At 61.0% G+C, this 115343-nt stretch carries 100 protein-coding genes, 2 tRNA genes and 4 pseudogenes (1 of these 106 running past the window's edge); 59 read left to right on the forward strand and 47 right to left on the reverse strand.

The window, feature by feature from the left end; genetic code table 11:
• From NL532_RS09795 to NL532_RS09855, 13 genes are all read right to left on the reverse strand, one after another.
• Window positions 1–100, reverse strand: partial view of a flagellar basal body-associated FliL family protein gene (locus NL532_RS09795; RefSeq protein WP_023686347.1) — the 5' portion only. 401 nt of this gene lie to the left of the window's left edge; 100 of the gene's 501 nt are visible here — the first part of the coding sequence; the start codon lies at window positions 98–100; the stop codon falls past the left edge of the window.
• Between the two features lie 17 nt (window positions 101–117).
• Window positions 118–822 carry a flagellar basal body L-ring protein FlgH gene (gene flgH / locus NL532_RS09800; RefSeq protein WP_023686346.1) on the reverse strand — a complete coding sequence of 235 codons (705 nt, stop codon included), beginning with the start codon at window positions 820–822 and terminating at the stop codon, window positions 118–120.
• Window positions 819–1394 (reverse strand): MotE family protein, encoded by a 576-nt coding sequence (locus tag NL532_RS09805; protein ID WP_023686345.1) that lies wholly within the window; start codon window positions 1392–1394, stop codon window positions 819–821. Before NL532_RS09805 ends, flgH begins: the two co-directional genes overlap by 4 nt.
• A 9-nt stretch (window positions 1395–1403) precedes the next feature.
• Entirely contained in the window at window positions 1404–2645 is a 1242-nt protein-coding gene (locus tag NL532_RS09810; protein ID WP_023683306.1) for a flagellar basal body P-ring protein FlgI, read from the reverse strand.
• Complete coding sequence (gene flgA, locus NL532_RS09815) at window positions 2642–3169, reverse strand: flagellar basal body P-ring formation chaperone FlgA (RefSeq protein ID WP_023686344.1); 528 nt, start codon at window positions 3167–3169, stop codon at window positions 2642–2644. The genes NL532_RS09810 and flgA overlap by 4 nt, the downstream gene beginning before the upstream one ends.
• Before the next feature lie 6 nt (window positions 3170–3175).
• Window positions 3176–3964, reverse strand: a complete 789-nt coding sequence (gene flgG, locus NL532_RS09820) for a flagellar basal-body rod protein FlgG (RefSeq protein ID WP_023686343.1) — start codon at window positions 3962–3964, stop codon at window positions 3176–3178.
• A 12-nt stretch (window positions 3965–3976) separates the two neighbouring features.
• The gene (gene fliE / locus NL532_RS09825; RefSeq protein ID WP_023737680.1) at window positions 3977–4312 is read right to left on the reverse strand and encodes a flagellar hook-basal body complex protein FliE; all 336 of its coding nucleotides are present in this window, start codon (window positions 4310–4312) and stop codon (window positions 3977–3979) included.
• Window positions 4312–4728, reverse strand: coding sequence for a flagellar basal body rod protein FlgC (gene flgC / locus NL532_RS09830; RefSeq protein WP_023686341.1), 417 nt, complete (start codon window positions 4726–4728; stop codon window positions 4312–4314). Before flgC ends, fliE begins: the two co-directional genes overlap by 1 nt.
• A gap of 2 nt (window positions 4729–4730) precedes the next feature.
• A complete protein-coding gene (gene flgB, locus NL532_RS09835; protein WP_023683310.1) occupies window positions 4731–5111 on the reverse strand; it encodes a flagellar basal body rod protein FlgB in 381 nt (126 codons plus the stop codon).
• Between the two features lie 85 nt (window positions 5112–5196).
• The gene (locus tag NL532_RS09840) at window positions 5197–6063 is read right to left on the reverse strand and encodes a hypothetical protein (RefSeq protein ID WP_023673646.1); all 867 of its coding nucleotides are present in this window, start codon (window positions 6061–6063) and stop codon (window positions 5197–5199) included.
• Complete coding sequence (fliI, locus tag NL532_RS09845; protein ID WP_023710976.1) at window positions 6050–7471, reverse strand: flagellar protein export ATPase FliI; 1422 nt, start codon at window positions 7469–7471, stop codon at window positions 6050–6052. The genes NL532_RS09840 and fliI overlap by 14 nt, the downstream gene beginning before the upstream one ends.
• Window positions 7472–7475: 4 nt before the next feature.
• Complete coding sequence (gene flgF, locus NL532_RS09850; protein WP_023671749.1) at window positions 7476–8201, reverse strand: flagellar basal-body rod protein FlgF; 726 nt, start codon at window positions 8199–8201, stop codon at window positions 7476–7478.
• A gap of 7 nt (window positions 8202–8208) precedes the next feature.
• Complete coding sequence (locus NL532_RS09855) at window positions 8209–10020, reverse strand: DUF1217 domain-containing protein (protein ID WP_023828198.1); 1812 nt, start codon at window positions 10018–10020, stop codon at window positions 8209–8211.
• Window positions 10021–10164: 144 nt separating this feature from the next.
• Here NL532_RS09855 and motA point away from each other — a divergent pair, with 144 nt between their 5' ends.
• From motA to NL532_RS09885, 6 genes are read left to right on the forward strand one after another with little or no spacing between them, the layout of a single operon-like run.
• A complete protein-coding gene (gene motA, locus NL532_RS09860; RefSeq protein WP_023671751.1) occupies window positions 10165–11040 on the forward strand; it encodes a flagellar motor stator protein MotA in 876 nt (291 codons plus the stop codon).
• 35 nt (window positions 11041–11075) lie between these two features.
• A complete protein-coding gene (locus NL532_RS09865) occupies window positions 11076–12008 on the forward strand; it encodes a FliM/FliN family flagellar motor switch protein (protein WP_023828197.1) in 933 nt (310 codons plus the stop codon).
• Window positions 12009–12041: 33 nt separating this feature from the next.
• Window positions 12042–12431 carry a flagellar motor switch protein FliN gene (gene fliN, locus NL532_RS09870; RefSeq protein WP_023725153.1) on the forward strand — a complete coding sequence of 130 codons (390 nt, stop codon included), beginning with the start codon at window positions 12042–12044 and terminating at the stop codon, window positions 12429–12431.
• Between the two features lie 44 nt (window positions 12432–12475).
• Window positions 12476–13492, forward strand: a complete 1017-nt coding sequence (locus NL532_RS09875) for a flagellar motor switch protein FliG (RefSeq protein ID WP_023828196.1) — start codon at window positions 12476–12478, stop codon at window positions 13490–13492.
• Between the two features lie 13 nt (window positions 13493–13505).
• Window positions 13506–14588, forward strand: coding sequence for a flagellar biosynthesis protein FlhB (flhB, locus tag NL532_RS09880; protein WP_023828195.1), 1083 nt, complete (start codon window positions 13506–13508; stop codon window positions 14586–14588).
• Complete coding sequence (locus NL532_RS09885) at window positions 14585–15022, forward strand: BspJ family T4SS effector nucleomodulin (protein WP_023671756.1); 438 nt, start codon at window positions 14585–14587, stop codon at window positions 15020–15022. The genes flhB and NL532_RS09885 overlap by 4 nt, the downstream gene beginning before the upstream one ends.
• A gap of 35 nt (window positions 15023–15057) precedes the next feature.
• On the opposite strand, the gene NL532_RS09890 is transcribed toward NL532_RS09885, so the two are convergent.
• Window positions 15058–15828, reverse strand: coding sequence for a helix-turn-helix transcriptional regulator (locus tag NL532_RS09890; protein ID WP_023828194.1), 771 nt, complete (start codon window positions 15826–15828; stop codon window positions 15058–15060).
• Window positions 15825–16535, reverse strand: coding sequence for a helix-turn-helix transcriptional regulator (locus NL532_RS09895; RefSeq protein ID WP_023683473.1), 711 nt, complete (start codon window positions 16533–16535; stop codon window positions 15825–15827). The genes NL532_RS09890 and NL532_RS09895 overlap by 4 nt, the downstream gene beginning before the upstream one ends.
• A 510-nt stretch (window positions 16536–17045) precedes the next feature.
• Between NL532_RS09895 and NL532_RS09900 the strand changes: the two genes are divergently transcribed.
• Window positions 17046–19949, forward strand: a complete 2904-nt coding sequence (locus NL532_RS09900) for a M16 family metallopeptidase (protein WP_286488102.1) — start codon at window positions 17046–17048, stop codon at window positions 19947–19949.
• 64 nt (window positions 19950–20013) lie between these two features.
• Window positions 20014–21207 (forward strand): TMEM43 family protein, encoded by a 1194-nt coding sequence (locus tag NL532_RS09905; protein WP_023828192.1) that lies wholly within the window; start codon window positions 20014–20016, stop codon window positions 21205–21207.
• 86 nt (window positions 21208–21293) lie between these two features.
• On the opposite strand, the gene NL532_RS09910 is transcribed toward NL532_RS09905, so the two are convergent.
• On the reverse strand, window positions 21294–22325 hold the full coding sequence (locus NL532_RS09910; RefSeq protein WP_023737689.1) for a histone deacetylase family protein: 1032 nt from the start codon (window positions 22323–22325) through the stop codon (window positions 21294–21296).
• Between the two features lie 24 nt (window positions 22326–22349).
• Window positions 22350–23003, reverse strand: coding sequence for a TetR/AcrR family transcriptional regulator (locus NL532_RS09915; protein WP_023686329.1), 654 nt, complete (start codon window positions 23001–23003; stop codon window positions 22350–22352).
• Between the two features lie 277 nt (window positions 23004–23280).
• On the opposite strand from NL532_RS09915, the gene NL532_RS09920 reads away from it, so the two are divergent.
• The 9 genes from NL532_RS09920 to NL532_RS09960 all read left to right on the forward strand — a co-directional run bounded on the left by NL532_RS09920 (window position 23281) and on the right by NL532_RS09960 (window position 34149).
• Entirely contained in the window at window positions 23281–24960 is a 1680-nt protein-coding gene (locus NL532_RS09920) for an amidohydrolase (RefSeq protein ID WP_023828191.1), read from the forward strand.
• 156 nt (window positions 24961–25116) lie between these two features.
• Window positions 25117–26217, forward strand: coding sequence for an ABC transporter ATP-binding protein (locus tag NL532_RS09925; RefSeq protein ID WP_023691713.1), 1101 nt, complete (start codon window positions 25117–25119; stop codon window positions 26215–26217).
• Between the two features lie 2 nt (window positions 26218–26219).
• Complete coding sequence (locus NL532_RS09930; RefSeq protein WP_023828190.1) at window positions 26220–27140, forward strand: ABC transporter permease; 921 nt, start codon at window positions 26220–26222, stop codon at window positions 27138–27140.
• Window positions 27133–27933 carry an ABC transporter permease gene (locus tag NL532_RS09935; protein ID WP_023828189.1) on the forward strand — a complete coding sequence of 267 codons (801 nt, stop codon included), beginning with the start codon at window positions 27133–27135 and terminating at the stop codon, window positions 27931–27933. The genes NL532_RS09930 and NL532_RS09935 overlap by 8 nt, the downstream gene beginning before the upstream one ends.
• 23 nt (window positions 27934–27956) lie before the next feature.
• A complete protein-coding gene (locus NL532_RS09940; protein ID WP_023671767.1) occupies window positions 27957–28991 on the forward strand; it encodes an ABC transporter substrate-binding protein in 1035 nt (344 codons plus the stop codon).
• 62 nt (window positions 28992–29053) lie between these two features.
• Window positions 29054–30250 carry a serine hydrolase domain-containing protein gene (locus tag NL532_RS09945; protein ID WP_023828188.1) on the forward strand — a complete coding sequence of 399 codons (1197 nt, stop codon included), beginning with the start codon at window positions 29054–29056 and terminating at the stop codon, window positions 30248–30250.
• A 33-nt stretch (window positions 30251–30283) separates the two neighbouring features.
• Window positions 30284–31465 carry a serine hydrolase domain-containing protein gene (locus NL532_RS09950; protein ID WP_023828187.1) on the forward strand — a complete coding sequence of 394 codons (1182 nt, stop codon included), beginning with the start codon at window positions 30284–30286 and terminating at the stop codon, window positions 31463–31465.
• Window positions 31466–31579: 114 nt separating this feature from the next.
• Complete coding sequence (locus NL532_RS09955) at window positions 31580–33901, forward strand: Tex family protein (RefSeq protein WP_023828186.1); 2322 nt, start codon at window positions 31580–31582, stop codon at window positions 33899–33901.
• A gap of 65 nt (window positions 33902–33966) precedes the next feature.
• Window positions 33967–34149, forward strand: a complete 183-nt coding sequence (locus tag NL532_RS09960; RefSeq protein ID WP_023671771.1) for a hypothetical protein — start codon at window positions 33967–33969, stop codon at window positions 34147–34149.
• 11 nt (window positions 34150–34160) lie between these two features.
• Here the strand turns inward: NL532_RS09960 and NL532_RS09965 are convergent, their stop codons facing one another.
• Window positions 34161–35072 carry a LysR family transcriptional regulator gene (locus NL532_RS09965; RefSeq protein ID WP_023754990.1) on the reverse strand — a complete coding sequence of 304 codons (912 nt, stop codon included), beginning with the start codon at window positions 35070–35072 and terminating at the stop codon, window positions 34161–34163.
• Window positions 35073–35178: 106 nt separating this feature from the next.
• Here NL532_RS09965 and NL532_RS09970 point away from each other — a divergent pair, with 106 nt between their 5' ends.
• The 8 genes from NL532_RS09970 to amaB all read left to right on the forward strand — a co-directional run bounded on the left by NL532_RS09970 (window position 35179) and on the right by amaB (window position 47866).
• Window positions 35179–36375 (forward strand): acyl-CoA dehydrogenase, encoded by a 1197-nt coding sequence (locus NL532_RS09970; RefSeq protein WP_023754989.1) that lies wholly within the window; start codon window positions 35179–35181, stop codon window positions 36373–36375.
• 250 nt (window positions 36376–36625) lie between these two features.
• The gene (locus NL532_RS09975) at window positions 36626–39985 is read left to right on the forward strand and encodes a transglutaminase family protein (protein ID WP_023754988.1); all 3360 of its coding nucleotides are present in this window, start codon (window positions 36626–36628) and stop codon (window positions 39983–39985) included.
• 6 nt (window positions 39986–39991) lie between these two features.
• Window positions 39992–42403: a circularly permuted type 2 ATP-grasp protein gene (locus tag NL532_RS09980; protein WP_023754987.1), complete on the forward strand. Its 2412-nt coding sequence runs from the start codon at window positions 39992–39994 to the stop codon at window positions 42401–42403.
• A 1-nt stretch (window position 42404) separates the two neighbouring features.
• Window positions 42405–43289, forward strand: coding sequence for a transglutaminase family protein (locus NL532_RS09985; protein ID WP_023754986.1), 885 nt, complete (start codon window positions 42405–42407; stop codon window positions 43287–43289).
• Between the two features lie 58 nt (window positions 43290–43347).
• Window positions 43348–44448: a DNA topoisomerase IB gene (locus NL532_RS09990; protein WP_023686314.1), complete on the forward strand. Its 1101-nt coding sequence runs from the start codon at window positions 43348–43350 to the stop codon at window positions 44446–44448.
• Window positions 44449–44530: 82 nt separating this feature from the next.
• Complete coding sequence (locus NL532_RS09995; RefSeq protein ID WP_023671781.1) at window positions 44531–44905, forward strand: YciI family protein; 375 nt, start codon at window positions 44531–44533, stop codon at window positions 44903–44905.
• On the forward strand, window positions 44902–46176 hold the full coding sequence (locus NL532_RS10000; protein WP_023707663.1) for an RNA polymerase sigma factor: 1275 nt from the start codon (window positions 44902–44904) through the stop codon (window positions 46174–46176). The genes NL532_RS09995 and NL532_RS10000 overlap by 4 nt, the downstream gene beginning before the upstream one ends.
• Before the next feature lie 175 nt (window positions 46177–46351).
• On the forward strand, window positions 46352–47866 hold the full coding sequence (amaB, locus tag NL532_RS10005) for an L-piperidine-6-carboxylate dehydrogenase (protein ID WP_023671784.1): 1515 nt from the start codon (window positions 46352–46354) through the stop codon (window positions 47864–47866).
• A 207-nt stretch (window positions 47867–48073) separates the two neighbouring features.
• Here the strand turns inward: amaB and NL532_RS10010 are convergent, their stop codons facing one another.
• A complete protein-coding gene (locus NL532_RS10010) occupies window positions 48074–48943 on the reverse strand; it encodes a hypothetical protein (protein WP_023828185.1) in 870 nt (289 codons plus the stop codon).
• Window positions 48944–49526: 583 nt separating this feature from the next.
• On the opposite strand from NL532_RS10010, the gene asnB (NL532_RS10015) reads away from it, so the two are divergent.
• From asnB (NL532_RS10015) to nadE, 4 genes are read left to right on the forward strand one after another with little or no spacing between them, the layout of a single operon-like run.
• Window positions 49527–51464 carry an asparagine synthase (glutamine-hydrolyzing) gene (gene asnB, locus NL532_RS10015; protein ID WP_023828184.1) on the forward strand — a complete coding sequence of 646 codons (1938 nt, stop codon included), beginning with the start codon at window positions 49527–49529 and terminating at the stop codon, window positions 51462–51464.
• Window positions 51465–51489: 25 nt separating this feature from the next.
• Window positions 51490–51750, forward strand: a complete 261-nt coding sequence (locus tag NL532_RS10020; protein ID WP_023686311.1) for an acyl carrier protein — start codon at window positions 51490–51492, stop codon at window positions 51748–51750.
• Window positions 51751–51773: 23 nt separating this feature from the next.
• Window positions 51774–53321 carry a class I adenylate-forming enzyme family protein gene (locus NL532_RS10025; protein ID WP_023686310.1) on the forward strand — a complete coding sequence of 516 codons (1548 nt, stop codon included), beginning with the start codon at window positions 51774–51776 and terminating at the stop codon, window positions 53319–53321.
• Complete coding sequence (gene nadE, locus NL532_RS10030) at window positions 53318–54322, forward strand: NAD(+) synthase (protein ID WP_023710993.1); 1005 nt, start codon at window positions 53318–53320, stop codon at window positions 54320–54322. Before NL532_RS10025 ends, nadE begins: the two co-directional genes overlap by 4 nt.
• A gap of 134 nt (window positions 54323–54456) precedes the next feature.
• Here the strand turns inward: nadE and NL532_RS10035 are convergent, their stop codons facing one another.
• From NL532_RS10035 to NL532_RS10055, 5 genes are all read right to left on the reverse strand, one after another.
• On the reverse strand, window positions 54457–55572 hold the full coding sequence (locus NL532_RS10035; protein ID WP_023696870.1) for a hypothetical protein: 1116 nt from the start codon (window positions 55570–55572) through the stop codon (window positions 54457–54459).
• Window positions 55569–56297, reverse strand: coding sequence for a N5-glutamine methyltransferase family protein (locus NL532_RS10040; protein ID WP_023828183.1), 729 nt, complete (start codon window positions 56295–56297; stop codon window positions 55569–55571). Before NL532_RS10040 ends, NL532_RS10035 begins: the two co-directional genes overlap by 4 nt.
• A 169-nt stretch (window positions 56298–56466) precedes the next feature.
• Window positions 56467–57573, reverse strand: coding sequence for a glycosyltransferase (locus tag NL532_RS10045; RefSeq protein ID WP_023828182.1), 1107 nt, complete (start codon window positions 57571–57573; stop codon window positions 56467–56469).
• A gap of 1 nt (window position 57574) precedes the next feature.
• The gene (locus tag NL532_RS10050) at window positions 57575–59173 is read right to left on the reverse strand and encodes a GumC family protein (RefSeq protein WP_031202660.1); all 1599 of its coding nucleotides are present in this window, start codon (window positions 59171–59173) and stop codon (window positions 57575–57577) included.
• 219 nt (window positions 59174–59392) lie between these two features.
• Entirely contained in the window at window positions 59393–60655 is a 1263-nt protein-coding gene (locus tag NL532_RS10055; protein WP_023828181.1) for a VpsF family polysaccharide biosynthesis protein, read from the reverse strand.
• Window positions 60656–61035: 380 nt separating this feature from the next.
• On the opposite strand from NL532_RS10055, the gene NL532_RS10060 reads away from it, so the two are divergent.
• Window positions 61036–62139 carry an acyltransferase family protein gene (locus NL532_RS10060; RefSeq protein ID WP_196813817.1) on the forward strand — a complete coding sequence of 368 codons (1104 nt, stop codon included), beginning with the start codon at window positions 61036–61038 and terminating at the stop codon, window positions 62137–62139.
• A 42-nt stretch (window positions 62140–62181) separates the two neighbouring features.
• Here the strand turns inward: NL532_RS10060 and NL532_RS10065 are convergent, their stop codons facing one another.
• Complete coding sequence (locus tag NL532_RS10065; RefSeq protein WP_245260781.1) at window positions 62182–63165, reverse strand: glucosamine inositolphosphorylceramide transferase family protein; 984 nt, start codon at window positions 63163–63165, stop codon at window positions 62182–62184.
• 666 nt (window positions 63166–63831) lie between these two features.
• On the opposite strand from NL532_RS10065, the gene wecB reads away from it, so the two are divergent.
• The 3 genes from wecB to NL532_RS10080 are packed head-to-tail and all read left to right on the forward strand — an operon-like array spanning window position 63832 to window position 67116.
• On the forward strand, window positions 63832–64986 hold the full coding sequence (gene wecB / locus NL532_RS10070; protein ID WP_023754977.1) for a non-hydrolyzing UDP-N-acetylglucosamine 2-epimerase: 1155 nt from the start codon (window positions 63832–63834) through the stop codon (window positions 64984–64986).
• On the forward strand, window positions 64979–66316 hold the full coding sequence (gene wecC / locus NL532_RS10075; protein ID WP_023686301.1) for a UDP-N-acetyl-D-mannosamine dehydrogenase: 1338 nt from the start codon (window positions 64979–64981) through the stop codon (window positions 66314–66316). The genes wecB and wecC overlap by 8 nt, the downstream gene beginning before the upstream one ends.
• Window positions 66313–67116 carry a WecB/TagA/CpsF family glycosyltransferase gene (locus NL532_RS10080; RefSeq protein ID WP_023725122.1) on the forward strand — a complete coding sequence of 268 codons (804 nt, stop codon included), beginning with the start codon at window positions 66313–66315 and terminating at the stop codon, window positions 67114–67116. The genes wecC and NL532_RS10080 overlap by 4 nt, the downstream gene beginning before the upstream one ends.
• 40 nt (window positions 67117–67156) lie before the next feature.
• On the opposite strand, the gene NL532_RS10085 is transcribed toward NL532_RS10080, so the two are convergent.
• Window positions 67157–68596, reverse strand: coding sequence for a lipopolysaccharide biosynthesis protein (locus NL532_RS10085; RefSeq protein ID WP_023828180.1), 1440 nt, complete (start codon window positions 68594–68596; stop codon window positions 67157–67159).
• Between the two features lie 167 nt (window positions 68597–68763).
• Here NL532_RS10085 and NL532_RS10090 point away from each other — a divergent pair, with 167 nt between their 5' ends.
• Window positions 68764–69882, forward strand: a complete 1119-nt coding sequence (locus NL532_RS10090; RefSeq protein WP_023671802.1) for a glycosyltransferase family 4 protein — start codon at window positions 68764–68766, stop codon at window positions 69880–69882.
• 18 nt (window positions 69883–69900) lie between these two features.
• Here the strand turns inward: NL532_RS10090 and asnB (NL532_RS10095) are convergent, their stop codons facing one another.
• Window positions 69901–71790 carry an asparagine synthase (glutamine-hydrolyzing) gene (asnB, locus tag NL532_RS10095; protein WP_023828179.1) on the reverse strand — a complete coding sequence of 630 codons (1890 nt, stop codon included), beginning with the start codon at window positions 71788–71790 and terminating at the stop codon, window positions 69901–69903.
• A 222-nt stretch (window positions 71791–72012) separates the two neighbouring features.
• Window positions 72013–73254, reverse strand: a complete 1242-nt coding sequence (locus tag NL532_RS10100; protein ID WP_031202656.1) for a glycoside hydrolase family 5 protein — start codon at window positions 73252–73254, stop codon at window positions 72013–72015.
• Between the two features lie 16 nt (window positions 73255–73270).
• Here NL532_RS10100 and NL532_RS10105 point away from each other — a divergent pair, with 16 nt between their 5' ends.
• The 5 genes from NL532_RS10105 (at window position 73271) to NL532_RS10125 (ending at window position 79008) form a co-directional block, all read left to right on the forward strand.
• Entirely contained in the window at window positions 73271–74785 is a 1515-nt protein-coding gene (locus NL532_RS10105; protein WP_286488103.1) for a heparinase II/III domain-containing protein, read from the forward strand.
• Complete coding sequence (locus tag NL532_RS10110) at window positions 74719–75276, forward strand: heparinase II/III family protein (protein ID WP_286488104.1); 558 nt, start codon at window positions 74719–74721, stop codon at window positions 75274–75276. Before NL532_RS10105 ends, NL532_RS10110 begins: the two co-directional genes overlap by 67 nt.
• 203 nt (window positions 75277–75479) lie before the next feature.
• The gene (locus NL532_RS10115; RefSeq protein WP_023686296.1) at window positions 75480–76472 is read left to right on the forward strand and encodes a sterol desaturase family protein; all 993 of its coding nucleotides are present in this window, start codon (window positions 75480–75482) and stop codon (window positions 76470–76472) included.
• Window positions 76469–77623, forward strand: coding sequence for a GNAT family N-acetyltransferase (locus tag NL532_RS10120; protein ID WP_023696861.1), 1155 nt, complete (start codon window positions 76469–76471; stop codon window positions 77621–77623). Before NL532_RS10115 ends, NL532_RS10120 begins: the two co-directional genes overlap by 4 nt.
• 548 nt (window positions 77624–78171) lie before the next feature.
• Window positions 78172–79008, forward strand: coding sequence for an NYN domain-containing protein (locus tag NL532_RS10125; RefSeq protein WP_023828177.1), 837 nt, complete (start codon window positions 78172–78174; stop codon window positions 79006–79008).
• A 237-nt stretch (window positions 79009–79245) separates the two neighbouring features.
• Here NL532_RS10125 and NL532_RS10130 read toward each other — a convergent pair whose 3' ends face one another.
• Both NL532_RS10130 and NL532_RS10135 read right to left on the reverse strand, forming a co-directional pair.
• Entirely contained in the window at window positions 79246–80400 is a 1155-nt protein-coding gene (locus tag NL532_RS10130) for a hypothetical protein (protein ID WP_023828176.1), read from the reverse strand.
• A 13-nt stretch (window positions 80401–80413) separates the two neighbouring features.
• Window positions 80414–84199, reverse strand: a complete 3786-nt coding sequence (locus NL532_RS10135) for a hypothetical protein (protein WP_023828175.1) — start codon at window positions 84197–84199, stop codon at window positions 80414–80416.
• Window positions 84200–84506: 307 nt separating this feature from the next.
• Between NL532_RS10135 and avs3a the strand changes: the two genes are divergently transcribed.
• The 3 genes from avs3a to avs3b are packed head-to-tail and all read left to right on the forward strand — an operon-like array spanning window position 84507 to window position 91598.
• Window positions 84507–90191 carry an AVAST type 3 anti-phage nuclease/ATPase Avs3a gene (gene avs3a / locus NL532_RS10140; RefSeq protein ID WP_286488105.1) on the forward strand — a complete coding sequence of 1895 codons (5685 nt, stop codon included), beginning with the start codon at window positions 84507–84509 and terminating at the stop codon, window positions 90189–90191.
• Window positions 90188–90817, forward strand: coding sequence for a hypothetical protein (locus tag NL532_RS10145; protein WP_286488106.1), 630 nt, complete (start codon window positions 90188–90190; stop codon window positions 90815–90817). Before avs3a ends, NL532_RS10145 begins: the two co-directional genes overlap by 4 nt.
• Window positions 90744–91598: an AVAST type 3 anti-phage protein Avs3b gene (avs3b, locus tag NL532_RS10150; RefSeq protein WP_023828173.1), complete on the forward strand. Its 855-nt coding sequence runs from the start codon at window positions 90744–90746 to the stop codon at window positions 91596–91598. Before NL532_RS10145 ends, avs3b begins: the two co-directional genes overlap by 74 nt.
• Window positions 91599–91644: 46 nt before the next feature.
• Here avs3b and NL532_RS10155 read toward each other — a convergent pair whose 3' ends face one another.
• The 4 genes and pseudogenes from NL532_RS10155 to NL532_RS10165 form a co-directional block, all read right to left on the reverse strand.
• Window positions 91645–93288 (reverse strand): SIR2 family NAD-dependent protein deacylase, encoded by a 1644-nt coding sequence (locus tag NL532_RS10155; protein ID WP_031202651.1) that lies wholly within the window; start codon window positions 93286–93288, stop codon window positions 91645–91647.
• Window positions 93289–93985: 697 nt separating this feature from the next.
• Window positions 93986–94240, reverse strand: coding sequence for a hypothetical protein (locus tag NL532_RS10160; RefSeq protein WP_023828171.1), 255 nt, complete (start codon window positions 94238–94240; stop codon window positions 93986–93988).
• Window positions 94241–94266: 26 nt separating this feature from the next.
• Window positions 94267–94461, reverse strand: a pseudogene (locus NL532_RS32160) (transposase); the annotation flags it as partial.
• A 54-nt stretch (window positions 94462–94515) separates the two neighbouring features.
• Entirely contained in the window at window positions 94516–94638 is a 123-nt protein-coding gene (locus NL532_RS10165) for a hypothetical protein (protein ID WP_280799681.1), read from the reverse strand.
• A 1636-nt stretch (window positions 94639–96274) separates the two neighbouring features.
• Between NL532_RS10165 and NL532_RS10170 the strand changes: the two genes are divergently transcribed.
• Window positions 96275–96628 (forward strand): hypothetical protein, encoded by a 354-nt coding sequence (locus tag NL532_RS10170; protein WP_245270164.1) that lies wholly within the window; start codon window positions 96275–96277, stop codon window positions 96626–96628.
• A 57-nt stretch (window positions 96629–96685) separates the two neighbouring features.
• On the opposite strand, the gene NL532_RS10175 is transcribed toward NL532_RS10170, so the two are convergent.
• The gene (locus NL532_RS10175) at window positions 96686–97327 is read right to left on the reverse strand and encodes a hypothetical protein (protein WP_023828166.1); all 642 of its coding nucleotides are present in this window, start codon (window positions 97325–97327) and stop codon (window positions 96686–96688) included.
• 102 nt (window positions 97328–97429) lie between these two features.
• Between NL532_RS10175 and NL532_RS32165 the strand changes: the two genes are divergently transcribed.
• Window positions 97430–97804: a RusA family crossover junction endodeoxyribonuclease gene (locus NL532_RS32165; protein ID WP_353654664.1), complete on the forward strand. Its 375-nt coding sequence runs from the start codon at window positions 97430–97432 to the stop codon at window positions 97802–97804.
• 35 nt (window positions 97805–97839) lie between these two features.
• Window positions 97840–98499: a hypothetical protein gene (locus tag NL532_RS10180; RefSeq protein ID WP_023828164.1), complete on the forward strand. Its 660-nt coding sequence runs from the start codon at window positions 97840–97842 to the stop codon at window positions 98497–98499.
• Here the strand turns inward: NL532_RS10180 and NL532_RS10185 are convergent.
• The 4 genes and pseudogenes from NL532_RS10185 to NL532_RS32170 all read right to left on the reverse strand — a co-directional run.
• On the reverse strand, window positions 98496–98732 hold the full coding sequence (locus NL532_RS10185) for a hypothetical protein (RefSeq protein ID WP_023828163.1): 237 nt from the start codon (window positions 98730–98732) through the stop codon (window positions 98496–98498). The genes NL532_RS10180 and NL532_RS10185 overlap by 4 nt on opposite strands.
• Window positions 98710–98910, reverse strand: a complete 201-nt coding sequence (locus NL532_RS10190) for a hypothetical protein (RefSeq protein WP_155923732.1) — start codon at window positions 98908–98910, stop codon at window positions 98710–98712. The genes NL532_RS10185 and NL532_RS10190 overlap by 23 nt, the downstream gene beginning before the upstream one ends.
• Window positions 98910–99092 (reverse strand): hypothetical protein, encoded by a 183-nt coding sequence (locus NL532_RS10195; RefSeq protein WP_023828162.1) that lies wholly within the window; start codon window positions 99090–99092, stop codon window positions 98910–98912. The genes NL532_RS10190 and NL532_RS10195 overlap by 1 nt, the downstream gene beginning before the upstream one ends.
• Window positions 99093–99147: 55 nt before the next feature.
• Window positions 99148–99372: pseudogene (locus NL532_RS32170) on the reverse strand (hypothetical protein); the annotation flags it as partial.
• A gap of 523 nt (window positions 99373–99895) precedes the next feature.
• On the opposite strand from NL532_RS32170, the gene NL532_RS10200 reads away from it, so the two are divergent.
• The 6 genes and pseudogenes from NL532_RS10200 (at window position 99896) to NL532_RS10225 (ending at window position 103555) form a co-directional block, all read left to right on the forward strand.
• Complete coding sequence (locus NL532_RS10200; RefSeq protein WP_196813815.1) at window positions 99896–100423, forward strand: HNH endonuclease family protein; 528 nt, start codon at window positions 99896–99898, stop codon at window positions 100421–100423.
• A gap of 681 nt (window positions 100424–101104) precedes the next feature.
• A complete protein-coding gene (locus NL532_RS10205) occupies window positions 101105–101623 on the forward strand; it encodes a hypothetical protein (RefSeq protein ID WP_031202644.1) in 519 nt (172 codons plus the stop codon).
• Between the two features lie 78 nt (window positions 101624–101701).
• Complete coding sequence (locus NL532_RS10210; RefSeq protein WP_031202642.1) at window positions 101702–102223, forward strand: hypothetical protein; 522 nt, start codon at window positions 101702–101704, stop codon at window positions 102221–102223.
• 19 nt (window positions 102224–102242) lie between these two features.
• Window positions 102243–102800 (forward strand): hypothetical protein, encoded by a 558-nt coding sequence (locus NL532_RS10215; protein WP_023828157.1) that lies wholly within the window; start codon window positions 102243–102245, stop codon window positions 102798–102800.
• Window positions 102801–102920: 120 nt separating this feature from the next.
• A pseudogene (locus NL532_RS10220) lies at window positions 102921–103253 on the forward strand (DUF5681 domain-containing protein); the annotation flags it as partial.
• On the forward strand, window positions 103250–103555 hold the full coding sequence (locus NL532_RS10225) for a hypothetical protein (RefSeq protein WP_023828155.1): 306 nt from the start codon (window positions 103250–103252) through the stop codon (window positions 103553–103555). The pseudogene NL532_RS10220 and the gene NL532_RS10225, both read left to right, overlap by 4 nt.
• Window positions 103556–103732: 177 nt before the next feature.
• On the opposite strand, the pseudogene NL532_RS10230 reads toward NL532_RS10225, so the two are convergent.
• From NL532_RS10230 to NL532_RS10240, 3 genes and pseudogenes are all read right to left on the reverse strand, one after another.
• Window positions 103733–103858, reverse strand: a pseudogene (locus NL532_RS10230) (DUF2188 domain-containing protein); the annotation flags it as partial.
• Window positions 103859–104145: 287 nt separating this feature from the next.
• Window positions 104146–104276, reverse strand: a tRNA-Val gene (locus NL532_RS10235).
• A 325-nt stretch (window positions 104277–104601) separates the two neighbouring features.
• A complete protein-coding gene (locus NL532_RS10240; protein WP_081730896.1) occupies window positions 104602–104847 on the reverse strand; it encodes a helix-turn-helix domain-containing protein in 246 nt (81 codons plus the stop codon).
• A 119-nt stretch (window positions 104848–104966) separates the two neighbouring features.
• Between NL532_RS10240 and NL532_RS10245 the strand changes: the two genes are divergently transcribed.
• The 4 genes from NL532_RS10245 to NL532_RS10260 all read left to right on the forward strand — a co-directional run bounded on the left by NL532_RS10245 (window position 104967) and on the right by NL532_RS10260 (window position 108511).
• Window positions 104967–105611: a hypothetical protein gene (locus tag NL532_RS10245; protein ID WP_023828153.1), complete on the forward strand. Its 645-nt coding sequence runs from the start codon at window positions 104967–104969 to the stop codon at window positions 105609–105611.
• Between the two features lie 96 nt (window positions 105612–105707).
• Window positions 105708–106235 carry a helix-turn-helix domain-containing protein gene (locus tag NL532_RS10250; RefSeq protein WP_023828152.1) on the forward strand — a complete coding sequence of 176 codons (528 nt, stop codon included), beginning with the start codon at window positions 105708–105710 and terminating at the stop codon, window positions 106233–106235.
• Window positions 106236–106604: 369 nt separating this feature from the next.
• Window positions 106605–106832, forward strand: a complete 228-nt coding sequence (locus tag NL532_RS10255) for a hypothetical protein (protein WP_023828151.1) — start codon at window positions 106605–106607, stop codon at window positions 106830–106832.
• Window positions 106829–108511, forward strand: coding sequence for a recombinase family protein (locus NL532_RS10260; protein ID WP_081730908.1), 1683 nt, complete (start codon window positions 106829–106831; stop codon window positions 108509–108511). The genes NL532_RS10255 and NL532_RS10260 overlap by 4 nt, the downstream gene beginning before the upstream one ends.
• Here the strand turns inward: NL532_RS10260 and NL532_RS10265 are convergent.
• Window positions 108468–108544 (reverse strand) — tRNA-Met (locus NL532_RS10265). The two genes, NL532_RS10260 and NL532_RS10265, sit on opposite strands and share 44 nt — an antisense overlap.
• A 236-nt stretch (window positions 108545–108780) precedes the next feature.
• Between NL532_RS10265 and NL532_RS10270 the strand changes: the two genes are divergently transcribed.
• Window positions 108781–109740 (forward strand): Gfo/Idh/MocA family protein, encoded by a 960-nt coding sequence (locus NL532_RS10270; RefSeq protein ID WP_023669941.1) that lies wholly within the window; start codon window positions 108781–108783, stop codon window positions 109738–109740.
• 64 nt (window positions 109741–109804) lie between these two features.
• On the opposite strand, the gene mnmA is transcribed toward NL532_RS10270, so the two are convergent.
• A complete protein-coding gene (gene mnmA, locus NL532_RS10275; RefSeq protein ID WP_023828150.1) occupies window positions 109805–110995 on the reverse strand; it encodes a tRNA 2-thiouridine(34) synthase MnmA in 1191 nt (396 codons plus the stop codon).
• Between the two features lie 256 nt (window positions 110996–111251).
• On the opposite strand from mnmA, the gene sciP reads away from it, so the two are divergent.
• Window positions 111252–111527, forward strand: a complete 276-nt coding sequence (gene sciP / locus NL532_RS10280) for a CtrA inhibitor SciP (protein ID WP_013529904.1) — start codon at window positions 111252–111254, stop codon at window positions 111525–111527.
• A gap of 64 nt (window positions 111528–111591) precedes the next feature.
• Here sciP and NL532_RS10285 read toward each other — a convergent pair whose 3' ends face one another.
• Entirely contained in the window at window positions 111592–112521 is a 930-nt protein-coding gene (locus NL532_RS10285; protein ID WP_023828149.1) for an NADP-dependent oxidoreductase, read from the reverse strand.
• 91 nt (window positions 112522–112612) lie between these two features.
• On the opposite strand from NL532_RS10285, the gene NL532_RS10290 reads away from it, so the two are divergent.
• On the forward strand, window positions 112613–113014 hold the full coding sequence (locus NL532_RS10290) for a winged helix-turn-helix transcriptional regulator (protein WP_023828148.1): 402 nt from the start codon (window positions 112613–112615) through the stop codon (window positions 113012–113014).
• 109 nt (window positions 113015–113123) lie between these two features.
• On the opposite strand, the gene NL532_RS10295 is transcribed toward NL532_RS10290, so the two are convergent.
• The gene (locus NL532_RS10295) at window positions 113124–113501 is read right to left on the reverse strand and encodes a flagellar export protein FliJ (RefSeq protein ID WP_023828147.1); all 378 of its coding nucleotides are present in this window, start codon (window positions 113499–113501) and stop codon (window positions 113124–113126) included.
• A gap of 449 nt (window positions 113502–113950) precedes the next feature.
• Between NL532_RS10295 and ctrA the strand changes: the two genes are divergently transcribed.
• Window positions 113951–114646 (forward strand): response regulator transcription factor CtrA, encoded by a 696-nt coding sequence (ctrA, locus tag NL532_RS10300; protein WP_006203583.1) that lies wholly within the window; start codon window positions 113951–113953, stop codon window positions 114644–114646.
• An 85-nt stretch (window positions 114647–114731) separates the two neighbouring features.
• Here the strand turns inward: ctrA and NL532_RS10305 are convergent, their stop codons facing one another.
• Complete coding sequence (locus NL532_RS10305) at window positions 114732–115100, reverse strand: response regulator transcription factor (RefSeq protein ID WP_023669946.1); 369 nt, start codon at window positions 115098–115100, stop codon at window positions 114732–114734.
• Between the last annotated feature and the right edge of the window lie 243 nt (window positions 115101–115343).

Below are 115343 nucleotides of genomic sequence, written 5' to 3' on the forward strand. Positions count from 1 at the left end.
AGCCCATGCCGATCGCGGCGCCCGTCATCGCCAGCAGCATCGCAAGCTGGATGACAAGCGACGGGCCCTTTTTTTGCTGAACCTGTTCGACATTTGCCACGGCGCCGTTCTCCAGTCCTAAAAGGGGAGGACTTGGTCGAGGATCTGCTGACCGTAAGCGGGCTGCTGGATTTCGCTGACGCGGCCGCGGCCGCCATAGGAGATGCGCGCCTCGGCGATGCGTTCATAAGAGATGGTGTTTTCAGCGCCGATATCGGATGGACGCACCATGCCGGCGATGGTCAGCACCCTGAGCTCGTAATTGACGCGCACCTCCTGTGAGCCCCGGATCATCAGATTGCCGTTGGGCAGGACTTCGGTGACGACGGCGGCGACGTTGAGCTCGAGGTTCTCCGAGCGCTTGATTTCGCCGTCCGCATTGGTTTCGGTGGTGGAGCTCAGCCCCGCGTCGCCCTTGCCGCTGGTGGTGGCACCTTCCCATCCGAGGTTGACGTCATAGCCGAGCTTGCGCCCGGCGGTGCGGCTGCGGTCGTTCTGGTTCTTGAAGTTGGCCTTGTCGTTGAGCTTGATCCTGACGGTGAGGATGTCGCCATCGCGCAGCGCGCGTGGGTCGGTGAACAACCGGCTCTGGCGATCATCCCACAGCGAGAATTTCTTCACTGGCGCGGGTGGCGTTTCGGGATAGGAGTAGGGCGCATTGACGCTGCCGGTAATGCCGGCGCCAACCGGCGACAGCGCCGGCTCCCTGCCGATCTCCCTGGGGTCGGAGGCGCAGCCGGCAAGTGAAGCGGTGGCGACCAGGGCGAGTATATGCGACTTCATGACGGGTCTACCCTTCGCGCCGCGCTGGCCATAATGCCGGTGAGCGTGGCTGCCGCCTTCTGGTCCATTTCGTTGAGAATGACGCCGGCCTTGCGCGAATCGAGTTTCATCAGGATGGCGGCGGCGAGATCAGTGTTGACCATGGCCAGGCGCTCGGCCGCGGCATCCGGTTTCATGCCGGCATAGATCTTGACGACGCCATCCTCGGCGCGGGCCAGGAAAACTTCACGCCGCTTCAGCCATTGCTCGTATTCGGCGCGCTTGTCGTCCAGCGCCTTCATGCGCTGGTCGATGCCAGCCTGCAACTGCTTCAACTCTTCGGCCTGCAGCGCGTAACGGCGGTCGCGGGCGGCGTCGGCGATGTTGGAGCAGAAGCGCTGGATCTCGCTTTCATCGGGCACCTTCTCGCGGACCAGCTGCTGCATTGCCGCCGGCTGTTGCCCGCCAGGCAGAACCTGCCGCACCGCTTCTTCCGCGCGGACAGTGCCGCCGGCAAGGACGGTGGCGGCGATGACGCAAGCTGCCAAGGCCGCGCTTCGGCGGTGCTGCTTTTGGGAAAAGAAATCGATCATCGGCTTGGCCTATTGGAGAACCAGATCGGCCTGCAAAGCGCCGGCCGACTTGATGCCTTGCAAAATGGCAATGATGCCGTCCGGCTTGACGCCGAGACGGTTGAGGCCCGACACCAGCGTTTCGAGGTTCGGTCCGTCGAGCACATTGACGCGGGCGTCAGGCCGCGTGGCATCGATGGTGGTGAAGGGTTCCTCCGCTGTCACGCCCTTGGAGAACGGTTCCGGCTGGACGATCTTCGGCTGTTCGGTGATGCGCACGGTGAGCGTGCCGTGGCTGATCGCCACCCGCGAGATCTTGACCTCGTTGCCGATGACGATGGTGCCGGTGCGTTCGTCGATGACGACGCGTGCCGGCGTGTCGGTCTCGACCACCAAATTCTCGATCTCGGCGTAGAAGCGCGCCGCCGAAACATTCTTCGGCCGCCTGATCTGCACGGTACGTGCATCGCGCTCCGCCGCCACGCGCATGCCGAAGCGTTGCGAGGTGTAGCCGTTGATGGCGTCGGCGATGCGAACGGCAGTGGAGAAATCGGGGTTGCGCAATTGCAAGGTGAGCAGCGCCTGGTCCTCGAATTCGGCGCGCACCGTGCGCTCGACGATGGCGCCGTTGGGCACGCGGCCGGCCGTCGGCACGCCCTGCGTCAGCTTTTCGGCATCGCCCTGGGCAGTGAAGCCGGAAACGATGACCGAGCCTTGCCCGACAGCATAGATTTCGCCATCGGCCGCCTTCAGTGGCGTCATTATCAGCGTGCCGCCGGCAAGCGATGTGGCGTCGCCCATCGAGGAGACGTCGATGTCGATGCGGGCGCCCGACTGCACGTAAGGCGGCATGTTGGCGGTGACGATGACGGCGGCGACGTTCTTGGCCCGCGCGCTGCCGCCTTCGGTGGCGATGCCGAGATTTTCGAGCATGGCGCGGATCGACTGTTCGGTGAAGGGCGAATTGCGCAGGCTGTCGCCCGATCCGGCGAGGCCGATGACGAGGCCGTAGCCGACGAGCTGGTTGTCGCGCGAAGCCTGCAGCTGCGCAATGTCCTTGATGCGCGATGCGACCTGGCCGGGTGGCAGAGAGCTTGGGCCGTTGGAGACCCTGAACATGCGGTTGGTGGTGGCCGGATCATATTCGGGATCGACAAAGGCGCCGCCATTCTGGCCGGCAAGATCGCGCTTTTGCTTCGGCGTAAGACCGTCGGCCAGCGCCGGCTGCAGGCCGACAACGGTCGCGAGCAGAAGGGCAGCTCCGCGTCTCATGACGCGCTGACCCGGACGGTGCCGTCCGCCATCACCGTGCCGGAAAAGATCTTGCCGCTGTCTGTGTTGCGGACCTTGATCAAATCGCCGGCGGCACCCGGCTGCAGCGACACCGCCGTAGCCGAAATGGTGAGGTCGCCGGCGATGAAATAGACCTGCACGGCGGCGCCCTGTTCGACCAGCCAGGCGTCGCGGATGGCGGCGGCCGGGATGTAGCGGCCGGGCAGCAGCGTGCGCTTGGCGACCTTGCCCTGGAGTTCCATGGCCTGCGTGGCGACCGCATCCGGCCTGTGCTTTCCGGGGAGCAGCGTCACCGGTTTCAGCACGCCGGTGTCGATCATCTCGCCGGGATAAATGACCCGGTTGGGGATCAGAACGATCTCGCCGGTTGCCTGACTGCTCGCGACGTGGGTGCTGGTCTGCTGGTCTGCGCTCTCCTGGGCAAACGCCGGCACACCGCCGGCTACCAGCGCGAGCATCAGCGCGGTGCGGCAAAGCGCGGAGCGGGAGGCCGGAGAGAGCATCAAACCTTACCTGATGTTCTTGGACACGACGGAGGCCATGTCGTCGGCGGCCTGGATGACCTTGGAGTTCATCTCATAGGCGCGCTGCGCCGAGATCAGCTCGGTGATTTCCTTGACAGGATCGACGTTGGAGGCCTCGAGATAACCCTGCTCGACCGAGGCGAAGCCGGGATCGCCGGGCACGCCGACATTGGCCGGGCCCGAGGCCGGCGTTTCCTGGAACAGATTATCGCCGAGCGGCGCCAGGCCGGCTTCATTGGCGAAGTTGGCGAGTTGCAGCTGGCCGAGCAGCTGGAGGTCGGTCTGGCCGTCGATGCGGGCAAAGACCTGGCCGGTCTTGTTGACCACGACTTCGATGGCATCGGTCGGCACGGTGATGGCCGGGATGACATTGGCGCCGTCGACGGTCACCAGCTGGCCGGTGGCGTTGGTGTTGAAGGCGCCGGCGCGGCTGTAGAGTGTGCCGCCGTCGGCGCCCTCGATCTGGAACCAGCCTCGGCCGGTCAGCGCCATGTCGAAACTGTTGCCGGTCGAGGTCAGTTCGCCCTGGGTATGGACGTTGCGCACCGCCGTCGTCTTGACGCCAAGGCCAATCGACACGCCTTCCGGCACCAGCGATGAATTGGAGCGGTTGGGCACGCCCTGCGTGCGGTCGACCTGGTAGAGCAGGTCGGAGAATTCGGCGCGCGCGCGCTTGTAGCCGGTGGTGTTGATGTTGGCGATGTTGTTGGCAATGACTTCCAGATTTGTCTGCTGGGCATTCATGCCGGTCGCTGCGATGGCGAGTGCTTTCACGGCAAGTTCTCCTCAGATGCCCATACGGCTGATTTCGAGATAGGCGGAGACGACCTTGTCGCGGATCGCGATCGTGGTCTGCAGGGCCTGCTGGGCGCTCATGACGGCGTCGACGACCTGACGGGTATCGGCGTCGCCCCTGAGTGCCTGGATCGACACCTGCTCGGCATTCTGCAAGGTGTTGACGGTCTTCGAGGCGGCCTGGCTCAGCGCCTCGGCAAAGGTGGTGCCGATTTCGCTGCCGGCCATCGGCGCCTTGGTGCCCTGGAACAGGTCGGTCGTGGTATCGGCGCCACCGATCTCCGGCTTGAGGGGAAGCGATCCGATACCGCCAATGCCGCTGATCATTACTGGTTCCTCATCAGGTCGATGGTCATGGAGATCAGATCACGCGCCTGCTTGATGACCTGAAGGTTGGCTTCGTAGGAGCGGTTGGCTTCGCTCATGTCGGCCATCTCGACCAGCACGTTGACATTGGGCATCTTGACGTAGCCCTTGTCGTCGGCGGCCTCGTTGCCGGGCTGGAATTCGACGGGAAAGTCGCTGGGGTCGCGGTCGATGGAGTTGACCTCAACCGTCGTGCCACCCGAGGCACGATCGAGTTCCGAGACGAAACTGATGGTCTTGCGGCGATAGGGGTCAGCGCCCGGGGTGTTGCCGGTCGACTGCGCGTTGGCGAGATTTTCCGAGACGACGCGCAAGCGGTCCGACTGGGCGCTGAGGCCGGACGCGGCGATCTTGAGGGCTGAGGTCAAGGCGTCCATGGTCAGCTCTTCACCGCCATCATCATCATCGAATGGAAGGCCTTGACGATCGCGGTGTTGAGTTCAAACGAGCGGCGGACCTCGCCGGCCTTCATCAGTTCGTTCTCGACCACGACCGTGTTCTTCGAGGGCATGATGGCGCCGGTCGTCTCTTCTGGCTTGACCGTGAAGCCGGCATTAGTGGCGGCAGTGCCGAGGTGGCCTGCCTGGGTGGCGGTCAGCGACACTGCCGTGCGGTCGAGCACCTTCTCAAACGGCTCGACATCGCCGGCGGTGTAGCCCGGCGTGTTGACGTTGGCGATGTTGCCGGCAATGGCCGACTGGCGCACCGACAGCCATTGCGACTGCTTGGCGGCGAGATCGAAAAGATTGACGGGCTCCATGGGGATCTCCGGGCTGGTACGTACAAGACTAGGCTGCCAGTCTTGCGCGGACCTTGCGCGGCTCGGGGGTAAATCCGGTGTGCCGCTATTTGGAGAGTTCGATCACCTGGTCGGTGCTGGTGACCATGACCCACTTGCCGCCCCGTTGCTCGATCGACGAGACGACGCTGGTATCGGGCAGCTTCGAGCCGCGCTGGACGATCCACAGGCCGGCATCGTCCTCGATCATGGCGCGGCCATTGGCGACATGAACCATGCGAAATTTGGCGTCCGCCGGGAAGGGCTGCTCGTCGACGCCGGGAGGCTGGGTCTTGTCCTCGGGGTCCTGCAGCGTGCCGGTGGCGAACAGGTCGACATCGGGAACATCGTTTGCCGTCAGCGGCTGACCGCTGTTCTCCATCTGCGAGCCGCCGCTGACCCGCCCTGCATTGGTGCCGCTGCCGCCGAACTTGATCGCCTGCACGCCGAACTGGTCCTGATTGAAGAAGATATACCAGGGAAACAGCGCGCAGATCAGGCCAAGCGTGATGCCGAGCGCGGCAAAGACGATATCGCTGCGGCGGTCGGATTTCTTGTCGAGCCTGGGATATTGCGGCCTTGGCGGCTGCGGCCATTCGGTGACCGGGAACAGCCCGTCGAGAAGCGAGTCACGACTGGTCTCGATCGCTTCTTTGGGGCCGGCGCGAGGGGTCCTTGGCAATTCAGGCTTGACGACGCTGGGCAAGGCAGGCTCGGCCAAGCGAGGCACAGTGGACTCGACTACGCTGGCTACCCTGGGCAAGAATGGCCTGGCGGCCCTGGCCAGAATGGCCTCAGCCTTGGCGGCCTTGTCGAGATCGGCCTTTGCCCTGACAGCTCTCGCTTCGTTGGCCCGGGCTTCCTCGGCGGCACTGGCCTCTGCGATCATCTCGCGCAAAAGCCGCTCGGTGTACTGAAGCTCAGTCTCCTGCATCGACACTTTGCTTGCCTTTCAGATGACGGGCGAGGTCGGAGAATGCGTCGCTCGAGGCGCGATCCCTGGGCGACTGCGTCAGCGCCTCGTAGATCAGCGGCACCTGGCGCACGGCAATATCGAGCTCGGCATCGGCGCCGCCCTGATAGGCGCCGAGCAGGCGGATGTCGCGCGTGTCCTCGAAGCGCGAGATCATCGACTTCAGCCTGGTCACCAGCATGCGTTGCTCGGGGCTCCATGCCTTGTCGGCGAGGCGCGAGATCGACGACAGCGGATTGACCGGGGGGTAGCGGCCCTGTTCGGCAATGGCGCGGTCGAGCACGACATGGCCGTCGAGAATGCCGCGTACCGAATCGGCGACCGGGTCGTTGTGGTCGTCGCCGTCGACCAGCACCGAGATGATGGCAGTGATTGATCCCTGTCCTTTGATACCGGGGCCTTCAGCGCCCGGGCCAGCGCGTTCGAGCAGCTTGGGCAGGTCGGTGAAAACCGAAGCGGGATAGCCGCGGGCGACCGGCGGCTCGCCGGTGCCGGTCGCTACCTCGCGCAGCGCATGGGCAAAGCGGGTAATCGAATCCAGCACCAGCAGCACGCGATGGCCCTGGTCGCGAAAATGTTCGGCAACGCGCATGGCGGTATCCGGCGCGCGCCGGCGCATCATGGCGCTCTCGTCGCTGGTAGCGACGACGGCGACCGTCTTGGCCATGCTCTCTGCGCCGATCGTGTCTTCGAGGAATTCGCGTACCTCGCGGCCGCGCTCGCCGATCAGCGCCACGACCACGGTGTCGAAGGCGTCGGCGCCGGCCAGCATAGCGAGCAGCGTCGACTTGCCGACGCCGGAACCGGCAAAGACGCCGAGGCGCTGGCCGAGGCAGAGCGGCGTGAAGATGTCGATGACCTTGACCCCGGTCGTGAAGGCGGTGCCGACGCGCTGCCGCGCCATGGCGCCGGGCGTTGTGCCGTCGCCGCTCGCAGCCTCGCCGATCCTGATCAGCGGCGGGCCGCCGTCGATGACGCGGGTCAGCGCGTCGATGGCGCGCCCGCGCCACGAAGCATGCGGCGTTACCGTCAGCGGGCCGCGGCGAAACACGGCGTCGCCGATGCCGGCGTCGGCGCTGCGTTCGAAAGGGGCGATGACGACTTCGTCGCGGCCGATCCTGACGATCTCGCCGCGGCGCGTGCCGGCATTGCCGCGCTGCTCGACGAGGTCGCCAAGCCTGGCGACTTCAGACAGGCCGCGCACCTTGTAATGCGTTGGCGAAACCTCCGAAACACGGCCGCCGCGCCGCAGCAACGTCTCGGTGTCATCGAAGCGGCGCCAGATCCGCTCCAGCGCAGCCAGCCGGTTTTCCGGTGCTGTCTCCGGTTGCCGTTCAAGCGCGCGTATCGATGATTTGCTGCTCGACATGCTGCTACGACTTGGAGCCGAGCGTCTTGATGGCGTCGTCGGTCGAGGCGTCGGTCTGGCGCATCAGCGCAGCGGTGTTCTCGAAGGCGCGCTGGACCATGATCAGGCGCGTCATTTCGAGCACCGGATTGACGTTGGATTCCTCGACATAGCCTTGCGCGACGCCGAGATCGGAACGGTCCGTGACCGGCTCCGGCGCACGCGCGGGCACGATGCCAGAATTGCCGTAGCGGACGAAATTCGGGCCGGGATCGAAATTGAACAGGCCGATGGCGCCGACAAGCTTGTCGCCTTGGCGCAGCGAGCCGTCGGCGCCCGCCTTGGGCGGACCGTCGCGCGGGTCGAGCTGGATCGGCGCACCGCCGGCGTCGAGCACCGGATGGCCTTCGAGCGACATCAACTCGCCGTTCTCGTTCATCGAAAAGCGTCCGTCGCGCGTCATCACGGTGCCGGCCGGGGTGTCGATGCCGAACCAGGCATCGCCCTGGACGGCGAAGTCGAACGGGTTGCCGGTCTGCGTCATCGCGCCATGCGCGCCGGACAAATAGGTCTTGCCGGAGGAGGCGAAGGACACCGATTTGGGGCCGCTGCCGGAGACGACATCCTCGAACTTCACGCCGGTGGCGCGAAAGCCGATGGTCGAGGCGTTGGCGACATTATCGGCGATGGTGTCGAGACGGCGCTCAAGCGCGATCTGCGAGGAAAGGGCGACGTAAAGGCTGTCCTGCATGGTGTTCTCAGAATCTCAGTTTCTGCATGGCCATCATCAGATCGGTCGAGATGCCGACGGTGGTCGGCTGCGCAAACAGCACGCCGATCGATGTCTGGGCGGTCGAGGTCGGATGATTGATTTCCCAAAGGCTGGTGAAGCGGGTGAGGAATTTCTCGAGCTTGGCCGGGTCGGTGAAATCGGTGAGGTCGAGCTTTGCCTCGAAGGCCTGCGCCTGCTTGTCGATATCTGCGGCAGCGAAGGAATCGGGCAGGCCGATGGCGGTGCGTACCACGCTGGCCAGGGCCGTGTCGGCCAGGACGTCGTACCAGTTGGTGATGGTCGAGGCCTTGCGCTCGAAATAGAGCGCCAACCGCACGCCCTCATTGGTCTTGCCGGCGTCTTCTTCCAGGGTCTGGCGCATGTATTTGTCGATCACCGGCTGCTGCGACGGGCTGCGGGTCGTTGCCGCTTCGCCGTAGGCCTCGAAATTCAACGAGGTGGCGAGCCTGGCATAGGCCTTGTTGGAGAGCTTGTTGGCGACACTGGCGGGATCGCGGACACCGCCCTCAAGGACATCACGGACGAGATCCTTGTTGGTGGTCGCCGGATCGAGCCCGCTTGCGGACAGAGCATAGTTATAAAGGCGGCTGTCGGCCATCAGGTCGTCGACCGATTTCACCTTGGTGATGTTGGCGAGGTAGTAGCTGGTCTCGGCCTGGACGGCGTCCGCATTCGGTTTGATGAGGCCAAGACTGGACTCGGTCGTGTAGAGCTTCGGCGTGGTCTTCAGCACCGCGTCGCGCGTGGTCGTCTGATCGCCATACTGGGCAAAATCAAAGGCGCTGACGAAGTTGGCGTAGCTCTTGTCGGTCAACAGGTTGGCGGGACTCAACGGATCGGTGACGCCGCCATTGACCATGGTGCGGATCTGCTTCGTCGTCTGGGTCGATGCATCAAGCCCATAGGCAGCCATGGCGACGGTCAGCAGGCGCTTGTCCTTCAGCAGGTCTTCGATGGACTTCACCTTGGAGATGTTGGCTGCGTAGTAGTCGGCCTCGCCCTTGATGTATTGCGCGGTCGGCTTGACGAGCAGCAGCCCGGTCCCGCCGATCACAGCTTTTGGGACCGCCTGCTGGACGGCGTCGCGCGCCGTTGCCTGATCGCCATATTGGGCAAAGTCGAAAGCCGCGACGAAAGCCGCATAGCCCTTGTTTGTCGACGTGTTTGCGGGGCTGTTCGGGTCGGTGACGCCGCCTTCCAGCATGGCCCGCACGGTCGCAGCCGGCTCGGCGTCGGCGTCGAGGCCGAAGGCGGCCATCGCATAGGTGAGCAGGCGATCGTTGCCCATCAGGTCGTCGATCGATTTTACGTTGGAGATGTTGCTCAGGTAGTACGAGGTTTCGCCCTTGTAGTAGGTGAAGCCGTTCTGCGAAGGGCCGACCGAGACCTGGAGGCCGTAATTGTTGGTCACGCCCTGCTGCGCCGAATTGTAGCTCGTGGCATTAGGGCCCAGGGCGGCGAAATTGAAGGCCGACACGAACTCGGCATAACGCTTGTCGCTCAGTTTGTTGGCGAAGCTGTCGGAATCCGACACCCCTTCCTTCAGGGCTTTGACCATGAAGGCCTTGGCGTAGGCCATGTCGCCGAGACCGAAAGCTTTCATGGCATATTTGAACAGCCGGTCGTTCTTGACGAAATCGTCGATCGATTTCACGCTGCCGATGTTGGCGAGATAATAGTCGGTGTCGCGCTTGGTGATCGGCTCCGCCTCGATGCGGTCGATCGCCTTGGGGATGTCCCTGGCGATGAGCTGGTAGCTGGTAAAAGTGCTCAACACGACATGCCTCCGGTCGCAGCTTCAAAAGCAAGACTATGCGGACTTGCTTGCGCGAGGCTGAATCGCCTCACCTCGCTTGATTCAAGCCTCACACAAGGCACGGGGGCTATCGGTTAGGCCTGACGTGATGCGGAAGGATCTGGCGTGGGCATTCTGATCGGACTTGTGGTGACGCTCGGCTGTGTTCTCGGCGGCTTCATGGCCATGGGCGGCCATCTGCATGTGCTGATGCAGCCTTGGGAAGCGGTGGTCATCTGTGGCGCCGCACTCGGCACCTTTCTCGTCGCCAACCCGATGAAGACGGTCAAGGACACCGGCAGGGGTATCCTCGAAGCGTTCAAGCAGGCGGTGCCGAAAGAGCGCGACTATCTGGAGACGCTGGGCGTGCTGCACAGCCTGATGCGCGAACTGCGCTCGAAGTCGCGCAGCGAGGTCGAGGCGCATATCGACAATCCGGAGGAGTCGGCAATCTTCCAGGCGTTCCCGACCGTGCTCAAGAACCACGACCTGACGAATTTCATCTGCGACTACTGCCGCATCATCATCATCGGCAATGCCCGCTCGCATGAGATCGAGGCGCTGATGGACGAGGAAATCCAGACCATCAAGTCCGACAAGATGAAGGCCTACCACGCGCTGGTGGCAGTGGGTGACGGTCTGCCTGCGCTCGGCATCGTCGCCGCCGTGCTCGGCGTGGTCAAGGCGATGGGCGCGCTAGACCAGTCGCCCGAAATCCTCGGCGGCCTGATCGGCGCCGCCCTTGTCGGAACCTTCCTCGGCATCTTCCTGTCCTATGCGGTGGTCGGGCCGGTCGCCACCAAGATCAAGACGGTGCGCGAGAAGAAGAACCGCCTCTATATCATCGTCAAGCAGACGCTGCTTGCCTACATGAACGGCGCCCTGCCGCAGGTGGCCATCGAGTTCGGTCGCAAGACCATCTCGTCCTATGAGCGGCCGACGATCGACGCCGTCGAGCAAAGCACGATGAACACAGCTTCCGCCGAGAAGAAAGCGGCTTGAGCCATGCATGACGACAGACAGGACCGCACGCCGTCATGACAAGTCCTGGCAGCCCCTCGCAAGCCCGCTCGCTGATCATCGAGCGTCTGGTCGGTGACAGCGGTGAGGCCGCTCACGTCATCGGCACCGGGCGCTCGATGGGCGAGCGCGCCCTGCCGCTGCTGCAGAAGAGCCTGGCCGGCGAACTCGGCGCACCGGTCACCGTCGACCTGCGCGCGGTCGAGATCAGCCGTGTTCCCGATGCCCGCACGAATGCCGGCGATGCCTTTGCCATGGCCATCATAGCATCGCCGACGTCTTCGGATGCGATGACGCTGGTGGCTGATGCGCCGGCCATCGCCGTGATGGTGTGCGCACTGTTCGGCGGCGATCCGGATCAGCCGGTTTCGCCGATCGAGCGCGCTCTGTCGCAGATCGAGACCGATGTCGCGACCACGATCTTCCAGGAAGTTGCGCAGGCGTTGAACGGATCGGGCCGGCGCTCGCTCGAGCTGCGGCTGCCGGTGCCGCGGGCGCTTTCGGGCAGCGAAGCCAAGCGCCGCGTGCTGCGCGATGGCGCGGCGGTGCGCATCGTCTTCGGCATCTCGACGCCGACCGACAGCGGAACGGTCACGGTGATGATCCCGCAGCGCATCCTGCTGGCCACACGCGGTATCGCCGATGTCCACGACAGCGAAGGCACGACCTCCGACTGGCGGGCACGTTTTTCCGAAGAAGTGATGCGCTCGACGGTGACGCTCGAAGCGACCATGCCGCTGGCCCGCCTGACGCTCGGCGACCTCGCCGGCTTCGAGCCGGGCCAGATCATCGAGCTCGAGGAGACGGCGCAGTCCCAAGCCAAGCTGAGCGCGCGCGACAAGACGCTGTTTGTCTGCGAGTTCGGTAAACTCGGGCAGAACTACACCGTCCGGATCAGGCATCCTTACGATGCCGGTCAGGATTCTATCGATGGGCTCATGCCGGGCTGACGCCGGGCAAGCCCAAGCATCTGGAGACGAGTGATGGCCAAGACCAAGGTGGAAGCCAATATCGACCAGCCGGACGAACAGCTCGACCGCGCCATCGAGGAATTGCGCGGTGTCCTCCAGGAGGAGGAAAAGCGCCCCGACGCCGCCTTGCGGGCTGCCACGTCCGGCGCCAATTCGAACATCATCATGAGCATCCCCGTCGATGTGCAGATCATCCTCGGCAGCACGGAAATGTCGGTGTCGGACCTGATGGCGCTGCAGAAGGGCTCGACGGTGGCGCTCAACCGGCGCATCGGCGAACCGGTCGATGTCGTGGTCAACGGCCGCAAGATCGCGCGCGGCGAAATCACCGTGCTGGAAAGCGATCCGTCGCGCTTTGGCATCAGGTTGACCGAAATCATCGCTGCCGCCAAGAGCGCCTGAGGATTAGACGACATGCGGTCTCAGCAGCGATCGGAGCTTATGCCATGACGACGCCGGTGACGCTCACGCGCCCGCAAAAGGCCGCCGCCATCCTGGTGGCGATGGGCAAGCCTTCGGCCAGCCGGCTGCTGAAATTCTTCAAGCAAGAAGAACTGAAGGCACTGATCGAAGGGGCGCGGCTGCTGCGCACCATTCCGCAAAGCGACCTCGAACGCATCGTTGCCGAATTCGAGGCCGAGTTCACCGAAGGTGCGGGCCTGCTCGATTCCGCCGACCGGATGGACACGATCCTCAATGAATCGCTGTCGCCCGAAGAGATGAGCGCCATCATGGGCGACAAGCGCTTCGAGGTTGCGCCGGAAGGACCACCGCCGATCTGGCCGGAGCTGGAAAAGCTCGAGCCGACGCGTCTGGGCACGTTCCTTGCCGCCGAGCATCCCCAGACCGCGGCCATGGTGCTGTCGAAGCTTGCGCCGCAGGCCGCCGCCAACATTCTGCTGACGATGGAAAAGCCGATGCGCAGCCAGATCATCAAGCGCATGGTGACGATGGCGACCATTCCGGACGCGGCGACCAGGATCATCGAGAACCAGCTGCGCGCCAGCGTGCTGGCGCAGACAGCGACCAAGGACATCTCGGCGGGACAGGCGCGCGTCGCCAGTATGCTCAACGAGATGGACAAGCCTCAGTTGGAAGAGGTCATGCAGGATCTGGAAGAGGCCGGCACGCCGGACCTCGGCGGTGTCCGCTCCAGGTTGTTTGCCTTCGACGATCTGCCGTTTTTGACGCAGAAGGCGCGGGTGCTTCTGTTCGACGGGCTGTCGACCGAACTGATTACGCTGGCGCTGCGCGGTGCACCACCCGCATTGACGGAATCGGCGCTCTCGGCGATCGGCGCACGGTCGCGGCGCATGATCGAGTCCGAGCTCGGACAGGGCTCGGAAGGCATTCAGCTTGCCGACATCATGACGGCGCGCAAGAACATCGCGGTGGCGACAATCCGGCTTTCGCGCGAGGGGGCTTTCGAACTGCCCTCATCGCAGCAGAGCGAAGCGGCTTAACGCCGAGCGCTGAATGGCTGAAGCGGCGGACAAAGACTCCAAAACCGAAGACGCGACCGAAAAGAAGATCCGCGACACCGTCGAACAGGGCAAGCTGCCCCATTCGCGAGAGGCCGCACTTCTGGCGTCCTTCATCGCCATACTGGTGTTCACCGTCTTCTACGCCAAGGACGCGGTCGTTGATCTCGGCATGTTCCTGTCGATGTTCCTGGAAAAGCCCGAGGCGTGGCCGATGGACACCGAGACCGACGTCATCGCGCTCTACAAGACCGTGATGATGGAAATAGGCAACGCCGTCGTCAGCCTGCTGGTGCTGCTGGTGGTGGCCGGCATCGGCGCCTCGGTGCTGCAGAACATGCCGCAAGTCGTCGGCGAGCGGATCCGGCCGCAACTGTCGCGCATCTCGATAGCCAAAGGCTGGACCAGGATGTTCGGCATTCAGGGCTGGGTAGAATTCCTGAAATCGCTGGGCAAGCTCGGCTTCGCCAGTATCGTGCTCTACTTCACGCTGTCGCAGGACTACCGCCAGCTCCTGGCCGGCATGATCACCAACCCCGTCGCTTTCGGCCTCGTCATCAAAAGCATCACCGTCGACATATTGGTGGCGATCGTCTTCGTCATGGGGCTGATCGCGGCGGTCGACGTCGTCTGGTCGCGCTTCCATTGGAAGCAGGATCTGCGGATGACCAAGCAGGAGGTCAAGGACGAGTTCAAACAGTCCGAGGGCGACCCGATCATCAAGTCGCGGCTGCGCTCGCTGGCGCGCGACCGGGCGCGCAAGCGGATGATGACGGCCGTGCCGCGCGCGACGCTGATCATCGCCAATCCGACGCACTTTTCCATCGCGCTCAGATATGTTCGCGACGAGGATTCAGCGCCCCTGGTGCTGGCCAAGGGCCAGGACCTTGTGGCGCTCAAGATTCGCGAGATTGCCAAGGAGCACAACATCCCGATCTTCGAGGACGTGGCGCTCGCCCGCTCCATGTACAAGCAAGTTTCGGTTGATAGCGTGATCCCGTCGCAATTCTACCAGGCCGTCGCCGAACTGGTGCGGATCGTCTACTCCAAAAAGGCTGAGCGGAGACAAATTTCATGAACCGCCAACCGCACGCAAAATCCCGCGAACTCATCGTCGCCAAGGCCATCGAGCAGGTGGTCGACGAGTTGCGGCTGATCGATGTCGCCGACTACATCGCTTTCATCCGGCTCGAGCATTTCGCTTGCCTGTCGGATCTGGTGGATTCGGCGGTGGAGCTTTTTTTCCTGCCGGGCACGCTCAGGCTCGGCCATGGCGGAGAGGCACATGTCGACTGGAGCGGCAGCCCGCGCATCGTGCTCGATCTCGAGCTTCGGCCGCCGGGCGTCACCGTATATTTCCAGCTGACGCTGAGCGAGGAGAGGTCTTCGGTCGCGGTCAACTATGTGTCGTTCGAGAAGCCCGGCGAAGACCCCGAGCACAACACCGCCTTGCTGGAGACGGTCATCGAAGAGGCGCGCATTCGCCGGACCGAGCCGCTCGCCTATCGCTGATCTTTTCTTATCCCAATCGCCGGACGCGGCTTTGATCACTCGATCAGACCCAGGCGCAGTGCCTTGGCCACCGCCTGGTTGCGGTTGACCGCGTTGAGCTTCTGCGTCGACTGGGTGAGATACTGGTTGGCGGTGTGGACCGACAGCTTCAGCAGCCTGGCGATCTCTTCGCTGGTGTTGCCGTTGGCGGTCAGCTTCAAGCACTCCAGTTCACGCTTGGAGATCGACCGCATCCGGCCGGCATCGTTCGGACGAATGCGGGCGACGGCGGCGAACAGCGAAAAACAGCGGGCGTGGATTTCGTAGAGCGTGTCCTCCGGCAAAGCGATCGTCGAGCCGAGGAACACCACCAGCCCGCAATGGCCGCGATCGGCATGGACGGGAAAGGCAATGCCGTTGGTGCCCGGCGCCAGCGGCGCCGTCCGCTCCGCCCAGGCGAGGTTCTTGAAGACGGCGTCCGAGCCGGCGATGCCGTCATCGGTCCACCAGCGCGGCGCTGTCGAGGCGCCGCTGTGACGAACCATCTCCTCACCGTTGGCGCCGGCAATGAACTTGGTTGTCACCGAGGTGGCGGGATAGTCGGAATCGAAGCTCGGCACCAGGCGCGCCCGTTCCGGCGAGGGGCTGACGAAGTAGAGGCCGAAGGCCGACGCGTTGATGTCGACGGCGATCCAGCGGCAGCGGCGCACCGCGTCCGGGATGGTAACGGCATGGTGCGTCTCGGAACTGATAGAGAAGGCGCCGAACGGATTTCGCTGCTCGTTGGAAAGGGCTTCGGCCGCCGCTTTGATGTCAGCATGTTTCAAATGATGCCGCTCCTGATCGCCGTGGCGATGGCCATCGCGCGGTTCGACGCCGCGAATTTCTGGATGGCGTGGGTGATGTAGCTGTTGACGGTGTTGGACGAGACCCCGAGGATCACTGCGACCTCATCGGTGGTTTTGCCTTCAGACACCCAGAACAGGCATTCGCGCTCGCGGTCGGACAGCGGGTCCTGCATGGCGACGGCGGCGATCAATTGCGGGATGGCGGACAGCGCGTAACAGCACTTCAACTGAGCCTTCATCAGCGCCGGCTGGTCGATACTGCCGGCCTCGGCCGCCGAGAAAAGCGCAAACAGCCGCTGGCGGCCGACATTGAGCCGCAGTGAATAGACTTCGGCATGGCCAAGCACGTCGAGCAGGCGCGCCTCTTCGCCGGTGAGCAGTCCGCCGGCGTCGGGCGCCGCGGCGGCGACCAGTGGCCTCGGGCGGATGCCAGGTGCAACGGTCAGCGGTCCCTGGGCAAGGCCGGCGATCAGCCGCTTGCCGATCAGTTCAATGGCGTCGAAGATCCAGTTGGATGAGACGATGCGGGCGTCGTTGCGATCTTGGTCGTGGACGATGGCGACGAGCATGTAGCTGTCGGCGCCGATCTCGGCGGCAAGCTGCATGAAAAAGGAGGTGAGATCGCCGCGCGATTCAAGGCGCGAGCCTAACGTATCGGATTGGAGAAGCGCGGCGGAACTGCTCATTGGATGCTTTGGTTGTATGTCATGGCCGGAGTCTTTTCTTGAGCCCGGACGCTGGGGTTAGCAGCGGCCGAACTTGAAGACGCATCACGTTTACGAAGCACTCACACGGCGCGGCGGTCGCGCTGATCGCCGAATCCATTCAGGGAACGCGAAGCCGTCCGCGTCTGGTGCCGGTCATTGGCCGGAACTTGAGACTTTGGGTGGTCGCCGCGCCCCCCAAGGACCGGCTGATTCGGGTCTAATCTACCCGCAGATGAATCCGACATCAAACGCGATTTGACAAAATCAATATTATTGGACTCAAGCGACTCAGGGGCGGCTTTCGCGGCCTTTTCCGCCGCAAGAGGCCTGAAACGCCGACACGAAAAAGCCAGAGGGTGTTGCGATACTGCCGTATCGAGGGCCGGTCGATTCCGATAGGGTCTCGGCAGCCGGCAGGGGTGGGCATCCCTTCGGTCATACGGCGGATTTGGCGGCGCTTGCTCGCGGCCATCAGCATCGGGGGTCATGATGAAGCAGGTTTTCCTGGCGTTCACGGTGGTGCTTGCGGTTCTTGCCGGCATGGCAGCGCCCGCCAAGGCTGAGCCGACCGTTACCTATGCGCTCGACAACGGGCTGCAGGTGGTGCTGGTGCCCGACCATCGCGTGCCGAAGGTGGTGATGAACCTGCGCTACCGCGTCGGGTCGATGAATGAACCCGCGGGACGCTCGGGCTTTGCGCATCTGTTCGAACATCTGATGTTTTCCGGCACGCCGGCCTGGCCGAACGTGTTCGGCGCGCACGCCGCGCTCGGCAACGAGATCAATGCCTGGACCACCGAGGACGGCACGGTTTATTATGTCGACGGGCTGTCGTCGTCACTGCCGATGATCTTGTCGCTTGAGGCAGACCGCATGGCCAATCTCGGCCGCTCGGTGACTCAGGCCAAGCTCGATCTGCAGCGCTCGGTGGTCAAGAACGAGATGCGCCAGAACGTGCTCGACAAGGCCGGCGCATCCGGCTGGGAAGCTTTCTGGTCCGGGCTGTTCCCGAAGCCGCATCCCTATAGCCGCATGGTCATCGGCTCGGTCGCCGATCTCGATGCGGCGACGCTCGACGATGTCAGGGGTTTCTTCAACAGCTACTATCTGCCCAACAATGCGGTGCTGGTGCTGGTCGGCGACTTGGAGATGGACGACACCAAGGCGCTGATTGCCGACACGTTCGGCCGCGTGGCGCGCGGCGCCGATGTGGTGCGGCCCGCCGTGCCGGCACCGACGCAGGCCCGGCTCAAGCTGGTGCTCGAGGATCGTGTGCCAAGCCCCATCGTCGTGGTCGGCTTCAGTGGCCCGGTGGCGCAGTCGCCCGACAATGGTGCGCTCAGCATTGCCGCCGAACTGCTCGGCAACGGCGAATATGGGTTTTTGCGCAACCGGCTGGTTTCGCAGTTGGGCATTGCCACCTATGCCAGCGCGAGCTGGACCGGCGGTCTGCTCGGTGGCCGCTTTACCTTCGAGGCGGGTGCCGCCGAAGGTGTGGCGCCGGAAGCGCTGGAAAGCGCGATGAAAACGGCGTTCGCGAATTTCCTGAAGACCCCGCTCGATCCGGTCGATGTCGAGCGTGCGCGCACCGGCATCTTGCAGGCAGCGCGGCTCGGCAGCGAAGCACTGAAGGATCGCGCCGGCGTCGTCTCCTACAATGCCGACGTGCTCGGCGATGCGCAGAGCGCGCTGGTCGACGACCCGCGGGTGAAGGACGCCAGCGTGGCGGATGTCGAGGCAACGATGAAGCGGCTGTTGAAACCGGAAGATGCCAGCGTACTGATGCTGAAGCCCAGCCCGCGGGGCAGCTATCCCGATGCACTGATCGGCTCGTCCGGCACACCGCAGCCGTTCACCGCACCGGAGCGAGCGGCGATCGACATTCCGAAGCATGCGGCCGGGCAAGCGCCTTCGGCAACACTGCCCGCCATGGAAACGGCGACGCTCTCGAATGGCATCAAACTCGTCCACTACACAATGCCGGAAGCGCCGATGGTCTATGTCGCGGCCAGTGCCGCCGGCGGCTGGAACAGCGTGCCGGAAGGCAAGGAGGGATTGCTGGAGCTTGCAGCAAGCATGGCGACACGCGGGGCCGCCGATCGCGGCTCGGCTGATTTCGCCAAGGCGGCCAGCGACATCGGCGCCGGCGTCAGCCACCAGGCCGGAACGCTGACCACGATGATGACGCTTGGCGTGCCGCCGGAAAAGCTCGACCAGGGTATTGGCCTGCTCGCCGACGCGGTACTGAAGCCTCGTTTCGACAAGACCGAATGGACGGTGCTGATGGCGCAGACGGTCGACTGGCTAAACGGCCGCGAGGCGGATCTGCCCGGCGTTGCCGGCCGCATGGCAAAGGCGACGCTGATCCCGCAGGTGCCGGGCAAGGCAGCGGTGGACTGGTCGGCAAAGGCGCTGACCTCGATCTCGCTCGACGAGGCGAGGGACGCATTCAAGGCGGAGTTCACGCCGAAGGCGGTGACCTTCTACAGCGTCGGCCCGATGCCGGTCGCGACCGTCGCCGCCAGCCTTGAAAAAGCATTCGGCGCGTGGACAAGCGACACCGCCGGCTATGCCGTCGAGCCGTCGCCGGCGGCGCATTTCAACGGGGGACAGAAAGTGCTGCTGGTGCCCGAACCCGGCGCCAGCCAGTCGGCGCTGTTCGTGGCGCGGCCGGCGCCCGGCACCGACGAGAGCGAGCGCGCTGAATCGACCGCGGTCTCCAACCTGCTTGGCGCCGATTTCTCCAGCCGGCTGAATTCGGTGATCCGCGAGGAGAAGGGCTACTCCTATGGCGTGTCGAGCTATCTGATGAGCCCGATGAAGGCCGGCTCGGGATTGGTCGTGGCAACCACCGTCGAGCGCGCCAACACCGGGCCGGCGATTACCGAAATCCTGAAAGGATTTGCCGGCCTGACCACCTTGCCGGTGGCGCAGGACGAAGTCGACCGCACGGTGACTGTCTATCGCCGGGCGCTGGCTGGATCGGCCGAGACGTCGGCTGGTCTGTTCTCCTCGCTGATTGGCGCGGTCGGCAGCGGATCGACGCTGGAGGACCAGCAAACCCGCATGGCGGCGCGCACAAAGCTGACGCTCGATGCGGTTCAGAAACAGGCGCTGGCCCTGGCGTCGCTCGATCCGTCGCTGATCGTGGTGGCGGGCGACCCCGATGTGGTGATGCCGCAGCTTGCCGCGATCGGCCTCAAGGACGTCGAGATCGTCAAGCGTGACGAGGCTGGTGAAGAGACGGCGATGCGGGCGCTCGATCTTCTCGGGGGCAATCGCCAGGCGCCGCTGTCTGCCTCGCCGTGGCGGGTTGGCGATGGCGGCACGACGCGCGCGGTGCACGCCTGCGCCGGCGAAAGGGATTGCGGCGCGCAGATCCACGCCGATTGACGGGCTAAACGCGCAGCCGCCGGCGGCGTTGTAATTTTGGGATAACTTTGTTTCGGGGGAAACGATGAGCGATTCATTTCGGGAAGTAACGTCCGTCTCGTGGTTCGGGCGGATCAAGCGCGCGGTCGGCGGGGTCATCTTCGGCCTTATCCTGATCGTGCTGATGGTGATCGGGCTGTTCTGGAACGAAGGCCGCGCCGTGCAGACGGCGCGCTCGCTGGCCGAAGGTTCTGGAGCGGTGGTTTCGGTCGGCGCCGACAGCGTCGATACCGCCAATGACGGCAAGCTGGTTCATGTCAGCGGACTGGTGACGGCGGACAGCGGCCTGGCGGATCCGGATTTCGGCATCGCCACGCAAGGGCTGCGGCTGTCGCGCAGTGTCGAGATGTATCAGTGGAAGGAAGAGTCCAAGTCGGAGACGACCAAGAAGCTCGGCGGTGGCGAAGAGACGGTGACCACCTACAGCTATTCCAAGGTGTGGGACGACAGCCAGATCGACTCGTCGGACTTCAAGAAGCCGGACGGCCACCAGAATCCGCCGATGGAAATCCACGGCCGGACCTTCCAGATTCCTGAGGGCAAGCTTGTCGCCTTCGATCTCGATACGCCAGTGCTGGACCGTATCGAGGGTGACAAGGACTATTCGCTCTCAGCCGACCAGTCGGCGGCGATAAAGGCTGCCTATATCGGAACGAAACCGCTCAGCATCGTCGATGGCAAGATTTATCTCGGCAATGACAACACGACGCCCGCTTTGGGTGACTATCGCATCGGCTACGAACTGGCGCCGCTGGGCGTGATCAGTATCATCGCGCGCCAGGCCGGCAGCCGCTTCGAGCCCTACCAGACGCAAGCCGGCGATGCGCTGCTGATGGTCGATACCGGCAACGTCCCGGCCGAAAAGATGTTCGCCGACGCGGTCAGCGCCAACACGCTGATCACCTGGCTGCTGCGCGGCGCCGGCTTGCTGTTGCTGACCATAGGCTTTGCGCTGTTCCTCAGCCCGATCGGGGTGATCCTCGACGTCATACCCTTCCTCGGCAGCATGGCGCGGATGGGCACCGGCATCATCGCCTTCGTTCTGGCGATCCTGGTCGGCACGGTGACGATCGCGATTGCCTGGTTCTGGTACCGGCCGTTGCTGGCGCTCGCCATCCTGGCGGCAGGCGTGATTGCGGCGGTGATTGTCTACCGCATCGGCCGGTCGCGAAGGCCAGCCGTTCCGGTGGTTGCACCTAACCCGGCTGCGGCCGCCTAGATGGTCGGGGCGGCCGGAGCCGCCCCATATCTCTTTGGCGCAATCCGGCCGGAAAACCGCCTCACACTTATCCTGGAATTGCTTTCCTATTTGTCCTCGAAGCCGGTGAGCACGCCGACGGCGTTGATGCCGATCTCCTCGACGGCGTAGCCGCCTTCCATCACGAACAGCGTCGGCAGGCCGAGCTTGGCCATGCGCCGGCCGATCTTCGGATAGTCCGGGCTTTTCAGCTTGAACTGGCTGATCGGGTCCTTCTCGAAGGTGTCGACGCCAAGGGAGACGATGACGATATCGGGGGCGTAGGCGGCGAGCTTGACGCAGGCATCCTCCAGCGAGGCGTTCCAGGCGTCCCAATTGGTGCCGAAGGGCATGGGATAGTTGACGTTGAAACCTTCGCCGGCGCCGGCGCCGCGTTCATCGGCATGGCCGAGGAAGAACGGATACTCGACCATGGGATCGCCATGCAGGTTGAGAACCTGCACGTCGGCGCGTTCATAGAAGATCTCCTGCGTGCCATTGCCGTGGTGGTAGTCGACGTCGAGGATCGAGACGCGTTCGGCGCCCTGGTCCAGGAACCACTGCGCGGCGACCGCAGCATTGTTGATGTAGCAGTAGCCGCCCATGAACCCGGCACCGGCGTGATGGCCGGGCGGGCGGCAAAGCGCGAAGGCCGACCGCTCGCCACCCTTGACCAAGGCCGCCGCCGTCAGCGCCACGTCATAGGACGATTTGATCGCGGTCCATGTGCCTTCGACGAAGGTGGCGCCGGCGTCGAAGGAATAGTAGCCGAGCAAGGCGTCGACGCGCTTGGGTGGCACGTCGCCGCGCAGGCCGCGCGTCGGCCAGGTGAAGGGCATCGCCGTGCCCTCGAGGCCGGCGGCCTTCCACGCCGGCCAGACGGTTGGCAGGAAGTCGATATAGTCGGCCTTGTGGATGCGCTTGGCGGCTGTGAGATCGTGCTCGACCGGTCCGATGATCGGCCCCAGCTTCTCGCTCTCGACCCGCGCCTTGATGAACTCGGCCCGCGATGGCTTTTCGAAACCCGGCACGATTGCCGACGTGACCAGTTCCATCTGGCCGGCATGGCCGGCATGAAGCGGCGAATAGACAGTCTTCATGAATTTCCTCTCGAAATAGCGAAATCAGTCAAGGTTGAGATAGGGGGTGACCAAAGCGAGCCACATTCTTTCCACATCGTCCTCGATGAGGTCGTATGTTTTGCGATCCCGCTTCAACCCCACAAGCCGGCAGGCGTGCCCGACATCCATCATCAGCACGCCGAGTCGGCTGGCGATCTTGTCTTCAAGGGCCGGGTTCACATGCTGCAGCCACGCGGCGTAAAGCGCGATGATCTGCTCGTCATATTCGTCCTGGATCGGCCTGAGGTCGGCATTGCCGGATATCGCCTCGATCACCGGCATCAGGGTGGCGTTTTCGAGATATATTCTGGAGGTATCGATGAAGAGCTTGCGCACCTCCTGCCGAAACTCGTCGCGGTTGGTGGGTGGGGTGACCTCGATGCGCCTGGCGATCACCTCGGGAAACGACGACAGCCAGCGCCGGGCGAGGTCGAGGAGAATGGCTTCCTTGTTGGGAAAGTACTGGTAGACCGAACCGACCGACAGGCCCGCGCGCCGGGCAATGGCGAGCGTCGTCGGCGTCTTGGTTCCTTGCTCCCGCGTCAGGATCAGCGCAGCGTCGAGTATCCTGTCGACCACCTTGCTCGACCGTTCCTGCCGCGGCTGCTTGCGCGGTTCGAGCGCCATCCTGGTTTCGCGGCTGAGACTGCGCTTCACGGATTGATGCCTTCGTTCCCTGCCGGTTTCAACACAGGTCCCGGTCTCAACATTGGCGTGGTGTGTTGTCCACAATACATTCGAAATTCGGCACGTTGACAAACGCGAATAATTAGTCGCATTCTTTTATCCACGCTGTTTTGAGAGATCACAAGGGGAATTTCGAAACAGCGCACTGGCATCAGTTTTCGTCCGATAACGCCGCTCCTGCGGAGTGGCAGCTTGTCGGACAAGAGGGTTGTCGGTCTCAGCCAGTCGTCAAAAGCGCGGAGTCGCGATGTCTGTCACGGGTGCGGGTCAAAATGCTGGTCTGATCGTCATCAATGGTCGCGTGCGGACCATGGACGATGACAATCCCGCCGCCGAGGCGATTGCCGTCAAGGACGGCGCCATCATCGCCATCGGCAACCACGCCGCCATCGAAAAACTCAAGGGAACGACCACAGACGTGATCGACGCCAAGGGCGGTTCGGTCCTGCCCGGTTTCATCGAAGCCCACATGCATCTGTTCTCGGGAGGGGCTGAGCTCGCGCATCTTCAACTCGGCGGTATCCATGGCTTCGAGGCGCTTCAAAGCGCCATCCGCGACTACGCCACGACGTGGCCCGAGGCGAAGATGCTTGTGGGACAGGGCGTCGACTACACCGTGCTCGGCGACGAGCGGGTGACACGCCATCATCTCGACGCCATCCTGCCCGACCGCCCCTTCTGCATGGCGGCACCCGACCACCATACGATGTGGGCCAACACCAAGGCGTTGGAGATGGCCGGCATCCTGAAGGGACGCACGCTCGGTCCGGGCAACGAGATCGTGATGGGTGACGACGGCCTGGCCGCGGGCGAATTGCGCGAGGGCGAGGCCTTCGGTCCGGTGCTCGACCTTGCCGGCGAAAGCCGGGTGCGGTTGGGGCTGTCGACCGGCGGCGAGCCGGACCCAATGCCGTCGGCCGCCGAGCGGGCCGCTGACCGTGACATCATGCGGCGCGGACTTGCCTGGTGCGCGCGCCACGGCATCACCTCGATCCAGAACATGGACGGCAATCTCTACCAACTCGAATTGCTTTCCGAGATCGAGGCCGAGGAAGGCCTGCCCTGCCGCGTCAAGATCCCGTTCCACTACAAGAATTTCATGACGCTCGACATGCTCGAGAAGGCGTCCGTCATGGCCGAGCGCTACCACAGTGAGTGGCTGTCATCGGGCATGGTCAAGGTGTTCTATGACGGCGTGCTCGATTCCTGGACCGCTGTTATGGTCGAACCCTATGCGGATCGTCCCGACTGGGTCGGCGAGCCGCTGTTCACGCCGCAGCAATTTATCGATCTCGCCGTGGCTATCGACAAACGCGGGCTGCAGATCGCGGTGCACTCGATCGGTGACGGCGCGGTGCGCGCAGTGCTCGACGGTTACGAGGCGGCGCAGAAGCTCAATGGCAAGCGCGACAGCCGGCACAGGGTTGAGCACATCGAGGTCACCACAGCAGCCGACGTGCCGCGTTTTGCCGAACTCGGCGTCATCGCCTCGATGCAGCCGTCGCATCCGCCCGGCGCCATGGATTTTCCACTGGAGCCGACGGTGTCACGCATCGGACCGGCCCGCTGGCCGCTGAGCTATGCCTGGCGCACCCTGAAAAGCGCCGGCGCCCATGTCGTGTTCGCCTCGGACTGGCCGGTGGCAGCGATCGACCCGATCCTGAGCATTCAGGCGGCAGTGCAGCGCAAACCATTGGCAGAAGGCGATCCTGACCAGAGTTTCTCGCTGCAGGAAGCGATTGCCGCCTACACGGTCGAGGGCGCCTATGCCGAATTCGCCGAGCATCGCAAAGGCGTTCTGAAACCCGGCTACATGGCGGATCTGGTGGTTTTGTCGGCCGATATCGAGAAGACGGCGCCGGCCGATCTGCACAAGCTGCGACCGGTGACGACGGTCTGCGGTGGCAAGGTCACTTACCAGGCCTGACAATGGCATGCGGCTTGCACAGCTTGCCGCTTGCAAGACGAAATGACCGACTGAACTGTGATTCAATGCCGGACTTGCCAACCTACCGGCCGTGTGGTCACATCGAACAGGGGAAAAACTCCGCCAGCAAGAGTGGGGTCAACAGTGAGGCGTATCGTGCCGGAAAAACCGGATCGGAATGCAATTGAAGTCGTAAACGTCAGTAAAATTTTCGGATCGGGTGAGGGGCAGGTCGCTGCCCTCGATACGGTCTCGGTATCCATCCGGGAGAATGAGTTTTTTACACTGCTGGGACCATCCGGCTGCGGCAAGACCACGTTGCTGCGGCTGATTGCCGGCTTCGACTTTCCAACCGCCGGCGAAATCCTCCTCTACGGCCAGGACATCGCGCCGTTGCCGCCCTTCAAGCGACCGGTCAACACCGTCTTCCAATCCTACGCGCTGTTCCCGCATATGACGGTCGCCGACAATATCGGCTTTGGCCTGGAAATGCTGGGCAAGCCGAAGGCCGAGATCAAGGCGCGCGTCGCCGAGATGCTGAAACTGGTGAAGATGGAGGCGCTGGCGGGCCGCCGCACCAGCCAGATCTCCGGCGGCCAGCAGCAGCGCGTGGCGCTCGCCCGGGCGCTGGCGCCGCAGCCCAAGGTGCTCCTGCTCGACGAACCGCTCTCGGCCCTGGACTACAAGCTGCGCAAGGAAATGCAGATCGAATTGAAGCGGCTGCAGCACGAGACGGGCATCACCTTCATCTTCGTCACCCACGACCAGGAGGAAGCGCTGACCATGTCGGATCGCATCGCGGTGATGTCGTCGGGCAAAATCCTGCAGGTCGGCTCGCCGCGCGACATCTACGACCGGCCGGCCGAGCGTTTCGTCGCCGACTTCATCGGCGAGTCGAACTTCCTCAAGGCGGATGTGGTTAGCGCGACTGGTGGCCGGGCGACGGTGAAGCTGCCGTCTGGTGTGGAAATCCCAGCCTCGCTGCCGGAAGGCTTCAGCCCCAGCGGCAAGGTCACCATCGTCGTGCGTCCAGAGCATGCGCAGTTGGGCACGGCCAGCCCGAGCGCTTCGCTGTCCGGTACCGTCGAAAACATCGTCTATCTCGGCACCGACACGCACTTCCATCTGCGCCTTGCCGGTGGCGAGCCGTTCATCGTGCGGCGTCAGAACAGCCGCGGCGCCGGTGACGGCTTCGTGCAGGGCGGCCAGATCGGCATCATGATCGGCAACGACGCCGCGCAAGTGCTGAAGGACTGATCATGGCGACCGCGGAACAAGTCGCCAAGGCAGCGCAGCGACGCGATGTGCGCGACCGGTGGCTGCTGTCAGCGCCAGCCTTGCTGGTGATCTTCCTCGCCGCGACCGGCCCCTTGCTGATCGTGCTGATCTACTCGTTCCTGACGCCTGGCCCCTATGGAGATGTGAAGTGGCAGTTCTCGCCCGATGCCTGGCTGTCGGTGTTCATGGAACGCGACATTTTCGACGATACGCTTTCGCTTGCGGCAGCGCATGTCACCATCTTCTGGCGCTCGATCAAGCTGGCGGTGATAACGACGATCGCCACTTTGGCATTGGGGTTTCCAACCGCCTATTTCATGGCGACGCGCAGCGAGAAAACCAGGGATCTCTGGCTGTTCCTGATCACCATTCCGTTCTGGACCAACCTTCTGATCCGCACCTTCGCCGTGCTGCAGATCATCCGCAACGAAGGCATCATCAACACCATCCTTATCAAGCTTGGTATCGTCTCAGCGCCGGTCCAGATTCTCTTCACCGACACGGCGATCCTGATCGGCATGGCGTATGTCTACCTGCCGCTGATGGTGCTGCCGATCTATGCCAGCATGGAGAAGCTTGATTTTCGCCTCGTCGAGGCGGGCTACGACCTCTACGCGACCCGTTTCAAGGTATTGCGGAAGATCATTTTCCCGCTGGTCAAACCCGGCGTCATTGCCGGCTCCATCCTGGTCTTCATTCCAGCCCTTGGCGCCTATGTGACGCCGAGCGTGCTTGGCGGCGGCAAGAATATGATGCTGTCCAACCTGATCGAATTGCAGTTCGGCCAAGGCCGCAACTGGCCGCTCGGCTCGGCGCTGTCGATCACGGTGATGATCATCGTCATGGTGGCGCTGCTTGCCTATGTGCGCAATGCCGGCAAGTCGGGGGTGCGGCATGGCTAAGAACTTTTCCATCAAGCACCAGACCGGCTTCACGGTGATCGCTGCGACCTGTTTTATCGTGCTCTATCTGCCGATCATCGTGCTGGTCGCCTATGCCTTCAACGCGGCGAACTCGACGTCCGAATGGGGCGGCTTTTCGATGCGCTGGTTCCAGTCGGCTTGGCAGAACGTGCAAGTTATCGACGCGACGCTACGCTCGTTCCAGATCGGCGCCGTCGCTGCGGTGCTGTCGACAATCTTTGCCACCATGGCCGCGCTCGCCACCACGCGCACCGCGTCCTATCCGGGCCTCACCTTCAAATATGCGGCGATCAACCAGCCGCTGATGGTGCCCGAGATCGTCACCGGCGTGGCGCTGCTGATCTTCTTCTCGCGCATCAAGATCTTCACCGGCTATTCCGGCATCGGCTATCTGATCGCCGCGCACGCGGCGTTCTGCATCCCGTTTGCCTATCTGCCGATCCGGGCGCGGCTGGAAAACATGGACCTGACGCTGGAGCGCGCGGCTGCCGATCTGTACGCGACGCCGTGGAAGACCTTCCGCCGCATCACGCTGCCGCTTTTGTGGCCCGGCATACTGGCCGGACTGATGCTGGCCTTCGTCATCTCGCTCGATGACGTCGTCATCACCGAGTTTGTCAAATCGGGCGGCCAGGATACGCTGCCCACCTACATGCTCGGCCAGATCCGCCGCGGCATCACGCCTGAGATCAACGCGATATCGACCGCCTTCCTGCTGCTTTCGGTCGCGATCGTCACGTTGTTTTTCTTCGTCAGCAGGAAAAGAGACTGAACCGACAAATGGGAGCTAAAACCATGAACTGGAAAACAACGACAGCCGCCATCGGGTTGGCGCTGCTCGCAACGACGAGCCTGGCCCGCGCCGATGGCGAACTGAACATTTACAATTGGGGCAACTATACCAGCCCCGATGTGATCAAAAAGTTCGAAGCCAAATACAACGTCAAGGTGACGATCACCGATTACGATTCCAACGATACGGCGCTCGCCAAGGTACGCCAGGGCGGCACCGGCTTCGACATCGCCGTTCCGTCGCAAACCTACGTGCCGATCTGGATCAAGGAGGGCCTCGTGCAGGAGACCGATCCGGGCAAGATGGAGAACTTCAAGAACGTGGCGCCGGAATGGGCCAATCCAGACTTCGACCCCGGCCGCAAATATTCCGTGCCGTGGGCGCTGGGCACCGTCGGCGTCGTCGTCAACACCGATGCCTACAAGGGACCAGCCGACAGCTGGGGCATCATCTTCAACACGCCGGACGAGCTGAAGGGCAAGACCAATGTCGTTCCCGAGATGAATGACGTTATCTTCGCGGCGATCAAATATGTCGGCGGCCAGCAGTGCACCGACGACAAGACGGTGCTGAAGAAGGTGCGCGACACGCTTGTCGCGGCCAAGCCGAACTGGATCGCCATGGAATACAACACCATCGAAAAGATGGGCGCCGGCGACTTCAAGGCGACCAGCGACTGGAACGGTTCGGCGCTGCGTCAGCGGCTGGCCAATCCGGCCATCCATTACAATTATCCGAAGGAAGGCTACGGCCTGTGGAGCGATAACGTCGTCGTTCTCAAGGAAGCCAAAAATGTCGAGAACGCCAAGCTGTTCCAGAACTTCATCATGGATCCGGAAAACGCGGCCGGCCTCTCGGCCTTCCATCGCTACGCAAACGCCATTACCGGCTCGGACAAGTACATGCCGGCCGATATGAAGGATGCCCCGGAAGTCGTCATTCCGGAGGCTGCGAAGGCACAAGGCGAATTCCAGAAGATGTGCGCGCCTGAGATCCAGGACATCTACACCAAGATCTGGACCGAACTGCAGAAATAACCGCAGTCTGACAGACCCGGCGGCATGCGCCGCCGGGTCTTTTCTTTTCCGGAATGGCTTTCATGGACTCCTATCGCAACAGCGATCCGCGGCCGTCGATCATGCAGGGCTCGCCGCCTCAAATGGTGCTGCCGAAGCTCGACTGGGACCGGCCGCCATGGAATCGCTGGGCCTTCCAACACATCCGCGAATTCCTGCCGACCATCGAGGTCTGGCGCGGTAATGGCCATCGCCATCGTCTTGAGCGCGCAGAGACCGATCTCGACGCGCTGCCGGTGGAAGACAGCAAGGGCCGTCCGACGACGCTCGTTGGCCTGCTCGACGAGACCTACACGGACGGCTTCCTGGTGCTCAAAGACGGCAAGGTCGCCTATGAGCGCTATTTCAACGGCATGGCCGAGCGCACGCTGCATCTGTCGCAGTCGATGGCGAAGTCGGTAACAGGCACCGTGTTCGGTATTCTGGTTGGGCGCGGCTTGATCGACCCGGCCAAACCGGTGAGCGCCTATCTGCCGGAGCTCGGCGCGACCGGCTGGGACGGCGCCAGCGTGCAGCATGTGCTGGATATGACCACCGGCGTGCGGTTTTCCGAGGAATACACCGACCGTTACTCCGACATCGGCCAGGTTGATGTCGCCACGGGCTGGAAGCCGGTGCCGCCGGACAGCGATCCGGATTTCCAATGGCCGCCGCATCTGTTCGAGTTGATCCTGCAGCTGAAGGACAAGGTGCGGCCGCATGGCGCCGCGTTCGAGTACCGCTCGATCGAGACCGACGTGCTTGCCTTCATCATGGAGCGGGTCACCGGTAAACGGCTGGCGCAGTTGGTGTCCGAGGAGCTGTGGCAAAAGCTCGGCGCCGACGAGAGCGCCTGCTTCACGGTTGACAGCGCCGGCTATGCGCTGGCCGATGGCGGCTTCAACGCGACGCTGCGAGACTACGCCCGCTTCGGCCAGTTGATCCTCGACAATGGCCGCGGCATCGTGCCGGCCGACTGGATCGAGGCGACGCGCAACGGCAGGCATGCGCCGGATTTCAATCCGAGCCTGCCGGAGGGCAGCTACCGCAACCAGTTCTGGATCGAAAACCCGCGCTCACGCGCACTGATGTGCCGGGGCGTGTTCGGGCAGATGATCCATATCGACTGGGACACCGGCATGGTCGTGGTCAAGCTTTCAAGCTATCCGGATTTCAGCAATGTCGCCTATTCGGTGGCAACGCTGAAGGCGGTGCACGCCATCGCCAAGGCGCTTGGTTGACCCACAACAAATCATCCCTCCGAGGAAACGTTCATGACCGGCAAGACTGCGTTCGAGATCCGCTACGGCTTTGCCCGCAATGAGGTGCTGCTCTCCAACTGGCGCGAAAGCCCGTTCAACCGCTGGTCGTTCCAGAACCTTGGCGAGCTGGTGCCGACCGCTCCCGTGGCGGCGACGCCGGGAAGCGTCGAAGCGCCGGTGCGGGACCTGAGCGGCCTGCTCGGCGAAAAGGTTTCGATCGCCAGCGCCCCGGAAACGGTGGCCGAATTCCTCACACGTTCGAGCAGCGACGCGCTGACGGTGATGAAGGCTGGCAAGGTCATCGGCGACTGGTTCGCGCCCAATATGGATTTCGGCGCCCGTCACATCATCTTTTCGATCAGCAAATCGGTCACCGCGATCATCGCCGGAATACTGGAAGGCGAGGGCGTGTTCGACCCGGAAGCGCCGGTGACCCAGTACATTCCGGAAGCCGCCGGTTCGGCCTATGCCGATGCAAGCTGCCGGCATGTGCTCGATATGAGCGTCAGCCTCGACTTCGAGGAGGCCTATCTCGATCCCGAAAGCGCCTTTGCCCGTTACCGTCGCGCTACGCTGTGGAATCCGGGCGGCGGCACTGAAAGCTTGCGCGAATTCATTCTGACCTTGCAGCGGCTCGAAGAACCGCACGGCAAAACCTTCCGCTACCGTTCGCCCAATTCCGATCTGCTCGGCCTGTTGCTCGAACGAGCTTCCGGCCAGCGCTTCCCGGACCTGATGCGCGAGAAACTGTGGCTGCCGCTGGGTGCTGTCAGCGAGGCTTCGATCGGCGTCGACATGGAAGGTACGGCGCGCACCGCCGGCGGCATTTCGGTGACGCCGCGCGACCTGGCGCGTATCGGCGAGATGATGCGGCAGGGCGGCACGGCCAATGGCCGCGGCATCGTGCCAGAAGGCTGGGTGCGCGATACGACCGTTGCCGGCGGCAGCGCGGAGGCTTGGCAGCGCGGCACAATGGTGCATCTGTTCCCAAAGGGCCGTTACCGTAACAAATGGTACCAGACGGGGGCGGCAAACGGCGCCTTCTGCGGCATCGGCATCCACGGCCAATGGCTCTACGTCAACCCGAAGACGGAAGTGGTGATTGCAAAAATGGGGTCGCAGCCGGTGCCTGAAGATTATCCGCTCGAACGCGAGATCGTTGCCTTTTTCGAGGCGCTGAGCGGGATGGTCTGAGGACGAGCCAAAGCAAGGCGCTTTCCTGTGGACCTCTTTGACGCTTGAGAACACTGCGGTTGGCGTGACGGACATCAGCGCCTATGGTCGCCGCTCTTTGCGACAGGGACCAGCATGGCAGCAGACAGCAAACGCATCGCATCCATCATCGCGGCAGAGATCGGGGCGCGGCCGGAGCAGGCATCAGCAGCTATAGGGCTGCTCGATGAGGGCGCGACGGTGCCGTTTGTGGCGCGCTACCGCAAGGAGGTCACCGGCGGGCTCGACGACACCCAATTGCGCGACCTTGCCGAGCGATTGGTCTATCTGCGCGAACTCGATGCGCGCCGCGATACCATTCTCGGTTCGATCCGCGAGCAGGGCAAGCTGACCGAAGAACTTGAGGCCAAAATTGTGGCTGCCGCCACCAAGGCTGAACTGGAAGACATCTACCTGCCCTACAAGCCCAAGCGGCGCACCAAGGCCGAGATCGCCCGGGAGCGCGGGCTGGGGCCATTGGCGGAGGCTATTTTGGCCAACCGGTCGTTGGTGCCCGCCGAGGCGGCGCTGGCTTATGTGACCGAGGATGTGAGCGACGCCAAGGCCGCACTGGAAGGCGCACGCGACATCCTGTCGGAACAGTTCGCGGAAAATGCCGATCTGGTCGGCAAGCTTCGCACCTACATGAAGGAGCGCGCTTTCATGCGTGCCCGTGTCGTCGACGGTAAGCAGGAGGCCGGGGCGAAATTCTCCGACTATTTCGACCATGTCGAGCGCTGGGCCAATGTTCCGAGCCACCGTGCGCTGGCCATGCTGCGCGGCCGCAACGAAGAGGTGTTGTCGCTCGACATCGAGGTCGATGCCGACCATGCCTCGCCGGTGAAGCCGGTCGAGCGGATGATCGCCAATGCCTACGCCATCGGCGGCAGCCTGCCGGGCGACCGCTGGCTGATGGAAGTCGCCGGCTGGACCTGGCGGATCAAGCTTTCGCTGCACCTGACGCTCGATTTGATGCGCGACCTGCGCGAGCGGGCGGAGGAAGAGGCGATCCATGTCTTTGCACGCAACCTCAAGGATTTGCTTCTGGCGGCACCCGCCGGCTCGCGGCCGACCATGGGGCTCGATCCCGGCATCCGCACCGGCGTCAAGGTCGCGGTGGTAGATGGCACCGGCAAGGTGCTGGCGACGACGACCGTCTATCCATTTCCGCCGCGGAACGATGTGCGCGGCACACAGGCCCAGCTCGCAGCACTCATCCGCCAGCATAAGGTCGAGCTGATCTCGATCGGCAACGGCACCGGCAGCCGCGAGACTGAAAAGCTGGTCGCCGACATGCTGTCCGATATGCCTTCGGATGGTGGGCCGAAGCCGCTCAAGGTGATCGTCAGCGAAGCCGGCGCCTCGGTCTATTCGGCCTCGGCGACAGCGGCGGCTGAGTTTCCCGGGCTCGACGTGTCGCTGCGCGGTGCGGTGTCGATCGCCAGGCGCCTGCAGGACCCGCTCGCCGAACTGGTCAAGATCGAGCCAAAATCGATCGGCGTTGGCCAGTACCAGCATGATGTCGACCAGTACCGGCTTGGCCGCTCGCTGGAGGCGGTGGTGGAGGACGCGGTCAATGCCGTCGGCGTCGATCTCAACACTGCCTCGGCGCCGCTTTTGGCCCGCGTGTCAGGCCTGGGCGCGTCGCTTGCCGATGCCATTGTCGCGCATCGCGATGCGACCGGGCCGTTCGCCAGCCGCAAGGAGCTGCTCAAGGTAGCGCGGCTCGGACCGCGCGCGTTCGAACAGTCCGCAGGCTTCCTGCGCATTGCCAATGGCAGCGAGCCGCTCGACGCCTCGTCGGTCCATCCGGAAGCCTACGGCGTGGCCAAGAAGATCGTAGCCGTCTGCGGTCGCGATGTGCGCTCGCTGATGGGAGACAGTGCCGCGCTCAAGGCGCTCGATCCGCGCGTCTTCGTCGACGAACGGTTCGGCCTGCCGACGGTGCGCGACATCATTGCGGAGCTGGAAAAGCCCGGCCGCGACCCGCGCCCCGGCTTCAAGACGGCGACCTTTGCCGACGGCGTCGACGATATCAAGGATCTGAAGCCCGGCATGCTTCTCGAAGGCACCGTCACCAATGTCGCGGCCTTCGGCGCTTTCGTCGATATCGGCGTGCACCAGGACGGGCTGGTGCATGTCTCGCAACTGGCCGATCGTTTCATCAAGGACGCGCATGAGGTGGTGAAGGCGGGCGATGTGGTGAAGGTGCGGGTCGTCGATGTCGACATCAAGCGCAAGCGCATCGCGCTGTCCATGCGCAAGGACGGCGGCGAGGGCGGGACGCCGAAGGGGCCGCGCGACAATGGCGGCGGCAAGCCGGCGCAACCTTCGCCGATGCCGCAGCGTCAGCCGGAAGGACCGGCACAGCGAGGCGCGTTTGGCGCAGCACTGGCCGATGCCTTGAAGCGGAAGTAGCCTCGAATGGTTCCTTGCAATCGCTAGAGCGTTATCTACCATCCTTGTGTGGAGATACGCGCGATATGGCAAGTTTCGAGAAAGTGAGTGTCCAAGAGTTGGGGCGTCTTTGGGACGAGGGCATGGCGAGTGGCAGTTCGGTCGATGGAGACCAGGCTTTCGCCCGGATCAAAAGCAAGCTCGATGCGAAAGTTGCCGAACGCAAGTCGCAAAAACGCTGCGCTTCCAGCCGGAAACCGAGCCGATGAAGCGGAAGTAGCTACCAGGCCAGAACGGCCGGTTCCTTCTCAACCTGGCCCAGCAGCCAGTCGCGAAAGCTGACGACGGGCGGGTGGCCGCGCTTGTCGTTCGGGACGACGAGGTAGTAGGCGCTGCGGCTTTGCATCGGCTGTCCCGGCGCCGGCACGAGCTGACCGCGCTGCAATTCGCCGGCGATAAGAACTTGCGGCAGGAGCGCGACGCCAAGCCCCGCCATGCAGGCTTGGGCAACGGTGCCGAATTGCTCGAACTGCATGCCGGGTCCGATCGGTGCGCTCAAGCCCTGTTCCTCGAACCATTCGCCCCAGGCCCCGGGACGCGTCGCCATGTGCAGCAGCGGCAGGCGGCTGATCTCGGCCGCCGTGGTGATATCGCGGCTGGCAAGGAAGTCTGGCGAGACCACCGGCATCACGGTTTCGCGCATCAACAATGTGGAATCTGCGTCCGGCCAGTCCGGCTGGCCATGATGGATGGCGGCGTCGAGCCGCTCGCGGGCGAAGTCGAAGCGGCCTATGCGGGTGACGAAGTTGATGGTGATGTCAGGGTTCTCTGCGACGAAATCCGGGATCAGCGGCATCAGCCAGCGCGTGCCGAAGGTCGGCAGTATGGCGAGGTTCAGCATGCCGCTATGCCGATTGCTCATCAATCCGAGCGCGGCGTCGCGCAATTGCCCGAGTGCCGCCCGCACGGCTTCGGCATAGATTTCGCCCGCCGTGGACAGCCGAACATTGCGGCTGTCGCGCTCGAACAGCCGGCGGCCGAACTGTTCCTCCAGAAGTGCTATCTGGCGGCTGACGGCCCCTTGGGTCAAATCGAGTTCCTGGGCGGCAGCGGTGAAGGAGCTAAGGCGGGCCACGGCCTCGAAGGCGGCAAGGGCGCTGGTGCTGGGTAAAAGCCGGCGTTGGACGTTCATGATCCATTACTAAACCTCATTGACCTGTGATGCAATTTTGTTTGATTTTTCCGAAGCGAAGGCGGATAAGCCCGAGCACTTCAAGATTTTGGGAGAGAGCGAAGCCATGGCCGCCGACAAGAACGCGTTCGTTTGGGAAGACCCCTTCCTGATCGAGAACCAGCTTTCCGAGGATGAGCGCATGGTGCGCGATGGCGCGGCCGCCTTTGCCGCCGACAAGCTCGCGCCGCGCATCGAGGAGGCCTATCTCGAGGAAAAGACCGATGCCGGCATCTTTCGCGAGATGGGCGAGGCCGGCCTGCTCGGCATCACCATCCCTGAGGAATATGGCGGGCTCGGCGCCAATTACGTCACCTACGGGTTGGTGGCGCGCGAGGTCGAGCGGGTCGATTCCGGCTACCGGTCGATGATGTCGGTGCAATCGTCGCTGGTGATGTACCCCATCCATGCCTATGGCACGGAAGAGCAGCGCAAGAGATACCTGCCGAAGCTGGCTTCGGGCGAATGGATCGGCTGTTTCGGCCTGACCGAGCCGGATGCGGGTTCCGATCCCGGCGGTATGAAGACGCGGGCCGAGAAGACCGCGAACGGCTACAGGATTTCCGGCTCGAAAATGTGGATATCCAACGCGCCGATCGCCGACGTGTTCGTGGTCTGGGCGAAGCTGAAGGGCGACAACGGCAAGGACGAAATCCGCGGTTTCGTGCTGGAGAAGGGCATGAAGGGGCTGTCGGCGCCGAAGATCGGCGGCAAGCTCAGCCTTAGGGCCTCGATCACCGGCGAGGTGGTGATGGAAGGCGTCGAAGTCGGCGAAGACGCGCTGCTGCCCAACGCCAGGGGCCTCGGCGGCCCATTCGGCTGCCTCAACCGGGCCCGCTACGGCATTTCCTGGGGCGCGATGGGCGCCGCCGAGGATTGCTGGCACCGGGCCCGGCAGTATGGACTCGACCGCAAGCAGTTCGGCAAGCCGCTCGCCGGCACGCAGTTGTTCCAGAAAAAGCTCGCCGACATGCAGATCGAGATTGCGCTCGGCTTGCAGGGCTCGCTGCGCGTCGGGCGGCTGATGGATGAAGGCAAGATGGCACCGGAGATGATCTCGATCGTCAAGCGCAACAATTGCGGCAAGGCGCTCGACATCGCCCGCCAGGCCCGCGACATGCATGGCGGCAACGGCATCCAGATCGGCTACCACGTCATGCGCCACGCGCAGAACCTGGAGACGGTCAACACCTATGAAGGTACGCATGACGTGCATGCGCTGATCCTTGGCAGGGCTCAGACGGGGATACAGGCGTTTTTCTAAAGCTGTGCCGATGTTCAGGTGAGGCCGGCCTGCAAATGGCCGATGCCTGCGCTTCCGGTGCTCGCGTACGAAAAGTACGCTCTGCTCCGGTTCTCGGTATCAGCCATTTTCGACTCGGCCTGACCTGAATCTCGACACAGCGTAGCCGGCTTCGGGTGCTTAATTTAGGTGCAGCGCAACATCTCTGCTTGGAGAATGGCCAATAGATGTGTCAGGGTTCGGCTGAAGAAACGCCGATCTCCGGGGCCCCATGGCAATACTGGCAGCCGTCTACCACCTGACCCATTACAAATATGACCGGCCGGTGGTTCTCGGGCCCCAGGTCATCAGGCTGCAGCCGGCACCGCATTCCCGCACCAAGGTGCTCAGCCATTCACTGAAGGTCGGGCCGGCGAACCACTTCGTCAATCTGCAGCAGGACCCCTACGGCAATTTCCTCGCCCGCTTCGTCTTCCCGGAACCGGTGACGGAATTGAAGATCGAGGTCGACCTCGTCGCCGACATGACGGTCTACAATCCGTTCGATTTCTTCGTCGAACCATCGGCCGAGACCTTCCCGTTCGAGTACCCCGAACACATCAGGGACGATCTCGCCATCTACCGCACGCCGGAGCCGGCGGGGCCGCTGCTGTCTGCTTTCCTCGCAAACATCGACCGTAGCGCCACCAACACCGTCAACTTCGTCGTCGACCTCAATGCGCGGCTGCAGCGCGAAATCGCCTATATCGTGCGGATGGAAACCGGCGTGTTCTCGCCGGAGGAAACGCTGGCCGCGAAAAAGGGATCGTGCCGGGATTCGAGCTGGCTGCTGGTGCAAATCCTCAGGAATCTCGGCATCGCCGCTCGTTTCGTCTCCGGCTATCTGATCCAGCTGAAGCCCGATCTGGTCGCGCTCGATGGCCCAGCCGGGACCGCCGTAGACTTCACCGACCTGCACGCCTGGTGCGAGGTCTATCTGCCGGGCGCCGGCTGGATCGGCTTCGATCCGACGTCCGGCCTGCTCACCGGCGAAAGCCATGTGCCGCTGGCGGCCACGCCGCATTTCCGCAACGCCGCACCCATTTCCGGCATGGCGAGCTTCGCCAATGTCGAATTCGGCTTCGACATGCGTGTCGACCGCATCGCCGAACATCCGCGCATCACCAAGCCATTCTCGGACGAAAGCTGGCAGGCGCTGGATGCGCTGGGCAACAAGGTCGACGCCGCACTTCAAGCGGGCGACGTCAGGCTGACCATGGGCGGCGAGCCGACCTTTGTCTCCATCGACGATTTCGAGTCCGCCGAGTGGAACACCGCCGCCGTCGGCCCGACCAAGCGCGAAAAGGCCGATGCGCTGATCCGCAAATTGCGCGAACGCTTCGCGCCGGGCGGCTTCCTCCACTACGGCCAGGGCAAATGGTATCCGGGCGAGAGCCTGCCGCGTTGGACCTTCTCGCTGTATTGGCGCACCGACGGCCAGCCGGTGTGGAGCGATCCGTCGCTGATCGCACACGAAAAGAGCGATGCGGAGGTCGGGCCGCAGCAAGCCGAAAGCTTGCTGACGGCAATCGCCGGCGAACTCGGCATCGACAAGGCGATGGTCAGCGAGGCCTATGAGGACCCGGCCGAATGGCTGCTGAAGGAAGGCAAGCTGCCCGACAATGTCGATCCGTCCAACTCCAAGCTGGAAGACCCCGAAGAGCGCAGCCGCATGGCGAAAGTGTTCGAGCGCGGGCTGACCAAGCCGTCCGGCTACGTGCTGCCGGTGCAGCGCTGGAACAGCCAGGCTTCGGACCCGCGCTGGCGCTCGGAGAAGTGGAAGACACGGCGCGGGCGGCTGTTCCTGGTGCCGGGCGATTCCCCTGTCGGTTACCGCCTGCCGCTGGGCACGCTGCCCTATGTGCCGCCGGCGCAGTTCCCCTATATCGTGCCGGTCGATCCGTCGCTGCCGCGTGGACCGCTGCCGGCGCGGGAAGCCATACTGCCAGAACCGGCTCCGGCCGAACTGGAAGGCGCCGACGAGATGGCGCGGCGCCAGCAGGCGGTATCGTTCACTGCGACGACCGGTCAGCAAGACCGGGTCGAGCAGGAGATCACCGAGATCGGCGGCGCGGTGCGTACAGCACTTTCGGTCGAGCCGCGCGACGGCAGGCTGTGCGTCTTCATGCCGCCGGTCGAGGCGCTGGAAGACTATCTGGAGCTCGTCGCAGCCGCAGAAAACGCGGCCAAGGCGATCGGCCTTCCCGTGCATATCGAAGGCTATGGACCGCCGCACGATCCGCGCCTCAACGTCATCAGGGTGGCACCCGATCCCGGCGTCATCGAGGTCAACATCCATCCGGCTGCCAACTGGCAGGACTGCGTGGCGACGACGACGGCGATCTACGAGGAAGCACGGCAGACACGGCTTGGCGCCGACAAGTTCATGATCGATGGCCGCCACACCGGTACCGGCGGCGGCAACCATGTCGTCGTCGGCGGCGCAACGCCCAATGACAGCCCGTTCCTGCGCCGGCCCGATCTGTTGAAGAGCCTGGTGCTGCAATGGCAGCGGCGCCCGTCGCTGTCCTATCTATTCTCCGGCCTGTTCATCGGCCCGACCAGCCAGGCGCCGCGCTTCGACGAGGCGCGGCATGACTCGCTTTACGAACTCGAGATCGCGATGGCGCAGGTGCCGCATCCCGACCAGGGCAACGCACCGCTGCCTTGGCTGGTCGACCGACTGTTCCGAAATCTGTTGACTGACGTCACCGGCAATACGCACCGCTCGGAAATCTGCATCGACAAGCTGTTTTCGCCCGATGGCCCGACCGGCCGGCTTGGGCTTGTCGAGTTCCGCGGTTTCGAGATGCCGCCCAATGCGCGCATGTCGCTGGCGCAGCAATTGCTGGTGCGCGCCATCATCGCCCGTGCGTGGAAGAACCCGCTTGATGGCCGCTTCGTGCGCTGGGGCACCTCGCTCCATGACCGTTTCATGCTGCCGCACTATGTCTGGGCGGATTTCCTCGACGTGCTCGACGACCTCAAGCTCAACGGGTTCGAATTCCGGCCGGAATGGTTCGATGCTCAGCTGGAGTTCCGCTTTCCGTTCTGCGGCGAAGTCCAGCATGCCGGCATCAAGCTGGAACTGCGGCAGGCGCTGGAGCCGTGGCATGTGATGGGTGAGCAAGGCGCCATCGGCGGCACCGTGCGCTTCGTCGATTCCTCGGTCGAACGGCTGCAGGTCAGGACCGAAGGCCTCAACCCGGAACGTCATGCCATTGTCTGCAATGGCCGAATCGTGCCGATGAAGGTCACCGACAATCGCGAGGTCGCGGTGGCCGGTGTGCGCTTCAAGGCCTGGCAGCCTTCGTCGGGCCTGCATCCGGCGCTGCCGGTCAACACGCCTTTGGTCTTCGACATTTACGACCGTTGGTCGGGGCGGGCGGTGGGCGGCTGCGTCTACCATGTCGCGCATCCAGGTGGGCGCAGCTACGACACGTTCCCGGTCAACGGCAATGAGGCCGAGGCGCGGCGTCTCGCCCGCTTCGAGCCTCGCGGCCATACGCCGTCGGCCTATGTGCTGCGCAATGAAGAAGCCTCTGAAGACTTCCCCATGACCCTTGACCTCAGGCGGCCAGCAAGACTCTGATCAGCGATGGCAAAGGGGAATCAGAAAAAGGTCCGCGGCAAGCCGCTGAGGCACAGTCTGCTGGAGCACTACCAGCCGATTGACGGCGTCGTCGACGAGATGGTCGATGCTTCGGGCCATCCGCGTCCGGCCTGGGCGCCCTTCATCGAGGCGCTGGAGGAGCTGGGCCCGGAAAAGCTCGGCCAGCGCTTTGCCCGCGCCGACCAGTATCTGCGCGACGCCGGGGTTTATTACCGCGTCTATGACAAGGCCGGCGCCAATGAGCGCGAATGGCCGCTGGCGCATATCCCGCTGCTGATCGAAGACAAGGAATGGGCCGGGATCAGCGCCGGTCTCGTCCAGCGCGCCGACCTTTTCGAGGAGATAGTCGCTGATATCTATGGCCCGAACCGGCTGATCGAGAAGGGAATCTTGCCGGCAGGCCTGATTGCGGCGAGCCCCGAATTTTTGCGCCCCGTCGTCGGCACCATGCCGGCCAGCGGTCATTTCCTGCATTTTTGCGCCTTCGAGCTTGGCCGTGGGCCGGATGGAAGCTGGTGGGTGCTGGGCGACCGCACGCAGGCGCCGTCGGGCGCCGGCTTTGCGCTGGAAAACCGCGTCGCCACGACGCGGGCTTTGTCCGACATCTATGGCGAGATGCATGTGCATCGCCTGGCCGGTTTCTTCCGTCGCTTTCGCGATGCTCTGATCGGCATGGCGAAGGAGAATGACGGCCGCGTCGCCATTCTGACGCCGGGGCCGCTCAACGAGACGTATTACGAGCACGCCTATATCGCCCGCTATCTCGGCATCATGCTGCTCGAGGGCGAGGATCTGACCGTCGCCGGCGGCAAGCTTATGGTGCGCACGGTTTCGGGGCTGATGCCGATCAGCGTGCTGTGGCGGCGGCTCGATGCCGCCTTCGCCGATCCGCTGGAACTGCGGCCAGACTCGCATATCGGCACCCCGGGGCTGGTCGAGGCGACCCGCCGCGGCACGGTTTCGACGGTCAATGCGCTGGGTTCGGGCTTGATGGAAACCCGGGCGCTGCTCGCCTTCCTGCCGAAGATTTCGCGCGCATTGCGCGGCGAAGAACTTCTGTTGCCAAGCGTCGCCACCTGGTGGTGCGGGCAAGCAACCGAACGGGCCCATGTGCTTGCCAATATCGATCGCATGGTGATCGGTCCGGCGCTGTCGACGCGGCTGGCCTTCGAGGATGACGGCCAGACCAGGCTCGGTTCGGCACTGACGCCGGAGGAACGCATCGCGCTGATCGCGCGCATCGAGAGCGATGGCAGCGGTTTCGTCGGCCAGGAAGCGGTGACGCTGTCGACGACGCCGGTCTATGTCGGCGGCTGGCTGGAACCGCGACCGGCAAGCCTGCGCGTTTATCTCGCGCGCACGCCCGATGGCTGGACGGTAATGCCGGGCGGTTTCGCCCGTGTCGGCCTTTCGCTCGACCCGACGGCCATCGCCATGCAGCGCGGCGGCCAGGCGGCCGACGTCTGGGTGGTCAGCGACCGGTCGGTCGAGCGCGAGACGCTGCTGCCGCAGGAGCATGACAGCTTTGTCCGCACCATGCCGGGCAGCCTGCCCAGCCGCGCGGCGGAAAACCTGACCTGGCTCGGCCGCTATATCGAGCGCTCGGAGGACACGGTTCGCATCCTGCGCGCCTATCATGTGCGGCTGGCCGAGACGTCCGATCCTGACATGCTGCTGCTCGCCGATATAAGGGACTATCTCGAACCCTTCGGCGTCGATCTCGAAGCGGCCATTCCGCCCGGATTGATCGGCACGCTGGACAGCGCCGTCTACAGCGCCGGACAGATCCGCGACCGCTTTTCGCCCGATGGCTGGCTGGCGCTGAAGGACCTGTCGAAGACCATTCATCAGTTCGCCACCACGGTGGCGCCGGGTGACGACGCGACACGGGCGATGACGGTCATGCTGCGCAAGCTCGCCGGCTTTTCCGGCCTGTTGCACGAGAATATGTACCGTTTCACCGGCTGGCGTTTCCTCGAGATCGGCCGGCGGATCGAGCGCGGCATCCAGATCGCCCGTACGCTAGCCCGACTGACAAGGTCCGGTGCGCCGGACGGCTCGCTCGACATGATGCTGGAGATCGGTGACAGCGTCATGACCCACCGCCGGCAATATCCGGTGCGGGCCGGACGGCGCACGGTGATCGACCTCTTGGCGCTCGACCCACTCAACCCGCGCTCGATCCTGTTCCAGCTCGAACGGCTGAAGGCGGAGATCGGCCTGTTGCCATCGGTTGGGCCGGAGGGGCATATGTCGGTCGCGGCCAAGGAAATCCTGCAGCTCAACACGGCAATTGCCGTCATGGAGCCATCGGAGATGTCGGCGGAGGTGCTGGACGATCTCGCAACTGAGATCGGCAACCTCTATAGCAGCCTGGCTAAAGCGTATTTCGGTTAACATGCTGTACGATATCAGGCTTCATCTCAGCTACGATTATGACGCCGCGGCCGGTGGCAGCCGGCATCAGGTGCGTGTATTGCCGCCGACCATTGCCGGCGTGCAGCGCGTGATCGCGGCCTCGCTTTCGTTTGTGCCGGCCCCATCGGAGCGCACGGATTTTGCCGATTTCTTCGGCAACAATGTCACCGCGATCGCCTTTCGCGACGTCCATGACGGGCTCGACATCAGAATGAGCGCGCGCGTGTCGGTGTCACGGCCGGAGCCTGGGCTCGACGTGTCGCCCGATCTGCAGCGCCTGCGGGAAGAACTCGGCGCCGTACGGTCACTGGCGCCGGATGCACCGCATCACTTTCTCGCCGCCAGCGATCATGCCGGCATCGATGCGGCGATCACCGCCTATGCCCGCGACAGCGCCGGCGGCTCGACGGTCGGCATGGCCATCGATCTGTGCAACCGCATCCACCGCGACTTCACCTATGACGGGGAAGCGACCACGGTGCGTACCGGGGCCAGCGATGCCTTCCGTTTGAAGCGGGGCGTGTGCCAGGACTTCTCCCACATCATGATCGCCGGCCTGCGCGGGCTAGGTATTCCTGCGGGTTATGTCAGCGGCTTCCTGCGCACCATTCCCCCGAAAGGGAAGCCGCGGCTCGAAGGCGCCGATGCCATGCATGCCTGGGTCAAGGTGTGGTGTGGGCGCGATGCCGGCTGGCAGGAATTCGACCCGACCAATGGCATGCGGGCCAGCAACGACCACATCACCGTTGGCTATGGCCGCGACTATTCCGACGTGGCTCCGATCGTCGGCGTGCTGAAAACCACCGGCGGCCAGGTCGGCGACCAGGCCGTCGACGTCATCCCGGTCGCGCTCGAAAAAGCTTGAGCGCGGAACCAGCAGTCGGCCTGGCGCTTATCTACGAGAAAAATCTCGTGGAGCGGGCATGCTGGACAAATCTGGGACGCCATCCGGCCGGTCGGCTGCCGGACAGGGGGACGATGGAGCGCCGAAGAACGGCGCGCAGACCGCTGCCGAACAGGCCTCGCTCACCTATATCAGCGACAGCGAGCCGGGGATCCGGCGCCTGAAGGCGGGCGAAGGCTTTTCCTACAAGGGCGCGAAAGGACAGGCCGTCGGCGCGGCAGCCATTGCCCGCATCAAGGCGCTGGCCATTCCGCCGGCATGGACGGATGTGTGGATCTCGCCCGATCCCGCCGGCCACATCCAGGCGACCGGCCGCGACCAGCGCGGGCGCAAACAGTACCGCTACCATCCGCTGTGGGCCGCCGAGCGCGACGGCGCCAAATACTCCAGCCTTGTCGCCTTTGCCGAAAGCCTGCCGGAACTGCGCCGCCGGATCGATGCCGATCTGCGCCGCCGTGGCCTGCCGGCCGAGCGCGTCGTGGCGGCAATTGTCTGGCTGCTCGACAACACGATGATCCGAGTCGGCAATGCCGCCTATGCCCGCGACAACAAGAGCTTTGGGCTGACGACGCTACGCGACCGCCACGTCGACATCAAGGGATCCAGCCTGCGCTTTGCCTTCAAGGGCAAGTCCGGCAAGGAATGGAAGTTGAAGCTGGTCGACCGCCGCATCGCCCGGGTCGTGCGCGGCGCGCAGGATATTCCGGGGCAGCAACTGTTCCAATATCTCGACGAGGACGGCGAGAGGCATGGAGTGCGCTCCGACGATGTCAACCGCTATATCCGCGACGCGATCGGCGCCAATTTCAGCTCCAAGCATTTCCGCACCTGGGGCGGCACCATCCATGCCGCGTCGCTGTTTGCGCGGACGGAGCTTCCCGAAAGCCAGGCGCAGACCAAGCGTGTGATGAACGCGGTCATCGACAAGGTGGCCGAGCGGCTCGGCAACACACGCGCCGTCTGCCGCAAATGCTACATCCATCCACAGGTTTTCGAAGCCTGGGTGGAAGGGCGGCTGCTTAGCGAAATGACCGAGGCCAACAAGCGCAAGCGAGCGATCGACGGTCTCGATGATGAAGAGGCTCTTGTGCTGAGATGGTTGAAGGCAAGCGAAGGCTGACAAAAATGGCGTAACTTTTTTGTCGACGCCATGTCGGCACAGGCCCTACTGTTTCGTCCTTTGAGACAGAAAAGGACGTCCCATGCTCTACGCTATCCTCTGCTATGCCTCCGAAGATGTCGTCTCCTCCTGGAGCAAGGCACAGGATGACGAGGTCATGGCAAAGCTCATGCATGTGCAGGAAAAATATGCTCAAGCCGGCCGGCTTGGGCCGGTGGCGCGGCTTTTGCCCACCACCGCCGCGACGACGCTGCGCAAGGTCAAGGGCGAATCGGTCGTCATCGACGGCCCGTTTGCCGAGACCAAGGAACAGTTCCTCGGCTTCTACACGCTGGAATGCGCCGATCTCGACGAAGCCGTCGACTTCGCGCGCGAGCTTTCCGAGGTCAATCCCAGCGGCGGATCCTATGAGATCCGACCGGTTTCCGTCTTCAACCCAACCAGAGTAGCCACATGACAGACCTCGCCTGGATAAGCTCGGCGATCAGCGCTGCCCGCCCGCAGGCTATGGGTGCGCTGCTGCGCTATTTCCGCAATCTCGATACGGCGGAGGAAGCTTTCCAGGACGCGTGCCTGAGGGCACTCAAGAACTGGCCGCAGAACGGGCCGCCGCGCGATCCTGCGGCCTGGCTGATCTTTGTCGGCCGCAACACCGGCATCGACGCGGTGCGCAAGCGCGCCAAGCAGGCGCCGATGCCGGAAGAGGACCAGATCTCGGACCTGGAAGATGCCGAGAGCGATATCGCCGAACGGCTGGACGGCGCGCACTACCGCGATGACATATTGCGGCTCTTGTTCATCTGCTGCCATCCGGATCTGCCGCCTACGCAGCAGATCGCGGTGGCGCTGCGCATCGTCTCCGGTCTCACCGTCAAGCAGATCGCGCGTGCGTTCCTGGTCGGCGAAAGCGCCATGGAACAGCGCATCACGCGCGCCAAGGCGCGCATCGCCGATGCCGGCGTGCCGTTCGAGACGCCCGGCGCGGTCGAGCGCTCGGAGCGGCTCGCCGCCGTTGCCGCCATGGTCTATCTGATCTTCAACGAAGGTTATTCCACCAACAGCGGCGAGGCGCCGGCGCGTGCGCCGCTTTGCGAGGAGGCGATCCGGCTGGCGCGCCTGTTGCTGCGGCTGTTCCAGACCGAACCGGAGATCATGGGCCTGACGGCATTGCTTTTGCTGCAGCATGCGCGCGCGCCGGCCCGCTTCGACGAGAATGGCGAGATCGTGCTGCTCGACGACCAGGACCGCTCGCTGTGGAGCCGCAAGATGATCGACGAAGGCCTGGCGCTGGTCGACAAGGCCCTGCGCCACCAGAAGCCCGGACCCTACCAGGTGCAGGCGGCGATCGCCGCCCTTCATGCGCGGGCGGCAACCCCCGAGGAGACCGACTGGACCGAGATCGACCTGCTCTACAGCCTGCTGGAGGCGATGCAACCTTCGCCGGTGGTGACGCTGAACCGCGCGGTTGCGGTCGCCAAGGTGCGCGGGCCGGAAGCTGCCCTTGCCATGATCGAGCCGCTTGGCGAGAGGCTGTCCGGCTATTTCCACTTCTTCGGCCTCAAGGGCGGTCTGTTGATGCAGCTCGGCCGTGGCGAAGAGGCGCGTGTCGCCTTCGATCGCGCCATTGCGTTGGCCAACACGGCAGCGGAAGCCGCCCATATCCGCATGCATATCGACCGGCTGATGCGAGACGGAGCCGTGAAGGCGCCGGCGAAGACAGCGCACTAAGCCTGTTCCTCCTCTGGCTCAATCGTGCAATCTCGGCTTGGACCATGCCGGGGTGGCGATTTTCCCCTGAAACGAGTAATGGCACGCCATGACAGCGCTTGCGGCATGCGGGCGATAATGGCGCCAAGGCTCGACCGCCGCCCTATGATGGCGAGCGGATCTGAAAGGGACAAAAATGACGATAGCGAAGGAAACGGCCGAACTTCTGGCGAAACTGGGTGTGGCCAAGGACGCGCTGACCGGCGGCGACCTCGTCGTGCGCAGTCCGGTGACGGGTGAACAGATCGCGGCGCTGAAGACGATTTCGCCGGCCGATGCGGCCAAGACCATCGATGCCGCGCACACGGCGTTCCAGGCCTGGCGGATGGTGCCGGGTCCCCGGCGCGGCGAACTGGTGCGGCTGCTCGGCGAGGAGTTGCGCGCGCACAAAACCGAGCTTGGCCGGCTGGTGTCGATCGAGGTTGGCAAGATCCCGTCGGAAGGCCTCGGCGAAGTCCAGGAAATGATCGACATCTGCGATTTCGCCGTCGGCCTTTCCCGCCAGCTCTACGGTCTGACCATCGCCACCGAGCGTCCGGGACATCGCATGATGGAGACCTGGCATCCGCTCGGCGTCGTCGGCGTCATTTCGGCCTTCAACTTCCCGGTCGCGGTGTGGTCGTGGAACGCGGCGCTCGCGCTGGTCTGCGGCGACGCCGTGGTGTGGAAGCCCTCGGAAAAGACGCCGCTGACGGCGCTCGCCTGCGAGGCGATTTTTGCCGGCGCGGTCAAGCGCTTCGGCGCAGATGCGCCGCAGGGCCTGGCACCGGTGCTGATTGGCGACCGCTCCGTCGGCGAGATCCTGGTCGACCACCCGAAGGTGGCGCTGGTTTCGGCCACCGGCTCGACCCGCATGGGCCGGGATGTCGGCCCGCGTCTGGCCAAGCGCTTTGCCCGCGCCGTGCTCGAACTCGGCGGCAACAATGCCGGCATCGTCTGCCCGACCGCCGATCTCGACATGGCGCTGCGCGCCATCGCCTTTGGCGCCATGGGCACCGCCGGCCAGCGCTGCACGACGCTGCGGCGCCTGTTCGTGCATGACAGCGTCTATGACGCGCTGCTGCCGCGGCTGAAGAAGGCCTATGAGAGCGTCTCGGTCGGCAATCCGCTGGAGACGTCTTCGCTCGTCGGGCCGCTGATCGACAAGGCGGCCTTCGACGCCATGCAGAAGGCGCTCAAGGAAGCCACCGCTCACGGCGGCAAGCTGACCGGCGGTTCGCGGGTCGAGAATGGCCATCCCGATGCCTATTACGTGCATCCGGCGCTGGTCGAAATGCCGAAGCAGGTGGCTCCTGTCACCGAAGAAACCTTCGCGCCGATCCTCTACGTGATGAAATATTCCGATTTCGATGCCGTGCTCGACGAGCACAATGCGGTCGGCGCCGGACTGTCGTCGTCGATCTTCACCCGCGACCTGCAGGAATCCGAGCGCTTCCTCGGCGTCGATGGTTCGGATTGCGGCATCGCCAACGTCAACATCGGCACGTCGGGCGCCGAGATCGGCGGCGCCTTCGGCGGCGAGAAGGAAACCGGCGGCGGGCGCGAGAGCGGCTCCGATGCCTGGAAGGCCTATATGCGCCGCGCCACCAACACGGTGAACTATTCCAAGGCGCTGCCGCTGGCGCAGGGCGTGTCATTCGACATCGATTGAGATGCTGCGCCCGGCTTTTGACCAGTTGATCCACCCGAACCCGTCGGGCGGATCGCTGCCGCTCGCGCGGATCGTTCCGCTTTCAGGCTTCGCCCCCGCTGTCCAGATGTCCGTATCCCGACGGCGGAAAGGCCACCTCGGCCATGCGCCCGGACGGGTCCTCGCGGTCGGCACGATCGGCTGCGCAACAGCGTCTGCGCCGAACGTTCAGCCAGCGTGCGGCGACGCCGGTCGGCAGGCCTCGAACGCGGCATCGATGACGGCAAGCTTGGCGGCCTGCACGGTCATGTATTCCTGGTAGAAGCTGTTGGACACCCACATCACCGAATGCCCGCGCCGGCCCAGCCAGCCGACGCTGCCGAGCTTTTCGGCGTCGCGCAATTTGCGCGCAAGATGGGTGCGCGAGAGTTTTAGCCAACTGGCGAATTCGCCGATCGAAACCACGCTGGTCGGGATCCGGTCGAGGGCGGCATTGTCGGGATCGATGCCGGACATCAGCCAATCCATGACGATGCCGCCATTGTTGAGCCAGATGAACAGCGAAAACGTCTGCTTGGGCTCACGCACTGGGTTGGAGGAGAGCAGGCCTTCCGCCACCAGCGGCTGCAGCCTGGAAATCATGCCGTGCTGCTCGAGAAAGGCGGCGAGGCGGCTGCCGCTGTCGAGACCGTCGAGCGTGCGCAGATGCGCAACCACCCAGCCGTCGAATTCCTTCAGCGTCGCTGCCGTCACCTGAAAGGGATGGGCTCGTCCATCACCGGTGTGCGGCAGGTATTCGATGATGTGATAGTATAGCATCTCCTTGATGAAGGCTTCGGCCGTGTTGCGGCTAGCGACGGAATAGTGAAGCACGGCATCGATGAAGCGGGCCAGTGTCAGTTCCGTGCGGGGATCGCGCGGGTCGCGGGCGAAATGCAGGGCTAGGCCGGTGTGAGCCAGCAACCAGCGCTGTTGCGTGGCGAACACGGCGGCCAGGCGTGGGCTCGTTTCATAGATATGCAGCAACGCCTTCGACTGCGCCTCGACATGACGGTGCAGCGCCGGATGGCCGGCAATATATTCGAAATTCAGCGCCATCCTCCTCGTCCTCCGGCCAGCCCCCCGGCAGCGAAGACGTGCAATCACATTTCCAGCCTTAGCCGCCCGTGTCAGGCCATGCCAACCCGGACAAAAGGCCTAGAGCGATCAACCGTTCTACAGACACGTTGAAACCCCCGTCATCTCTTGATTTCGAGGCAAATTGCTTGAGAAGCGCCGCGCGCTTCTGCAGAGAAAACCGTGTCACACTTTTTTGGAAACGCTCTGGTCCGTTCGCGCCTAGGGCGTGTCGGAAAACGCTAAGCCATTGCAACCGTTGAAAAACCTACCGCAATAATAGTCAGCCCGGCAGCCTGCGGTTGAATTTGCCTTAAGATCGCCAGCACGTTGCGCGCGGTCCGTTTGTATCCAGGCGGTTCGCCACGTCGGAGCGCCTGGGCTATCGTTCCGGCTATTACGGCCGCAAGCGCGAGGTGATGGAGAGCCATCGCGTCCTAGCCACGAAGACCACATCGTGGCAAACTTCTTGTTAACCACATGCTCGGTGAAATTATCGGATTAACCCCAGATGCCACTATCGAGGTTATGTTCCGTACCTTAGCGTTCAATATGAGTTCAAGGGATGTGTGGATTCGGGGGTTATTTCGGGTCAATCCGGGATGCGGAAGCTTTGCTCACGCACATGGTAGCCGCAATTGCCCATCGTGGGCCGGATGAGCAAGGGAAATTCGTAGCACCCGATGCCGGGCTCGGGCATGCGCGGCTGTCGGTGATCGGCATCGGCGATGGCCAGCAACCGATGTCCGACGAGGCCGGCAATTTGACGATTGCGTTCAACGGCGAGATTTTCAACTACATAGAACTGCGCGAAGGGCTGATCGCCAAGGGCCGGCACTTTCGGACGTCGAGCGACACAGAGGTCATCCTTCAGCTCTATGAGGAGATGGGCGAAGACTGCTTGTCTCTCCTGAACGGTGATTTCGCCTTGGCGATATGGGACAATCGGCAGCGACGAATGGTGCTTGCACGAGACCGCATGGGTGTCCGGCCGCTGTTCTACACAAGCAAGGACGGGGTGCTTTACTTTGCCTCGGAGATCAAAGCCCTGCTGAAGGTCCCGGGCGTCTCCGCTGAAATTGATCCGGTTGCGCTGGATCAGATCTTTACGCTGTGGGCGCCGATCGCTCCGCGCACGGCGTTCCGCAATATCCACGAGTTGGAACCGGCAAGTGTGATGATCGCGACGCAGGGGCAGGTCACGGTCAAACGGTACTGGCACCTGGACTATCCGCATCGTGATGAGCCGTCGAAGATCACGAACGAGGACCACGCGGCAGAGGAATTGCAAGCCCTTCTGACCGATGCGGTGAGGCTTCGCATGCGGGCCGACGTGCCGGTCGGTTCCTATCTTTCCGGAGGGCTCGATTCGTCGCTTGTTTCGGCGCTTGCCGCCGGCATGACTCCTCGGAGACTGGAGACATTTTCCGTAACCTTCGACAGCGCCGAGCATGACGAAAGCGCCTTTCAGACCGAAATGGCCTCGGCGCTCGGCACGCGCCACCACGCCATAGAATGCGGCGCCCGCGATATCGCCAGCGTCTTTCCTGAGGTCATCCGCTTTACCGAGCGGCCGATCATCCGCACGGCGCCAGCGCCACTCTACAAATTGTCCGCCCTGGTTCGCCAGGCCGGCCTGAAGGTGGTGCTGACGGGTGAAGGCGCCGACGAGGTCTTCGCCGGTTACGACGTCTTCAAGGAGGCGCGTGTCCGCCGGTTCTGCGGGCGGCAGCCCACATCGCGCATGAGGCCGCAGCTGTTCCGCCGGCTTTACCCGTATCTGCCGGGCCTGCAACAGCAATCGGTGGAGTATCTGGCTGCCTTCTTCGGCACCAGCAACGCTGCCTTCGACGATCCGCTGTTCTCGCATCGGCCACGCTTCAAGACCACGGCGGCGGCGAAAATCTTCTTTTCCGGCGACCTGCGCGCGACGTTGAAGGGTTATGACGCAGCTGAAGAGCTGACCAGCCGCCTACCCGAGGCGTTTTCCCTATGGCATCCGCTGCATCAGGCGCAATATCTCGAAACCCGCTTCCTCCTGCCCGGCTACATCCTCTCCAGCCAAGGCGATCGGATGGCCATGGCGCACGGCATCGAAGGGCGGTTTCCTTTCCTGGATCATCGCGTGGTAGAGTTCGCGGCAAGACTTCCGCCGGAGATGAAACTGAAAGGCTTGATGGAGAAGCACATATTGCGCAAGGTGGCCAGGCACCACCTTCCGGCGGCGATCGGTAAACGCACCAAGCAACCTTACCGCGCCCCGGAGGCCCGCTCCTTCGTCGGGGCGGAGGAACTAGACTATGTTCGTGACTGCCTGGGCGAGGCGAGCATTACCGCCGGCGGCCTGTTCAACGCCAAGGCGGTGGCCAAGCTCCACGAGAAATGCCGCATGGAGACCGCGACCGGATTTCGCGACAACGCCGCCTTCGTCGGCATTCTGTCGACGCAGCTGTGGCAGAAGAATTTCGCCGGCCAAGCGGTCGGCGCGGCAAGAGCGGCCTGAGACGGCGAGGAAAAGGAAAGACACGATGACGGCAATCAAGGACAGGGTCAGAAGCTTTATCGTCGACAACTTCCTGTTCGGCGACACCTCCTACAAACTGTCGGATTCAGCCTCGCTGATCGAGAACGACATTATCGACTCGACTGCGGTGCTTGAGCTGGTGGCCTTCATCGAGGACAATTTCGGCATCGCGATGGTGGATGCCGACATCGTTCCGACCAACCTGGACTCGCTTGACCGCATCTCGTCCTTCATCGAGGCGAGAGCACAAACGCTGGCAGCGTAAGCGCCAACGGCGAGGAACGTCCCGTGCGGATCGAGCATTTTCTGGTGGCGAAGGCTGCTGCCCACCCGGCCAAGACGGCATTGGTCACCAGGGGCAAAAGGCTGAGCTACGAAGAACTCGACGACCTTTCGAGCCGGCTGGCCACCGCTCTCTTCATGAATGGGATCAGGCGCGACGACCGCGTTCTGATCTTCATGGACAATTGCTGGGAGGCCGCCGTATCGATCTTTGCCGCACTCAAGGCAGGTGCGACCTTCAGTCCGATCAACCCCTCCACAAAGGCCGACAAGCTCGGTTACGTCATCGCCGATTGCGACGCCAGGGCGGTCCTGACGCAGGCGAAGCTGGTGCCCGTGGTCACCGAAGCCTGCGCATCGCAAGGCAAGACCGGCATCTTCGTGGCTTCCACCCCTGGGGCCGATGGGCAATGCCCGGCAGGGGCCGCGTCCCTGACTGACTGCCTGACGTTCGATGGCGCGGAGGTGAACCATCGCGGCATCGACGTCGACCTTGCGATGCTGATCTACACGTCAGGTTCGACCGGCCGGCCCAAGGGTGTGATGATGACGCATCGCAATTGCGACGCTGCCGCGGGGTCGATCGCCACCTATCTGCGCAACGCGCCGGACGACATCATCCTGAACGTCCTCCCGCTTGCCTTCGACTATGGCCTCTATCAGTTGCTGATGGCAGTCAGGCTCGGGGCCACGCTGGTGCTCGAGAAGTCCTTCGCCTTCCCGCACGAGATCTTCGAACGCATCCGCAAAGAGGGCGTCACCGGCCTTCCGCTGGTGCCTACCATGGCGGCGATGATCCTGCAGATGCGTGATCTGGCGCCGGGTTTCCTGCCCAGCCTCCGCTATATTTCCAACACCGCGGCCGCCTTGCCGCCAGCCCACATAGAACGCCTGCGCTCGCTGCTGCCCGGCGTCCGGATCTATTCGATGTATGGGCTGACCGAATGCAAGCGCTGCACCTATTTGCCACCCGAGGAACTTGACCGCCGGCCAGGGTCGGTCGGCATAGCCATCCCCAACACGGAAGCCTTTGTCGTCGACGACCTTGGACAACGCGTGCCGGCGGGCGTGGCAGGTGAGCTCGTTATCCGCGGTCCGCACGTCATGCAGGGCTATTGGCGCAACCAGGCCGCGACGGAACGAGCGCTCCGGCCGGGGCCTAACCCTTGGGAAAAGGTGCTCTATACGGGCGACCTGTTCCAGACCGACGAGGACGGCTTTCTCTATTTTGTCGGGCGTAAGGACGATATCATCAAGACGCGTGGCGAGAAGGTCGCCCCCAAGGAAGTGGAGGCAGTGCTCCACGCCCATCCAGGTATCGCGGAAGCGGTGGTCGTCGGCGTGCCGGATCCGGTGCTGGGGCATGCGATTGGCGCGCTCGTCGTGCGGTCCGATCCGGCGCTTGGCGGAAAGGACATCATTCGTCACTGCGCGCGGCACCTGGAGGATTTCATGGTCCCCAAAATCATAGAGTTCCGCAGCGAATTACCGAAGACGGAGTCGGGCAAGGTCAGCCGCCGGCTCGCGGCTGAGATGATGGAGGCCGAGCAATGAACATCGGCTCAACCCAGGATGCGCCGGCCTTCACGCAAGCCCTGGTCATCGATCCCGCCGCCGAAACGGACAGGATCGTGGCGGCCCTGCGCGAGCAGTTGCGCGGCATTCGCAAGCGCGGCCTCGTGCTCGGTCTTTCGGGCGGTATAGATTCCAGCGTTTCGGCTGCATTGGCCGCGCGTGCCGTCGGCCACCAGAATGTGCTGTGCGTGCTCATGCCGGAAAGCGATTCCGACCCCGAAAGCCTGCGACTCGGCCATCTGGTCGCCGACACTTTCGGCGTCGAGGCCGTTGTGGAGGATATCGGGCCGACCCTGCGGGCAATGGGCTGCTATGAACGCCGCGACGCCTTCATCCGCGAAATGGTCCCGGACTATGGCAAGGGCTGGGCCTCAAAGATCGTGATCGCGAACGTGCTCGAAGGCGAGGGCTACAACATCTCCTCGCTGGTGGTGCAGGACCCGCAAGGCAAGCAGACGAAACTGCGGATGCCGGTGGCGGTCTATCTCGGCATCGTTGCCGCCACCAACATGAAGCAGCGCACCCGCAAGCAGATCGAATATTATCATGCCGACCGGCTGAACTTCGCCGTGCTCGGCACACCGAACCGGCTGGAATACGATCAGGGGTTCTTCGTCAAGAACGGCGACGGCGCCGCCGACGTCAAGCCGATCGCGCATCTCTACAAGACGCAGGTCTATGCGCTAGCCGCCTATCTCGGCATTCCGGAAGAGGTCCGCAACCGGCCGCCGACCACCGACACCTACTCGCTGGCGCAGACGCAGGAAGAATTCTACTTCTCCCTGCCTTACGATCGGATGGATCTGTGTCTCTACGGCCTCAACAACGGCGTGTCCGCCGAGGTGGTAGGGCAAGCGGCGGGATTGACCGCCTCACAGATCGAACGCGTCTGGGCCGACATCGCCGCCAAGCGAAAGGCAACGCGCTATCTGCACCTGCGCCCGCAGCTCGTTGACGGCGTGGACGAAGTCGGCTCCTGACCTATGCATATCGAGCAAAAGTGATCCGGTCTTGCGATACGACATGCATGAAAGAAATACTAAGCTCTTGTCTTTACGCAATTCCGGACGGAAAGCCGCGCACCCTTTCCTGGAATTGCTGTAGGCGGAACGCTTCAGGTGAAGCGGCCGCCGATCAACTGGCTCCACTGCTCGCCCGCAAGCCCGTTCAGAAAGACCTGCGCGTTCTTCATGGCATCGAGAAGCTCGGGATCGCGTGAATGCACGACGGTCGAGGCGACCGGTATGAAGGCTATGCGTCTTACAAGCATGGCGTCCAGAAGCGCGGGCTGGACGCGGCCGCGCAAGCCGGAGACACCGCGCCGGGCGGCATGCTCGACCAGGCAATCGATCACCGGCCCGGCCTGGCCGGGAAGAGCGAGGACCTGCAGCACGCGGCCGATCCCGTCCGGTCGCGCGTAATAGGCGAAAGCGCCGACATTGGCGCCGTTCGGCGATGCCACCGACACGTAGACAAGCTCTCCGAAATCCGGCTTTTGCGCCGCATCGCCCAGAATATGGTTGAGCTGACCTTCCGCCCACTGCGGACGTAGCGGAAATTGGGCGCAAAGCGGCTCCAGCAGCCCCGCAAAGCTGCCGCTGTCGATCTCGGAGGTCCGAAATGCCCCCCGGCTCGATGCGTTGGCGACGACGCCGGTCCAGCGTCGTTGACTGCCCTTCATTTTGCGAAGGTAGAGCCGGTCGACGATCCGGGCGAGCGGGTTGAACATCCAGGCAAGCTTCATGTGATTGGCAAAAAGGCTGAGCATGAAGGTCGCCGGCCGCATCACGCGAACCCAGTCAAGGCTGTATTGCGGCAGCACAACGCCGCGAAGCCGCGTCCACAGTTTCACGGACGTATCATTGGCGGTTTCGCTGAAGGAGATGTCCTGCGGACCATCGAGGAAGGCCTTCAACAGGCGGGCACCGGCCATCGGATCGGTCTCGTGATCCTCGACCATCAGCGAGCTGCAGATGGCAGCGTAGAGCTGCCGGCCGTTGAATTTCATTGGCAGCGCATGAACGCCGACGAACCCGGAAACCTGGCCGGCGTCATTGACATGGACAAGCGAACGGAGCCCGCTGCCCCAGTCGGGTGCGTCCAGATAAAACCGCCTCATGTAATCGACGAGGGAGGCCGGCGCTGGCCCCCGCTTCTTGCGCAGCATGCGTTGAAACATGCCCGCGACGGCCGCAAGGTCGGCCTGATCGAGGGCGCGGACGACGCTCACGCCGGGCTCCCGGTTCCGGGAACCCGGCCACCATGTTTGCGCGCCATGGCGACACGGGGCTGGCCGTCGGCCGTCACGGCAAAGGTTGGGGTTTCGTAGGATTTCGTTCTCGATAAAAGGGTTGCTATCTGCCGATCTTGACCTTCGCCGAACTCAAATAGCAGCCATCCGCCTGGCTTGAGGAAAGCTGCGGCATCCCGGACCAGCCTTTGGAGGATCGAAATACCGTAAGGGCCGCCGTCGAAAGCTTCCCGAGGTTCGTTCTCCAACAGATGCGCGCTTTCGCTATCGAGACGGGATGAGGAAATATAGGGCGGGTTGCACACAACCATGTCGGCAGCGCCGCGGAGGCCGTCACCCTCGATCGCGGCAAATAGGTCGCCTTGCCGGACCTTGATCCTGTCCTGCAGGGCGAGGCGCACAACATTGCGGCGGGCAAGCGAAACCGTGCTGTCGGTCAGGTCCGCCGCCCATGCCCGAGCCCGAGGACATCCGCTGACGATGCCCACGGCAAGATTGCCGCTGCCGCAGCACATGTCGATCAGGATCGTTTCGTGCGCCTGTTCGCCAAGAATGGCCGCGGCCGTCCGGCCAAGCAGTTCCGTTTCGGCTCGCGGCACCAGAACGTCAGGCGCGAGTTCCAGCTCAACCCGCATGAAGCGGTGCAATCTCGGCCAATTGCGATCGTTTGCACGGCCGGCAGGAAGGCTGTGATGCTGCGGCAAGGAAAATCCCTATCCTGAGGATAAAACGCGGGTTCCCTGTTGTTACCAACTCCGGGTAAATTGATGTTAAAGATCATGATTGGATTGGGAGTAACCGGCCTATGTTGGCGGCGTCCTGTCCCATCAATGGCGAATTCCTGTGCCGCCGCAAGCCGATCCATGCGCTAATTCAGAGCAACGCCTCGTACCGGTCTCCGATCTTTTCAATTTCGAAATCCGCCGCCCTGCTTTTCAGGATCGCGGCGGTTGTCGGCTGGTCGAGCATTCTGGCCATCGCCACTGCCAGAGCCGCGGCATCGCCGACCGGCACCAGGGCGCCGAAGCGGCCGTCATCAAGTATTTCGCGCGGGCCGTGCGGCGCGTCCGTGGAGACCACCGGAATCCCCGCTGCCATGGCCTCGACCAGAACATTGCCGAAGCCCTCGCTGGTCGATGATAGGACGAACAAGTCAGCTACTGCGTAGCAGGCCGCCGGATCATTGACATAGCCCGCAAACAGAACGTCTGCGCCGATACCGGATTCTTCGGCATAGGCGCGCAGCTCGTCGGCCAGCGGACCCTCGCCGAAGATGACAAGCCGGGCCCGGCGGCCGGCGCGCAGCACAGCGAAGGCCCGCAGCAACGTCCAATGATCCTTAACCGGCACCAGGCGTCCGGCGGTGATGATGACGGGGCCGTCGCCCAGCGCCGCGAGCTCTGCCTGCCAGGCGTAGGAGCGTTGCTGGGATGCCGCAACCGGCGGCAGCGGGTTGTTGATGACCACGACCTTGGATTTCGGGAAGCCTCGGGCCACAAGATCGCCGCCGACACCCTCAGAAACCGCGATGGCCCTGGTGGCGCGGGCCGCAACCAGGGCCGAAAGCCAGACCGCCATTTTCGCGCCAAGGCTGCCGGAAGGCAGTGAGGCGGCGGCGTGGAAACTCGGGAAGAACCGCGCCCTGCTTCGCGCGAGGGAAAGCGCCAGCGCCACGACCAGATTGGCGAATTCCGGGGCGCTGTAGATCGCGTCGGGAGAAAGGCGGCCAAGCAGGCCCGCGCTTCTCACGATACCTTTCAGTGTCCCCCACTTGCCATAACCCTCGCCGCGAATGAGGAGGCCGAAATCGACCAGATGTACGGCAGGCGAAAGCAGGGCGGCATTGGGCCCCTGCGCGTTCCAGGTAAAAAGCGTGACGTTGTGGCCGCGCGATGCCAGCTCGTTCGCCATCAGGACGAATACACGCTCGGCGCCACCGCCCCTGAGGCTGGCAATGTGAAAGACAATCCGCTTCGCCATTTCAGGCGCGGCTGGCAATGACGTCCGGGCGGTTCGGCGGAAGACGCATGTCGCGCACGATACCCAGGGTAATGGCGAGCAACATGCCAAGGATCATGCCGCCAATTGCCCCCAGGCCGATCATCACGACGGTGCGCGGGGGCCATGAACGGCCCTTTGGCGGCACTGCGGTGGAAATCACCTGCACATTGGTGCTGTCGATCTGTTCGCGCTCGGTTATCTGGCGTGCCCGCGACAGGAAGCTCTCATAGATAGCCGTCTTCGACGCGGCGTCACGTTCAAGCTCACGCAAGGCGACCTCGGAATCGCTATCCGAGAACACGTTGCCCTTCAAGTCATTCATCTTGGCATTGAGGGAGGCCGACGAGGTTTTGGCGGCATCGAGATTGACCTTCGCCAGGCGCAGGGTGCGCGCGTATTCGGCGCTGAGTTGCGCGCTGACCGTGTTGTACTCCGTCTTCAGCCTGACGATCGACGGATGACGGGGGCCAAAGGTCATCGACTGCGAATCGATCTGCTGGCGCAGGCCGTTGGCCGTTGCGCGCAGCGCCACAAGCGCCTCCGACGTGGCGGGACCGGAATTGGTGCCGTTTGCGCCGGCGGCAAGCAGGGCGTCGTAACTTGCCTGCGCGGCGATGACGCGCGATTGCGTCTCCACGATCTGGCCGTTGAGCTGGGTCATGGTTTGCGAGGAAACAAGCTGCCCATTGCTGGTGGCCAGATTGTGGCTGCGCCTATAGGCCTCGACCTTCTCTTCGGCCGCCTGCACATCGCTCTTGAGCTGGCCCAGCCGCCCGTCCAGCGCGGCCGCGGCACGGCTGGCGCCGGAAGCCTCGGCGCTGGCCAGCTCTTCCTGGAAAGTCTTGACGATATCCTGCGAAATCAGGATCGCCTTAGCGGGGGTTTCCGCCGATACCATCAAGGTCGTGACAAACGACTTTTCATCCGCGATGCTGCTAACCCGTTCCGCCAGGTTCTTCAGGGCGGTAAGCTTTGGATCGGGTTTGGCGCCGTCCGTCCCTGTGCGGCTTCGGTCCGCGTCGAAGAACTCAGGGTCACTGGCCAGGTCAAGATCGTCTACAACACGTGAAAGCACGCTGCCCGAGGTCAAGATGCGCTCTTTGCTGCGCGCGCTGAGCAGCTGTCCATCGACCTGGGCCGATTGCGGGTAAAGATCGTTCGGAACAACCTGAAGATTGGCGGGATTGATGAGGATGTCCGTGGTCACGGTGTAGCGCTGCTTGCTCAGCAGAGCGTAGGCACCGCCGATGATCCCGCCGGCGATTGCCAGCAGGCATACCAGAGCAAGGCCGGCGCGCAGCCAGACAAACAGACGCCCGAAATCGAGTTCGAGAAAGGTTCCGATCTTGTTGAGCGTCACCGTCGTGACGGGCTCGGCTACAGGCGGCGCCACGGGTGCAGGCGACACAGGGGCCGACGTTACAGGGGCCGACGTTACAGCGGGTGCCGCCGCATGTGCCATGATCGGCGCGGTTTGTTGCGGCTTTGGCCTGCTGGCGCGCCGCGCATTTTCGATCCGTTCATAGGGGCTAATGCCGGCGGCGGCCGCGGTTGGAGGAGGACCGGAAGCGGCGGACATCATGCTAACCCTTTAATATTCAATACGCACAGCCTGCTTTACGGAAACATCGTTAACATTTCATTTTCCAGGCGTGTCAGGCGCGTTCCGGAACAGCGATCTATCCACCCTTCGTCGGTATTCTGCCACGCCCGTCGTAGCCTGGCAAAGCGTGCAGGCGTTTCAAATGGAAATACAAGAGGTCGTTGCGAGGGCACCCACAAGGAACGGGCTTTGGCGTCATGTCGATGTTGATGCTGGTTGGCCTTGAAGGGGCGTGCCGGTTTGGCGCCCATCCGGCTTTCGATAAGCGAGCAACAAGATGACGAGCAGCATGATATCCGGCGCCTTCGAAGAAAGGGCATTGTTTGACAATGCCGCGAGAATGGACGCGGCCGCTGCGATATGGGCGGCCCGAGGCGTATTGCGCAGGAGCTTGAAAAGGAACCGGAAGAAAGCAAAGGCGAAGAGCAGGGAGATCGGCAGGCCGAACAAAAGCGTAAGAACGACCGGCGTGCTTTCGATGAAGGGGAGGTTGAGCTTTTCGTTGACGATCTTCAACAACTCGTTGGGATTCATGCCAAGCAGGATGTCCCTCCATTCAACAAACTTGAATACATCGTAGATCTTGACGCGCGCGTCGTAATTTTGGTCAAAGAGCGTGTTGCTGAAGCGGTTCAGCAGCCCCGCCGAAAAGAGTATCGCAATCATTATGGCGCCACCGGCCAGCGTCAGCATCAGCACCAGGAGTTTGGCCTGGCGTTGATGTCTGGGTGACAAGTCCGGCCAAGGCAGGAACACGAGCAGGAACAGGATCTCGCCGCAAGCGAGCAGCAGGGCGGTGCGCGCGCCCGAAGCGGCCGTGCCGATGAAGAGAATGAAGATGCAAAGCGCACACACCCAGATGCGCCACCGCGTCAATGCAACGAAACCTATGGCGGTGGTGCAAAGCGCGCCCAGCGCCAGCGGATGGGCCGACAGTCCGATCGGCCGAAAGTCCAGCTCAACGAGGGGATAGGGCAGGAATCGATGCTGGGTGACGGCCTCGATCGTTCCGATGATGGCGCTGAGGACAATCATGCCGACGATGACATTGCCAAGCGCCCTGCGCACATGGTCACCCAGGGCAAGCATGATCATCGCCGCGGCACAAGAGACCAGATAGGAATCGATTATGAAGCCGGCCGAGCCGGCACGGCCTATCACGAAGAGATAAGGCACCAGCCACAACAGCAGCAGCGAATATAACAATGTCGCCTTGAACAGCCTGACTTCATCGCCTTCGAGCCGAATTGGCCGGGTCGTGGCGATGACGACAAGCAGCAGAAAGATCGCATAGGTCCCGATATGCAGCTTTTCGGGAAACGACCCTCCCTCCGTCGAATAGGACATCACCATATTCATCAATTGCGGAGAGATGGTCGAGCGGAGCAGGAAAGCGAAGGCCGCGAGGAGAAAGAACAGGAGTGTGAGGGCGTCTTGGCGGCTGGCCTGCGCGGTCACGAACTGTTGCTCTGTGGGGGTGACACTCACGATTATCTGACCAGCGTTGCGGCTTGCGATTGAGATGGCAGGGACGAACGCACCCCCGGGTACATTTTCCTGCACGAACGTAAAGGAATATGGATAACCCGATCTTAACAGTGGCGATGCCCGGCATGGGCCGCCACATGTCAGCTTTGTCGAAAAGCCGGACACCGCTCATTGAAATCTCACCAAAGTGCGCCGAGAGGGAACGAATGCACGCAATGCACTTGTTGCGCGACATGCATCGGCAGCCGAATTTACGCTATTCATGAAGTCGGTAACTCACACTTAATTGGCCGGTCGTATTGATGGCGATGCTTTGCACGGCGCCCGACGCGCTGCCTGTGGACGGCACAATGGCATCAGGCGCCGGCAAAGCGCAGGAGATCAAGGTGAAGAAATTCTATTCGATTCAGTATCTTCGCGCCTGCGCCGCCTTGCTGGTTCTGTTCGCACACGCCTTTTCCTATCAGATTGGCGTGGACAATCTGATTATTGTGACGGCGGGCCGCCTGGGCGTCGTTCTGTTCTTTGTCATCAGCGGTTTCATAATGGTCCATATTACGGGAGATGGTCCGTTTTCCGCTGCCACCTTCCTGAAACGCCGAGCAATCCGGATCATCCCCCTTTACTGGCTTTTCACTAGCCTCGCCGCGGTTCTGGCGGCGCTCGCGCCAAGTCTGTTCCAGAAGACCGTCTTTACGTGGCCCCACTATCTTCAGTCGCTCCTCTTCATTGTTCACGAAGCGCCTGGACGGGATAGCGCCAGTCCAATCCTCTCACTCGGCTGGACGCTCAATTACGAGGTATTTTTCTATATCGCTTTTGCGGTGTTCGCATTCCTGTCCGTGACCTCGCGCGTATTTGTGCTGACGGTCTTTTTCATTGCGATGTGGATATCCGGGCTGTGGCTGGCTCCCACCAACCCTGTTATCCAGTTCTATCTCAACCCTTCTCCGGTGGCATTCGTAATCGGCATGTGGATAGGGCGGCGCTATTTGGACGGTGATTTCACTTCCGACATACGCCATGCCTGGATATTCGGCGTAATGACCGCTGCAGGCGTGGTGCTTTCATTCGTCGATGACGGTACGCCGCTCTTGGGTCAGATCAGCTTCGCGGGACAAGCAATGTGGGCGGCGGGCCTGCTTCATCTCAGCCTCATTCTGGAGCCGAAACTCAAGCACTGGAGCCTTCTCGAGCAGTTGGGCGACGCTTCCTACGCGCTTTATCTGTCGCATATCTTCGTGATCGGCGCTGTGGCGTACCTGGCCAGACGCACCGTCGGATACGAGCATCCGACAACGGTATGGTTGGTGTCGGTGGTCAGCATCGTGGCAGCCTGCCTCGTCAGTCTGGTGATTTACGAGATGATCGAGAAGCCGATTCTTCAGACCCTGAACGGCAGAAGGAAGACGAGAAACACACCGCTTCCTCATATTGCCACGGAGAACAAATAAGCAGGTCACGCAACGGGACGCTCACGGCTTTCAGCGCTTCAGTCAGCCCGCGCTGTCCACGACCTCGACATTGCCGGCGCGGTTAAGCGTATGAATGCCCGTGCGTGCCCATGCCGGACCCGCGCCGATCGGCCGGGGCGAGGCAAAACGGACATCGGACGCGTCGAGTCGCTCAAGCCGCATCAGCCCCAGACCACCGCCATAGGCCCTCGATCCGTTCTGCACCGGCAGCACCAGGGCATCGTCGTGGCGGATAAAGGCGCCGCCCGGCCGGGTGGCCGAATGATCGACGGCAATGGGATTGAGCGGATGGGCGACCCATGGCCCGCGCAGCGAGGGTGCGCAATAGACCGCCATCGTGTCCGACGCGCTGCCGTAGCCGAACCGCTCCGTTCCAACCAGCCAGAAGCGACCGTCGGATTCGAGCAGCGTCGCGTCGTTGAAATCCCTGTCCGCCATCAGCACCGTGTCGCGGACCCAGCGGTCGGGAAACTGCGCGGCGCGATAGAGCACAAGTTCGCGAGCCGAACCACTTTCGGGGATCATGAAAATCTCGCCATCGTGTGCGAACACCTGCGGATACGACAGGTGGTGCGCTTCCTCCAATACAACCCTTGGAACACCGAAAGTGCCATCGTCACCGAGCTCGGCGACGGAAATCACGCCGCGACTCGTCGCGTAGGGGAATTCCTCGACAAACAGATGATGGCGGCGGTCGGCCTCGAAGACGAACGGGTCGGCATAGAAGCGTTGGCCATCGTCCGGCAGGACTGTGAACGGTTTGCCGTCGAGTTGCCCGGTTTCGGCGATGCCTGGTCCGTCGATCACCCGATAGGCAACCTGCCAATAGAAGGGGCGTCGTCCCCGCCTGATTTTTTGCACGGCGCGATCGATCAAAGCCCTGCCAAAAAAGGGCACATAGTGTCGAACAAAACTGTCGTTCTTCAGGATGGGCACCGGGTTGTCGCTTACCGGCACAAGCTTGCCCGCAAAGAAGCGGGCGACGGTTTGCATGATCAGCGACATGGCGCCGGCGAGCAGGTCGTTGCAGCTTCGAGATAGCCAGAGCCTGTCTGCCAGCATCGGTCTAGCCTGGGCCACGACAACGCCATCGAGGCGAGCGCCAAGTTCAGGCAATTGTCCGCTCGCCAACATTGCGGCAACGCCGGCTGGAAAGCTGTTGCGACCGCAAAATTCGAGCCTCAGGACTGGCGCGTCTTGCCCCGTTGCGCTGGCAGTGAGATCTATGACGAGGTCCGGAGGGCCGCGATCGATGGGCGGCAACGGCTCGGACCGGCCCGCCAGCGAGGGACCGAAACGCCGGCTCTCGATCGCCAAGACAGTGTCCAGCCCCCGAGCGGTTGGCGCCGGCGCCGGCGCGTGGCAACTCGAGACCACATAACCTGCCGCACCCAACCGCATGAAAAGCTCATTTTCCCAGCGCCGGGATGCGACGGCGTGGCCGATGATTAGAATATTAGTCAACCCAAGTTATTCTCGTTAAAGCAAAAGATGGCTTTGCTCTGGTATCTTTCCCCACAGTTCCTGGCAAGGGTTGCCCAAGGGGGGCTGCGGACTCTAGCGTTAATCATACGTTAATTTTTTTGAATACGAAGGCGGTTCAGGGCGCTATTGTTAGGCTGAAAGCACATGTCAGCCGGGCGCCCACGCTTTCGGTGACCAGGGTCAACCATGAACGCCGTTTCACATCCGAACTTGCCCTCAAGGCGAAAACTGCTGATCGTGTTCGGCACGAGGCCGGAGGCGCTCAAATGTTTTCCGGTGGCGCGCGCCGCGCTCGCCCATCCAGGCTTTACCACGGAAATATGTGTGACGGGCCAGCATCGCGAGATGGTCGATCAGGTCATTGAACTGACGGGCCTGCCGGTGCACTACGATCTTAACATCATGCAACCAGGTCAGACTTTGTTCGACGTGACCTCGCGCGTGCTCCTCGGAATGGCGGGGGTGCTGGAGAAGGCGAAGCCGGACGTCGTCATCGTCCAGGGCGACACAACCACCGCAATGACCGCGGCTCTAGCTGCCTTCTACAAGCGCATTCCGGTTGCCCATATCGAGGCGGGATTGCGCAGCCACAACATCAACTCTCCCTTTCCGGAGGAACTGAACCGCAAGATTGCCGGCAACATCGCCACCTGGCATTTTGCGCCGACCACCGAGGCGCGCGACAATCTCATCGCCGAAGGAAAGGCTGCGAACACCATCTTCGTAACCGGCAATACCGTGATCGACACGCTGCTGCATTTCTCCAGCGAGATCGATGCCGACAAGTTGATGAACGCCAAGCTCGCCGCTCGTTTCCCCTTCATCGATCCGACCAAGAAAATGATACTCGTCACCGGTCATCGCCGTGAGAATTTCGATGGCGGCATCCAGAGAATCTGCACCGCGCTGAAGGCATTGTCGGCGCGCAGGGATGTGCAGATCATCTACCCGGTCCATCCCAACCCGAATGTGCGCTCCGTGGTCGAGGCCGAAATCGGGACGGTGCCGAACATCCACCTGATCGACCCGCAGGACTATTTGCCGTTCCTGTACCTGCAGAAACAGAGCTACCTGGTGTTGACCGACAGCGGCGGCGTGCAGGAAGAGGCGCCTTCACTCGGCAAGCCGGTGCTGGTGATGCGGGAAAACACGGAGCGACCCGAAGGGATCGCCGCTGGTACTGCCCGGCTGGTCGGCACCGATATCGAAAAAATTCTGGCCAATGCCAATAGCCTGCTCGATGATGAGAGCGTCTATCGCGGCATGGCGGAGAGGCACAATCCATACGGCAATGGCCAAGCTGCGAGCCGGATCGTTGAGGAATTGCTGAATCATGGCTGAAATCAAAACCGTTTCCGTTATCGGCATGGGCTATATCGGCCTGCCGACCTGTGCCATTTTTGCCAGCCGCGGACTCGATGTCATCGGTGTCGATATCAACGAGGCGGTGGTCGCGAAGGTCAACCGCGGCGAAATCCACATCATCGAACCGGACCTGGATGGTTTGATCCAGAAAGTCGTCGCCAATGGCAAGCTCAAGGCATTCAGTACGCCTCAGCCGGCCGATGCCTATATTATCGCCGTTCCAACTCCGATCACCCCGGACCGCAAGCCGGATGTCAGCTACGTGCTTGCGGCAGCGCGAAGCATCGCTCCGGTGCTAAAACGGGACGACCTGGTGGTGCTGGAATCAACATCGCCGGTCGGTACGACGCGTGTCATGACAGCGCTGCTCGCGGAACTGCGACCCGATCTCAAATTTCCCGTCGCACATGGCGAGGAAGCTGACGTCCTGGTCGCCTACTCTCCCGAGCGCGTGCTGCCGGGAAAGGTGCTGACCGAACTGATCAACAATGATCGCTCGATCGGCGGGCTGTCCCGAAAGTCTTCGGAGCGGACAGCGGCACTCTATTCAAGCTTCGTCGCCGGCGACCTGTTCATAACCCAGGCCGAAAGCGCGGAACTGGTTAAGCTGACCGAAAATGCGTTCCGCGATGTCAATATCGCCTTCGCCAATGAGCTTGCGGCGGTGTGCCAGGATCTGTCGCTCAACGTCTGGGAGGTAATCGATCTCGCCAACCGGCATCCTCGCGTGAACATCCTGCAGCCGAGCCCGGGCGTGGGCGGCCACTGCATTGCGATCGATCCGTATTTTATCATCGACGCCGCACCGAACAATACGCGGCTGATCAGTTCGGCACGGCGCATCAATTCCGAGCGACCCTTGTCGGTGGTCAGGGACATCGAGGCATTGCTCGACCCGACCCGCAAGCAGACGATCGCCTGTCTTGGCCTCAGCTTCAAACCCAATATCGACGATATGCGCGAGAGCCCGGCTGTCGAGGTTGTTAAGCTTCTGTCCAAGATTCCCAATATCAAGATCGTCGCTGCCGAGCCCAATGCGCGTCAGTTGCCACACGAGCTCGAGGGCAGCGGCGTCATGTTCACCGATGCACTTTCCGCTATTGACCAATCCGATATCGTCGTCCTGCTGGTCGACCATCGACAATTCAATCTGATCGATCCCGAAGCGCTCAAGGACAAGAAGCTCGTCGACACACGGGGCCTGTGGACCTGGCGCAAAGCGCGCAAGCCCGACGCCCGCATCGAAGGCAAGAAATCCGAAATGGAACGCTCGCAGTCTCTCGCTCGCACCGGAGAAGCGGCATGAACTCGCATGACCCGGCATGGGCGCAACACTCTCTATTGGCATCACGCCGCCGCGAGTTTCTCGGTGCGACCATCCATGCGCTGACCATGGCCGAGACGCTGGCCATCGCAGACGAGGCGATGGCGACGCGGCGACCGCTTCATCATGTTGTCGTGAACGTCGCCAAGCTTGTGAACATGCGCAAGAATGCCGAACTGCGCGAGGATGTCGTCGGGGCGGATATGGTCAATGTCGACGGCAAAGGCGTGCTTTGGGGCGCGCGGCTCTGCGGCGTCGAGTTGCCGGAGCGTGTGACCGGCGTCGACGTCATGATCAACCTGCTTGCGCTGTGCGCCAAGCGTGGCTATCGCCCCTACCTTTTGGGCGCTGAACAGCACATTCTCGACGCAGTTGAAAGCCGACTTGCCAGAGATCATCCGAGCCTGGCCATTGCCGGCCGGCGCAATGGGTATTTCAAGGCGGAGGAAGAGGCCGCGATCGTCGAGGCCATCAACGCTTCAGGTGCCGACTGCCTGTTTGTGGCGATGCCGACGCCGAGCAAGGAGCGCTTTCTCAAGCGCTATCGCGACGTACTCGCTCCGAGTTTCGTCATGGGCGTGGGCGGCAGCTTCGACGTCTATGGTGGAAAGGTCGCCCGGGCACCGAAACTGGTTCAGGCGGCGGGCCTGGAGTGGCTGTTTCGCGTGGCGCAGGAGCCGCGACGCTTGTGGCGCCGCTACTACGATACCAACACCGCCTATGCACTGCTGCTGTGGCGTGAGTTCTGGTCTCGCCGGGGACGCCGAAACGTCAATCCGTAGGCTCGCGACTTTCAGACAAGCATGCCTCATTGCGCGGGATTTATGCGATCCGGAGCCGTGCCCTTAGCTTGCCGATGAACTGCGTCACGGCCGCGGGGTGAAACAACCAGGTCAGTCCCAGGAAAGCCGCAGCGCCGGCGACACCGCCCGCCGCGAGCGGAAAGATCGCCGGCATATTGCCCAGCGCAGTGCTGGCAAGGCTGGCGGCCAGTCCGGTGCAGATAGAAATGATGGCCGAGACAGCGATGTCGCGCCAGGGAACCGGCACCGGCGTGAGCCTCTCGGCGATGACGATGCAGGCTGCAAGACCTGCCAGCGATCCGCCCGCCAACGCCAAAGCCGCGCCAACCTCCGCCATGGTGGGAATCAACAGAAAAGACAGTGAAATCGTTGCCACCGAGCCGAAGGAATTGGCGATGATCAGCAACCACGGCCGCTTATGTGCGTGCACCACGACGCCATAAACGAAGCTTGTGAGATTGGCACAAAGGACGCTGAAGGCGATGATCGGGAACAGCAGGCCGAAGCGACCATGATATTCCGCGGGCAGCAGGAGTCGCGTGATGTCGCCGCTGAGCGCGATAAGCATTGCTGCGACCGGCAGGCAAAGGCGTATCATCAAGGCCATGAGTTGCGACAACAACCGCCCGGACGCCTCGGATCCCTCGTCGTCGAAGCGGCTGACCACTTCTGGAAATGCGCCCATGTTGATTGCGTTGGCGACCATATCGATCGGCTGCCGAGCCAATGCGTAGGCGGCTGCGAAGACAGCCACCGCGCCGGCATCGTAGTAGAACTTGAGGAAGACGCGTTCAGCGCTGTTGAGACCGAAACCGACCAGCGCCATGATGACGAGGGGCACGCCGAGGGCAAAAAACTCCTTGTGGGTGAAGCGCGGCGGGCCGCCAATAACGCGCCCGGATGCCACCACGCACGCCACGATGCCGGCAATCAGCACGGCGAGGCTCGAGCCGAGCGATACCGTCAGAAACGAGCGTTGGAAGATAAGGATGGCGGCGATCGGCAAGGCCAGTTGCAGCAGGCCGCGCAGATATTCAAGCATCGAATAGAGGGAATGACGCTGCTGCATTTGCAGCACCGTCAACGCGAACCGGCTGATGGAGCCGGCAATCAGATAGCTGCAGACGGCGATTGCAAATTCGATCCAGCGCTCCGGCACGATCACCGCCGAGGCGATCACGGATATGATCAGGGCCAGCACCGTGGTGGCAAGCAATACCTGTCCGGCAAGCATCAGGCTGCCACGGCTGACGTCGCCTTTTCCACCAAGCCGCAGCAAGGCAATGCGCAGCCAGTTGGTAACGGCAACATCCGTCATTTCGCCCACGGTGACCACCAGGGTCAGCAGGCCATACTCGGTCTGGTCGATCAACCGCGTCATGACGACCAGCAGGAGCAGAGCGGAAACCCGCGTCAGCAGAATAGCTGGGCCATAGATGAGTGTGGAACGGAGCAGCAAAGGGTTGTCCCGGAAAATTTGCCGTCGATTAACCGTTGACCGACGGGTATTCCAGCATGATGACGGCAAAGGGTGAACGGATACAGTTTGAACCAAAAGATTTGTCGTAAACCTTTTTTGGAACCTTTGCTTTACGGTCACCCGGCATCCGCAATCCAAATGGTGTCATGTTGCAGCGTCTCGCCCACAATAGAAAAATACATGTCCTGGTCGCAACGCCCTCGGGCGTTTCGGGACAAGGCGGCATCGACCGGATCATGGGGGCGCTGAAGCAGGAGTTCGAACGGCAAGAGATTGCCGACATCGATCTGCGCTTTCTTTCCAGCCGTGGCCCGGGACATGTCGGGCTTTCGATCTTCTACATGCTTGGTTTTTGCGCGCGGATGCTTGCGGCCCGCCTCGACAGACGCGCCGACGTCATTCACATCAATATATCGGTCTCCGGCAGCACCTATCGCAAGATGATGATCGCCGCCTGCGCCAGGCTGTTGTCGATACCATATGTCCTTCATCTGCATGGGGCGCAGTATCAGACATTCTGGAAAGATGATCATAGTTTCATGAGCCGCCGTATCAGGGCTCTGTTCGAGCATGCCGGCCGGGTGATTGTCCTGGGGGGGCTTTGGCGCGATTTCGTCGCCAGCCGGGCACCGGCGAACGGCGGCAATATTGTCATCGTTCCCAACGCCACGGCAGTTCCTTCCCTGGCGCATGTCGGCGGCGGTGACCACGTGCACATCCTGTTCCTCGGCCGCATCGGCGAGCGAAAGGGCGTGCCGCAGTTGGGCGAGGCGCTGGAGCGGATGAAACATCTCAGGGGTTGGCGTGCCACGATCGCCGGCGATGGTGAGGTCGAGCCGGCACGAGCGAGGTCGGTCGCTCTAGGGATTGCCGACCGTATTGCTTTTCCGGGCTGGGTGGGACCTGACGAGGTCGCATCACTGATCGCTTCGGCCGATATTCTGGTGCTCCCCTCGTTCGCCGAAAATCTGCCAATGTCGGTGATCGAAGGCATGGCGGCCGGCCTGGCTGTCGTGGCCACCCCGGTTGGCGCGGTCGAGGACATCATCACCCACGAACAATCCGGTCTGTTGGTGCCGCCCGGCGATGTGGCGGCGTTGACCGAGGCGTTAACTCGGCTGGTCGAGGATACGGCGCTGCGCGCGCGGCTTGGCGCCGCCGCCATGGCGGTGCACCGGGAAAGGCTTGAGCTTGCACCGTTTGTCGACGCGATCTGCGATGTCTGGAGATCGGTCGCGTCCGAGGCGCGATCGGTCAAGCGCTGACGCTGTCCTTCAGTGTCGTCACTGCGGCGGGCCAAGCGCGAATTCGCGGTGGAATATCTCCAGGTTCAAAAGCGCCCATATCAGTTTTTCGTGGTCCGCGGCGCGCTCGGCGTGCTCCCTGACAATCTGGTCCAGCTTCTTGGCGCTCAAATAGCTACGGATGACCGAATGGGACGAACACAGATGGTCCCGTACATAATCGCTCATCGACCCGCGGAACCATTCGGCGACGGGCACCTTGAAGCCGATCTTTGGCCGGTTGAGGGCCTCGTCGGGAACCATGCCGGCCATGCAGTCGCGCAGGATCTGTTTGCTGCCCAGGAGACCGAGCCTGTAACGATCGGGCAGCTGGCTGACGAAGGAAACCAGATCGCGATCAAGGAATGGCATTCGCCCCTCGATTGAACCGGCCATCATCATCCGGTCGCCCCGTTCCAAGAGGTTGTCGGGCAACCACGATGTCTGATCAAAAAACAACACACGGCGCAGATGGGATTCCGTCACACTCGAAGAGAACGGGAAATCGTTGCGGTCATGGCCGCAAGTGGCCAACCCACCGAGGAGCGAATCGCGTTCCCGCGCCGTCATGGCTCCAAACCAGGAGATCATCCGGGTTGCAAAGTCCCGTTCACCCGCGCTTCGGGCAAATATGTCGAACTTGGCCGATGCGCCGGGCAATGCGCGCATCAAAGGGGCGAGGAGATTGTTGTGAAGCGACGCTGGAACAAGTGACCGGTAGACACCCGCCAGAGACTCTGCGCGATGTTTGGGGTAGCCGCCGAGAATCTCGTCCGCCCCTTCGCCCGTAAGCACCATCTTGACGTCCTGCGAGGCTCGAACCGACATCAGGTAAATTGGAATGTCCGTACTTTGTGAAACAGGTGCCCCCCGATGGCGGACCATCTTAGGCAGATGATTCATCAGGTCATCCGCCTGGATGACGATTTCGCAATGATCGGTCTTGAAATGATCGGCGACGCGCCGGGCGAATGGAAGCTCGCTGTAAGCCTGTTCGCTGAAACCGACCGAAAACGTACGAATGGGGTTGTCGCTGTGCCTGGTCATCAGGGCAACGATTGCCGACGAGTCGAGCCCCCCGGATAGAAAGGCGCCAAACGGCGCATCACTGCGCATCCTGATCTCGACAGAACGGTCGAGCAATTCCAGAAATCGTCGCTTGGCGGTTCCTGGATCGATATCCGCTGTCAGATCGGTCTGATCCGGGGGCGCATAATAGCGCGTTTCCGTTACTTCCCCTTGCGACCACACAGCGTAGCTTCCCGGGTTGAGCTTGCGGATCTGTTTGAAAAGCGTCCGCGGTCCAGGCACGTAACGCCAGGTCAGATACTCGCGCACTCCATCCAGATCGAGCTGCTGGCCATCTGGCTGCGCAGACAACAACGCGCTGATCTCCGAGGCAAACGACAGCAAATTTCTGCCTTGCATGAGGTAAAGGGGTTTTTTCCCAAAGGGGTCGCGGGCGAGGATCAATTCGCGCCGTTGAGCGTCCCACAGCGCAAAAGCGAACATCCCGCTCAATCGGTCGAACATGGTCAGGCGCCACTGGTCATAAGCCCTGAGCAGCACTTCCGTGTCGGAGCGTGTGCGAAAACGGTGGCCGAGACCGATCAACTCCTCACGCAGCTCGATGTAGTTGTATATTTCGCCGTTGAAAATAATCCGGAGCCGTCCGTCCTCGGTCTGCATCGGCTGATTTGAATCGGCGTTTAAGTCAATAATCGCCAGGCGGCGATGCACCAATGCCAACTGGTCCTCGCCTGTGTTCAGGTCCAGGAGTTCGATGCCTTCGGCATCGGGACCACGATGCTGCAAGGCATTCGACATCCCGGCGGCCCGATCTTGTGGCTTCTCGACCCTGCGCCCAATCCAGCCGGCAATTCCGCACATTCTTTCCCTTGGCCCTCTTTCCCTTGTTTGCGTATGATCGAGGACACCAATCTACAGCGAATATATTAAATAGCTGCTCGGTGGAGTGATTTTAAAACTGAGCCTGATTTGGTTCGATCAGGCCCTCTCGGCTGCAACTGGAGACGACAGTCCTTGGGTTTCACGCGATTGATCGCCAGCAACCAGGCAGACCGCTCGAAGCGATCCTGACCCGATGACGAGTTATGGCAGGCCCAGTGCCCGCAACATCTCCCGGTCCGGGATCGCAGGCCCCTTGGGTTGGATAACACTCATTCCGTAAGGATTGGAGAATTCCCAGGCCGACCACGGCATCGCGAAGCGTTCCGCCTCTCTGCGCACTGCCATGAGATAGCGCAGGCGATCAGCATCGAAAGCTCCCATGCGGCCATCCGCAGACATCAGGATAACGCCGAATTCGCCCACGAACAGGCGTCGGCTCGCTATGCCATGGGCTTCAGCCCAGTCGACCGCCTGACGGAAACCCGCTTCGAGCTGGCTCTGCCCCCAATTCTGCTCAAAGTATCGGGCGATCGTTTCACGCGCCGAGGCCATGTTCATCACCTCTTCGATCTGGCTCAAGCCGGCGGCGTCCATCTGCGCCTTGAGGGTTTCGGCGACCACTTCGGGCGTGCTGGCGTCGGCAGGCCAGGGAAGGCCGGAGGAGAAAGCGTTCTTGTCATCGGCCCGCTGGTGCGTGAAGCTGTGCGGATCATACATGTGGAAGCTGTAATAGACGTTGGGGTCGTCGAAGTTGGGGTCCAGGTTGACCAGTCCCGCGATGCTCCCGCCGCAGGCGCCGGTCGCGACGATGGTGAGTTCGCTGCTGACGGCGCGAATTTCGCGAACCGTGCCTGCCATGATCCGCTGCCAGTCATCGCTGCCGCTTGAATCGCAAGGGTAGTAGGCGGGCTCGTTATAGGGCTCGAGGGCGACCTTGTCGGCGCCAATTTTGATCAGCATGGCAGCCACCGCCACTACCATTTTGCGATAGCGGGCAACACCCTCGCTGTCGGCCCCGCCATAGATCATTTCCATGCTGTAAGCCGGAACCTGGCTGACGCCATGCAGATCGAAAACCACCTTGAGCCCGCTTGAAACGACCCGCTGCACCGCAGCGGCAAGCATGTCCAGCGCCTGTTGTCGTTTGGCGCCCTCGCTGGCAAGCAGAGGGCCAGGGTCGACACTCAGCCGGACAAAGTCGAAGCCCATGGATCGAATGCGATCAAACTGGTCGCCGTCCGGCCAATCGGTGAGCGGCCTGCCGCCCGCAAGCCATTCCTTCTCGCTGCGATAGGGCGGCCATTTGTAGGAACCATCTTTCTCCACCGGCGACCAGTTGAGCCATTCATGGACGCCAACGCCGCGCTCAAGCGGGATCGGCGCCGCCTCGGCTGACAAAGCCATGCCAAGCGCGCACGCTATGACGTAGACAACTTTTCTCATCGCAAAACTCCGCGTCATGGCCGAAGATATTAACCGCGGGAACGGAAAAGAGGATGCCGCCACACGCTTTTTCGACGGGATGGTGTATGAGGATCAAAATCTTGGCGGAGCGCGGATGAGGGTCGGGTGGTATTTCAACCGATTGCGCAGCATGGAGTTGGCCGAGATATTGCATCGGTTGGACGAGCAGCGCCGGAGGACCGTTTCGCGCCGCCGCGACAACGGCTGGCAGCGCTATGCGTCGCCGCAGTTGCACCCGGTGCTGCACGGATTGCGGAATGCTGTGCCGGCCGCTGCGACACCAGCCCAGCGGCAAGCTATCGAGGCGGCTGCGCAAAACACTCTTCGGGGCCAGTTTTCAGCACTTGGGCAGACCTGGCCACAGCGAGACCCCTATACTCTCTTTCCACCCGAGCTCTGGCGCCTTGATCCGGTGACCGGCCGGCTTTGGCCAGGCCCCAAGACCCATACTTTCGATATCGATTTTCGCCATGCCACCGGCCGTGGCGATGTAAAATATGTCTGGGAAATCAACCGGCTGCAGCAACTGCCGCCACTGGCTGCCCATCTGCTTCTCACCGGCGATGATCAATCCCGTGCGGCCATCGAGGCGGCGATCGAGAGCTGGCATTTCGCCAACCCACCATTTCGGGGCGTTGGCTGGGCCTCGGGCATCGAGGTCGCGCTACGAGCCATCAGCCTGATTGTCACGCTCGACCTCGTCGGCGACCGGCTTGGCGCGGCGACGCGAGAAAAAGTCGGTGAAATACTGGCGGCAAGCGCCTATTGGCTGCCGCGGTTTCCCTCCCGTTTTTCGTCCGCCAACAACCATCTCGTCGCGGAATTGGCTGGCGAATATTTGATCGGTCTGGCTTTCGGGGCCGAGGTGGCTCGCGAGTCGCTCCTGGCTGAGGTGCTCAAACAGATCCTGGCCGATGGCGCCGGGGCCGAGCAGACCCCGACCTACGCCGCCTTCAGTGCCGAACTTTTCCTGCTGTGCGCTGCGGCGGCGCGCCAGGCCGGACTGCCTTTTCCCCAGCCCGTCGAAGCGCGTTTGGCCGCTTTCGCCAATTTCGCAGGCTGGCTCCCGCCGAAAACCAGCGGCTTCGGCGACAATGATGAAGGCCGCGTGATCACGCTGGGGGGCGAAACCGATTATGTCGGATCGGTCGCGGCCGCCATCCGTGGTTTTCTACGGATGCCGGGCAGCGCACCGGAGCCTGGCGATTTTCGTGCGCTTTTCTTCGGCGCGCCACCGCGGCCGGCGCCGGTGCCGAATGGATTGCATACATTCACGCAAGGCGGGCTCTCCGTCTGGCGCGGCGAGATGAATGGTCGCAACGTCCATCTGACATACGACCACGGCCCGCTGGGCTACCTTTCGATAGCGGCGCACGGTCATGCCGACGCGCTGTCGCTCACCCTGTGCATTGACGGCGATCCGGTGCTGGTCGACCCCGGCACATGGCTCTATGGTTCGGGGGAGGCTGGCGCGACTGGTTCCGCTCGACGCCGGCGCACAACACGCTGAACCTAGAGGGTAAAAGCCAAAGCATCATCTCCGGGGCGTTCAACTGGTCGCACAAGGCGGTTGCGACATTGGTGGAGAGCGAGCCGGGGCCGCACTGGAGGCTGTGTGCCCGACATGACGGGTACAAAGGCCGCTTCGGCGTTGTGCATCAACGCGCCGTGACACGCGATGGCGACGGCATCCTCGTGACCGACCAACTGCTCGGCGGCAGCCGCGTCGCTGAGATCGTCTTCCAACTCGCCGCCGACCTCCACGCCAACAGGGATGGAAACATTGTCACGATATTGCGCGGCGCTGAACCTTTGATGACTATCCACTTTCCAGACGCAGCGATCCACATCCGTTCCGGCGGCGACACACCGGGCCAGGGCGGCTGGGTTTCGCCGCGTTTTGGTGCAAGGCAGCCAGCCGAACGCCTCGCATGGCGTGGCCAAGTAGGCGAAAAGGGAGTAGTCATCCGGCTCGCGCCAAGTCCGCCGCAGACCCGATAACGGGCAGGTTGCAGGCGCAGCGTTCGACATTAATTACGTTCAGATATTTAGCGGTTTTGACACCGTTGATCTGCTAATTTGGCCATGATTGTTCTGCCAGTCGCATCCCGATACACAGTTGCGGGCAGCATATGATAGGCCTGGCAATATGTGCTTCGCGACGAGCCGGATCACCATTTCACCACCTAGGAGCCACTGCATCGATGTTTTCGGAATTCGCCAGAGTGATCGTGGAAAAACTCTCACACATCGATCTGCTGACACTCGGTCTCCTGTTGCTCACGGCGCTGGGGAGCGCGGTGGTCGCCTACTGGCGAACGGTCGAACAGAAATCCTTCCGGGACTTTTTCGACTTCGCCTTTCCCGCGGAAGTCATCATGCACCCATCGGCGCGAGCGGACGCATTGTTCTGGATCACGAAAAGGCTGGTGATGCCCTTCCTGCTCATTCCCGCCGGTGTCACCTTCGTTGCCGCCACGGGATATGCAACAAACCAGGCAGTCGGCTGGCTCTTCAGCATCTCGCAACCGCTGATACCCGGCCCCGCCGGCCCAGTGACGATCATCCTCTTCACCGCAACCATGCTCGTTGCTTACGATATCTCCTACTACCTATATCACGTTGCCCAGCACCGTTTCCCGTTCCTGTGGGAATTGCACAAGGTGCATCATTCGGCCGAAGTGATGGTTGGGATCACCAAGGACCGGGTTCACCCCCTGGACGATCTGATGAACCGGATCTGGGACGGCGTCATACCGGGGATCAGTTTCGGCTTGTGGAGCCTGATTGCGCTTGATCCGGTCGAGATCGCCATATTTGGCATCAACGTCTATGTCATTCGCAACATTCTCATGATGGACTTTGTTCGCCACACGCATCTGAAGATTTCCTTCGGCCGGTTGAACGGCGTCATCTTGTGTCCGCACTGGCACCAGGTGCATCACAGTGTCGACCCTCGCCACTACGACAAGAATTTCGGGCTGCTTTTTTCATTCTGGGATCGCATATTCGGAACGCAGTTCATCCCGGATCCGGACGAAGACCTCAAGTTTGGACTGATAGATCGCGACGTACGCGACTATCAGTCGCTTTTCGGACTTTACGTGCTGCCGCTCAAGAAAATGGCAAACCATATCATGCGACTTTTTCAAAAGCGCATCGATGTCGCGCAGCCGCAGGACCGTCTCCAACCATGAACAAAATGGCTTCGATTGACGCTGTTGGTGCGGAGCGACTGGAAATCGTCAGTTCGACGGATCGCCTGGCCGCCATCGAAGCCGAATGGGTAGACCTATGGCATCGTACCCATGCACTGATCTTTCAGAGCCATGCCTGGGTTTCGGCATGGTGGAGCACCGTGCGTGACCGCGACCGGCGCTCGCTGCGGATCGGCCTGGTATGGAGCGATGACAGGCTGGTCGCTGTCATTCCCCTGGCGATCGGCAGACGAAAAGGACTTCGGCTCCTCGAATGGGCCGCCAATAGCTATACGGACTATGGTGATATTCTTGTCGCGCCGGAATGCTCCCTATCGGCCCTCCAGAACCTCTGGAACCGGATCTGTTCGGCGGGTGGCTTCGATCTTGCTTTTATCAATCGTCTGTCGCCGGATGCGGCAGCCCGCAGGATTTTTACACCGGGCTCTTCCAGCGGCGTCAAGCTTCGCGCCAATCACCGGGAGGAAGTCAGTTATCGCGTCGCTGGACAGTGGGCCAGCGGAGCAGCATGGCTGGCGGACCAGCCGAAAAAGATGCGCCAGAACTATCGGCGCGGCATCAAGATACTGGAAGAAACAGGCGAAGTGAAATTCCGCCTCCTGTCGGCCGACGAGCCGCTGCAGCCATTGCTGGAGCGACTGTCGGCGCTGAAGCGCAGATGGCTGGAAAAGCACACGCGTGAATCCGACCTTTTCGAAGAGGGCGAGCCGGTTCTTGCCGCCCTGGTGGACGCGCTGTCACGCGCCGGTGTGCTGCGCATTTTCGTACTTGAATGCAATGGTGCGATGGTCGCGGTTTCCATCAACATCGTCCAGCACAACGTCATGATGGCATTCGTTACCACCTACGACCCTGACTTTAGCCGAGCGTCGCCGGGTGCGGTCCTGATTACGGAGTATATACAGTGGTCGTTTGATCACGGCTTGGGATTGGTCGATTTCCTCTGTGGCGGAGAGGCCTTCAAACATAGGTTTGCAACACAGGCCGTTACCCTCCAATCCGTTCTTGGGGCACGCACTGTGCAGGGCGCGCTCGCTTCTCTCGCTGATCGTATCTGTCAGACGATCCGCGTACGCTCACGCGGATTGGCGTCGGCGAATCCAGAGCGCCCGCCCGATGAGACTGCTTAATTTAGCTGGATAACTTGGGCATAAGCCGCCGAGCGTTGAGGGCTGGCGTGCGACATGGGCGCGCCATTCGAAAATCCGCGTCGATTGCGCCTCGGAATTGGGACCGAATGGGTCCGCAGGTGCAGACTTCAATTCCCGCAAATCACGTCTCTCGAGGCGCAGTTTGTCGTCTGCGAAGCGTTGCAACACGTTCGTTGGCGTCACAACGGTAGCAGGCTAGGTCCTGAGAATCATTGAAGATTTTTTCGGACAGGGCGCTACCATAGGTCGGCGTTTTTACTATGATTTCAGTAGCTTAGGTAGGCTGGTAGCGGGAGACCGCTACATCGCGAGACCCACTATCGAAGAAGCACTCTTCTGCTATCGCCGACGCTCTGCATAGCCCGTAACGTCGCCGAAGATCGATCGAAATTAGGCGGCAGGCCCCACGGGCTCGATAGGCCAACTGCCCCTCACCGCGCACCCGAGGGCGCTTCTTGAACCACAATCGTGCGAACATCGCACATAGATGCTATCAATGAAGATGCGCAGGGAGGGCGAACAATCGAATGGAAAATGAGGACAGGTCACGAACCACATCTGATCGGCGAATCGCCTTGCTCATCGATGCGGACAATGTGTCCCACGGCAAGATCGCAGCGATACTGGCGGAACTTTCAAAATACGGCACGGCCAATATCCGCCGCGCCTATGGCGATTGGGCAAGCGCCAATCTCAGGAACTGGAAAGACAAGCTGCACAATTTTGCAATTCGGCCCATTCAACAGTTCACCTATTCGGCCGGCAAAAACGCCACCGATATTGCGCTTGTGATCGATGCAATGGAGCTTCTCTACACGCAAAAGCTTGACGCTTTCTGTTTGGCTTCGAGCGACGCCGATTTCACACCACTAGTGATGCAGTTGAAGGCCAATGGACACGAAGTCTACGGATTTGGGGAACGCAAAACGCCCACTCCGTTCATCAATGCCTGCACGACTTTCCTTTACCTCGATAGCCTGGACGATGCTGAGCATCCGACAACTCCTGAAGCCCCCGGCGAGAAACCAAAGACCAAAGCAGAATCGGCGGCCAAATCTAAAACGCCCACCGAAAAGTCCGCCGACAAGCGAACGGGCAAGTCTCTGTCGCAAGATGCGACCCTCGTAACGATCCTGCGTGGCGCTGTGGAAGCCACGGCGCAAGACGATGGATGGGCAGCTATGTCATCGGCAGGAAGCGCAGCGAAACGACAGGCGCCCATCGATCCACGAAACTATGGAGTCAAGAACTTTCCGGCACTATTCGCGGCGACTGGCCTCTTCGACATATTGAAGATGGAGAATGGGCAGAGCTACGTCGCAGACAAGCGGAACAAGGACCGCTCACCACTGCCGAGCCGATAATAAGAAACTCCATCATTGCCGTTGATGGCAAAGGCGCCGGCGGGCGCTTTTCTTGCCTTCTAACGCCACTACCAACGACAGGCCGAAGCTTAGATCTCTCCTCTGGGTATCGCAGGCCGGCTGCCATCGAGAAGCGCCGCAAGCTGATGCGAGCATGGGCTAACTACGTCAACCCGGTCAGAGCCGATGCCGATGACTCTACCGAATTGGAGGCCGCGGCCGAGATACTAGGAAAAGTCAGGCTGCCCCTATTTCAGAAGGCGGGGCCGATAACTGCGCAGCAATATCACTGTAGCTGCCGGCTTTCTTCACATCACGGGCGAGGGAGGCAAAAGTCTTCGATTTCTGCCGGGCTATCCGGAACGCTTCATGGGTCCGCTTGTCGACATAGGTAACGTCGGCATAAGCAGCGAGACAGGACATGTGCCAGTCGGTCAATTCGCTGCCATCCCATTTTCGGGTGTCGGGATGAAGCGTCCTGATGGCATTGAAGATAATGCCGGATGGCAAGCGTTCTTCTTTCACCTTAGCTACGACCTCCGGAAGAGGGAGGCCAAGTCTATAATTTAGCAACACCAATTTCTTTCGAAACGTGGCCAGGTCGCCCACATCGGCGACCGTTGTGTTGGGACCGATCTCGGACATGCCGACGCCGAACATCTCTAATATTCGCAGCGCCGGATTATCGGTGGAGATCGCCCCGTAACGGCTAACGACATCTTCAAAAAATTCCCGCGAAGTCAGTTCCGGGTCGACGATACGGTCGTCTCCACGCTCCTTGATATCTGCTGCTAGGCGACCATGAAGGCCCCATAACCGCTGCAACATAGCGTCTTTTGGCAGAAGCTCTCCTTTAATGAGGTCAACAATCTTTACGTCAGACATGCCTGCGAAGTCGGATTTAGATATCGCAACGACCTCTTGGCTGCGCTCTTCCGACGCGCTGAAGCCGGCGCGAAGTGCAGACCAGTTTTCCAGGAAAGGCCGGACAAGATCGGCGCCGCTGGTCAGCCGAAACATACGCTTGGCGGCTTCGTTACGCACCATCTCGGGATCCGCTGACACGTTTTCGAAGGCCGCAGCTACCTCAAACGCCTGCAGGTCAAGGACTGAACCAACTAGATCTTCCTTTTGAAAGGAGGCTATGGCCGCTACCAGCGGTAGCGATTGAAGGTAGGCGGCACGTTGCGCCGCTACGTCCTCGTTTCCATGGGAGAGCAGTTCTTGGAAGTGATGCCAACAAAGCAGCAGCACACCACCGCTCTCTTCGAAGCTTTTTTCGAAAGTGGCGGCACGCTGAAGCCGCGCGCTATCCTTGCTTGCTTTGTCTTCCGCCACCTTGCCAAGATGCGAGGAATCCAGAGCAACGAATTTCGGCCGAATTAGCAGCATGGGTTGGCCGCGTTCATTCGAAGCGACCGCTTTCCGCGCGGTCTTCCTCCAGCTCGTCGCGTCGTTCTTTGGCTATTGTCGTGGCAAGCCTGGCGCGCGTTTCCTTGACCGCCGCGATTAGACCTGGGTTAGCCCCCGTCTCAAGCCGGTCGAGCAAGTGGAGCCGGATTTCGCATTCTGTCGCAAACGACCCTTCAAAGCTTCTTGGCCAGAGATCAATTGCTTGGAATACCGCGACTGGGTCAGGCGCCCGCTTTAGAAGTTTTTTCATAATTGGTCGCCATTCCAGTGCCTTGTCATTGGTGGGGGTGAACAACTGGGCGACGGCAGCAGCAAAGGGATAGCGCAGTTTTGGGTCGGCAGCGCACCATTCCAAAATGATGTCATCTGGAACCACGCTGACCGGATTTGGATGGCCGTGCATCACATCCTGGACGATATCGATATTGTTCTCGCGCTCCTGGTCGCTACCCGCAGCTAGCTCATCCAGCATGGTTGCAGGTTGGGTCTTGAATAGGGCCTGCAAAAAATCGTCGTGATCCCAGGCGTAAACCTCGTGCTTTTCAATGGCCGTTTTCAAGCCGCGCCATATCTTGCGCGCAACGGGTGCGCCTTCTGGCCCGTTCAGGCAGCTCTTCGCGACATTGCCCAGCGTGTGGTCACTGTGATCAATTCGCCTGCTATCTGGCTCGAATGAATGCCGGCCGAGAAGAATGCGGCCTGCCTCAAGCGTCTCAGGCAAGGGCTTTCGTCCAGCACCGTCATCCGAATGGAACCGCATCAAAAGGATTTGCAGGGCGATGGGATTGCCGTCGGGTTTGGCGCTAATTGCAACCAGCAGGTCGCGAAGTGCAGGCCCCGGAATTGGATCACAGACGCGCCCGCCAACCAAAACGAAGAAATCATGGGTGGTAGCCTTGCCAAGCTCCAACGCACGATGAAGGCGATCAACACCAGCCTCGTCTATCGTGACGCTCGCCTGAAGATCGACCAGCCATTTGCCGAGCACGGCATCTTCTACGGCTTCGTCAAGGAATGCCTGTGTCGCCGTCTGGTCCTTTGTTTTAAGCCCATCTAGGAAACCACGCAGCAGTTGCACATTTGGCTGCTCGGCTGAAGCCACTTGAGCGGCCAATCGCTTCCACATGATGCGCGGTTCGCCTGCGCCCAGGGCAAGTCCCTGCCCAAATTCGAAAAGCCGCCCATGGCCGCCAATGAGTTCCGGAAGGAGTGTGGCGAGAGCTTTTTCGTCGGCAGCGGCTTCTTTCCCAAATTCCACAACAGCCTCGGCGACGCGCTTCAGCCGCTCGGCAATGTCCATTTCGTCATCATCCTCGAAGTCATCGAGGCTGCCGCCTCTTTCTCCGAGCACGATTCCCCGCACGCTATCGATCAAGTCCTTTGGTCTAAGAAATTCCTCCAGCTTGGTAAGACGTTGCAGTGCCCTAGCATCCGGCATTTTCGCGCTGTATCGCCGTGTTTGCCTCGTTGCGATCCAACCCTCGCGCCAGAAACCGTCCTTGGCGATTACCCTGGAAATGCGCTCCAACGCGTCGAACTGGCCCGCATTCGCCCAGAGGCCTCGAAATTTTCGGGCGATGCTTTTCTGTACACGCGCTCTGACTTTGCTGTCGTAAAGAGCGCAAAATTCGGCTGTCTTGAGCACATCGCCGAACCATTGATCGTACTCGGCTTTGCTCTTCGGATGGTAGCCGTAGTCGCGCGAACGCGCGCCGAACTCAAAACTGGAATAGGGCCTGAAGTGCTGGGTCGTCATCATGGCTTCCAAGGCCTTGACGCCGAGATGGCATTCGACAGGTTTGTCTGATTTTAGAAGTTCTGTCGCTACTTCGAGACGCATCCACAACGGTGCGTGGGTCGCGGAAAAAGCGACGTAAAAGAGGGGCGCAATCGCCTTCTCGGCATCGCTGTCAACCACCACACCATGCATGCCTGCGAACTTGCACAGGAGTGCCACAGACCGTTTGAACAATTCAGCGTCATAGGCGATCGAATGCAACAGCCGGATAAGAGGTGCGCCGGCCAGCAGCGTGTCCCCGTCTGCATTGGCGAAGCTATTCTCAAGCGCGGAAAGGGTTGCTCGTGGCTGTACCGGCGCGATGTTTTCAAGCATCGCGTGGCCAAGCGGATTTAGATTCGACACATCGGAAAGAAGGCCGCCCAGTGCAAGCCAGCCTTTCGCAATCGTCTGCGCCTCCGTGCTGCTGTCGAGAAAGCCAAGGCGGCGCGAGAAAGAGCGCAACAGGCGTTCCGATGACCCATTCACGATCGCGGCTTCGATAACGGAAGAGGGGATATTTTGAAGAGCCAGCTCCGCCAGCCGGTTTGCGATGGCGTGCGGCAAGATCGCGCGCCATTCCCCACGCTTTTGCAAAAGATCGCGCCGCCTTAGTTCGGCCGCCGCAGTGAATACCTGCTGTGCGGTCTTGCCGATCAACCCGGCGAGCACAGGCAGTTCCGCATTTTCGCCCGTCAGGTCTTCCCCCTGAAATGAGTAAACCAGCGAACAGGCTTCAGCGATTTGCAACAGCCCTGCATCATGCTCGTGGCGTTGCTGAAAGAGACGCTTGAACAATTCGGTGTGGGTGAGGCCAGAGACCGTCTCCGTTTTCTTTACTGTCCCGGCAAGCGCAAGCGCTATCCGGGCGTTGCCGCCCGAAAACTCGGCAATCCTGCGGCTGTCGAGCTGTGATAAGTCCGGGAAGCGCCCCGCCACCAATTTCGCGATCAGAGGCACCGACGATGTTTCCAGCGAGAAAACATCTGTGCCTTCTGGCTGGTCCTCGCGGATGTCATATTCAACGGTGACGACGCTGACCGTTGAGCCTGCGGCACGCACCACCTCCGATAGGTGCCTGTGCGTTTCTGGAGGGCAATTATCGATCACCAAAATCGCGCGCGTGTCAGCCGCGATCAGGTCGGAGGCAAGACCCTTCGGTTGTGGATCAGGCGCATCGGCAATGTCGGTATAGTAAGCGAGGGAAGGATCCAGTGCATCCGCGCCCACGGTATTGTCAAACAAGGCTTCAACCAGCCGTGTCTTGCCAACACCTGAAAGGCCGACCAGGCGAACAACTTGGCGCGGATTTCGCAGGGCGTCCCGCAGCCGGTTGATGCCATTTACGGCCGACAGGCCTTCACCATCGTCTTTGTTACCCGTCTTGATGCGTGCCTCGTCATCAAGAAGATAGCGTTTATCCGCGCCCGCCGGCACGCTTGACCAGTCTCCGTACGACTTCCACCCGGGGATAGGCCTTCCAACCCGGGAACGAACCCACGCAATCAGCCCCGGATTGGCACGCACCCAGCTCGCAACGCGGTTGCCATCGTAGAAGTCGAGATGCAGCATTGCGGCACCTCCAATACCTTTCACCGCTTCTGCCATCGCGGCGCGGCGATCGTCTAATGCGGAGTCTGCCGCAGAGCTCGTTGAGCTGACAATGATGTAGGCGCCGTCCTTGGCGGCCAGTTGCTCAATCACCGGGCGAATGATGCCCTTCGGCTTCATTTCCTTCGGGATCTCCGATGGTGGCATGTTGGGTTTCTTCACCTGAAAGCCGGTTGCAGCCCTTGGAATGAAGTCCTGAACCTGCGTACCGGTGGGCAGCGCCACGCGCACATCGAGGCCGCCGTCCTTGGCAGTTTGGTTGCCGCCCCAAGTCACGGCAGAGACGGGTAGGTTCGCACGCCGGAGCGTGGCCTCGCAGAGAAGGCCAATCAGCGTTCGCAGGTCTTCATCGTTTAGTGCAGCAATATCGTCGCGGGTGATTTCAAACATCGGTTCAAACTAGGGGGTAGCTTGAGGGTGCGTCAAATGATGAACGTAGATCGATAGACGTTGCTGTGAAAAACCACTTCTATGAAAATAGATCGGCATTTGTTCAATGCACAACCCTCAGGCGCGTCGAGGCTCCTGCCAAGGAGATACGGTTCAAAGCCACTCCGGCGATCCCGGATGAAATACCCATAACTATCTGATGTATTTAGCTGAAAGTTTTCGCGGGACAGGCATTTGCGTGGACTATGATTGCGAATCAGAATCGCCCAAACTTCCGACTAACCCAGCATAGCCAGTCGATAATTCCTTGAATACGGCCACCAAAAAGAAAGTTAGCACTACCACCAACCTTGTCGGGCCTAGCCGCGACGGAGACCAATTTCATTATCTATGGGCTGCGCGCCGCTGTCTTAATCTGCTGGCACCCGCATCAGATCTAAAATCAGTCACCATTGAGGGCGCTTCCCCATCTGATAAGACCGGCAGCGGGCCGATCAAGGCCGGAGAAGAGGTTATCGATGTTGCGGAATATTTCGGGGATAGCAATTTCGAACGCGCAACTCTTGTACGCTACATCCAGCTCAAACATTCAACCAAGGCTCCGAACAAACCTTGGCCGGCAAGTGGGCTCGAACACACGATCAATGGCTTTGCCAAGCGATACAAAGCCATTCTTGCAGCCTCTAAAAAGAGCGGCAAAGGCCCCAATCTCGAATTCCTTTTTGTCTCGAACCGGCCGATCAGCCCGGCGGTATCCGACGCCGTCGACGGCGCCGCGAAGGGACTTCCGGTCAAGCCGGCCGACTTAAAGAAGTTGGAGGAGTTTACCGGGCTGACGGGTACTAAGCTACAAGGCTTCTGCAAATTGCTGAAGCTCGAGGGGAAGCACGACGCATTGTGGGATCAGAGGAACATCCTCTTCCAAGACATAACGCAGTATCTGCCAGATGCCGATGTCGATGCGCCCACGCAACTGAAGGAACTCGTCACCCGAAAAGCTCTCTCCGAAGCGGCATCAAATCCAAGCATCGAACGGATGGATGTGCTTCGCGCGTTGAAGACGGACGAAGAGCGCCTCTATCCCGCGCCGTGCCTCATCGAGCAATTGAAGGACGCCGTTCCGCGTGAACAGGAAGGCGATCTCGTCAAGGCTATCGTTGGGGCGGGAAGCAGACCGGTCATCGTTCATGCTGAAGGGGGAATTGGAAAGTCGATTTTCGCAACGCGGATTCATTTTGGGCTACCGCGTGGTTCGACGAGCGTGCTCTATGACTGCTTCGGAAACGGGCAATACCGAAGCGCGACCGGCTACCGGCATCGTCATAAGGATGCCCTTGTTCAAATCGTCAACGAGCTTGCCGGGAATAGTCTGTGTCACCTGCTAATCCCCACATCGAACGCGGGAGTTCCCGATTATCTCAAGGCGTTTATTTTTCGGCTCAAACAGGCCGTTGGGCTGCTTCGCGCAGAGAACCCACAGGCATTGCTTTGCATCATCGTAGATGCTGCGGACAACGCACAGATGGCGGCGGAAGAAATCGGAGAGGCGCGTTCGTTCATCCGCGATTTGTTGAGAGAACAGATACCGGATGGTGTGCGGATCGTCGCGCTTTGCAGGTCACACCGCCAGGAAAAGCTAGACCCACCGCCGACCGCACTACCGCTCGAACTGAAATCCTTCAGTCGGACCGAAACCGCCGCCCACTTGCGCCATACTTTTCCCGATGCCAGCGAGCAGGATATCGATGAATTCCATCGCTTGAGTTCCCACAATCCCCGCGTTCAGGCGCTCGCGCTTGCCGCTGGTGGACCGCTGGCAGAAATCCTTCGGCAGCTCGGCCCTAATCCAACCACCGTTGAGAAGGCGATTGGCAATCTGTTGTCGGCAGCCATAGCCAAGATGCGCGACGATGCAGGCGTCTTGGAGAAAGCGCAGATTGACCGAGTGTGCGCTGGCCTGGCCGCCTTGCGGCCCTTGGTTCCCATTTCTGTTTTGTCATCGATGTCTGGTGTCCCGGCATCTGCCATTAAAAGCTTCGCGTATGATCTTCGGCGCCCGCTGATTGTCACCGGCGAGACCATCCAGTTTTTTGATGAACCCTCCGAGACATGGTTCCGCGAGCAGTTCAAGCCAACGGCTGCCGAACTCAGCACCTTTATTGCGAGCATAAAGCCCCTTTCTTCCGGTAGTACCTATGTTGCGGCCGCGCTACCACAACTGATGCTTGAGGCGGGGCAGTTTGACGAATTGGTCGCCTTGGCGCTTTCGTCGGAAGCACTCCCGGAGCTGAACCCGCTCGACCGGCGCGACGTCGAGCTTCAGCGCCTTCAATTCGCACTGAAGGCGAGTCTTCGCGCCAAGCGGTATCTGGAAGCAGCAAAACTTGCCCTGAAAACCGGGGGTGAAACAGCCGGGGACGAACGTCAGAGGAAACTTCTGCAAGCGAATACGGACCTCGCCTCGGTTTTGATGGATAGCGACCGCATTCAAGAATTAGTCTCGCGCAGGATTTTCGGTTCGGGCTGGGTTGGCTCGCACAATGCTTACGAAGCCGCGCTGTTATCCGGCCGTGCCGAGCTGAAAGGCGATGCGCGCAGCCGATTGCGGATGGCTGCAGAGTGGTTGCGCAATTGGTCTCGGCTTCCTGGCGAGGAGCGCAGCCGTGAGCGGATGACTGACAATGACATCGGTGAAATGGCCATTGCGTATTTCAACATTCATGGCCCGCGCGCATGCGTAAACAGCCTGAAAGGCTGGACGCCGCCCATAGTCGCCTTCCGGGTCGGCCGCTATCTTGCAAACCGGTTTGTCGACCATAGCCGCTTTCAAGACCTCGACGACTTGGCGCTTGCCGCTGGCGACAATGTCTATCTGGCGCTCGCCATCATTGTGGAGTTGCGCGAGGTCTATCGCGTGCCGCCGAAGGCGGCCGTGATGCGGTGTTTCAGGCATCTCAACAGGCGCACCTTCAAGTTTGAGAGTGGGGAAGATTTCAGTGGAGGGAGTCGGCCGTTGGTGGCCGCTACCGCCCTGGTTGAGGCCTGCCATCTATGGTCCATTGGCTCAGCAACGGCACTCGCAAAACTTCTGACGCGCTATTTGCCCAAGGAACCTCCACGCGGATTGGGCTCGCGTTTTAATGACACTCGAACCCCCACCCTTCGTGCTTACGCGCTGCGGGCGGCACTTCGTGGGGAGGCGCTGGAATTGCTTGACCTTGCGCATCCCGAGCTCCGTGTAGAGCTTGAAAAAAAGAACAACCACTCCCAATCCCGAGAGACCCAGGAATTTACTGAAGATGTCGGGGCCTTGCTGCCTTGGCATACGCTCTGGGCTGCACGGTTTGTGGGACAATCCGGTAAGGCGGGGCTTTCGGCAACGATTGATCAAACGCTCAAGGAATCGGCATCCGCTGCAAGGATTAATTACCGCGAAGAATGGAGAACATCGGATCAGATTGCAGAAATCTGGCTGACGATCCTCGTGCCGCCAAAAGCCACTGACAAGGCAGCGCTACTCAAATTGAACAACTGGATGGCGGGGCTTAAAAGGCCACTATTCACACCAACGCTGGCGCGCCTTGCACGTTGCACGGCGCGTGTTGCAGGTCTCGCGGACGCAGCCCTCCAATATGCGAACCAGGCCTTTCAACTGACCAAAGATGAACGCGAGCATGCTGATTCAAAATCGGACATGTATATCAGCCTGGCGCGGTCCGTGCTCGCCGTGAGCTCATCGGAAGCGGAGGCCTACTTCAATCAAGCAGTCGAGGTCGCTAGCAAGGTTGGCGATGAGAATATCGATCGTTGGGGGGCTATGTTGGATTTGGCGGAGGCGGCAGCCGATCAGACGCAGCCGGTTGCTGAAATGGCCTATAGGCTCTCCCGATGTGCCGAAGTTACCTATGACTATGTTGCGCGGGACAAACATTTCGACTGGGAACGCACCGTCGAAGCCATCGCGGGTCTTTGCCCTTCATCTTCCTTGGCGATATTGAGCCGGTGGCGCGACCGCGATTTTGGTTGGCCCGAGAAAATTCTGCCCATGGCAATAGGCTTGCTTATTGAGCGGAAAGTGCTCGATGCCAGAAAGGCCCTTCCACTGATTGGATTCCGCGCGCATTGGGATCTGCCGCGGGTGACCAAATCTGCACTTGAGGCCTGTGCAACGCAAACCGAGCGGCAATCCGTCGCCGACTTCTGCTACCGCCATATGGAAATGTCGGAGCATTCCATCGAGACGTGGTGTGAGCTGAAGGGTATCTTTGCCAAGCACCGTATTGCCATTGCCGATCTGGACACACGCCTCGCTCTGCGCGAGCGCAACGAGGACAAGAAGGGTGTAGACGGGCGCGATAACAAACCGGCTAGCTCAAAGCGCTGGAAAGAAGACGCCAAGAGAAATTGGCGAGCTATTTTCCGAGGCATCGACCCAACGGTGGCGAATAACCTTTCACTAGCTTACCAGCGGTTCCGCAAATCCGGCACGCCGTTTTATCACGACCTATTTTTCAAGCAGGCTATTGCCCGGGTTCCGGCGGGAAAGGAGGCTGAGTTCATTGCCGCACTGATCAAGGTGCCTGAATTTGATCTTTACCATTTGCGGACCTTCCTTGAGTTAGTTCCCGTTGAGTGGAAAACGCGCCTCGCTGTGAAGGCGGCCCTTGCGACCGCTCTGCGCACTTTCTGCCGCCGCTATTGCCTGGATGTGACGCGAAGCCGCTACTACGAAGTGCTGCCATTGAAGACCGCCTGCGAACTTGCCGGGGTTCCCGAAAGCGACATCATCGATGTTGTTCTCTCCGGCATTGGCGAGGTTACTGAAATCGTGGGTGTCGGCCGGCTCTTTACGCTGGTCGGCTTGCTCTCTGGCAGGCTGAAAAGGGCCGAGGCACTGGATGCCCTTGGCTACGGCTTGCAGCTTTTTGATGCTGTTCTGAAAGATACAGATGGCGATGGTGCCTGGTCTCCCTCGCTTGCGCCGCCCTCGGACATTGATAGCGCAATTGCAGGGTATGTGTTTGGCGGGCTTGCTTCGCCACGCGCACGCGTTCGTTGGGAGGCTGCGCATGTTGTTCAGGCTGTTTCCCAATTCCAGCAACAGGGAACGTTGTCAGCTCTGATCGCGTTCGCGGAAGACGCCTCCGGAGGGGCATTCGCTGACGCCAAGCTGTTTTTCTACCTTCTCCACGCGCGCCAATGGCTGCTCATTGCCCTCGAACGGGCCGCGAAAGATCACCCCCATGTTGTCGCGACACATGCCAGTTTCATTCTCAACTACCTTCAGCCTTCGGAAAGCCACGCGTTCATCCGCGAAATGGCAAAGTGCACAGCGCTTACGTTGATCGATGCTGGGCTACTGGCTTCTGAAATGCGCCCGCAGATCGAAGCCGTGAATGTCTCGCAGTTTTCAGCTATTGAAGCACACACATATGAACGGAAAGCGGCCCGCCCGTTGAAGAAAAAGGAGACGACCGACGATGACCGGTTCTATTTCGGCTTTGACATTGGACCTTATTGGTTCGCACCGCTCGGAAAGTGCTTCGGCCTTGTAGAACAAGACATCGAGGAACGCGCTGCAACGGTCATCGCGGCCGACTGGCAATATCCCGGCCGGCTGAACTGGGAGGAAGATGAACGGACCCGGCGTAAAATTCTGGAGTACGACGACACCCAGCATTCGCACGGATCATACCCCAGCGCAGACGAACTTCGTGTTTATCTCTCCTATCACGCGATGATGGTGGTGGCAGGGCAGCTTCTTGACACCATGCCCACCTTCCGCAGCCCCGACCATGACGAGGACGACTTTTCAACCTGGCTTCGTTCGCGGCATGGCCTTTCTCGCCGCGATGGATATTGGCTTGCCGATCGCCGAGACCCTATCCCCCGGAAACACGCGCCTGGAAACATGACGACAAAAACGGTGACTGGCGGTCATCAGTTTGCCGCGCTGACTTTGATCGCGTGTTCTTCCGGCCATCGGGGATGATGACACTTTGGGGCTATTGGACCGCTTGCACGGGCCGGCAACAGGAAACCTGCAATATCCGAAGCGCCCTTGTTTCAGCTGACCGGTCATCGGCCCTTCTGCGGGCGCTTCAAAGTGCCGATGACCACCGTGATTATCTTGTTCCCAACGCCGAGGATGACCGCCAAATCGACTTCGGACCGTTCCTGCTCAAAGGCTGGCTCGTCGACCGTAGCCTCGACAGAGGCATTGATGAAAAAGATCCCTGGGCTGGCCGAATAAGCTACCCGGCCCCTTACCCTTCAAAGGAGATCGTCGAAGCCATGAATCTCACGGCCGACCGCGAGCAGCGGTGTTGGCGGTTGGATGAAACGGCTCCGGTAGCTTTGATGGTGGAGACCTGGGGGACTTTTCAGCAAAAAGACGATGAAGGAACCGAAGAACGGGGCGACGGCGTCCAAGCCTCCATGTCCTTTATCGGGCAGCTTTTGCGTACGCTCGGTATGGACATGATTGTCAATGTGGAAATCGAGCGGCGGCGCAGCTACTCTCGATATGAAAGCCGTGACGAAGATGACAAAAAACGCATCCCGCCAAGTACCCAAGTCTTCCTCATCAAATCCGACGGTCGTATCCGAACAGTCTGATGCGGTTCTGGCCCTCGGCAAGAAGCTGATCCGCGAGCTCAAGCTGGGCGATACCAACGATACGCTTACGCGTTGGATGGTTCACTATCTTGCGGAGCAGATTAAGGGCGCGGAGCAAAAAACGGCAAAAAATCACGCCGCACTTCTTGAAAGCTGCTGTCAGACTATCCTTGCGATTTGGCAGCACAGGCACGAGTTGCCGAACGGCCAGCGCCCGTTTCAAGGATTGGAACCCGTGTTAAGAGCACTTGAGTCACTCGATCCCGAGGGCGAGGCATACCGGTACTTCCCATCGTCAAGGCCTGTCGAAAACATCAGCGAAGAAAGCAAGGCATCGCAGCAATGGATCGAGTTGGCTGATAGGCTAGACTACTCCGCCCGTATCCTTATCGGGCAATGCCTGGCTAGTGCCGCAGATCATGCAATAGACAAATCCAGGGAGTGGGTTGCGCTCGCCCAAAAGGCGGGGTTCACACAGGTCGAACTGCCGATTTTGCGGATTCTTTTAAGGAAGAGCGACCTTGTCCGTACCACGAATCCAGAAGACGAACAGCGCAAGCTCATTGAAGACCGCGCAAGCAAACTTCGTGCATTCGTGCAACTCGCAACGGCAGTCCTCAAGGGCTACGAACGCCAACTTGCCAAGAAACCCAGGGCAGAAGCTAAAGGGGCCATCAAGGTTGGCAAAGCGCCGCCTGGTTCTCGCCTCGCTAAGTCCTCAACGCGATTGATCGTGGAAACATCCAAGACTAGCCGGTCGAGCGTGGCAAAGAAGAAATAGGCTATCTGCCGCGCATACGACGGATACGAACCCCGGCGTCGACCGATCACGCTGGTCTAAGATCTAGAATCCGCTCGACGCCTTCGACAACTGCTTTCGCTTCATTACGGCCAACTGGCAACGTGGTGTGAACGGCCGTGTTGCGCAATTTCAGCCAGCTATCGATTTGTGCCTCACCGACATTTGTAACGCGGTTAGACCGTAGAGCTCGAATAAAGAGTTGCCTCATGGACATAGGACCCTCGACCTTATCCCAAGGTTCTTTGTCCAGACGCTGACGTAGCTCTGCTTCCAAAAGAGACATCGCTGCAATTACCGCTGGGCGGTACTCTTTCGCTTCGAAGAGACGCCTTGGCTCCAGGTTCTGGGCATAGCCCATCTCTTGCGCCAGGCGAGCGAATTCCCGCCCAAGCGCGCGCACAAATTCGCTGTCTTCCGACAAGAGGACTGGTCGCCTGATATAAATGATCCCGCTGATATCAGTCGACATCCGGGCGCCATCAGTCAGCACCGGAATGACCCGCAATGGCTGGCGATTAGGACGCGTGGAGACTTCCTGGGCCCGTCCAAGCGCCAAGCCTAACTCAGCCTCTGTGTTGCGTGTCGTCGCATCCACCACCATCACCGCAGCACGGTCGATAAGAGTGTCGATCTTGGCGCTTATGCTTTCGCCCAGATTGACCACATCGGCTGCTGTCACCGGCACAAAACCTGCAGCCTCAGCAAGGGGGAATATGTATTGCTTGTAGAACGGAAGCACATCAAGTGGCGTTGCGAACAGGCAAAGCCGCGTCATCGCATCGCGCGGCAACAGGAGCTGTTCGAGCGGCTTTTCCTCGGTCGGCTTCAGGGTCGGGCCTGCATGCTCACGCCGGTATTCGCGGAGCTCGGCGAAGGTTTCTGCCAGTACCTGGCCATAGCGGTCCCGCGTTCCCGGAAGGTTGATCACTTTGACGCCTCGCCGCTCAAAACGAGCAATGTCGCCGGGCCGGGCATTGACCACGATGGCGTAAGCCATGCGCCGGGTTTTGCCCAGCCGGCTTGCGACCACGTGCCAGATTTGCCGGAAGTCCGGGTCGTCCAGGCTATAGCCGATGAACACCGCCGTCTTGGTGATAAGCTGGTTTGCCAGATACGTTGCGATCAACGGATAGTTGGTGAGGAAACCGTCGTAGTCGGACTCGGTCACCACAAGCCGCTTGGGGTGCCTGATATCGCCGTGCAGCTTGAGCAGTAAAATGCCGGCCGCCCCGATATTGATGGAGAGCTGGTCTTCATCCACCACCGGATGAACCGAGCGGTTATCCTGCCGCTCACGGTCATATTGCTTCTCCAGCAGGAAATCGAAATTTGTCGTGCAAACAATGTCGAACGGAAGGCTGCAAAATTCTTTGTGCGCTGCGCCCGGCTGCACCTTGTCGAGATGCAGCAATTCGGAGAGCCGTTCGATAAGGCGTGTACGCCCGAACTCATGCTCGTAGGCTGAAATGGCATCCAGCACGCCGGTTGGCGAATAGTCCTGAAGCTCATCTGCTAAATATTTGCTGAGGTCGCTCCAAAGCGGCATCTTCTCTGGCGGAGGAAGCACGGCATTAAGCGACATGCCTGCACCGATTACAGGCAACCAGCGACCGCTCACGAGGTCATCGAGTAACGGCTTTGGAAAATACGAAAGATACTTGGGAGCCACGGCCGCCTGCAATTGAGTTAGTGCTGAAAAACTAAGTCAATAGAACGCAAGCAATCGCCAATAAGCAAGAGCCTATCGAGGATTGGGTCATCCTGCGTTGCAGGACCGGGCTCTAGGCGCAAGCGCACGAAGCCGCTTTGCGTCTTCGCCCACTCGGGTCACGATCCCTTGCCCAAGATGTGGTGCGGGGCCGCTGCGTGGTTTTCCTGACGGGTAGGGGATGACAGGGCTCCGCCCTCACACCCCCAGCAACAACAAAAATCGCCATCCCCCAATTTTCACTCCCTCGGCTGCGCCTCCCTCGCTGCGAACCCGGTGGTCCCCCTGACGATTTTCTTGTTGCTCCCCCTAACCCGGTCTCGCCGACGGGCAGGGGTTCAGGCGCGAAAAAAGCGCTGAAGCCCAAGCCCAAAAAGGAGACCGCCATGAAGACCAACCTCTATCAGCAGATCACCAATCAGATTATCCGCGCGTTGGAAGAGGGCACCCGCCCGAGGCTGGGGCAAGGCTCCGGGTCGGCGACAGTGTCACCGACCCGCCGGGCTCGGCCGTGCGCGACCACATCAACTGTCCGTGGTCCATGCGCATGGTGAACAGACAAAGTCAGGTCCCCTCCCAAAACAGGATCTTCAGGAGCGAGGCGTTCTTACCGTGGAAGACGAACAGATGAGCCCGAGAACGGATCCTTCTTCAGATGTTACTGGATCAGCGTAGCGAGGCCGTCGAGCCGATTGCGCATATCAGCGTGACTCAATGCCAGATGCACTTTCACGCCGGTCGGAACGACGATCATGATGCCTTCTCCCTGCCGAGGAGCTGCCGTTTCGCCGCAGCCGCGCTGCTGCCGCTGGCGCAAACACCCGCCGTCCATTGCCCATCTCGATCGCCACATGCCGTCCGGAGGCTGCACGAGACTGCGCAAGGCCGCGAGTGCCGGCAGTTCATCCGCCATGCCGTCGCCAGTTGCGGTGCCTTGCGTGCAGTCAGGCCGAACTCTTCGCGCCAGCGGAATGCCATGCTGGTGGCAACGCCATGGCGGCGGCAGACCTGCGCCGCGGCAACGCCGGGCCTCTCTGTCTCCTCAACGATCGCGCTCTTCTGCTCTTCGGTGAAGCTGCGCCGGTTCGAGCGGTCGTCCGCAGCCCTGGGCGTCAAGCGGTATTTGCTCCGCACGCAACTAGCAGCGCTGCTTAATTGGGCTCGGGCTCCCGGATGAAGAAGCGATCGTCAGTCCATTTCAGTCCCGGATTCCTCGAACCGGTCGTGCCATCTGCGTAGCGCGTGCAGCGAAAGATCGAGCGCCGCTGCGTGCTCGACGAGCCCCATGCCGCTCCAGTTCATCGCCTTCACATGTATTCCCCAGAACCCGTTGAGCGCCAGCAGGCGGCGGTCTGAACGTGCGCTACAGCGGCGGCGAGCTGGCGTGTTTTGGTTCCGCCGAGGCGCCTACCTGGCGCGCTTCTTCTGCTGCTTCTCGCGCAATTCTCGCAGATATTCGGTGCGCTTACGCATGTCTTTCGGCGTCAGCAGGTGCCGCGCCCAAAGCTCAAAGGTCACCGTCGAGAGCTTGTGCCAGCGGTAGTGTTCCTCAGCCTCCAGAGAACTCCGAAACCAACTGTAGACATGGGTGACTCATGACAAGGCCGCAGGCTGCTCGGAGCGCATCGATGAGCGGAAGACCGACAGTTGAAACGCATGGCGCCGGTACGCTGACGGGCGTCATCTGACACAAGAAATCCGCTCCGGCGGATGAGGACCGATGCAGATCAGGAACGATCGAACGCACGTTATCTTGCCTGCGGCCGCGCCGATCGCGAGACGGCCGGACCGCGCCGGATTGCCTGTGACGCTGCTCCGTCAGTCCGATGGAAAAGTGCGCCACGACGGTTCCAGTGCTGCAAATAAGCAGCGCAACTACCCCGTCGCAGAGCGCGGAAGACTGCACGGCGCATTGGAACTCAACGCCAGACTACCGAATCGTGGCATCGAGTATAGAATAGTGTACTATCGTAGATTGGAGGAGGAACGACGATGGAAATCAAGTCTCTCAAAATACGACCGATTAAGATGGCGAGATAAAAGGCCGCGAGGTGCGGCGTCGATCGGTCGTGTTGTTTCAAGAGGTTATCCGGCATTTCCGCGAGGTGCGAGGATTTTGTGCACTTCACTAGCCCGCGGATTTCATAACAGTCTCCGTGGCTTGATGGGATGTGCGGCCGCTTAGGCCTGCACCTGAGGAAGTTGGGCCCGGAAAAACGGGGCGTGGTCAGAGACGGCAGCGAGACGCTCGACCGAAGACCCAGTTCTCGGAAAGGCATGCGTCGTGCGAGGGAAAACGGCAGTCGACCAATCTCTATGTTCCGACGATGCCGGGTGGGGTGCAGGAGCTGCACGGGGGTAGTGCGGTAGCCGCACCCCAGGTGGTGCAGCAGCCGCACCCCCATAATACCCCAGTACTAACAACCCAGTTAAGTGAACCCCCTGTATCCCCCAACCAACCGAAAGCCTCGAAACGTGGAAGCGATAAAATCCGCCTTGACCAGTTCCTTGAACCAGCTGGAGGTAACCCGCCGCCTGAATGGGGAGAATGGGCAAACCGTGACTTTGATTGGGACACCGGACGAATTTCAGCGGAGTGGGCCGATTTTCACGACTACTGGACCAGCGGCAATGCCGTCGACGGCGGACTCAAGGCTGACTGGCCGGCAACCTGGCGCTCTCACTGCCGTCGCTCCGCCCGCTACGGCGGACGAGGCGGCAGCGCTGGCGGAACGGCTGGTGGGGGACTTGCTGCCGCTGTCAGTGCGGTCGTGGCTCACCGACACGGAAATGTGGAGCCTTCGGGTCCACTGCGCCGGGGAGAGGCAGCCGGTACGGCCCGAGCTGACGACGGACGACCGCGCAACCCTGACGGCAGTGCTGCAATCCCTTTCTGAGGTTCTGACGCCGAGCGTCCACCGCGGCACCTGAACTGGAGCAGGACGTGATGAAGCTGTTCGCAGCCTTCAACGTTTACACCGGCGACCAGGCGAAGTTGCGGGCACAGGTGTTGGTCTGGAGCGAGGAGCTGGAAGGTTTCCCGCTCTACGCCATCCGCAAGGCTACCGGTGGGCTGTCCGGGGCGGGGACAAGCTGCCGTCGCTGGCCAGCTTCATTGCCGATGTGCGGCTGGCGATCGGGACCGACGTGCTGGCGCGCAAGCGCCTGCTTGAAGGGCTGGTACAGTTCCGGTAATCGGCAGGACATGGCAACCTTGGTCCCGCTCTACGTTTGCGCGATCGGCTGTCTGATGGCAGTTGGAGCATTCTGGCGCTGGCGGGCGGCGACTTGGTCGGCATGACCGCGTGTCTGTTCATGGTCGCCAGCGTGGGCTGGCTCATGTTCCGGTAAGCGTGGCCTAGCCCAGCCGGACCCGTCGCCGAACAGGTTTGAATGTGCCCTTGGCAGTAATCTCCAGGGCCGCCCTTGGCCTGAGGTCTTCCACCAGCGCACTGGTAATATTCTTGTCACCTGCAGGGCACCTGAAAAACTCCAGGAAGAACCGGTAAGGGGTCCAGCTGCATTGGTCATAGACGTCCCGGTCCGTGGCTCCGGCGATCCTGTTCGCCGAACCGCAGCGCATGCCCGCCGGATCGTATGCAAATACGAATGATTCCGCAGTGTAGCCCATCATCTTTTCGCACTGCTCCTTCAGGTCCTTGTGATGTTTGCCGGACATATTCTGGCGCGGACCTATGCGCTTTGACTGGACCAGGACGCCCTTGGAGTAGCTTTGTTCCGGCGTATCGAGCTTTACATGGATGAGAAGGTCGGCCCCGTACGTTCCCTCTTCGCCACTGCGCCTGTGGGTCAGGACCGCCGCATTCCAGTGGATGCCTTGGGTCCGAAGGTCCCGGAACCCCTGACGGAAGGCGCCGGCAAATGCGCCCGACAGATCGTCCTCGTGCTTGATGAGGCCCGCACCAAGATCTCCCATCACCAGATCGGTAATATCCGCAGCCTTGTGCGCTGCGTCCCGCATAACAGATTCAAAAGACATGATTTCACCCCTCCGCTTCCGTTCTATGCCGAAATACGTGACGGTTGGCTAGAGTTGTGAAACTATCCACCAGAAGCAGAAACAGCAGATCTGGAATTTATACTGCCTTACAAGACACCGCCATGCCCAAGGCCAAGGGTTACGCGGTGGGGTACCTTCTATCCAAAACCCTACACCGCATGGAAGAAACAGGCTGAAGCCGACATCCGGAAACTTGTGACGGCGCAATACGCCGGCCGCGTGAGCGTTTTCATCGAATGTGTCGAAGCACCACCCAAGAGCGACAGCAAAAAGCAACGACAGGACCAGCTGACAAGCGGGTGGCCGCGGGGGGATATAGACAATCTCGGGAAGTCGGTCCTGGACGCGATGACGGGTGTCGGGGACTGGGTCGATGACAGCCAGGGGGTGCGCAAAGTTGCTGAAAAGCGGTACGGACATGCTGACAGGACTTTGATACGCGTTGAGTTCGCGTAGTATCGATACCGTCAGGGCATAGTGTGGGGAGACGAATGGCAGAAGAAGGTTTGGGGTTCCGGTATGAGCTGACGAAAGAGATCGTTGGAATTCTCAAACGCCTGTTCGATGCACGGAATGTGAAACGAGCCAGGGTATTCGAGAGGAAAATTAGCCCGATTATGGAGAGAATGAGGGCTTCGCATGAAGACTTTATCGCCATTCTGAGCGAGCTGGGATCAACCTGCGATCGCGCGGCGCAACTTTCAGAATCAGGGCGAAATGACACTGCTGAGGAGTACGAGAAGATCAAATCTCGCTTGAAGGAGCTTGGGGACCGACGAGAATTGAGAAGAATAGATCGTAGAGATATTTTTGAGGAGTCGGGTTGGCGAATTGAGTCAATTGAACAGAATTCGAAGCTGGATAAACTGGTACTTACTGAGGACGAGGCCAGTTTAATGAAGAGTTTCTACAAGAGCGTAAGGCAGTATTTTGCCGACGAATCGCATGAGTATCGTCATGAAATCAGGATTTTTCTTGCGGCGGCAGAGCGTGCCATTTTCAATTTGTCAGAACGCGGCGATGAAACGAAGTTCCAGCTTAGAATTAAGGAAACTGCGGCTCGCACGAGGGAATACGAAAAGCGCCTGGAGGGGACGTGGGCAGAGCTGTCCAGAGCCCACTCACAACTGAAGGACAAACTGGCGGGCTAGGAGCGCCCGTTTTGGGCGACCCGCGTAGTCATTGCCTGCGGTTTTCTATCGAGTGGATTCAGGCTGATCTGACGTACTGCGAGGTGCAGGGCTACCTTGACCACCTCAACCGAAGAGGTGAGGCCCATTGCCGAAGCGATGGACGCAATGTTTTCGACGATATCCGGATGGGCAGCCATCTTGATCTGCAACATGCGCGGCAAGGCCAGCTTACCCTTGGACGGATTCTTCATTTCTTAGACTTTCGTTGGTTCTCAAGCTGGCGCACCAGGCGGCGTGATAGCGCACCTTGGCCTCCCAGGCTTTTCTCCGCAGCTCGCGGTAGTTTTTCCCTTCCGGCAGCGCCACCACCATTGACCAGGCGTCCTGTACAGCCTGGTACACGGCTTTGAGGTCGGCAAGCTCCGTCACTAGAACGCTATCTCGTCATCGAACGGGGCATCTTCGCTTACCGGCTTCGCCGCAGTGGCTATAGCAGGCACCTTTCCGCCAGTCGCCGCAGCGTACTCGGGTGAAAGCGCAATCTTCTCTTTCAACCACTTGGTCAGGCCGCTGTTGACCATCCCGTCGTATGCGGTGAGGTCGAACTGCATGGGCCGGTTTTTTGGGCGCCTTTGTTTCTCGACCAGCCGGGAGACGCTTCACCGATTGCACAACCGACTTTGTGCCGCCCGCTTTCTTCGCCTTGTGGATGATGTCCAACAGGCAGGGGTGGTTGAGCACATTGCCGATATCGAAGCCGGCCAACTCTTCGTCTGTAAAGGGGCGGCCGCGCCAGCCTTCCAGGATGGGCCGAAGGGCTGCCTGCTCGTGAAGGCTTAAGGTGAGGCGCGGGTTCTCAAGGTCCGCGAGCTGCTGGCTGCCCACCCGCACATCCAGAACAGAAACGACCAGCGCCAGCGTGCGCGGGGAGGGCGGTGATGGGCATTTATGTTCGCCGCGGAGATACGGGTAGAAGGGGGTTTGTACGGAACTGCTATTGGGATGAAGGACGGTCTTCCTGTGTTGGCGTGGGTGGATACGCCGCTCTACGCGTAGGAATTTCCTGCTGAGGTTGCTGATCGTGTTCTGGAGCGCCTAAGAGCCAAGTGGGGCGCTGAGAAAACCTATTGGCTGGATTCTGGCCGTGGGTGACTAGAACCACAAAACACCAGAGACCGGCTGGACCAGCAGATTGGCCGACCGGCAGGGTTTGGCTGCCTAAATTATGCCACAGGCGGACGGATTCGGCCCGTAGCGTAGTCTTTGCAGTCCTGACGATTCTACCCTAGAACGGCCACTTAGCGGGTGGCTTGGGATGTCGAAGCATAGGTTTACACCGATGGAACGTTGGGCGGTGTTTTCCGTCCACGGCTCGCAGTGCTATTTGTGCCGAACTCCCATTGACCTCCAGACAATGGAAGTTGACCACATAATCCCCGAGCACCTCCTGGACGACCCGGTGAGACTGGCTGGGGTTTTGGAGGAATTCGGGCTACCGGCCGACTTCCAGGTAAATTCATACGCGAACTGGATGCCGGCCTGCCGCTCCTGCAACAGCAGTAAGCATGCGACGGTCTTTGAGGCAGCGCTCATCGTTAAGGTTCAATTGCAAAGGGGGCAGGGGAAGGCTGCGGAATGCCAGATGATGGCTGAAAGGGCTATTTCAAATGCCGCACTCAGCAAGGCAATCAACCTGGTGGCCCGTGCGGCAGAGGCATCGGAAACTGACGTGAGGTTATTCGCGCCGTTGATTGAAGCTCTTGCTCACCGGATGCGCAATCCGAAGAACTGGGCAACATTTACAGAAGAATCTGAGGAGCCAATTGTCGGCCGGTATATGGAGAAGTCCATGGGATACCAGAGACAACAGATACAAAAGGTTTTCACCTTCAGGCTTACGCCATATTTTGCACCACGGATGATAAAGACCTTTCAATTCTAGCCGCGTGACTAATCCTGATTTTTCTATACGGCTGAAAGGGGCGGCTGAACGACAGGGAAGTGGCGATCGATTTCCTGGTGGCGGCATTCATCGCCGCGGTGTTCTGGATGGTGTGGTGATATCTGAAATGGAAAACGGGACGCCTTGTGAGCGCCCCGTTCCCATTTACCGCACTGAGCGGCCTAGTTTCCGAAGTACCAACGCAGCAGCATGACCAGAAGGTACATCACGGTTTGCACCGTGCGCGCTGACAAATGGACTTCGATTTGCAGACGAAAAGAAACCACGTTAATGGCCTGTTTCCGGGTCTGACGGCACCGACAAAACCCTTTTTGAGGGATTTATTCGGCTTCGAAGCCTGGCCGGGGGGCGAGTGCACTGCCTTGTCCCGGCCTATGAATTGTTCACATTTGTGCTCGTTGCGATTTGAGTTCGGTGCGATTCAGATTCGGTTCAATTTGAAAACAGGTTCAGGACAGGAGCAGGTTCAGCTTTTTCAACAGGCTCAGGGTCATCTACATCATCAAACGGTTGGCTCACGGTGGTCCGCGATTTCGTTGGCCAAATCCGTTGTACAAATTAGTGCCCGCTCGGACAGCCTTCAATAGCTCCAGACCGTCCGGCCACAGATTCTTTTGAAGTCCGTTTATCCGGCGCCGGAGTCCGTGATAGCAAATGGCGATGGGAGCCTACTACGACATCGTTGACGCGCAATTGGACACGCTGCCGAATTCCGCACAGCAGTTCCTGAAGCGGCGCCATACCCGCGACCCCGACCGGGAGACCTGGAACCACTACAACTGCGCCTATACCGATGGCGTGGTGGTGTTCGCCGACGCATTGGCGGACAAAGCCAAGCACAAAGACACCTCGCTGTTGCCGCTCTACATGCTGGCCCGGCATTCTATGGAATTGTCGCTCAAGGCGGCGCTGGTGGAGTTTCCCGAGCATACCGGTAAGCCGATCGACATCGTCGGCCACAAGCTCATCAATCTATTCAACCAGCTCTACGACCAGGTGGCGTGTCTTGGATTTCCGGTCGACCATGCATGGTCATGGCAGAGTGAGAAGCTGTTGCGGCATATCCATGAGCACGATCCTAATGGCGACCGCTTCCGATACCCGGAAGAGCGGGGGGGAAGAAGTTTGCCGATATGGATGTCACCTTCGACGACCTCGTCCGGTGCCATGGCGTGGTGACGCTATTTGCGGATGCTTCGGCCGACGAGCTTTTTGCTGAAAAGGGCATACCGCTCGATCAGCGGAAATGAGGATCAGATGACGGACATCCCCGATGTGGCGGTCCTCAATAGGTTCGCGAAAGCCGTCCGTGAAATGCTGGCCGACGACGCCTTGGCGAAAGCCGCACCCCAAGAGTTCTCGATTTCCACGTATCTCGCCATAAGAATGGTGCCTTACTTCCCCGAATGGGAGGTCAGCCCGGAGTGGACTCGCCGTGAGACCGAGGAGAAAATGCTGGCCTGGTATGACGAAGCGGGAAAGGAAAAGCTCAAGAAAATCCGCCCCGACATCATCGTGCACAAGATACTCTTTCAGGAGGAAAACATCCTGGTGGTCGAGGCCAAGCGTGTACAAAACCCCGATCATGCCGACGACATCCGCAAGCTGACCCTGATGACCTCGGAATACACTCCGAATCCAGACTACCACTACGGCTACCGGCTCGGCGTTCACCTCATCGTGGACCTGCCGAACCGGAACATTGCTGGCAACAACGTCTACCGCGATGGCGAGATTGATGCGAAACTGACCGGTCTGCTCTGGCGCATGCTACACTAGGGACCGGTCGGAGGTGCACATGAGGCTGATCCTTGGTCTGCTTGCCTTGGTTGCTATCTCGTTCGAGATTTATGTCGCGCTGCATCATCTGCGCGAGGAGCCGGTTGAATACACGCTCCCCTACTTTCTGGGGTATGGGTTGACGATCGCAGCATGCGGCTTTGCGGTTGTCGATGTCTGGCACCACTACAAGGACGTCAGGAACGAGCGGGATGTCCTCGCCGATAATCTGATCACGATCGGGACGATCGTTCTCGGAATCGGCTTCGTCGCGTCCTTCTTCACCTACATCACCTTGCATCTGCTGATTGTCTGGCCAATCGCGGTGTTCATCGCCGGCCTTGCCTTTATGGTAGTGGGCGGCCTTCTGACAGCAACACTTGATTACGCAGCCACAGCACAACTTGACCTGTTCACCTGGGCTCGTGAGAAGAAGGAAGCTGAGGAGCGCAAGGCAGCGGCAGAAAAGGTTTTCCGAGAGGAGGAGGAGCAGGAAGCCTACTTCCGGAAGCATCCCGAAGAACGGCCGCCACCGATGCCGAACCCTAACAACTCGAACAGGAATTATATCTCCTAGTTTTTGTTGCCAGCTCGACTACTTTGACTCATGCTCCCCTGTAACGGGAAGAAACAGCGCCAAAGCAGCGGCGAAACGTCCTGACGGGATGCCTGTTGGCACGCCGTTCGACCTGGACAGTCCGGCAATCCTGCTGGTAAGTCCAAAGGCCTCCGCCATAAGACCATCCTGCGCGAGTTGCTGGAGACTACTGAGACCGTTCACAGCGGCCTGACCGGCGAAACCCATCAGGTCAACCAGCTCGACATTATTCTGACCAAGCTGGTGGTGATGGCGAAGAACGGCGACCTCGCCAGCGTTGACCGCGTCCTCGATCGGCTGGGAGGCAAGCCGGAGCAGATGAGCAAAACGGTCAACCTGAACATTGAGACCAAGCCCGACGAGCTTGAGAAGCTGACCGACGACCAGATTGCCCGGATGGCCGCCATTGCAAGGGAAAGCTCCGATGCGTGAAATACCGCAAGCGCCCGCTGGTCGTTGAGGGCTGGCGATACACCGGGCAGGACCGGTTCGAATGGCCTGAATGGCTGCGAGGCCATCCCACTGCCACCAACGACTTGGACTGGTCACGGGCGGGCGTGAGTACACACATAAAGGATGCCATCCCGTTCATCACGGTCGGGACGCCCGAGGGCGTGATGCGTGTGGATGTAGGTGACTACGTCATCCTTGGCATCAAGGGCGAAGTCTACCCGTGCAAGGCGGATATCTTCGACCTGAGCTACGAACCGGTAACTGAAAGCTCTCATGCGTGAACTTCGCCAAAGTCGATATCCTCGCGGAAGAGCGCAAACGCTTCCTCCATTACAGGCCGCACGCCAAACAGCAGCAGTTCCATGCACTCGGAGCCACATGTCGGGAACGCCTGTTTCTGGCGGGCAACCGGGTTGGGAAAACCTTCTGCGGTGCAACGGCGTCGTATTCGGCTCGATCTGCTTGGCTCGCTGTATTGCTTCACCCTGAGTGGGTGTGACGGCGCTCGCGCGTTCTGAGTTCGGACGCCGTACCGCGTAGTCACCCTGAGGCCTGCGCTCCACGAAAAGCTGGTCTTTCTTCATTTCCTTGTCCGGGCCAGACCGAGACCTATAGGGCCTATGACCCGGCGTACCTTAAGGGTGCCACGGAGGCGCTGGAAAAGCTGGTGGCGGCGGTCTGTGTAGACTTGCCGGTATGGGGTCGGGTGTCGCTTACCGCAGCTCAAAGCCGGTCAAACGGGTCGGTTGGTATGCCGATTTGCCGGAGGGTTTTGCCGGTGTGGACGCTTTGCGCGCCATTTGCGCGCCAGTGAGCGAAGTCAAAAAAAATCGCCGCAGAGTGAATTCGATAGCATTTTCAGGAAGGTAGATGGTGGCCGATGCAGGGATTGAACCTGCGACCCCACCCGTGTGAAGGGTGTGCTCTCTCGTTCGTGCGGAATACGAATTTCACACAATCGGATATGCCCAAGGAATTTTTGACGTCGTCAGCTTGTCGGCCAACAGGAGAACGGCCGCGTCTGAAGATCATCGGACCGTAAGCCGTCAGTCCGCTCTCGGCCCCGTTGCGGCCATTTCGCAACTCGTCTGATTGGCCGCCACGCGTCTCGCCCCAACTCGACGGGCAGCGCACCCCGACGTCTCGGCTTCGTAGTCGGTCACGCACTCGACAGGCTCAAGGTTTTTGGTGAGCGCCCAGGCCGGATAGCTGTTCCCGCGTTTGCTCGTGTCGATGGGGAGCAGTCATACGCGACGTCTGGTCAACTTGCACCGGCGCTGGAGCAGTCAGGCAGCGGAAATCTGGGAAACGTACTCCCGGGTTCTAGTCATTTCCCATCCACTCGACGGGCAATCCGAACACCAGGGCCACCGCCATTCTCTGGAATGAATTCTATTCCGGCTGCTTCGAGCGATAGCTTCAGCGCTTGCAGGATTGATTCAGATGCTGGTTTCGAACCACGTTCGAACTGCACGATCGTCCTCAAACTTACCTTGGATAGATCCGACAGTTCCTGTTGAGAAATGTCGAGAAGCCCACGGGCCGCGCGAACTTGGGCCGCACTTACCTTCATTGTTCAAATGCCCTGTTGCACAAAAAGTGCAAATATGCTTGTTTTAGGTAACAGCCGTTGGAAGTGGTTCCCCCGCTTCCAACAGTCTAACCACGCCTACGCTTTGCGGAGCTCGGATCATGGCTGATTCCGACAATAACACGACTTTGCCTTTCGTCACCCGCAGGAAGGTGCTTGCGGGAACAGCAACCGCAATGGCGGCGACGCAGGCTACATCGTTTGCCCGCATCGACTTGGAGGGTGATGACGCCATTGATCCTGCGGTGGCGGTGTGGAAACGATGGCAGGCGGCTTGGGAAGAGGCTGAACGGCTTTGCAATCAGCAGCAGCGGCTGGAGAGGGTACTTATCGAGACCGTTGGCTTCCCTTGCACGACAGTTACCTTGTCCGACGGAGAGAGCGTGACAGTTCACTCCGTTGAAGCCCTCCAGGAATTGCTCGGTGTTCGTCGGGCTAACACAGCGGCCCGCACCCAAGCTGAAGCTGAAATCGTAGCCAATCAGGCGCGCTGGGATGCCGCCGCTAGGGAGATTGGTTATTCGACAGCCTTACTTGCTGAGCGCGAAGCTGGCGAGCGGGCGAAGGAATTACTCGAAGCCTTATCCCAAATTCCTGCAACGTCGCTCGCCGGTATAGCCGCCAAGCTAAATGCAGCGCTTAGGGAAGGGGAATATTCGCTACATGACAGTGAGCCCCCGTGGCCACAGATCCGCTCGGCCTTAGACGATATAGCTCGGATTAGAGAGCAGAAAGTCTCGAGCTGAACTTCGGCAATAAGGTACCGAAATCGCGATCATTCGTCGGTTTGGTGATTTTCACGGGGCTTATCGAGACAAACCTCTCTACACATGGAGCGACTGATGCAGTTCCGAAAAGCATTTGCGGAGGCAGGGCGCCGCAGCGTCTTGAACGCACCGGTAAACGATGGAATCGAGAGTGGCCCGCACCTTGCTGATCAACATGTGGGCAGGCAGATCGCCGCGGTTCGCGTGCAGTCGGACGTATCGCAGGCCAAGCTTGCCCGCTCTATAGGCATCAGTTTTCAGCAGCTTCAAAAATATGAGAACGCTAGAAACCGCGTGAGCGCTTCCATGCTCTACGAGATCGCTAGTTCACTAGGTGTTCCGGTCGGCCGCTTCTTCGAAGGCCTGCCGGGCAATGAGACCGATCGTGATCCTCCTCCGCTGCCGGTCGACGAACGCATCAATTTTATTGCCAGCGCGGAAGGTCGACGCCTGATTGAAAGGCTTGTGCATCTCCATCCGCGAGTGCGAGGTCGCGTGTCGTCTTTAATCGCAGCATTAGGAGAGGAACTGGCAGTCATCGACCCAAAGCAGGAGAGCGCAAGGTCCAGCGAACCCGTGCCGGTCGAATGCAGGCCGGCTTGACCGGCAGTCATGGCAAAGCTCAACGAGTTCCCTTCGACGGCTGGAATGGCGAAGTTCGCGCTGTCGCGTCGATCCACACCGCCAAGGAGGGGATGGTCGAGCGAGTGTTTCCCGAAGAGACCTCGACAACGGCTACATCGCCGCAGGCAGGGAGAAAGTGGCCCTGTCGTTGCCTATGGCGATGATGGGAGCGTTGCATGAAAAAGCTTCCGAACGCATCCCAAGTTCCTGCCATAGGCTTCCCAGCAGCACGGCTGCAGCCCGTGCGATCTAGATTCGCCAGTTCGGCGACTATCCGATTTCCGCGCCGCAGGGTCCCAAGTGCACGATCGAAGGGGTGTGCCCCTTTTATCGCCGGTCGTGTTAGTGATGCTCGGCTTCGTGAAGTCGGCACGACACAGACGCGATGGTGGATTGCTGCGCGAAACCGCCCCAGCGGTAACGCCGGAGGAGCTTCGCAAAGCCATGCTTAAGTTTGTCGAAGCACTCGCCATCGCCGATGCCAGAGGCGATCATCTCAAATCCGTCGGCGCTTCGGCTGGCCGAAATGCTGCCATGGATGCAGATCGCAGCAAGAAGAAGGCTTCCGACACATGAGGCGGGCCGCTGTCTACGCACGCTTTTCGACCGAGCTGCAGAACGAAAAATCCACTGAAGACCAGATTGCGCTGTGCCGTGCTTACGCAGCGCGCAACGGTCTGGCTATCGTTGCGGTCTACGAGGACAAGGCGCGCTCCGGCTCATCTATATTGGGTCGCGACGCGCTGATGCGCCTGATGGAAGCTGCGGACCAGAACGCGTTCGACATCGTCGTCGTCGAGGCGCTGGATCGCCTATCGCGCGACATGGCGGATCTCGCAGGTCTTCACAAACGTCTCTCTTTTCTCGACATTGAAATCCAGGCTGTTCATGACGGTATCGCCGATGCGGTGCTCATTGGTATTCGTGGACTTGTCGGTCAGATGCAAAGGGAGGATGGCGCAAAGAAAGTCCGTAGGGGTATGGCTGGAGTTGTCCGTGATGGACGTCATGCCGGAGGCCGGGCCTATGGCTATCGACCGGTCTTGGGCCATCCTGGCGAACTCGAGATCGTCCAAGAGGAGGCAGACGTTATCCGGCGTATTTTTGCCGCTTATTCGGCCGGTCGCGCTCCACGTGACCTGGCCGGTGACCTCAACCGGGATGGGATAGCGCCACCGCGGGGGATACGGTGGAACGGTTCCACCATCAACGGAAATGCACAGCGCGGCGTAGGTCTGCTCTTCAACGAGCTCTATGTCGGTCGGATCGTCTGGAACAAGGTCCGAATGGTGAAGAACCCCGATACTGGCAAGCGTGTCTCCAGGCCAAATCCAAAGGACCAATGGCAGACGAAAGAAGTTGCGCATTTGCGCATCATCGACGACGAAACTTGGCACAAGGCGCAGGCTCGCAAAGCAGTGCGGGTGAACGCAACCTCTCATGTCAAGCGTCGGCCAGCTCACCTGTTGTCCGGTCTGCTCCGCTGCGGCGTTTGCGGTTCAGGTCTGTCGGTTCACGATCGTGATAAGACAGGCAAGACGCGTATTCGGTGCTCGGCAGTTCGAGAAAGCGGGAGCTGCTCCAATCGGCGCATCATCTATCTGCCCGAGATCGAAAAGGCGGTCCTTGACGGCATGCGCGACCAACTGAAAGCCCCCGACCTCATCGAGGCATACATCCGCAGATACAACCAAGAGCGCCGAGAATTGTCCGCACAGGCGAATGCGATGCGCACAGCGCTGCAAGGCAAGCGCGATCGGATAGAAGGCGAACGGCAGCGCACGATCGATCTTGTGATCAGGAGCGTCATTGCTGAAGAGGATGCCAAGCAGCGTATTGCAGAACTCAAGACGCAGCTTTCCGAGGTAGAGGCACAGCTCTCCGGTCTCGATGAGCCGCCGTCACCCGTAGCTCTCCACCCTGCGACCTTGCGGCGTTACATCGAAACCGTCGACGGCCTTTCAAAGGCGTTGGCCGACCACGCAACTGCTGCTGACGACCGTGGCCCGCTGATCCAAAACCTTCGAGGACTTGTTCATAGTGTCACCGTGCACCCCAAGCGGGCACGTGAGGGCTTCGAAATCGAGGTCAAGGGCAAGCTTGCCGCCCTTATAGGCGGGGCCGCATTTCCCAATGCACGGTATACTGAAAAGCCCACCGGACTAGGCAGCCGCTTCAACGCTGCCGTTACGTACGATAGTGGGTTGGAAGTGGTAGCGGGAGAGGGACTTGAACCCCCGACCCCAGGATTATGATTCCCGTGCTCTAACCAACTGAGCTACCCCGCCAGGGCGGCGAAAGGCCCGAAATCCGCCTTAAATCGAAAGGCATTTCGAGGCGTTCGCCAAGGTCGCGCGGATATAAGGTTGGGAGGGCGAGCCTGTCAAGCATCGATGCGCGAGGGGCGCCGGCATATTGTCGCCGGTAAAAGCTTTGCCGGGCTGGCATCTCCGGTAAGCCACCGGGGTTGAGTTCGACGGGGCACGCCGCTATGTCTCGGCCAAGAAATTAGAGTTTGAAGCTGATGAAGCCGCGCATTGCAGTCCTCGGTTGCGGATACTGGGGCAGCAACCACATCCGCACCCTCAAGGCGCTCGGCGCGCTGCATGCGGTTTCCGATGCCAATCGGGCGCGGGCCGAAGGCTTTGCCAGCGAGCAGGACTGCCTGGCGATCGAGCCCGACCAGCTGTTCGTGCGTGATGATATCGACGCCATCGTCATGGCGCTGCCGCCGCAGTTCCATGCCGATCTTGCCGTGCGCGCCGCTGAGGCCGGCAAGGACGTGCTGGTGGAAAAGCCGATTGCGTTGACCGTGCCCGACGCCGAGCGCGCCGTGCAGGCGGCCAGGGACAATGGCCGCGTGTTCATGGTCGGCCATGTCTTGCGATTCCATCCCGCCTTCGAGACGCTGAAGGCGCTGATCGACAATGGCGAGCTCGGCGAGGTCCGCTACATCCACTCGCACCGGCTCGGCCTCGGCAAATTCCACACCGAGAACGACGCACTGTGGGATCTGGCGCCGCACGATCTGTCGATGATCCTGGCCATCACCGGCACCGAGCCGATCGAGGTCAGGGGCGAGGGGGCGGCACTCCTCGACAATCTCAGCGATTTCGCGCATCTGCACATGCGTTTTCCCAACGGGCTGCGCAGCCATCTCTTCACCTCGCGGCTCAATCCCTATCGCGAGCGGCGGCTGACCGTGGTCGGCACCAAGGCAATGGCGGTGTTCGATGATGTCGAGCCCTGGGAGCGCAAGCTGGCCGTCTACCGCCACGCGGTGTGGCAGGACAGCGGCCAGTGGGCCTTCACCACCAACGAGCCGTCCTATGTCGCGGTCGGCCAGGGGATGCCGCTGACGCGCGAGCTCGAGCACTTTATCCAGTGTATCGAGACGCGGGCCGAGCCGCGCACCAGCGGCGAGGAAGCCATCAGGGTGCTGCGCATCCTGACGGCGGGTACAGTCACGCACACAAAGTCCTGAGACCGTTTCGAAACTCTGCCCTTAAGGCAGATCGAAACTAAAACTGTCTCCGAGAGGGTAGTGTTTACTCTGCGGGAATCTGCGCCGGCCTGGCTGCGAGCCGGCTGAGCATGGCTTCGGCCTCGGCGCCGCGCTCGGAGCGCTCAATGAAGCCGCCGCCGAAAACGCGGGCTTCGTTGCCGTCGTCGGAATAGAGCACGCAGGCCTGTCCCGGCGCGATGCCGGACTCGCCGTCGACCAGTTCGACAAAGGTGCTGCCGGCGCGGTGATGCAGCACGGCCGGGCGCGGCGGCCGCGTCGAGCGCACCTTGGCGAACAGCTCCATGCCGGCGGCCGGAATGTCGGACAGCGCGCGATCGCCCAGCCAGTTCATGTTGCGCAGATAGATCTTGTGGGTCTCCAGCGCCTCGCGCGGGCCGACGATGACACGGGCCCGGTCGGCGTCGAGATGGACGACGTAAAGCGGCTCGCCCGAGGCGATGCCGATGCCGCGGCGCTGGCCGATCGTATAGCGCAGGATGCCGTCATGGCGACCGAGCACGCGGCCGTCGATATGGACGATGTCGCCTGGGTTGGCGGCAGCTGGCTTCAGCTTGGCGATGATGTCGGAATATTTGCCCTGCGGCACGAAGCAGATGTCCTGACTGTCCTGCTTGGCGGCAACGGTCAGCCCCATTTCTTCGGCGATGGCCCGCACCGCAGGCTTGGACAGCCCACCCAGCGGAAAGCGCAGATAGTCGATCTGCGCCTGCGTGGTGGCAAACAGGAAATAGCTCTGGTCGCGGTCGGCATCGACGGGCCGGAACAGCGCGCGGTGGGGGCCATTGGCCCCGGAGCGGATATAATGGCCGGTGGCGAGCGCATCGGCGCCAAGGTCCTTGGCGGTGGCCAAAAGGTCGGCGAACTTCACCGTCTGATTGCAAGAGACGCACGGAATGGGCGTTTCGCCGGCAACGTAGCTCTCGGCAAACGGGTCGATGACCGCCTTGCGGAAGCGCTCCTCATAGTCGAGCACGTAATGCGGAATGCCCAGTGTCTCGGAAACGCGGCGGGCATCGTCAATGTCCTGGCCGGCGCAGCACGACCCGGCCCGGTGCGTTGCGGCGCCATGGTCGTAGAGCTGCAGCGTGACGCCGACGACATCATAGCCTTCGCGCTTCAAAAGGCCGGCAACGACAGACGAATCCACACCGCCCGACATGGCGACGACGATGCGGGTGTTTTGCGGGCTGGCGGGAAGGTCGAGGCTGTTCATGGTTCTTTCGTTCTGCGCGGCGTTCAATGGCAGTGGCGCGAATATAGGTCAACCACACCAGCGGCGCCAGCTTTGCGGCGGTGCCGATTTTGCGGGAAAATTGCGCGCCTGCCCGCCGTTGCCTCAAATGCCGACGAAAAGACTAACGCGGCGTTCATGATCCTTACCTACTCATTAGGGTTCGCTTAGGCAATTTTTAAAGCTGTGGCGGTAATGTGGTGGGGATTGGGTCTTTGAGTTTTTAGTAGAGAGTACGATGACCGATCTTGTTAGACCGCGAGTCAAATATGTTATTGGGCCTGACGGCAGCCCTCTTACGATTGCCGATCTTCCGCCGACGAATACACGTCGCTGGGTTATCCGGCGCAAGGCGGAAGTGGTTGCTGCGGTGCGCGGCGGGCTTTTGAGCCTCGACGAGGCATGCCAGCGCTACAAGCTGACCACCGAGGAATTCCTGTCCTGGCAAGCGTCGATCGACGAATATGGCCTTGCCGGGCTGCGCACGACGCGCATCCAGCAATACCGGCACTAGAGCCAGGACCACAACAGAAAAGGGCGCGGTAACCGCGCCCTTTTGCCTGTCGGTAATGCCTGCTTCAGACCGTCAGCACCACCTTGCCGATCGGCCTGGTGGCGAGAAAAGCGTGCGCGGCGCCCGCCTGTTCGAGCGGAAAGCTCTTTGTCACATGGACCGCAAGCTTTCCCGCATCGACCAGTTTGCCAAGTTCGACGAGGCCTTCACGGTCGGGCACGACGGACATGCGCTCGACGCGGATCCCACGCGCAGCAGCCTTGGCTCGGGTGGTGTCGTGGACATTGAGCAGCGACACCAGGGCGCCACCGTCCTTCAGGACTGTCAGCGATTGGTCGGCATGGTCGCCGCCCATCGGCTCCAGCACCAGGTCGATGTCGCTGACCTCGGCGGTGAAATCTCGCTTGGTGTAGTCGACCACTTCATCGGCGCCGAGCGAGCGGACGAAATCGAGTTTCTTCGGGCTGGCGGTGGCGATGACATAAGCGCCGTGCGCCTTGGCCATCTGCACCGCCAGATGCCCGACGCCGCCGGCCGCCGCATGGATCAACACGCGCTGGCCGCGCTTCAGGCCGCCATGGCGGACAAGGCCTTGCCAGGCGGTCAGACCGGCCAGCGGCAGCGCGCCTGCATGAAAGTGATCGATGCCTTGCGGCTTCGGTGCGATTTCATCGGCCGGGGCGACAGCGAGTTCCGCATAGGCTGCGGCCTGCTTGGGAAAATGCGGCATGCCGAACACGGCGTCACCGACCTTGAGGCCGCCATCGACGCCTGGGCCCACCGCCTCGACCGTGCCTGAAATATCCCAGCCCAAAGTGAAGGGCGGTTCGCCCAGCAAAGGATAGTAACCGGCGCGCACCGAGCCATCGACCGGATTGATGCCGGCGGCATGCACGCGCACGAGCACTTCGCCTGACTTGGGCGAGGGCGCGGGGCGATCGGCGATGACGAGGACGTCGGGTCCGCCGACTGAATTCTGGACAACGGCACGCATGGGAGGCTCCTGCTGGGGTTTCTGTGCCACTATCATTTGGATAGTAATATTCCCTTGTCCAGTATGTACCTTTTCCATATATAGGCACCTCATGGATAGTGATAATGATTGCGGCTCCGGCTATGACGCCTTCCAGCGGACGTGTCCTTCGCACGCCGTGCTCGAGATGCTGGCCAGCAAATGGGTCTATCTGACGGTTTGTGCGCTGCGCCGTGGCCGGATGCGCAATGGGGAACTGGCGCGTAAGCTCGACGGCATCACACCCAAAATGCTGACGCAGACGCTACGCGTCCTCGAGCGCGACGGGCTTGTGCGGCGCGAAATCTTTCCGGTGATCCCGCCGCGGGTCGAATATGAATTGACCGAACTTGGCCAGAACCTGGCGGGGCTGCTCACCCAGATACGGTCCTGGTCGGAAGAGCATGTGCCTGACATCAAGCAAGCCCGGGCGAGGGCAGCGGCGAACCTGGACAGGGATTTGGCACGGGCCTGAAGCTGCGGCCGCCTTACGGGCCGGATCAGCAGCGCCGGAGCCTTTTGGCGCGCTACACGCAAAGCAAAGCGCGGCGCCAGGCGGCGCCGGTCGGGTTAAAACCCTGCCGTCAGCCGATCATGGCGCTGCGACCGCCGAGTTCCGCGTCGCGGATCTTGGTGTCGCGCGATTCCAGCATCTCGGCCTTGGAAAGCTCCGCTTCAGCTTCGCCGAGTAATGATTCGGCAGCGCTTCGCTGCTGGGAGAGGTCGCTTTGAGAGTTTCTGAGGTTATCACGGCGCAGACGCGCCGCCTTGGCGAAGGTCGGATAGGCAAAATGATTGATGTCGGTGATGCCGGCCTTCTTCTCCTCGGCGGTGATCTGAAGCTCCAGTTCAACGGCCATGCGCTCGAACTCGGCGATCATCATGTCGAGCTGCAGCAGCTGCCGCCGCTTCTCATTCACCTGAAATTGCTTCAGCCGAACGAGGTTTTCACGTGACTTCATGATTCGGTACTCCCGGAAACGCACACCTGCACATATCGTCCAATCCGCCCGCCAGGGCCTGGCGCCGCCCGTATCCACCGGCATTCCCCGAACTATGGGAAACAAATCCCTAAAGTTTTTTGCCGGCGGTAACCATTCGTTTACGCGCATTGTTAATCATAAGGGCGAGGACTTAAGGCCGGGTAAAAATTCCGGCTCCCGATACGGAAGCCGGCCAGCGAGTCCCTTGAGTCACTTAGTCCGACTTATTAATGTGTTGCATTAGCGATTTGGTTCTGTGATTCATCATTAGATTCAAGAGGGTGTAGAAAGGGGTTAAAAAATCTGGTACCGTCCTTGGTGCGGAATTAGGTTTTGTTAACCATTCGATGGCAGCCTCTGTTCAGGCAATCACTGCTCCGGTCCCGGATGGGTCGTGACATGGTCCGGCGGCAGAAAAGGGGAATGAAATGCGCGTTCTGCTGATAGAAGACGACAGTGCAACCGCTCAGAGCATCGAGCTGATGCTCAAATCTGAAAGTTTTAATGTTTACACGACCGACCTCGGCGAAGAAGGTGTCGATCTCGGTAAACTTTATGATTACGATATCATTCTTCTCGACCTCAACCTTCCCGATATGTCCGGCTACGAAGTCTTGCGGACACTTCGCCTGTCCAAGGTGAAGACGCCGATCCTGATCCTGTCCGGCATGGCCGGTATAGAGGACAAGGTGCGCGGCCTGGGCTTCGGCGCCGACGACTATATGACCAAGCCGTTCCACAAGGACGAACTGGTCGCCCGCATTCATGCCATCGTGCGCCGTTCCAAGGGCCATGCCCAGTCGGTCATCACCACCGGCGACCTGGTGGTCAATCTCGACGCCAAGACCGTCGAAGTCGGCGGCCAGCGCGTGCATCTGACCGGCAAGGAATACCAGATGCTGGAGTTGCTCTCGCTGCGCAAGGGCACCACGCTGACCAAGGAAATGTTCCTCAACCACCTTTATGGCGGCATGGACGAACCGGAACTGAAGATCATCGACGTCTTCATTTGCAAGCTGCGCAAGAAGCTCGACGCAGCATCCGGTGGGCAGAACTACATCGAGACGGTCTGGGGTCGCGGCTATGTGCTGCGCGAGCCGGAAGACATCCGCGTCAGCGCCTGAGCGAACACCATCAGATTGAATTTAATGAGAAAACCCGGCTCAGGCCGGGTTTTTTGCTGTCCTTCTTGGCCGAGGACGTGCCGAGTCAGGCGGCAACCTTCAAGGTACGAAAACGTTCGAGCAGTTGCGGCCGGTTGAACGGCTTCAACAGATAACCCTGGGCGCCGGCGCGCTTTGCCTTCATGATCGAGGCAACATCGACCTCGACCAGTGAGATCAGAATCTGCGGTTTGATCGTGCTCTCCATGGCGCGAACCTGGCGAATGACGTCGACCGCTTGCATGTCCGGCAGGGCGCCGTCGACGACAATCACATCAGGCATCTCGGCAGCGCACATCTCGACAGCATCAAGTCCAGTTGCCGCTTCGATCACCACCATGTCGGAGCCGCCAAGAATCCGTTTTGCAACTTTTCTGATGACGCTCGAATCGTCGACAAACATGCAGCGCTTCATTTCCGGGTCCTCTTTGCCATGGGGCGAACCGGCGGCATCCGGGTATCGGGATGCACACTAGGCCGATCTGGTAAAGAAGCAGAAAAGCCGTTAGGTAAAGTTTTTACAAACATGTCGTTTGCAGCCCCATTCTGCAGGGGCGTTGCCGGCAATGAAACTTGCCTGTTCTGAATTGCCGCAAATATCAGCGGGAAAAGATACTTGATTGTTCTTGATGCTCGGCGTCCTGCCGAACGGCTTCGC

The sequence above is a fragment of the Mesorhizobium sp. C120A genome (genome assembly GCF_030323105.1).
In the GTDB taxonomy this organism is placed as follows: domain Bacteria; phylum Pseudomonadota; class Alphaproteobacteria; order Rhizobiales; family Rhizobiaceae; genus Mesorhizobium.

Coding starts and splice junctions, on each gene's coding strand:
- flgH (WP_023686346.1), bottom strand. CDS start 822: ATGAAGTCGCATATACTCGCCCTGGTCGCCACCGCTTCACTTGCCGGC.
- NL532_RS09805 (WP_023686345.1), bottom strand. CDS start 1,394: ATGATCGATTTCTTTTCCCAAAAGCAGCACCGCCGAAGCGCGGCCTTG.
- NL532_RS09810 (WP_023683306.1), bottom strand. CDS start 2,645: ATGAGACGCGGAGCTGCCCTTCTGCTCGCGACCGTTGTCGGCCTGCAG.
- flgA (WP_023686344.1), bottom strand. CDS start 3,169: ATGCTCTCTCCGGCCTCCCGCTCCGCGCTTTGCCGCACCGCGCTGATG.
- fliE (WP_023737680.1), bottom strand. CDS start 4,312: ATGATCAGCGGCATTGGCGGTATCGGATCGCTTCCCCTCAAGCCGGAG.
- flgC (WP_023686341.1), bottom strand. CDS start 4,728: ATGGACGCCTTGACCTCAGCCCTCAAGATCGCCGCGTCCGGCCTCAGC.
- flgB (WP_023683310.1), bottom strand. CDS start 5,111: ATGGAGCCCGTCAATCTTTTCGATCTCGCCGCCAAGCAGTCGCAATGG.
- NL532_RS09840 (WP_023673646.1), bottom strand. CDS start 6,063: ATGCAGGAGACTGAGCTTCAGTACACCGAGCGGCTTTTGCGCGAGATG.
- fliI (WP_023710976.1), bottom strand. CDS start 7,471: ATGTCGAGCAGCAAATCATCGATACGCGCGCTTGAACGGCAACCGGAG.
- flgF (WP_023671749.1), bottom strand. CDS start 8,201: ATGCAGGACAGCCTTTACGTCGCCCTTTCCTCGCAGATCGCGCTTGAG.
- NL532_RS09865 (WP_023828197.1), top strand. CDS start 11,076: ATGACAAGTCCTGGCAGCCCCTCGCAAGCCCGCTCGCTGATCATCGAG.
- fliN (WP_023725153.1), top strand. CDS start 12,042: ATGGCCAAGACCAAGGTGGAAGCCAATATCGACCAGCCGGACGAACAG.
- NL532_RS09875 (WP_023828196.1), top strand. CDS start 12,476: ATGACGACGCCGGTGACGCTCACGCGCCCGCAAAAGGCCGCCGCCATC.
- flhB (WP_023828195.1), top strand. CDS start 13,506: ATGGCTGAAGCGGCGGACAAAGACTCCAAAACCGAAGACGCGACCGAA.
- NL532_RS09885 (WP_023671756.1), top strand. CDS start 14,585: ATGAACCGCCAACCGCACGCAAAATCCCGCGAACTCATCGTCGCCAAG.
- NL532_RS09895 (WP_023683473.1), bottom strand. CDS start 16,535: ATGAGCAGTTCCGCCGCGCTTCTCCAATCCGATACGTTAGGCTCGCGC.
- NL532_RS09900 (WP_286488102.1), top strand. CDS start 17,046: ATGAAGCAGGTTTTCCTGGCGTTCACGGTGGTGCTTGCGGTTCTTGCC.
- NL532_RS09905 (WP_023828192.1), top strand. CDS start 20,014: ATGAGCGATTCATTTCGGGAAGTAACGTCCGTCTCGTGGTTCGGGCGG.
- NL532_RS09910 (WP_023737689.1), bottom strand. CDS start 22,325: ATGAAGACTGTCTATTCGCCGCTTCATGCCGGCCATGCCGGCCAGATG.
- NL532_RS09920 (WP_023828191.1), top strand. CDS start 23,281: ATGTCTGTCACGGGTGCGGGTCAAAATGCTGGTCTGATCGTCATCAAT.
- NL532_RS09930 (WP_023828190.1), top strand. CDS start 26,220: ATGGCGACCGCGGAACAAGTCGCCAAGGCAGCGCAGCGACGCGATGTG.
- NL532_RS09935 (WP_023828189.1), top strand. CDS start 27,133: ATGGCTAAGAACTTTTCCATCAAGCACCAGACCGGCTTCACGGTGATC.
- NL532_RS09940 (WP_023671767.1), top strand. CDS start 27,957: ATGAACTGGAAAACAACGACAGCCGCCATCGGGTTGGCGCTGCTCGCA.
- NL532_RS09945 (WP_023828188.1), top strand. CDS start 29,054: ATGGACTCCTATCGCAACAGCGATCCGCGGCCGTCGATCATGCAGGGC.
- NL532_RS09950 (WP_023828187.1), top strand. CDS start 30,284: ATGACCGGCAAGACTGCGTTCGAGATCCGCTACGGCTTTGCCCGCAAT.
- NL532_RS09955 (WP_023828186.1), top strand. CDS start 31,580: ATGGCAGCAGACAGCAAACGCATCGCATCCATCATCGCGGCAGAGATC.
- NL532_RS09960 (WP_023671771.1), top strand. CDS start 33,967: ATGGCAAGTTTCGAGAAAGTGAGTGTCCAAGAGTTGGGGCGTCTTTGG.
- NL532_RS09965 (WP_023754990.1), bottom strand. CDS start 35,072: ATGAACGTCCAACGCCGGCTTTTACCCAGCACCAGCGCCCTTGCCGCC.
- NL532_RS09970 (WP_023754989.1), top strand. CDS start 35,179: ATGGCCGCCGACAAGAACGCGTTCGTTTGGGAAGACCCCTTCCTGATC.
- NL532_RS09975 (WP_023754988.1), top strand. CDS start 36,626: ATGGCAATACTGGCAGCCGTCTACCACCTGACCCATTACAAATATGAC.
- NL532_RS09980 (WP_023754987.1), top strand. CDS start 39,992: ATGGCAAAGGGGAATCAGAAAAAGGTCCGCGGCAAGCCGCTGAGGCAC.
- NL532_RS09985 (WP_023754986.1), top strand. CDS start 42,405: ATGCTGTACGATATCAGGCTTCATCTCAGCTACGATTATGACGCCGCG.
- NL532_RS09990 (WP_023686314.1), top strand. CDS start 43,348: ATGCTGGACAAATCTGGGACGCCATCCGGCCGGTCGGCTGCCGGACAG.
- NL532_RS09995 (WP_023671781.1), top strand. CDS start 44,531: ATGCTCTACGCTATCCTCTGCTATGCCTCCGAAGATGTCGTCTCCTCC.
- NL532_RS10000 (WP_023707663.1), top strand. CDS start 44,902: ATGACAGACCTCGCCTGGATAAGCTCGGCGATCAGCGCTGCCCGCCCG.
- amaB (WP_023671784.1), top strand. CDS start 46,352: ATGACGATAGCGAAGGAAACGGCCGAACTTCTGGCGAAACTGGGTGTG.
- NL532_RS10010 (WP_023828185.1), bottom strand. CDS start 48,943: ATGGCGCTGAATTTCGAATATATTGCCGGCCATCCGGCGCTGCACCGT.
- asnB (WP_023828184.1), top strand. CDS start 49,527: ATGTGTGGATTCGGGGGTTATTTCGGGTCAATCCGGGATGCGGAAGCT.
- NL532_RS10020 (WP_023686311.1), top strand. CDS start 51,490: ATGACGGCAATCAAGGACAGGGTCAGAAGCTTTATCGTCGACAACTTC.
- nadE (WP_023710993.1), top strand. CDS start 53,318: ATGAACATCGGCTCAACCCAGGATGCGCCGGCCTTCACGCAAGCCCTG.
- NL532_RS10045 (WP_023828182.1), bottom strand. CDS start 57,573: ATGGCGAAGCGGATTGTCTTTCACATTGCCAGCCTCAGGGGCGGTGGC.
- NL532_RS10050 (WP_031202660.1), bottom strand. CDS start 59,173: ATGTCCGCCGCTTCCGGTCCTCCTCCAACCGCGGCCGCCGCCGGCATT.
- NL532_RS10060 (WP_196813817.1), top strand. CDS start 61,036: ATGGCATCAGGCGCCGGCAAAGCGCAGGAGATCAAGGTGAAGAAATTC.
- NL532_RS10065 (WP_245260781.1), bottom strand. CDS start 63,165: ATGTCGCTGATCATGCAAACCGTCGCCCGCTTCTTTGCGGGCAAGCTT.
- wecB (WP_023754977.1), top strand. CDS start 63,832: ATGAACGCCGTTTCACATCCGAACTTGCCCTCAAGGCGAAAACTGCTG.
- wecC (WP_023686301.1), top strand. CDS start 64,979: ATGGCTGAAATCAAAACCGTTTCCGTTATCGGCATGGGCTATATCGGC.
- NL532_RS10080 (WP_023725122.1), top strand. CDS start 66,313: ATGAACTCGCATGACCCGGCATGGGCGCAACACTCTCTATTGGCATCA.
- NL532_RS10090 (WP_023671802.1), top strand. CDS start 68,764: ATGTTGCAGCGTCTCGCCCACAATAGAAAAATACATGTCCTGGTCGCA.
- asnB (WP_023828179.1), bottom strand. CDS start 71,790: ATGTGCGGAATTGCCGGCTGGATTGGGCGCAGGGTCGAGAAGCCACAA.
- NL532_RS10100 (WP_031202656.1), bottom strand. CDS start 73,254: ATGAGAAAAGTTGTCTACGTCATAGCGTGCGCGCTTGGCATGGCTTTG.
- NL532_RS10105 (WP_286488103.1), top strand. CDS start 73,271: ATGGCCGAAGATATTAACCGCGGGAACGGAAAAGAGGATGCCGCCACA.
- NL532_RS10110 (WP_286488104.1), top strand. CDS start 74,719: ATGGCTCTATGGTTCGGGGGAGGCTGGCGCGACTGGTTCCGCTCGACG.
- NL532_RS10115 (WP_023686296.1), top strand. CDS start 75,480: ATGTTTTCGGAATTCGCCAGAGTGATCGTGGAAAAACTCTCACACATC.
- NL532_RS10120 (WP_023696861.1), top strand. CDS start 76,469: ATGAACAAAATGGCTTCGATTGACGCTGTTGGTGCGGAGCGACTGGAA.
- NL532_RS10125 (WP_023828177.1), top strand. CDS start 78,172: ATGGAAAATGAGGACAGGTCACGAACCACATCTGATCGGCGAATCGCC.
- NL532_RS10130 (WP_023828176.1), bottom strand. CDS start 80,400: ATGCTGCTAATTCGGCCGAAATTCGTTGCTCTGGATTCCTCGCATCTT.
- NL532_RS10135 (WP_023828175.1), bottom strand. CDS start 84,199: ATGTTTGAAATCACCCGCGACGATATTGCTGCACTAAACGATGAAGAC.
- NL532_RS10145 (WP_286488106.1), top strand. CDS start 90,188: ATGATGACACTTTGGGGCTATTGGACCGCTTGCACGGGCCGGCAACAG.
- avs3b (WP_023828173.1), top strand. CDS start 90,744: ATGACAAAAAACGCATCCCGCCAAGTACCCAAGTCTTCCTCATCAAAT.
- NL532_RS10160 (WP_023828171.1), bottom strand. CDS start 94,240: ATGGCGGATGAACTGCCGGCACTCGCGGCCTTGCGCAGTCTCGTGCAG.
- NL532_RS10170 (WP_245270164.1), top strand. CDS start 96,275: ATGAAGCTGTTCGCAGCCTTCAACGTTTACACCGGCGACCAGGCGAAG.
- NL532_RS10175 (WP_023828166.1), bottom strand. CDS start 97,327: ATGTCTTTTGAATCTGTTATGCGGGACGCAGCGCACAAGGCTGCGGAT.
- NL532_RS10180 (WP_023828164.1), top strand. CDS start 97,840: ATGGCAGAAGAAGGTTTGGGGTTCCGGTATGAGCTGACGAAAGAGATC.
- NL532_RS10185 (WP_023828163.1), bottom strand. CDS start 98,732: ATGAAGAATCCGTCCAAGGGTAAGCTGGCCTTGCCGCGCATGTTGCAG.
- NL532_RS10195 (WP_023828162.1), bottom strand. CDS start 99,092: ATGCAGTTCGACCTCACCGCATACGACGGGATGGTCAACAGCGGCCTG.
- NL532_RS10200 (WP_196813815.1), top strand. CDS start 99,896: ATGGAAGTTGACCACATAATCCCCGAGCACCTCCTGGACGACCCGGTG.
- NL532_RS10205 (WP_031202644.1), top strand. CDS start 101,105: ATGGGAGCCTACTACGACATCGTTGACGCGCAATTGGACACGCTGCCG.
- NL532_RS10210 (WP_031202642.1), top strand. CDS start 101,702: ATGACGGACATCCCCGATGTGGCGGTCCTCAATAGGTTCGCGAAAGCC.
- NL532_RS10215 (WP_023828157.1), top strand. CDS start 102,243: ATGAGGCTGATCCTTGGTCTGCTTGCCTTGGTTGCTATCTCGTTCGAG.
- NL532_RS10240 (WP_081730896.1), bottom strand. CDS start 104,847: ATGAAGGTAAGTGCGGCCCAAGTTCGCGCGGCCCGTGGGCTTCTCGAC.
- NL532_RS10245 (WP_023828153.1), top strand. CDS start 104,967: ATGGCTGATTCCGACAATAACACGACTTTGCCTTTCGTCACCCGCAGG.
- NL532_RS10250 (WP_023828152.1), top strand. CDS start 105,708: ATGCAGTTCCGAAAAGCATTTGCGGAGGCAGGGCGCCGCAGCGTCTTG.
- NL532_RS10255 (WP_023828151.1), top strand. CDS start 106,605: ATGCTCGGCTTCGTGAAGTCGGCACGACACAGACGCGATGGTGGATTG.
- NL532_RS10260 (WP_081730908.1), top strand. CDS start 106,829: ATGAGGCGGGCCGCTGTCTACGCACGCTTTTCGACCGAGCTGCAGAAC.
- NL532_RS10270 (WP_023669941.1), top strand. CDS start 108,781: ATGAAGCCGCGCATTGCAGTCCTCGGTTGCGGATACTGGGGCAGCAAC.
- mnmA (WP_023828150.1), bottom strand. CDS start 110,995: ATGAACAGCCTCGACCTTCCCGCCAGCCCGCAAAACACCCGCATCGTC.
- sciP (WP_013529904.1), top strand. CDS start 111,252: ATGACCGATCTTGTTAGACCGCGAGTCAAATATGTTATTGGGCCTGAC.
- NL532_RS10285 (WP_023828149.1), bottom strand. CDS start 112,521: ATGCGTGCCGTTGTCCAGAATTCAGTCGGCGGACCCGACGTCCTCGTC.
- NL532_RS10290 (WP_023828148.1), top strand. CDS start 112,613: ATGGATAGTGATAATGATTGCGGCTCCGGCTATGACGCCTTCCAGCGG.
- NL532_RS10295 (WP_023828147.1), bottom strand. CDS start 113,501: ATGAAGTCACGTGAAAACCTCGTTCGGCTGAAGCAATTTCAGGTGAAT.
- ctrA (WP_006203583.1), top strand. CDS start 113,951: ATGCGCGTTCTGCTGATAGAAGACGACAGTGCAACCGCTCAGAGCATC.
- NL532_RS10305 (WP_023669946.1), bottom strand. CDS start 115,100: ATGAAGCGCTGCATGTTTGTCGACGATTCGAGCGTCATCAGAAAAGTT.